This is a genomic window from Paraburkholderia caribensis, assembly GCF_002902945.1.
Lineage (GTDB): Bacteria > Pseudomonadota > Gammaproteobacteria > Burkholderiales > Burkholderiaceae > Paraburkholderia > Paraburkholderia caribensis.
Genome location: NZ_CP026101.1, coordinates 1,899,183 through 2,010,626, shown reverse-complemented (window position 1 = coordinate 2,010,626; position 111,444 = coordinate 1,899,183). Strand labels below are relative to the sequence as shown.

The following is a 111,444-nucleotide window of genomic DNA, read 5'->3' as shown; positions in this document are numbered from 1 at the left end:
CTGCGGCGCCACGGTCTGGCCCCACGCCACCTGCGCGACACCCGCCGATGCCGCCAGCACGGCGGCGCTTCCTATCGACGCCCATGCATGACGTCTGAATTTCACCATCGTCGCAATCATCGGATTCTCCCTGCGTTTTTTTCATTGTCGCTAGGCGCGTGCCAGCCCCTGCGGGCCGTGCGTTTCCGCGCTGACAGGCGGGTGCGCGGGCGCATCGCGCCCCGGCAATGGCGGCTGGAAGTGCTAGCATGAATTCAGCATCGACTGGCGCGTTGCCGTACAGGGGACGCGCCGCCAACGAACGCGGAGGCTGCGATGACGAAGTCCTTGAGTGCGGATGCAATCGATACCTTGCGACAACTGAACGACATCGGAACGGGGGAGGCGCCGCCGGCCGTCCAGCCCGTCGTCGAAAAAGAGTTGCTGGGCGCGGGCCTGGTGGCGAAATCGGGGAAGGGGGCGGGCGTCGAAATCACGTGCGACGGCAGGAAATACCTGTCCGGCGATTGTGATTGACCCGTTGCGAGACTCTGGCGAGCAAACCTGAAACGGGAGGGGCGCGCGATGGAGCCGAAAGGCATCGACATGGGTGACTACCAGGAGCGCTACAAGGAGTTCGAGATGGAAGTCTGCGTCGAGCAGGTGCTGACGGGCGTCAAAGCGCACTTCCGCATACTGAGGGACGACGCGGTGATGCTGGACTGGCGGCTGGTGCCGATCGACGGCTTCTGGCCGACCGAGCACGCGGCGGCCGAAGCGGGCTTTCGGGCGGCGCGCGAAGCCATCGATATCGAACTGCTCGCGGCGGGCGGATAGCCGTATTGCGCGGCGAAAAAAACAAAGCCGGATGCTCTGAGAAGAACATCCGGCTGAACTACACCTGCAACAACAGACTGCGTGGTACTGCCAGGGTACGGCAACTTCCAACTGCTGGTACTTCCAGATACTGCTACTTCGCCATCAACGGTACGGCTTTACTACGGTCAAGCTTGATTGCGGTACTGCTACATCTGGAACTGCAACTTCACGATTACCTGCTGCCACTTCTACGACGACTGCAACTGCAAGTACTGCGTGCTACCAGTGCTGCTCGATACTGCTGGGTACTGCCTGCTACGAAACTGCTGTCTGCTTGCGATCCGGTTTCGGCTTAGTGGCCGAAGAACACCGAACCCGGGCCCGTCACGGGCTCATGCTTGCCAGCTTGCGACGAACCGTTTTGCACGCCGCCGTAGGCGTTTGCGTTGGCTTGCTGCGCTTCAGCTGCGAGCGTTTCCGCGTTCTGGCCTTGTTGCGATGCCGGAGCGCCAACCGTCGGGTTGTAGTGCGGAGCCGGGCCGTAGCCGCTTGCGAAAGCGGGAGCAGCCAGGGTAGCGGAAGCGGCGATCAGAACTGCGGCGATAAGCTTGGTCTTCATGATGAACTCTCCGTAATGTTTTGATTCAGTAAGACGTTGCGGTCTTTGCTTTGCAGCGGTCTGTTCGCAACGTCGATGGAAGCCAGTGTATACCCCTACTATCGATTTTTTGTGCCGATAATTTGAAATTACTATTCTGAGATTAGAAACAATGCTGGGAGGTAGGCTGGGCGGGGTTTTGCCGCGTATGCACCCTTATAAACGGAGCGCCAAGGCTTGAAAAACCTTATGTAAATCATGGGCTTCCGGGGTTGTTGCGGCGCAAAACGAGGGGTTCGGGGCGCGCTTGCGGTAAAATTGCGGGCTGAATTCACGTTGTTTTCTTTCTGGTCCGCCGCCTCATGTCTTCGAAGCCTGTTCCCAGTCCCCGCCGCGTGTCCGTGGCGCCCATGATGGACTGGACTGATCGCCACTGCCGCTCGTTTCACCGCACGCTGTCGCGGCACACCTGGTTGTATACGGAGATGGTGACGACGGGTGCGCTGATTCATGGCGACGTCGAACGCCACCTCGCGTTTACCGCCGACGAAGCTCCCGTCGCGTTGCAACTCGGCGGCAGCGAGCCGGACGATCTGGCGCGCTCGGCGAAACTCGGCGAGCAGTGGGGCTACGACGAGATCAATCTGAATTGCGGCTGCCCGTCCGAGCGTGTGCAGCGCGGCGCATTCGGTGCGTGTCTGATGAAGGAGCCGCAACTCGTCGCCGATTGCGTGAAAGCGATGCGCGACGCGGTGTCGGTGCCCGTGACGGTCAAGCACCGGATCGGCGTCGACGACGTCGAGGACTACGCATTCGTGCGCGACTTCGTCGGCACGATCGCCGAGGCCGGTTGCGAGGTCTTCATCGTGCACGCGCGCAATGCGATCCTCAAAGGCCTCAGCCCAAAAGAGAACCGCGAGATTCCGCCGCTCAAGTACGACTACGCATATCGGCTGAAGCGCGACTTTCCGCAGCTCGAGATCATCATCAACGGCGGGATCAAGACGCTCGACGAAGTCGAAGCCCACTTGCAGCACGTCGATGGCGTGATGCTGGGCCGCGAGGCGTATCACAACCCCTATGTGCTCGCCGATGTCGACGCGCGTTTCTACGGCTCGACGGATGTCGCGCCGACCCGCGAAGAAGCGGAAGCGAAGCTGATCGAATACTGCCGTGCCGAACTCGCGCGCGGCACCTATCCGGGCGCGATCGTGCGTCATGCGCTGGGGCTGTATCGCGGCGTGGCGGGTGCGCGCGGATGGCGGCGTGTGCTGTCGGACAGCAAGAAGCTCCAGGCGCGCGATCTCGCGATTTTCGACGAAGCGCGACAGCATTTGCGCGAGCCCAGCGAAATCTTTGAATAAAGGGCTTTGCAAATACGGTTCGTGTTTGTATAATCTCGCTTCTTCGTTGCTGAGCACCGCTCTGCGGCAGGCAGTGAAGGTGTAGTGCAGTGGTGGCTGTAGCTCAGTTGGTAGAGTCCAGGATTGTGATTCCTGTCGTCGTGGGTTCGAGTCCCATCAGCCACCCCAAAGAATTCAAAGACTTACAGTTAAAATAAGGTGCATTTTAAGAATTTTGGAACATGAAGTTCCAATTTTTGGAAGATGCATAGAGAGTGCAGCCCGCTAAGTGCGGGCTTTTTTGCGTTCGTGCGACTGTTAGCGAGGGCGTGTATGACTTTGACGATTGACGATAGTCTGTTCGAGCGCATCAAATCCGATCCGTTAGGTGTGATCGCCGAACTCGATAATGAATCTGGTTATATTGCGCAAAGAAATCGGGAGTGGGAGGAGCAGGATCGAGACGAACTGCTCGATCTATATGCCGTTTGCGAAAGCATGGTGGAAGAAGGGTTCCTCGATCTGAAGTCGCCTCCGATAAAAGTCGAGTTGACGGGGAGCGTTGGTGATGATTGCGCTGCGCTCCTGAAGTACGTTGCGGACGTCGCTACAGAATGTTCGCATCATGCGTTGCAACTTAGAATGTCTCGCTTGCGCACAACAGTTCGGGCAGGGATCAGTTCGACATTCGCCTATGAGTTCTCGCAGGGCGATTTTGAACGCATACAGCACCTCGTAAATGACCTGCGCCAGATCATCAGTGATTCGCAGCATTTTGAGCAAAAGCATCAGCGAAGGCTCCTATTACGACTGGAGCGACTTCAGGCCGAACTTCATAAACGTGTGTCGGATCTGGACACGCTCTGGGGGTTGATAGGGGACGCTGGCGTCGCGTTCGGAAAATTTGGCGTAGATGCGAAGCCGATCGTCGATCGCATTAAGGAAATCACAGCGATTACGTGGCGCACCCAGTCGCGCGCGGAAGAGTTGCCGACCGACTCTCCGTTTCCTCAACTCGAAGACAAAACGTCTACAGACGAATGATGCGACCACCGGAAATCTCCTCCGGCTCTAGCGCGTCGGGCGCACCTTCCGCAGTTTCCGTCGGTCGTAAACAAGGTTCACCATCCGTTCGTCGGAATGTCCAGTCGCATCAATGATGCGATCGTCACCTTCCTCCTTGCGATCGGTGACTGCCGTCGGTCGCATATCGGCCAAAGTGAAACGCTCGAACTTGAGGCCGCGTTTCTGCGCCGCCTCTTCACAATACTTCATCAGTCGCGCCCAGTTTGAGTTCCATCCGCTACGGGTGTAACTCTGTCCCGAGGTGTTGCCGAACACATAAAGAGATTTCGTGCGCTGGATCGACAGTGCTTCGTCGATGACGGCGCGTAGCTCGGGTGACCATTGCACCAGCTTTTCTTTCTGAATCTGTCCTGCTTTGCGCTTGCCGACGGGTACAGTCACCCCTATATCGCCGACAGCCTGTCGACGCAGTTCGCGCATTTCGGTCGGACGGCTGACGGTCAGATAGGCCGCCTTCGCGCACAGCGCCGCGATCAGATAGATGGAGGCCGCGTCGTCGCCTCCAGTGCTCTTGCGCGTGCGCGCAATCTCAACGGCGAGATCCAGTTCATGCAGTTGCACAACCTTTTGGCGCGGTCGCGTCGGGTTGTATTCGATGCCGCGACACGGATTCGTCTCCAACTTGCCGATCCGGCGCCCATACTCCAACACGGCGGAGAGCAGGGCGATTTCCTTGTTTGCCTTCGCGGGCGCGCCATTCTGAGCGCGTTTGTCTAGGTAGCCGTAAACGTGCGCCGGCTTGATGGACTGCGGCGCCATCTTCCCGAACACCTTGTTTAGATTCTTCGCCTCGTTTTGATTTTCATCGAGGGTGCTTTGTGCCTTGCGGCGCTCGTCAGTTACCGGCATTGCGTCCTGCCACGTGAAGTACTTCTTCACGAGATCCTCAGTCGTGCCCGGCTCGACGGCGTTGCCATTCAGCGCCTCGGCGCGCTCGATCGCTTCCTTGCGAATGTCGGCCACGGCTTCCTTGTTATGGACGGGCGCCGTCAATCGGAACGCCCATTTTCCGTTCGGGAGCTTGTAGGCAAAGCTGACCTTGTGCTTGCCATAGCGTGCGTAGAGCCGGAACGGGAGGCCGTCCGGTGATTTCCGTCGTCCGATCATAGATCGAGTGCCGCGAAGTTTGGTTCTTGTTCCGTGGAGGCCTGCGCCGCAGGTATGGCGCCTGCCATCCGCTTTTCATAGTACTCGCGAACCACTTGCGGCACACCAGCGATATTGATGGCGTGCGGCCAATGGTTTCGTTCGAGCCATCGCTTCATGCATGCGAGGCTCCGTGGCTGGCAACCGACGAGGTTCGCGAGTTCGTTGCGTGTCAGATAGGACGGTTTCATTATGGCCCCGTCGGTCGTAGTGCGCGATCGAGCATCATTAATCCCGTTTCAAGTTGGATACCGGCGGCGTCGGCCCATTTGCGAGCTTCCTGTGCTGCCTTGTGTCGGCTATAGCTGCCTAGTTCGTCACGCATGAGGTCGAGCAGCTCGATATCGGCACCAAGGGTGATGACTTCGATTAGCTGGCGGATCTCGATGCGAAGGGCTGTGATCCGCGCGAGGGTCGCCAGTCGGGAATCCGACTGGCCTTCGTTCGTCTGGATTGGTTCGCGCCGCGCGAGCGGCGCTTCGTCCTTCTGGGGCGCTTTGGTGGGCGTGAGCCCGCTGCTGTTGACGTCGCTGTTCGATGTGTGCGCCGGAACGGCGCCAGCAACGGGACGCCGTGGGCGTGTTGCCGCGTGTTCCCGCTTACGCGGCAGCGGACATGGGGTAGAAGTGGCCGGGCGAACCATCATTTAGCCACCTCCCCAGCCATTTCCTCGGTCCAATCCGGATCGGGGGTCTGCCACAACCTGGTCAGCCAAGAATGAATACCAGGCGCTTCCTTGGCGTTGCGTTTGCGCGGGTCTTCCATTTCACGCGTAATGTGCATTACGGCTGCGCGGATCGCTTGAGCTCGCGTGGGGTAGGTCGGATCGCCGTCACGCAGGACACACGGGCTCGATCCACTCCCGTTGCCAATCGAGTACGACGTGCTGAAGATCCATTGCCCTGTGGCGACATGGGCGAGATGAATCTCATACGGGTATTTGCCCGACCGTTTGAAAAGGGGTGCTTTGATCGTCTCGTGCCGGGTGTACACGCCATGCTCGTTGGGAGTCGAAATCTTGCGATGCTTCGCTTTGGCCGGCAGTGCATCGAGCAGGTCCGTGAGAGGCGTTAGCGCCGCGTGCACGCCAGCTATCGTGCCGGGCGAGAGCTTCCCGGACAGTGGGTCGTGCAGAACGGACTGGAGAGCCTGCAAAAGTTGCTTTGCCTGCACCTCTGTGATCTTCTTTTGCGCTATGCCCGCTATGGGCTTTCCAAGATGCTTCTTGGTGACCTTGGTCTTACCCGCTGCCTTCGCGTCGACGAGGCCTTTCTGAAGTCGTTCAAGCGCTTTTTCTCCGCCGTGCGCGCGGATCTCCTCGATGGCGAGCGTGGATGCGACGGCATTATCACGGACCAGCTTGTGAACAGCGGCGGGCGCATTCGCCAGCAGCAAGCAATCGCGGATGGTCTGTTCCGTGATCGTCAAGCGGGCGCAGATAGTCGCGTTGTCCTCACCGAGCGCCTGCAACTCGACGATCTTTTCGGCCAGCTGGAGGGGCGTGAGCTTCTCGCCGTCGTTGTTGATGATGCCGGCGTAAATCAGGTTCGAGCGCGTAACCGACTTTGCGTCGTCAATGACGAGCGGAAGGCGCTCGATGACCGTGCCCTCGCTGATCGCAAGCAAGGCTCCGTGGTACCGATGCTGGCCTTCATAGACAAAGATGCGATCTTCGCCACCTACCTTCCGGACAAAGCATCCGAGCGGCTTCTTGCGGTCATAGCCGTTCGCCTTGATCGAGTCTGCGACCTTACGTACGCGAGTGGGATCGAGCGGGCGGACATTGTCGCGCGGGTCGTAATGAATCTGATCAGGCGGGACGGTCCAGAGGTCGGACGACCCGCCGCCGGCTGCCTTGATCGCGGCCTTGGTATTGCCGGTAACGATCATCGCGTCGAGGACGAGGGGACGGGTTTTAACCATGGATTCCTCCAACATCAGCAAAGGTTGCGTCGGGGTAGACGAGACGGGTGTGATGGAAGGGGGCGATGCGTGCGCCGGAAAGCCAGTAGACGAGGCGCTCGTCCTCGTAGCGCACGGCTTGAGAGACGACGTCGACGCGAACAAGCATCTGCAGTTCGGAGCGTACGGCGCGGTGATCCGCATCCGGCAGTGCGGTCTCGATGTTATTGATCGTCTGCGGCGTGGGCTCGCTGGCAAAGAAGGAAATCAGCGCTTTGCAGATCGGGGAAAGTTCACTGTTCACGACTTCTCCCGAAAGAGCTCACCGTACGCCGACGCAGTAGAGGGCGCAGGAAGCACACAGCGCAAAAGGCGGCGATGAGGGTGACGGCTGTTCTGCCGGACATGATGCCGGCGACGAGCCAAAGGATCGAATCGGTAAGGCCGAACAGGGCGCCTAGTGCCCGGTCCGGTTGGCGAGCCGTGAGCAGCAAAGCCGTCATGCACGTGGCGATCGCGATCAGGGAGGCGTAGATCATGCGGCCTCCGGCGCTGCCTCGGGCAGCAGTTGCCTGGCGAGCTCCTCGCTGCATTCCAGCTTGAGCCGGATGCGCGTGTTCGGGCGGCGCAACAGGATTTTGGTATAGCGCCCTTCGAGCTTCGCGTCTTCGGCGATCCAATCGCGGGCAATAAGAGCCGAAACAAGGCGATCACCGTATTCGCCCCACATGCTGCAACCGAGGTACAGCGCCTTTTTCGTGGTAGTACCTTTCGCTCCGTACCAGTCCTGGAGGTACATCGAATGTACGCCGGTAGAGTAGTAGATTCCTTGCAAGGTCAGTGCCACGAGGTCCTGCTCGATCGCGAGAATCATTGTCGCCGCCGCTTTCAGCTCGCCGATGCGCTTGGCGTGATCCCGGTTGGCGGCCTCGACGATCTCTGCGTAGGTCGAGGGGTGCTTGTAGATGGGTAAGGGAGTGGTGCGCTTCATGCTGCCACCGTCCCGCGGCGAACTCTCGCCTTGCGCTTTTTTGCTTTGGCGATCACTTCGTCCGCCGCCCGCTTTGCTGCAGCTGCGTTGCGACGGCGGCTCATCGCCGTAGCACAGTCGCCTTCACTGGGATGGGATATCCACGAAGCGACGACGTCGCCGCCATCCATCAGCATGTAGAGGGTGTAGATGCTGTCGAGCAACGGGCGACGAGCAACGACGTATTTCCCCACCGTGATCGGGGTGGTCGGGCGAGGCGCCATCGGGTCGTACTTCACGAAGGAATGCAAGCCTATGGTGTCGCGACGTGCGGAGTCGTCGACCGCAGGGGTTTTTGGTCTCGGCATGTGGAGTTACTCCTTATCGCCGGCTGCGAGGCGTTTGCCGTCCGGCGTCGGTTGGTCAATTGGGGACTGCTTTTTCCGTAGCTCTGCGCAGTTAGCGAGGCAGATACGTAAGGCGGGATTTGTCAAAGCGTCGGCTGCTGAACCACGCAAACGGCGGAGGCGGTGTTCCCGAGCGATATCGGCGTCGGTCACGGGAATTCGCCGAGTCATGGTGTGGCTACACCGTGTGTCTGACGGCAGCGCGGGCCGGCGGACTCGGTGTTGGATCAGGGCTCAGCAGGTTGAGTCCGATCACAAAGACGGCAACGATGAAGCAAAGCCGGTAGGCCAGGCAGCACTCAAAGTCACTTTGAGGCGCTCTCTGGTGGCATTGCATCTCGAAAAGCCAAGCACGACGGGCTTCACCCGCGACATCTGGTATTGATTTCATGGCATCTCCAAGCGCGCATAGTGCGTACGAGCATCAGATTAGCCATTAATGGTATTTATGTAAAGCCAGAAATGGTTATTTTTTACGACGGGTCACGCCCAGAAATGCGGGCGTGGCTAGGCGAAGGTCACTCGTTGGAGCGTTTCGCGAGGAATATGGCTGTAAGTTGGGCTGCGAGGGAGAGGGCGGCGTCGAGCCATGCGATGTCGTTGAAATAAGTCGCGGCGACGAAGCTGAGTGAGGCGAGTACGGCAAGTGGTGCGTATCCGCGCTGGTGTGTTTTGCGCCGAGAATTTCTCTTGGCGTGTGCGTCTAGGGCATTTGCAAGTGTGCGCAATTCGTGCGACAGGCTCGCGGCCATTTCGGGCTCGATGCCCGCTGCGGTGTGGCCGATTCGGCCGTCGGTATCGATGAACGCCGCCGCAACCGCTACGGCCGGTCGGTCGCGACATTCAAGCCGATCTAACACTCGATCTTTTACAAGTGCTATGCGTCTTGCATAGGCCTCGACTGCATCTTCCCCCGGTGGGTGATTTTGCTCTCGGAAGTTACTGAGATGAAGTACGTTTTCGGCTTTGCCTAGTGTGTTTGGTCTCTGGTTCGCGTTCATGGTTGATATTCAGCGTGTCATCATTGAATTCACGCTGAATGGCCTGCACGAGTCGTTCTTTCAATCCGCTGGCGGATTCGCGAGATGCTTCGATGTTCAGCGCCGTGGGCGATGCCGCTGGCTGATGGCGGGCAGCGAGAAAGGCGATGAAGTCAGATACCTGTTGCCTCTCTTCGTCGGTAAGAGAGGCATAGCCTTCGTTGGAAACTGATGAGGAGGCCGGCGCGTCATTCTCGTGTTCACTGAGGAGTGATGCGACATTCACCCGAAAGGCCTCGGCAAGTGCTTCGACTTGCGATAGCTGCGCATAAACCTCACCCCGCAGCAATCTCCCAACGGTGCTCTGTGCGATCCCAGCGCGCGCGGCAACCTTCACCTGGGTATCAAGTGTTTCGCTCCGATTCATAAGACGCCGGAGGTTCTTGGCGAGTATCGCTTTTGTGTTCTGTCTGGTCATGGAAGCGAGCGTGCCACCAATGGATAGCCACGTGCGGCTATCTCCTTTGTTCAATGAATTGCGTTAATAGCCATTTCTGGTTAATATGTCGCCATTCTCGCCATTCATCGCAAAGGGCTCCTTATGGGTAACCGTGACAACACGCTGCTTGATGAGGTGCTCGCCAGGCTAGACCGCGAAAAGGGCAATTTGCGAGAAATCGCAAAGCGTGCTGGCGTTCCTTATTCCACGCTCGCGAAGCTCAGCGCACGCAGCGTTACCGATCCGCGCTTTTCCACCGTTCAGGCACTTCACCACTTTTTCGCCGCGCAGCCAGAGTCTGTGAAGAACGAAGTGGCGCAGACGCACTGACCCTCTCTCAATCCGACGCCGATCAGCGTCAACAATCCGTAGGGGTAAGCGAGACCATGCACCTGTTAGCCCATCAGCACGCACTGCGTAATTCGAACGGTGAGCGCCTCGATGATGTCGTCGAGCGTATCCGCTCACAAAACCCTGAAGTGTTTCATAGCGAACACTCGCTGAAGACTCGCGTGTTCTTCGATGAGCCGGCGCGACCGCTTGAGTCTGCCGGATTCATTAAGGCGCACAACCCGACGGAGCGTCGCTGGGTGCGTGTCGGCGCGGCGTTGCCTCCCTCGTGACTGAGGGTGGGCCGCGCCCTTACTTCATTAAACCCTTCTTACGCCTGCGAGCAGCGTGTCGATCTCTTCCTGGACGACTTTCAGCACATCGCGATCCAGCGTGTTGCTCAGGGCGATGACATCTTGTCTGCAGCGACTCTCAATCATGTTGATTTGACCTTTGCTAAGGCCGAGTTCTTTCATGAGGGCAACTAGCGCGATCTTGTGCGCGAAAACCTGCGCGGCGACCTTTTTGGTGTCTTCCATACGTGCGTCTGTTCGGGAGTGTTGGGTGATGAAACGACTGTAAGCGCGGTTAGCGCTGTGGTTGATTAAGCCGGCGATTGATCCATGAGTATCCCTTTCGTGTGATGTTGCGGTCTGGAAGCTGGTGATTCTCGCACGACTGTGGGCACTCTCTCTTCGCAGCATGGCGGCAGCGGTTGCGGTGTGGCCAAGTTCACATACTACGAGCGCCTCCACCGGGTACACAGAATGAAAAACCGCCTCTACAAAGACACCGGGGATTCATATGACCTGCAGATATAGCGGTACTGAGTGGCTGGACGTGCTGTACACATCGGTCCGAAACACGCCGGGTGGCGTAGCAGATGCGGCGGCATTTCTAACGAACCGTCGGGGAAAGAGCATCGGGACCGAATCGCTCCGCCTGCGTCTGCGCGGCGAAGGCGAAAACCGCCTTTCCATGGAGATGTTCGAACTGGTGATCGAGTGGATGGAAGAGAAGCGCCAGCCACAATACCTGGACGCACTCTGCGCGCTCAACGAGCGCTTTGGTTTGAGCGCAAGTCCAGCGCCCGGCGACGAGTCGGTCGATACAGTCAAAGCTGTTGCGGAGGCCGCATCTGAAGCCGCACGGCTATCGGGCGATGTGTCGAGCGTAGTGATCGAGGCGATCGAAGATGGTCGCATCACACAGCAGGAGGCCGACGACATAGCCGTGGCCGCTCGGGCCAACCAACGGCTGCTTGATCGGCTCCTGCGCACGGTGCAGGCCGTTAGCAGACTGGGACGTCGCCAGGCATGAGGTTTTCCCCCGGAATGTCTTGCTGCAACCCGCAGCGCGAGCGGATTGAACTGTCATGCGACGTCAACCAGCAGCTCGCGTGCGGCATGTCCAGGCTGCAATGGATCGCGGACAGCGATCCGGAGCGAATCCCGCACTTTCTGGCGTCGCTCATCAACACATTTCCCACCAACCTCGCGCTGATTCGCCAGGCGGCACTGCGCGCGGCGGTTGTCCCCTTGTTCGTTACGCAGGCCGCGCTGATCTGTGCAGCCCTTGCGACAAAAGCCGAACGGCATGACTTCAGGCGCCAGCTGGAGGGCGGGCTCGCGTCTGCCGATCTGGAGCGCTTCGACCAGCTCATGGCGGCGGAATGGCGCCGTCTTCGCGGCAAGTAATCAGGAGATCACAAAGTGACTTTGCGCGGTGCGAGTTCCTTGCTTCGCCGTAGTAATCCTTCGTTCGGACGCTCGCCGTCCGGTTCTCAGGTGTACGTCGCAGGTCGTGCCGTGTGGCGTGCATTTTCCCATCTACGCGAACGCGAACGGAGGATTGCAGAATGCAATCGATCCGCGAATAAAGGAGGACTGTAGATGTCGGACTTTGCGGGGATTGTTGGTCAATTGATGGCACATGGGCATCCAAAACTGCCTGATGGACATCCTGTAGCGGACGGCAAGCCGCACCGATACGGCCCGAAGAAGAAGCACTGGTATTCGCTCCACGAAGTCGTCAAGGCCGGCAAGGTGATCGGCTACACGGGGGCGTTCGGCTGCTGGTCCGGTAATGACAACGGCGCACAGGCGTTCGCCTGGCATGGCGAGGCGCTTTCGCCTGAAGACATCGCAGAGACGAGGGCCCGTCAGGATGCGCTCGCGCGTGAAGAGGAGCGAAAGCGTCAGCATGCGGCGAAGCTGGCCGCTAACCGCGCGCGGCAGCAGTGGCAGGAAGGCAGCGACGTGGGCGAGTCTGACTACCTCGCGCGCAAGCAGATCACAGCCGAAGGCGTGCGTTTTGCCGCCGACGGAGATGTGCTCGTGCCGATGTTCAACTATCCGGACGGTTACCGGCTCGTCGGTCTGCAGAAGATCACGTCCACGGGCGCGAAGCGCTTCAACAAGGGCATGGAGAAGAAGGGCGCGCTGTTCCTGCTCGGCGACATCAACGCCGACAGCAAGGTCGTGCTTGTCGCGGAAGGCTATGCAACGGCACGTTCGATCCGCATGGCGACGGACGGCGTGGTACCTGTGATGGTGTGCTTTGACGCTGGCAATATCATGGCCGCTGCCCGCTATCTGCGCGATACGTATGCGGGCATCCACGTGATGTTCTGTGCGGACGACGACTGGCAGATCGAGCGGCGCCTGCGTGATCATCTGGCCGAGGAATTCGGCTACGTCGGCGAGATCGAGATCGGCGGCGAGGCTATCCGCATCGAATCCCGCAAGACGTGGTACATGGTACGCGTCACACGCGACACCGATCGCCACGGTGTTGAGTCCCTTGCATTGACGTTCGGCAACGACGTGGTCCCCGAGCGAACGCGTCGCTTTGAGAATACTGGCCTTAAGCATGCATTCGATGCGGCGTCGATGATCGACAACGCAAGCGTCATCTATCCGAGATTCAGCGCACGCGGTGACCGGAAAATAACCGATTACAACGACCTGCACGTCGACGAGGGGTTGCACGTCGTCAAATCTCAGATTACGGCAGCGATCCTGGCGGGCCTTACGCCAGCTGACATCAAACAGCCTGCTGCCGAGTTGGCCGTCGACGACGCTCAGGACCCGCTTTATGACAAGGCGGTCAGGCTCGTCTCCGAGATGAAGCGGGCGTCGATATCGGCCGTTCAGCGCAGTCTGCGGATCGGCTACAACCGTGCCGCAAGATTGCTTGACGCGATGGAGCAGGCCGCGATTGTCTCACCGGCTTCTCAAAGCGGATCCAGGAAAGTATTGGCAGCACACCCAACGTCCGCTGGCGCTGCGGGCCAGACAGAGGACGATCCCCCTGATATCGAGGCGGAGAACGGCGCATACACCTGGATGCGCGATCTGCGTCGTGCGGAGAAATCCGGCGCAATCCTGCCGACGATCGACAACGTTTTCCTGATCCTTTCGAATGACAAGCGCTGGTCGGGCGTGCTTGCATTCGAACAGTTCGCGCTTCGTATCGTGAAGCGTCGTGCCCCACCTTTCGAGGGCGGAGAGGTCGGTGAATGGACTGATGCCGACGATTCTCGCCTCGCGCTATGGCTGGGTCAGGGTTGGGGATTCAGTCCGCGTGCGGACATCATCGCGCAGGCGGTCTTCCTTGTCGCCGATCGCAACCGCTATCACGAGGTGCGCGACTATCTCAACGGCCTGACGTGGGACAGCACGCCGCGTCTGCACTTCTGGCTACATCGATGGCTGCATGCCGAGGATACCGAATATGCAAGGCTCGTCGGCTTCAAGTACCTGCTCGGCGCTGTCGGCCGCGTCATGCAGCCCGGTTGCAAGATGGACAACGTGCTTATCCTCGAAGGCGCGCAGGATGGCGGCAAATCAAACGCGTTTCGCACGCTATTTGGCGAACGGTGGTTCACCGACGCCAACATCGTCATTGGCGACAAGGATTCCTACGCAGTGATGGCTGGGAAGTGGGTCATCGAGCTTGCCGAGCTTGATGCTCTCAACAAAAGCGACTCCTCCAGCTCAAAGCGATTCTTCACTGTCGCAGTGGATACGTATAGGCCGCCATATGCGAAGCGTGCCGTTGACGTGCCCCGTCAGAGTGTCTTTGGCGGCACGGTCAACTTCGATGTGTACCTGAAGGATGAATCAGGCGGCCGCCGCTATTGGCCCGTCCGCTGCGGCGACGTTCTCGACATCTCCGGCTTGGCTGAAAACCGCGATCAGATCTGGGCTGAGGCGGTGCATGAGTATCACCGGTGGCAGCGCGAGAACGCCGAAGCAGGCGGCCAGATTTGGGCGCCGTGGCGCGTTACACACGAGGAGAAGCCGCTCTTCCAGGAGGAGCAGGAAGCGCGCTTTGAGGGCGACGTGCTCGAGGTGAAGATCGCGCGCGAACTCAAGTACAGGCCGCGCGTGACGATGGAGGAAGTCCTCGACGACATCCTCAAGATCGAGATCACGAAGCAGACGCCTGCCGAACAGCGGCGCGTTGGCAAAGCACTGAAGCGGCTTGGCTGGGCGCGACAGCGGGAGACGACAGGTGACCGTGAGTGGTATTACGTGCCGCCTCGGGAAAAGCCAGTCCAGATGCCGACCCGCGCCGCGTCGAGCGGCGGCTGCGAAGACGACGATGCGCCTCTCTGATCGCATCCGCTTTCCCGCCACGAAACGGCGCGCCACATGCCAATCATCGGCGCGCCGTTGCTCGTCCCTTGTCCCAAGGTCCCAGCGCATGCGCCTCGTGCGCGTAGGCGCATATGTGCGCGACGTGCGGGTGTGGGCGCATGGGGGTGCGCACGTCGCGGATGCGCGCCCGCGCATACACAACCGAATTCGTTGGGACGTTTGGGTCTTGGGACGGAAGAACGTTCTGATCGACGAGGAGGAGCGGTGAACATCGACCTGAAAGAGCAAGCCGGTATTGCGATGAATGTTCGCGGACAGTTCTCCGATCCGATTGCCGATCCCCAAGTAACTTTGGGTGCGCTCGCGTTTGCAAACGAGCTCGGCCGCCTGTTGTGGCGCATGAAATACGGGCAGGATTTGAGGCGTTCGGGTTTGCACCGGGCCACATTGCTGCTCGCGAAGCGATTGCGTGAACCGGGAAAGTTCGATCGCTCAAAATTTACCGGGGTGACGCGCGCAGCAGAAAGGACTGCGGCAAAGGCCGGTAAAAAGGTCGAGCGACAGATTGCTGATATCGTCGAGCGGTTCGCACGTCAGGTGATTGTTGAATGGATTGCTGACCTCTGTGTCGAATGCGACGGCCGGGGCGTGAGCGGTCGAGGCGTTCAGGAATCCGTGGTACATGTTGTTTGCCCCTCGTGCAATGGAGTGGGGACTATGTGTGTCGATGAATTCCTGATCCCCTTTGCTGTCCGGCGCGATGGACGTGGGCCGATTGTCTACCGGGAAATTGAGCGATGCGAAAAGTGTCTTGGATTAGGCCGTGTCGCTATGCCTGCATCGCGTGCACGTGCAGGGCGGAAGATCTGCGGTGCATGCCAGGGAAGTGGCCGCCGCCCTGAAGATCACGCAGCACGTTCCGTCGCGCTCGCGATTCCGCTGGATCAATATCGGGCACATTGGCAGCGGCACTTTCATGGTGTGCACGCGCTGCTGGACGCACTTGACGGTGCAGCGAATGACACAGTGCGTCGGTACGCTCAACGATGAAACACTTGCATTTCAAGAAAACTCCTGTCTACAATTCGCGCCATGCATCCTTTACCGAGTCACTGGATGTTGTGAGCCCCGCACACTCGTGGAGCAACCTTGTCCCGGCAGTCATACAGAATCGCGCGAGCGGCGCGACGAATAACATGCCAACAGCCTGTCGGGAATTGATCGGCGGGCGTTCGCCCGTACGAAACAGGAATATCTGAAGCCCTGAGCGCGCAAGCCTCGGGGCTTTTTGCATTGGGAGCTCGTATGGACCAGGTGAGCGCACAGGTCAAGTCGCTGCCGATGATCGAGCAGCTGGAGGCTAAAGCGGGCAAGCAGTTCGTGTTCGCCGCGCGCGCAGCGCTGAACATGGTTGCGCAGAACATCGTTGTCGCACAGCAAGCGGAGATGCGCGATGCATTCGACCGTCCGACGCCATACACGCTCAACTCGGTTTCCGTGCTTCAGCGCGCGACGTCGTCGAGTCCGAGTGTCGTAGTCGGCTTTCGCCAGTTCGCGTTCAAGGGCACGGCGGCCGGCACGTACCTGCAACCGCAGGTGGCGGGTGGATCGCGCGGGTACACGCGATTCGAGCAGATGCTCGCGTTGTCCGGGGTTTTGCCTAACGGCGACTATGCGACGCCGACGAATGCGAACGTGCGCGATGCCTACGGCAATGTGCCACGTGGCGTGTATTCGTCGATTGCCTCGCAGATCCGCGCGTCGCGGGACAGCGCACAGAACGAGACCGCCCGATCGAAAAAGCGCAAGTCGCGCGATCCGGTCAAGGGCGTGCGCTACTTCGTGGGTAAACCAGCTGGTGGGCGATTCGCACTTGGCATATGGGCGCGATACATGTTCGGGCACGGCTCGACGATTCGCCCGGTGTTCGCGTTCAGTGCTACGCCGCATTACGAAGAACGATATCCGTTCTACGATGTAGCAGAGCAGACCGTCGACGGGACGCTGGAGCCTGCAATGCAGCGGGCGTTCCTGATGGCGCTTGCGACGGCGAGGTGGTGACCGGTCGGGTGTGCAGCGGGCGACCGCCGACGGTCACGGGTCCTTCCCTGAAGTACGGGTATGCGGGTAATTCGAGCCCCAACACACGCGTCGTCAAAGCAACTTTTCAGGGTAGTCAGTCGGGTAGTCAGGTAGTCAATTTAGGGGTAGTCGGGTAGTCACCGACTGCCCTTTCTCGTTTCTGGAGGTCGGATGGCGAAGCTCGGACAAAGGGCGTTCGCGCGGCACGTCGGCGTCACGCTGCGAGCTGTGCAGAAGGCGATCCAATCGGGACGAATTGCTGTCGACACGGACGGCAAGATAGATGCCGATACAGCCGTCGCGGCCTGGCGTCGCAACACAGACGAGTCGCGACGCTCGATCACCGATCAATCCCGCCCGTCGCTCGGGAATGCTGCGTTCTCGATGCCGTCTCCCCCGGCTAATCCCGACGATGACGTTGAGGAAGACGACCTTCCTGCTGCCGCGAGCAAGGAAGACCCATCAATGGTCGCGTATCGCGCTGCGCGTGCGGCGAGAGAACAGACGAGGCTTGAGCGCGAGCGGATGGACCTCGAGCGCGAACGCGGTACGACGCTGCCGCTCGCTGACGCGCAGCGCCTCGCCTTCACCGCGTTTCGCACCGTGCGGGATAACGTGATGAACATCCCTGTTCGTCTGAAAGATGCCCTCGCGGCGGAGTCCGATCCGACGAGGGTCGAATCAATGCTCGAAACGGAACTCACTCGTGCGCTCGCATCCGTCGACGCGACGGCGCTGTTGCGCGAAAACGATACGGATGACGACGATGGGAGCGACCGAAGCATTCCTGAAGAAGATTACGGAGGCAATACAGCCTGACAAACGCATCGGCATCGCCGAATGGTCAGAGCAGCATCGCGTCCTTCCGGAAAGCAGCCCTGAGCCCGGCAAGTGGCGTAATGAGCGCACGCCATACCTCGTCGGCATCATGGATGCGCTCTCAGGTCAGACGAGCACGGTAACGCGCTACGCGCATGACGATGACCGGCCGTTCGATAACAGCCGCGTAATTGTTGTCCCGTTCATGAAGGGGCACCAGCTCGGCGGCTCGGCGCTGGGCGAAAACTTCATTGGTCGCTGCATCACGACAGCTGCCGGTAACATCCTCGCCGTATTCGCAACGTACGACGACGCCGAGAAGTGGGAGATGGACCGCTTCGAGCCCATGCGTGTGTCGACGCGGGATTTGCGTCGCCGGGTGCGTGACGCGATGAAGAAAGGCAGCGAAAACACGAAGCTGCGTAAAAAATTCCCTGGCGGGCTGATGAACCTCGTCAGCGCGACCAAGGCTGGTCGTCTGAAATCGACGACCGTGCGGTACGTGCTGCTCGAGGAAATCGACGAGTATGTGCTGAATGTTGACGGTCAGGGCAATCCGATCGACCTCGCCAAAAACCGCACAAGCAACTTTGGCCGTCGGGCGAAGATTTTCGCGAACAGCACACCGACGATTAAACGGCGATCACAGATCGAGAAGCTCTACGAAAGTGGCGATCAACGTCGCTACTTCGTGCGGTGCCCGGACTGCGGCTCGCCTCAGTTTTTCGACTGGCGCCAGGGTATGCGCCGTTCGCCCGACGATCCGAGCGTCGTGCTGTACTACTGCCAGACCGGCTGCGGCGCCGGCAATCCTGAAAGCGTCTGGAAAACGCGGGGCTACGAGGGCGCCTACTGGATGCCCACTGCGGCCGGCGATGGCAAGACTGCGAGCTTCCACCTGAGCGCTCTGTATGCGCCGCTCGGATGGCGACCATGGTCCGATCTGATGGACGACTGGGAGGCCGCGCAAACCGACACGGACAAGATGATCGCGTTCGTGAACAACGCCCTCGCTGAATGCTGGGAAGACAAGAGCGCGGAGTTGAAGTGGGAGACCATCAAGCGCCGAGCATTGCCGTACAAGCTGCGGCAGATCCCGCCGGGTGTGCTCAAGCTCACATGCGCGGTGGATACGCAGAATGATCGTCTGGAGGTGTCGGTCGACGGCTGGGGGCGCGGAATGCGCAACTGGACGATCGACCATGTCGTGTTCCGTGGCGATCCGGCGCAGCCAGTCGTGTGGAAGCAGCTCGACACTTATCTCGAGCGGACGTTCGTCAACGCCTATGGAATCTCGATGCGTATCGAGCTATGCGCAGTCGACTCTGGCGGCGGCCGTACGCAAGACGTTTACGACTACTGCCGCACGCGGCGTCACAAGGGTGTGTTTGCGGTCAAGGGTGCATCCGAGAAACACAAACCGATAATCGGCCGCCCGACCGACGTTGACGTGACGATCAAGGGCAAGACATATACGAAGGGCGTGAAGCTCTGGCCGGTCGGGACCGACACGGCCAAGAGCAGGATCTTTGGCGCGCTCGTCACCGATGAGGAAGCGGAGCCTGCAGATCGGCGTATGCACTTTTCGACCGACCTCGACGACGAGTACTTCGAGCAGTTGACGGCAGAAGCGTATAACCCGTCGAAAGACCGATGGGACAAGCTTCGAAAACGAAATGAGGCGCTTGATCTGAAGGTCTATAACCTCGCCTGCGCATATCACCCGCGTCTGCGTTTGAACACGTACCAGGATGCAGATTGGGCGGCGCTGGAGGCGGTTATCGAGCCGCGCGTCCACGACCTCTTTGCGGCTCTGCCGGCTGAGCCTGTTGCAACTTCTCAGGCTGGCGCGGCGGAGTCTGACGCAGCGATCGCAGTCACTGACAACGCGTTGATCGCAGCAGAGGCGGTTCTGGCGCCGCCTGTCGAGTCGGCGCATCCCGAGCAACCAGCCGCGTCGACGCAAGGGCAAGCGTGGATTCCGCGCCGTAGCAACTGGCTGCGAGGCCGGTCATGATAATTGGAAGGGACGGACCCGTGAAAGCGAAAATCGTTAACGACAGCGAAGGCCGATTCTACGGCGTCAAGTTCCTCTGTCCAGGGTGCACCTGGAGCGACGGCACACCGATGGGATGCGTACTGCCCGTCAGTTGGTTGCCGCCTGGTGTGACGGAGGAATCGCCGCACGTCACCGGTAAGCCGCACTGGGGGTTCAATGGGGATTTCGAGCAGCCGACCTTCACGCCGAGCGTGAATTCTTGGTGGGGCGGTGATCACGACATCCCGATGCACCGCTGCCATACGTTCATCACCGACGGACGGATCCAGTTCCTGGGGGATTGCACGCATGCACTCGCCAATCAAACCGTCGAGCTTCCAGAGTTCCCTGAGATCGAGGACTGATCATGGCCTTTACACAACAAAACCTCGACGCGATCGAGAAAGCGATCGCGACTGGCACGCTGTCGGTTGAGTTCAACGGGAAGCGTGTTACCTATCGTTCGATGAGCGATCTGTTGAAGGCTCGCGATGTCATCAAGTCCGAACTTGCGAGCCAGTCTGCAACCCGTGCGCCGCGTTCGAGCGTCGCAATCTACAAACGGTTCTGACATGAAAACAAACGTTCTGGACAGGGCGATCGAGTGGGTTGCGCCGCGCTATGCAGCAACGCGGATGCGAGCACGGATGTCGATGCTGGCCGCGCGTGGCTTCGATGGAGCGAAGCGTGGCCCGCGATCGGGTGGGTGGAAAGCCTCGGGGGCGAGCGCAACGGCGGAAGTCCTGCCGGCACTCAACGTTCTGCGCAACCGTGCTCGCGACCTCGTACGCAACAATCCGCACATCCGTCGCGCGCTCAAGATCATGGCGGCCAACGCGATCGGCACCGGAGTGCAGGCGAAGTTCAGCGACAAGAATCTGCAGAAGGTTTTCAAGCGCTGGACGAAGTATTGCGACGCCGCCGGGTTGCTCGACTTTTTTGGTTTGCAGGCTCAGGTCTACCGCGCATTGAAGGAGTCGGGCGAGGTGCTCGTGCGCTTTCGTACTCGGCTGCCGTCGGACGGGTTCGAAGTGCCGTTGCAGCTGCAGGTGCTTGAGATCGACTACCTCGACTCATTGAAGATCGGGCCGGTGGCGGGTGGATTCATCATCGCGGGTGTTCAGTTTAATCTGATCGGACAGCGTACCGGGTACTGGCTTTTCGACCAGCATCCGGGTGAAGTCACGCAGGTGCCGAGGAATCTGCAAAGCCGCTTTGTGCCCGCGTCCGAGGTTTTGCACGTGTTCGATGCGACCGACCGGCCGAATTCAGTTCGCGGCTTTCCATGGCTCGCGACTGCTATCTGGGCCGCACGCGATCTTGACGAATATCAGGACGCGGAGCGGGTGCGCAAAAAGATAGAGGCATGCTTCGCGGCTTTTGTGACGTCGAGCGACGATGGTTATACGACCGGCCCTGTCCGTCAGGAGGGGAGCGGCCCGCGCGTCGAGTCGTTGTCGCCCGGCATGATCGAATATCTTCGGCAGGGCGAGGAGGTCACGTTTTCCGCGCCTGCTACGAGCAACGGATACGAGGCGAGCGTCCGCGTCGACCTGCGCGCGATCGCGGCCGGCACCGATGTGACATACGAGCAGCTAACGGGCGATTACTCGCAGGTCAACTTCACCAGCGGTCGCATGGGCAAGATGGAATTCAAACGCATGCTCGAGCAGGAAATGTGGCTCGTATTCATTCCAATGTTCTGCGATAAGGTGGCGGAACGCTTCGTCTCTACTGCATTCCTCGCGGGACAGGCTAGATCGGCGATCGCTGACGTGACGTGGTCGACGCATCGGATCGAGTTCATTGATCCGTTACGCGAAGCGAACGGAATGATCGAGCTCATCAACGCGCGTCTGAAAAGCCGACACCAGAGCATTCGCGACCTGGGCGACGATCCTGACGAGACCGACGCCGAAATTTCGGCAGACCCGCTGGCGATCGAAGTGCAGGTTTCCGGCCGGTCTTTTGATGCGAATGCCGCGCGCGCATTCCTCTATCGCCTTGAGCGCCTACTAGATGGCGCTGAGCATTGATCTGCAAAGCAACTTTGATATCTCCGACGCCCGCCATGCGCGGGCGTTTCTCATTGGAGTGAACCATGCCCCAACCTGCAAACGGCCGTCGCGGCGGTGCTGCTACGCCTGACGCATCCATGCCTCTGCAAACCCGCCTGCAGCCGGTGTCATCGGTCAATGCGGAGGCACGCACCGTCGACGTCCAGTGGACGGCCGGCGCGACCGTGCTTCGTTACGACTATTGGCGCGACCGGCCCTATATCGAAGAATTAAGCACTGGCGACGGTGCTGTCCGGATGGATCGCCTGACCTCCGGGAATGCACCGGTCCTGAACGATCACGACCGCTGGGGTGGTCTCGAGTCAGTTCTCGGTGTCGTGTCGAGCGCGTCGCTCGATAGCGCGAATGGAACCGGCCAGGCGAGCTTGCGTTTCTCCCAGCGTGACGCAGTGCAGCCTTACTTTCAGGACGTGCAGGACGGCATCCTGCGCAATGTCTCATTCGGCTACCGGATCTACGCGATCGACATGATTCCTCCGGGTCAGGAGGACAACGATCAGTGGATCTATCGCGCGATCGATTGGGAACCCTACGAGATCTCGCTCGTGTCGATTCCAGCGGATCCAAATGCCACCGTGCGCGGCCAACGAGCTCTCGACGATGGCGCTTCTCAACGATTCTTCCCCTGCGTCTTCAATGATCGAAGCGCTGGGGGCTCTTCTGACGGGGCTCGTGCCTCGCAACTTGACCAAGGAGCTGTGATGCCCGGTGAAAATGACCAACCCCAAACTTCCGTCACTCCTGCCGCTCCGGCTGCTGCGCCCGCTACGCCCGCCGCGCCGACGGCACGAAGCGATGACGCGGCGTCCCAAAATGATGCGGCTCGCAACGCTGGTATCGAAGCGGAACGGCAGCGCGTGACTGATCTGCGCGCTGCGGTGCGTGCTAGTGTGCTGGACAATCAGCAGGAACTGATTGATGGCTTCATTTCGCGCGGTGTTACCGTCGACGCTGCTCGTGCCGAGATCCTGCGCCTTCAGGCAGAGCGCAGCGCGGCAAATCCGCAGCGCGGCCCGGCCAACGTCGTGACGGTGTCAGACGAGACGGTCCAGCGTCGCGCAGCAATGACCGATGCACTGATGCACCGTGTCAACCCGCGTCACAAGCTGACCGATGCGGCTCGCCAGTATCGCGGGCTGACGCTTCGCGAATTGTGCCGGGTGGGCCTCGAAGCCGCCGGCATCGATACGCGTGGCATGGGCGTGATGGATCTGGCCGGCACTGCGCTCGGCGTGCGTGGTGGTTACGGCACGACTTCGGATCTTCCGGTGGTTTTCGGCAACGTGATCAACCGCACGCTTCGCGATGCCTACGGCGCCGCGCCGCGTACGTTCCAGTCGTGGGCGCGTCAGGGCGCGTTGTCGGACTTCCGCGCGGCGACGCGCGTGATGGTGGATGGTGCACTGAAGCTGGAGAAGATCAACGAAGCGGGCGAGTACAAGTACGGCACGCTGACCGACGGTGGAGAGACGATTCAGCTCGCTACGTACGGGAAGGTCGTCGCATTCACCCGCCAGATGATCATCAACGACGACCTGTCGGCGCTCGAGCGCGTGCCGCTTTTCTTCGGTCGCGCAGCGGCAAACCTCGAATCCGACATGGTGTATGCGGCCCTTACCGGTAATGCGCCCATGAGCGACGGGAAGGCGCTGTTTCATGCAGCGCACGGCAATCTCGGTACGGCTGCGGCGATCGGCATCGATTCGCTTTCAGTAGCGCGCACGGCAATGCGTACGCAGAGCGCACCGGGCGATGGTACCGCGCTCAATCTCGCGCCGAAGTTTCTGCTAGTGCCGGCAGCGCTGGAAACGGTCGCATATCAGTACACCAGCAATGCGTACACGCCGACGCAGGCGACGCAGCAGAACCCGTTCCAGTCGGTTCTCACGCCGATCGTCGAGTCGCGGCTGGACGCGATCAGCGCGAAGTCGTGGTACGTGGTTGCGGATCCGGGCGCCATCGATACGATCGAGTACTGCTACCTCGACGGGGAAGAGGGGTTGTATACCGAGCAGTCGATCGACTTCGATGTCGACGGCGTCAAGGTGAAGGCCCGTCTTGACTTCGCCGCGAAGGCGATCGACTTCCGCGGCCTGTTCAAGAATCCCGGTCAGTAATCCCCGCTCGCACGCGTTGAAAACGCCGGCCACGTGCCGGCGTTTTCATTTGCACCTACATCTCTCAAGGAAATCGATCCATGAAAAACTTTGTTCAACCGGGCCGCATTCTGGCGGCCACGCTGGCCGTTGCGGTCACTTCCGGCCAGCTCGTTCTGCTCGGTAACGCCAAGCTGCCGGCCGTTGCCTTGGGCAGCTATGCCGCAAACACAGAAGGCGAGTACGACACGACCGGTGTCTTCTCGCTGCCAAGCGCAACGACGGGCACGGCTGTCGTCGGCGACAAGGCGTATTGGGACGAGACGAACGGTGTCGTGACCACAGTTGCGACCGACAACGACCCGATTGGCCATTTCGCGTTGCCGAAGGCGGCATCGGACGCGACGGTCAACGTTCGTCTCTGGCTGTGAGCGCTTTCGATCTGGGTGCGGTTTTCGATGCGGCCGTCGACGCCGGCATGCTCACCGAGGTGACGGTGGTGAGCGGCGCCGACGTTGCGCAGCCGTTCTATGCCGACTTTCTGCAAGCCGGTTCCGACATCCTGCAGAACATGGCGCAGGCGGTCGATTATGGCATCGAGTACCGCACGGCTGATGCGCCGGACCTGCCGAAGCAAACGGTGGTTGCGATCGCAGGCGCGCAGTATGCGCTCACGCGAGCCGGCCGTCCGAGCGACGAGGCGGGTTTTTTCAGTTTCGCTCCGCTCAAACGGCTATGACAACCCTTCGAGAAACCTTCGTCGAGGCGCTGCTCGCGCAACTGGAGGCCGATCCAGATGTGCAGCAGCTCAATGTGCAGATCGGTCGCTCGGTCGTCGACGCGCTCGATGCACAGCACAGTCTTGCGCTAATTGTGCATCTCGGCGGTGAAGCGCCGCCCGACCGGTCTGCCGTAGGCTTCGCCACGCGACAGACCGAATTGCTTTTCACGGTCATAACGCGCGATACGGCACCCGACAAGGCAGCAGATTCTGTGCTCGAGCTGGCCCACCCAATTGTCATGAGCTTTGATGCGCCATCGTTAATTGACGCTAGCGAGGGACAGACGGATCCGCCGATCTTTGCCAACGTCGACGGCGAATCGTGTCTGCGGACAGTGCACTACGTCTACATCTACCGGACCCGCTGGAACAGCCTGACCGAATAAGTCAGTCGACCCGATCGGCGTCCTGTCTTTTCACTTCCACTTTCAGGAATCAGGCATATGACCACGAAGCGAACCCGAAAGACCGTCGTGCTGTGTGCGCTGCAGACGGCGTTTGGCATTGCTGTCGTCCCGACGGGCGCAGACAACGCGATGATCGTCAGCGACGTCAGTTCGACGCCCGTTGCGGCCACCTATGCGCAGCGCAATAACGTGAAACCGTACCTTGGCAACGATCAGCAGCTGGTGTCCGAGAAGCACGCTGAGCTGTCGTTCAGTGTCGAAATCGCGGGCAGTGGGGCAGCCGGCACGTTGCCGGCGTGGGATCCCTTGCTGCAGGCATGCTCGTTTGCCGCGACGACCGACGACAACACGAGCGTGGCGTACGCACCGATCAGCGACGATCCGAAACCGGCGACGATCTATTATTTTCTCGATGGCCTGCTGCATAAGATCGCGAACGCGTATGGCACGGTTGCGCTCGATCTCACTTCGAACGCGATTCCGAAATTCAAGTTCAAGTTCACTGGTGACTATTCGCCCGTTGTCGATCAGGCGCTACCCACCACAGACTTCTCGAAGTTCAAGGATCCGCTTGTCGTCAATAACGACAACACGCCTGCCATTTCTCTCGGCGGCTACGCGGCGACGCTCAATGCACTGCAGATCGACATGGCGAATACGGTCACCTACCGCAGCCTGCCTGGCGCAGCGGGTGCCCTGATCACCGATCGCAAGCCGACCGGCAGCGTTGCATTCGAGCTCGCGCGCGTGGCAGACAAGGACTACTGGAGCGCGATCGCCGTCGCACAGAATCTTGCCCTCTCGCTCACGCACGGCAAGACGGCCGGCAACATCGTGACGATCGCCGCGCCGGCCGTGCAGCTCACGTCGCCGTCATACACCGACAACAACGGCATCGCGAGCATGTCTGCGACGCTCACACTCAACCCGGTAGATGGAAACGACGAACTGACGATCACGCTGACCTGACCAAAGTAACTTTTCTCAACCGTAGTACCTCGCGGGCCGCCTGACCAGGTGGCCCGTTTCTTTTTACACTCAGGAGAGCCAACATGCCGCTGATCAAGGCGAAAAGCAACACGTTCAAGCTCAAAGTCACCGTTCCGCAAATCGACGCGGAGGGCAACATCACGGAGCAGTCGGTCGTACTGATCGCGCGCCGTGTCAAGGAATCTGAATTTCAGGAACTGATCAAGCAGCCGCCCGGCGAACTGGTCAAAAGTGTCATCGTCGGCTGGCCGGACGGTGAAGTGCTCGACGGGAACGGGGACTCGCTGCCGTTTTCCGAGCAGAACCTCGCCGAGCAGATCGACGATCCACATACCATCCGTGCGATTTCGCGCGCGTTCGTGACGACCCTCGCGAATCTGCCAGAAAAAAACTGATCGACGCTGCCCGCTTCTGGGCGGGCGATCGTCGCGACGACTTCGCTGCCGACGCCGATGTCGCCGATGCCCTTGCGACGTTCGGTGCGTCGACTGATGTAGTGGCCGCAGCGCGTTCGCGTGGGAGCACCGACGACTTCGAGGTGCTGGCGGAGAACTGGGATGCCGTCGAGCTATTCGCGGCGTGCGGCACGCAGTGGCGAAAGTCAGTCGTCGCGTCGTTGACCGGCGGCGGCGTCTTTTATGAAGGTCTCGACTATCCCGCAGTCGAGGCCGCGATGCGTATGTTCGGCTTCAGGCGAAAGCGCCATCGTGAACTGTTCGATGCTGTGCGCGTCATGGAGCGCGCGGCGCTTCAGGTGTTCACCGATCGCGCTTCGCGGTCGTAATCGCGCCAGCGCGGCGCTTTCGAGGAATGCAATATGGGAGCAACGGCCGGATCAATCAACGTCACGCTGACGCTCGATTCGACGCAGTATCTGGCCGAGCTGGTCGAGAGCCAGAGTCGCACGACGGCAGCGAGTACAGCAATCAGTCAGGCGTTGTCCGCCGGTTCTTTCGGTGCTCGCGATCTGGCGGCTGCGATGCAGGCAACCGGCTCGGCCGGCAAGGGGCTGTCGGACAGTCTTGCGATCGTCAGCGAGGCGGAGGCACAGGCAGCGGCTCGTATCAAGGATATGGTCGCCCGCTCGCTCGAGGCCGCTCAGGCGATGGCATCCCAGGCTTCGGCAGCGCAGTCGGCCGCCGGCGGCATCGGATCGCTGGGCTCGTCCGCTGATCAGGTTCGCGCGAACGTTGCGGCCCAGACGCAGGCCATGATCGACGCGGCGCAGTCGACGCGAGTGATGAACGACGAGATGCAGCAGCTGCGCACGACGCTCGCTCAGGGCTCAACCAGCTTTGCGGCGATCGGTGATCAATATGCCCGACTTGATCGCGCGATGGCGACGGGCAAACTCTCACTGCAGGACTACGACGCAGCACTCGCTGCCGTCGGCAAGGACGAGGATGCGCGCCTCGCCAAGCTCGCCGCGCTGGCAGCAAAGTACGATCCGCTCGGCGCGGCGACGCGCAAGCTGGCCGCTGATCAGGCGTTGCTCGACGACGCTTTCAGGTCGGGGATGATCTCTACCGACGACTATGAGCGCACGCTCGCAGGCATCCGGGTCGACCAGGCATCCGTCCAGCTCCGACAACTGGCGCAGCAGGAGAAAGACCTCGAAGCGGCGTTCAGGTCGGGCGCGATCGCCATCGGCGAATACAAGGCGTCGATGGCGGATATTGCGGCGAGCCAGAAGGCGCTCGGCGCCGTTGCATCCAGCGCGAAGTCAGCGAGCTCGGAGATGGAAGGCTTCGGTCTGAAGACTGCGGGCGCGCGTAGGGAGGTCCTGGTACTGGCACACGAGGCGCTCACCGGTAGCTGGAGCAACTTCGGCGGATCCATCATGGTGCTCGCGGAGCGCATGGACCTGCTTGAGGGCGCAGCGTCGGGAGTGGCATTGCAGATTGCAGCGGTGCTCGCTCCGCTGGTTCTCGTGGGCGCTGCGATGGTGCATGTCGCCGAGCAGAATGCGCAGATGAACGAGGCGCTGGTGATGACCGGCGGCTATGTGGGACTCACGACTGATGGACTACGCGAGCTTGCTGTAGCGGCTACGGCCGGCGGGGCGACGGTGGACACGGCAGTTGAGGCTGTGACTGCGCTTGCTGCTACCGGGCGGTTGACGGGCGACGAGATCGCGAGCCTCGGTCGCACGGTCGCGGACGTCGCGACGTACACGTCGACCTCTGCGAAGCAGATGGTCGATGACCTCACGAAGCTGGCCGATGATCCCGTCAAGGCATCGGTCAAGCTGAACGAGCAATACCATTATCTGACCGCGTCGACGTACGATCAGATCACGGCGCTGGAAAAGCAGGGTGATGCGACGGGGGCGGCGCAAGTCGCGGTCGAAGCGTTCTCGGCTGCCATGGAGCAGCGTACTGTTGATATCGCAAAAAACGAGGGCATCATTCTCGCTGGCTGGCGTGACATCAAAAACATGATCAGCGGCGCGGTCGATGCGATCGGCTCGTTTGGTGCTGCTGCCGGTCCTGCCGAAGTCGTCGCGCGCCTGCAGGCGAACAAGGCTGCACGGTTCCCGATAGGCCAATGGGATGCATGTGATGAGGCCGATCTGCAGGATGCCATTGCGAAACAGGCCGCCGCCGTCAAGGCCGCACGCGACAAGCAATCGCAGGAGGAACAGCAGCGACAGCTGATCGACGCTAAGTCGTGGTACGACACGTGGAACAAGCAGTTTGCCACGCCCGCTGAGAAGCGCACGCAGGAGGTCAACGAATACCTTGACCGGACGGCCGCGCTGAACCTCTCGCCGGAACAGCAGCTGGCAGACCAGCAAAAGATCAACGATCGCAACAAGGATAAGACGCAGAGGAAAGGCGGCACGGGCCTCGTCGATCGCGCTGAACTTTCCGGCGAAGTGCAGGCAGTCAAGGATGCACTCGCCGACGAGCTTTCGGCGATCGATAGCGCCCGCAAGGTGCTCGACGCCTCGTACAAGAGCGGCACGCTGTCGGCAAGTCAGTATTACCAGCAGCAGCGCGACCTCCTTGCGCAGGCGGCGTCCGACCAGATCGATGCGGCGAATAGGGAAGCCGCTCTCATCGCACAGGGCATCAAGAACCGGGCGCTCAGTGCTTCGCAACGTGCGCAGCTCGCCAATCAGGAGAAAAAGGCGCTGGCTGACGGCAGCAAGGCCGTTGAAGACTTCTTTGCCAAGGTCTCGGTATCGGCTGCTCAGGAAGACGAGGTATGGGACAAGTATGGCAAGTCCCAGCTGGAGGCAATGCAGAAGCAGATCGATTCCGCCACGCAGAATGACCAGTCGCTGAAAGATCAGATCGATACGTTCGGCATGACGAAGGGTGCCGTCGACGCCCTGCGTGCGTCGCGTGCGGACGAAACGCTGGCGGCGCTCGAACAGGGCCGTGCGATTGCCATGCTCAATGGCGAGGTGGGTGATACGAAGCCTTGGGATGACGCGATCGAAAAGGCAAAGTCACTTTCCAAAGTGTTACACAGCGTTGCTGACGATCAGTCATCGCTCGATGATCTGGAGCAGGCCAAGAAGCAGCAGGACGATCTTGTCAGCGGGTGGAAAAGCACGATCGATGGCATTGGCTCGGATTTCCATAATGGATTCCTGCAAATGCTCACCGACGGCACGGCAGGATGGTCGAGCTGGACGAAGGCGTTGAAGAACACCTTCGAGGCCACGGTGATCGACGAGATCTACAAGGCGTTCGCCAAGCCGTTCATCGTCAGCGTGATCGCCAACATCGCCGGCCTTACGGACGGTACCGGTGTGCAGAATTCGGTGCTGCAGAGCTACGGCCTTGGCGGCAACAGCACGGTCAACAACCTGCTCTCGAACCCCGTCGGCACGTATAACAACCTGTCGAACGGGTACAACACGATCATGTCGTGGCTGCAAGGGTACGGGGGTGCGTCGACCGCGCTCGGCTCTGCAGCCATCGCCGGTGCGTCGTCAGGTGCGCTCGGCAGTGGCGGTGTGGTGCTCGGCGGTCTCGGTTCTGGCATCGGTAGCGGGGTCGCGTCGAGCACAGCGTCCATGGTTGGGTCCAATGCTTATGGCTTCACCGGCTCTGGGGTAGGCAGTTCCCTCGGCTCGTCGTCAGTAGGGCTCATGTATGGAGGTGCCGGATTGCTGGGCGGTCTGGCGGGTGGTGCGTTGTTTGGTAACAAGGGCTATTCGAGTCTTGGCGGCTCGCTCGGTGCGATGGGGGGCCTGGCGGTCGGCACGTCATCAGCGGTCGCGGGGACGGCCCTCGGGGCTGAACTCGGGTCATGGGCGGGTCCGATTGGCGCGGTCATCGGCGCGGCGTTGGGCGCATTGGCCGGCTCGTTCATTGGTGGTGGCGAGACCCGATACGGCGCCTCGTACGTCTCCAACGGTCAGAGCGCTACGAAATTTGCAGGGCCGTCGGGTGGTGATCCGGAGGCTGATCAGGTCACCCAGCAGATCAACTCGACCTTTCAGACGATCCAGTCGATGGCGACGCAGTTGGGCGGCTCGATCGATGGTCTCGGCCAGTACAAGGCGAGCTACGAAATCAGTCCGCAGAAGGGCAATTCGTTTGTTGCCGCCGGCTTCACGACAGGGTCGGACTGGTATCCGGATCGACAGGATCTCCGGGGCGTAAAGGATTCCACGACCGTCCTGAACGACTTCAGCCTGCAACTGCAGCGCTCGGTAATCGATTCCCTTCAGAAGGCAAATCTGGATGCGCCGTATGCGGCAGTTCTGCAGGGCGTCGATGCGTCGAAGCTGTCGGCCAACGACATCACGACGCTGCTTTCGGAACTCAACGCTGTCAAGTCGTTGTTCGATTCGTTCCAGCATCTCGGGAGCGACTTTGACAACCTGAAGAAAGCGTCAACCGATGCGCAGCTCGCCGTGCTGAACCTTTCCGGTGGCGTAGATTCGTTCAACACCAGCGCAACGTACTTCTATCAGCACTTCACGTCAGCGGGGCAGCAGGCGGACGATTCGGCCAAGTCGGTGAATGATCAGCTCGTCGCGCTCGGCTATAGCGGCATCCACACGCGTGATCAGTTTCGCGATCTGGTCGAGTCGCTCGATCTCTCAACGGACGCGGGTCAGAGGACGTATGTGGCGCTGCTGGGGCTCGCGCCGGCATTCGATAACGTCGTCTCGTCGTATGAGTCAGCAGTGGCGTCCGCGTACAGCACGCAGTCTCAGGCCCTGCAGTCGTTCAAGTCGCAGGTCGACCAGTTCCGTCAGTCGCTAACGACGGGCGACCTGTCGACGCTGTCGCCGGAGCAACAGTATGCCGCGACGAAGCAGCGCTTCGATGAACTGTACAGCGCAGCGATCGGGGGCGATGCTAATGCGCAGTCGAATCTCACCTCGGCAGCGCAGGATTTCCTGACCGCGTCGAAGGCGTACAACGCGAGCTCCGGGCAGTATCAGGCGGATCTGTCGGAAGTCATGCAGTCGATGGACTACGCCAGTTCGTCGGCCGATGCGCAGCTCACGCAGCTCAAGCAGATGGTCGCGGGCATCGTCGACGTGAATGATTCGGTGCAGACGGTGGCCGAAGCGATCGCCGCTCTGCAGGGCTGGACGGCAGTCAACGGTTCGCATGCATCGGGGCTGTATCGCGTGCCATTCGACGGTTACATCGCCGAGCTTCACAAAGGCGAGCGGGTCTTGACGGCGGCCGAAGCGCAATCTATTGAACTGCCGGATAGCGGCGCTCAGACGGTCGACCTGGGGCGATACCGCTCGCGTGGTAACGACGCGTTGCTGCAAGAGATCAGGTCACTTCGCGCGACGGTAGAGCAGCTGCGCCAGGATCGTCGACAGGCGGATGTCGCGCACGCCACCCAACGTGCCGATCTCGCCAAGGCGCAGGCATCACAGCTTGATGAACAGACAACGCTGTTGCGCGACAGGAAACGACCGGGGAAATAGCCTATGGCGATTGCTATCGAGGTGGATGCGTATCGGCTTTCCGATGGACAGATCGATACGCTCCGTTTTTCCACTGACGGATTCATCACGCGGCCCGACGATTTGCCGGCCAACGCGTGGTTCGAGCCGGCGATCAAGACGGCGCCTTCGCTCGAGCGTGTGCTCTTCGATCAGGCGGGTACATATGGCGCGACCAAGGTCACGGCCGGCGATGTGCTGCTAGTGAATGAGGATGGTGCGCTCGACTACCTGCTTACCGACTATGCGTTCGACGGGCGGCGCTTTACCGTGCGCATGGGCGATGTCGGTCAACCCTATGCAGCATGGCTGGTGGTGATGACGGGAACGCTCTCGGACGTCGCCGCGCAGGATACCTCGGTGGCGCTTGTGATTCAGGACAGGCTCGCGGATCTTGCGATCGTCGACTGGCCGACGTATGCGGGCAACAACGTCGCGCCGAACGGGCTGGAGGGCACGGCCAACGATCTGAAGGACCAGCCCAAGCCGAGGCTCTATGGTGCCGCGCTCAACATCACGCCGAAGGCGGTCAACACGTCAAAACTCATCTATCAGGTGAGCGATCAGACGTGCGCGATCACAGCGGCCTATGACAATGGCGCAGCGCTCACGCGCGGCGCGGATTACACGAGCACTAACGATATGCAGGCGAACGCGCCGGCCGCTGGGCAATTTCGGTGTTACTCCGGCTACCTTCGTCTCGGATCGTCGCCAGTGGGCACAGTGACATGCGATGCGTCGAGCCCGGCGACGCATGCAGCGGATCTGCTGGTAGCGATCGCGCGAGATGCGGGTGTGCCGCAAGCCGACATTCTGCAGGCCGATGTCGACGCGCTTAACACGCTGTCGGGCGCACCCGTCGGCGTGTGGACGGATTCGACCGAGACGCCGCAAGCGCTGATGGATTTTATCGCGGGATCAGTCGGCGCGTGGTACGGGTTCGACCGTCTCAGTCGCCTTCGTATGGGGCGCGTCGACGCGCCTACAGGCGTTCCGGCAGTCGCTTGGGGGAGGGACGTGCAGGAGACCGTGCAGCCTTCAAGTGCCGGCGTACCTGCGTGGAGTGTGTCCGTCAGCTATGCGCGCAATTACACCGTGCAGTCGAATGTGGCGGGCTCGGCCGGCGTCGACCGGGCGGCGTTTCTCGCGCAGGAGTACCGCACGGCCGCCGCAACTGATGACACCGTCAAGATCGCGTGGCCTCACGCGCAGGCGCTGACCTTCGAGACCGGCCTGGTCAATGCCGTCGACGCACAGGCAGAAGCACAGCGACGCCTCGATCTCTACAAGGCAAGGCGCATGACGCTTGACGTCGATGTACCGGTTACGGAGCTCGGCACCGTCGATCTAGGCGACCTGGCCGCGATCGATACGCCACGTTACAGCCTCACTGGCCGCCTGCTGCGTGTGATCGGCATCAATAGTGGTTTCGCGAGCGGCAAGGCCGCGCTCGTTCTATGGGGGTAGCGCATGGCGAACGTTTTGCTGGGATTTCCGAATCGCACGGACTCCGCGACGCTGTCGGGCGGTAACTGGCAAACGCCACTCACGAATCTGCAGGACCGACGACTGTCGCGTGTTGCGCGATCGGCATCGCCTGACAAAGCGGCGACACAGTTTGATGTCGACCTCGGTGTGCCGCGCAAGCTCTCGCTTTTTGCGATCGTGCGTCACAACCTTGGACTCAACGCGCGGTACCGCATCCGCGTTGCTCAGGACGCTGCTTTTCAGAACGTGCTTTATGACACGGCGGTCCTGCCGTCGCAGCCTTCGGTTTCCGCAAATTTCGCGTTGCAGCAGTACGCAGTGCAGGGACGTGTCTGGCCGCCGGTGTGGCCGCGTCTGTTCAATACGGCCTCACTCGACTGGGAAGACCCGAACTGGTGGGACGGGCGGCTACCCGAAGAGGATCGCAAGGGTTATCCGGGGCTGATCTTGTCGTCGCTTGCTGAGCCGGTCTTTGGGCGTTACGTGCGGTTCGAGTTCCTCGACGAGGGGAACATCGATGGATATGTGGAGCTGGGGCGCCTCTTCATATCGCAGGCGTGGTCGCCGAGGAACAACGCGACTTATGGCGCGGGGATCGGCTGGGAGTTCGACACCACAATGGACCGCGCGCTGGATGGCACGGCGTATTTCGACGAGAAGGCAGGTCGGCGTGTACAGACGTTCAGTCTCGACTGGCTGTCACGAGACGAGGCATTCGGGAATGTCTTCGAAATGCACCGCGCTGCGGGTATCGACAGGGAAATGCTTTTTGTTTGGGACCGGGACGATCCGATAAACCTGATCCGTCGATCGTTCCTCGGACGTATGCGGAAGATCAACCCGCTGATGCTGCCATTTCTCGATAACTACACCAACGCATTCGAGCTAGAGGAAATCACATGAGCAAAGTTACTTTTCCGCTCACCGGTCACTCATATTCGGACGACGGCAGTAGCGACCGCGACATGCTGAACGGCGGGCATGCTGAAAACTTCTTGCCAATGATTGGTGAGACGATCGACACGGCGCAGCAAGCGGTTGCCGCTGCGGGGACCGCGACGGCTGGAGCGCAATCGGCAGGCGGCGCCGCGACGGCTGCTGCGCAGTCGGCCAGCGACGCTGGCACGGCACGTCTCGCGGCACAGACCGCCGCAACGCAGGCGAAAAACGCGGCGGCGACGGTCAACATCCCACTGATGGTCGGCAAGGCTGGCTTTTCGCTATTTGCGAAGTCAGACGAGTCCGGATTCGAATGGCGTCGTGCGGTGCGCAGTGGCAGTGGAGCGCAACAGGGTGATAACCAGCTTTACCTCGGCTACGACGGCACGAGAGTGCGGGTTCAGGTCGACACTTCGGATCTCGGGCCGATTGTGCTTGCAAGCGACTGTGTCGGGGACATCGTTTTCAATGCGTCGTCGCAACCTCGTGCCCGTGCAGTGAAAGCAAACGGCGCATCCTTGTCGCGTACCGCCTATGCAGCGCTATACGCGAAGATCGGGACGACGTACGGGGCGGGAGATGGCAGCACGACATTCAACGTTCCCGACCTTCGAGCCGAGTTCATTCGCGGTCTTGATGATGGTCGTGGTGTGGACGTTGGCCGTGCATTGGGTTCCTGGCAAGACAGTCTGTTCGGCTATCACGCGCACGCGGCATCATCAGACGCACAAGGTTCTCACGCGCACGGTGGGGCGACGGCCGGTGTAGGCGATCACACTCACCCGTACCAGGTGCCACCTGCGGCGACTAATCCGGACGGCCAAGGCGCAGCCGACGGATCCTCATGGCTGGATCTCACGCAGTACACCACCTCGACAACGTCGCCGGCGGGCGCGCATGCACACGGTATAGCTGCGGACGGACTGCATGCACACAACATCACGGTGTCAGGCGCGGGCGGAAGCGAAACCAGACCGCGTAATGTCGCATTTCCCGCATGGATCCTTTACTGAGGGCCTGAATGTCTAAAACGATCTATACCTATGCTCCGGTAGTGCACGTCTACGTCGGCACTTCGCAAGCGGATCCGGATCCGCTTGTGAAAGGCAACTGGCTTTATCCCGCCAATTCGACCGATGTTGCGCCACCGCCAGCCGCCGATCGCATGGCGGCTGTTTTCGATCCATCGGCGCGGTCGTGGCAGCTCGCTCAGGACTGGCGGCAGGTTCCGCTCTATGAGACTGCAAGCGGGTCTCCCTATAACCCGTTCGACAATTCTCGGGGCCTCTCATGGGTGCCGATCGGGCCACTGCCAGACTGGCTAACCGATCAGCCGCCACCGTCGGGCGACTACGTATGGGCGAACGGTGGCTGGGCACTAGACGTTGACCGTGAAACGGCCCGACTCACGTCGGAGGCCCAAGCGCAGGTAACGAAGCTTATGTCCGCCGCTGAACAGGTGACGGCAGGACTCGCTGACGCCTATCTGGCGGGGCAACTCACGGACGATGAAAAGACGAGGTTCGAGGCATGGGCGGCATACAAGCGCCTGCTCTACCTCGTTCCGTCGCAGGTCGCGTATCCACGAACCATCGAGTGGCCGACGCCGCCTTCCAACTGAAAAAGACCCATCGACTATGACGAGCTCGCCATGCGCGGGCTTTTTTTATGGGCGGTTTGAACCATGTCTGATCCCACATTCAGCGAGCTCGTTGCCTTTACACGAGCGAGCGTTGCCTGGCGCACCAACGCCAACGGACAGTCCGAGCAGGTCGCGGTCGACGTGCCCCGCTTTGACTATGACGCATCGACGAAAGCGCCGCGCGGCCTTCTGCTTGAGTCGGCGGGTACTAATCCTGACGGCAGTGCTCGTGCGGCGGACAACGCAGCGGTGATCCTCACGCCTGACTGGTTCAACCCGGCTCAGGGTGTCTGGCTTGTGGACTTTGAGCATCCGGGAGCCGGCACGCATACGGTGCTTGAGCTGACGTCTCCCGCAGCGCAGTTCGGCATTCGGGTCGTTGACGGTACTGCCTATGCGTACTACGGCGACTCGACGTTCCCGTTGGATACCGCCATCGCTCGCCAGATCACGCAGATGGTGATCGCCTACGGGCAAGACGGCGTACGTGCCGGGCGTAACGGAGTCGTCGCGCAGCTCTCGCAGGCGAGGGTGCAACGCGTTACTGAGGTGCGGCTTGGCGAGACGGCTGGGACGGGTATCCAGCTCGACAGCCGGATGGTCTCGTTTCGCTACATCGGGCAGGGCGCAAGCGCCGCAGAGGTGGCGGCATATGCCACGTCGGATGAATGGGCCGATATCGTCGACTACGTCACGCAGACCTATGGCGATGGATTCGTGCCTTTGTGCGACCAATTAAACGAGACAATCAACACTACGGAGAGCGAATGAGTGCATATGACGATCTGAGAGATGCCATTTCCGGCATCGTTGCCAACTGGCCGTTGGTGCGTACGTTTGTAAACGGTGGCGAAACCGATGTGGTGCAGACAGGGGCGGGCAACATGCCCACGATCGCAAAGGTGGTAGTCGACGCGCAGAGCCTGTTCGATCAGGCAAAAACCGACCTGATCGCACAAAAGGACGCGGAGATCAATCAGGCGGCAGATGGTGTCCTGAGCCAGACGGTGACCGTGAAGACCGACACAGAGGGCGTCAAAGCCGATACGCAGGCCATTCACGATGCCACGGCAGATGTGCTGACGCAGGTGCAGGGTGTTGCTTCCTCTGTGGTCGACACGGCGAATGCGACGCTGGCTGCGCGCGACGCGGCGCTGATTGGTGCTGGGGTGTATGTTAATGAGCCCACCGGTCGTGCAGCCGTCGCCGACGGGGCAGCGTTCAAGGTGCAGGGCGATGGGAATCTTGTGGCCGCGTCCGAATACAGGCGAGTGAACAGCACGACCTCGACGCTGATCGCTATCTATCCGACCGCCAAGGCCGCGCTCACGGTGGGCGGTTTTGTCGATAGGTCCTACGATGATGACGGCGCGCACATCAATCCGATCAGAGACGGCGCCCGGCGTCTTTTGCGCTGGTTCGATTACACCGGCGCACGGCGTGGCAAGCTCGCCATTACGCAGGCAATCAGAAACGGTCTGCAAGTTACTTTTAACCCAGCCACAGGTCAGACGGACATCAGCTTTGGTACCGTTGAAGGCAATACGCCCATCGGTGCGAGAGGCGGCTACGTGTCCACGTACGACGACGATGGCACGAACGCGATGCTTGTCGTCGCTCCAGATGCAAACGGCGTCAAGCGCATCATCATGGCCGTGCCGAAGGCGGGATTTTCCGGCGGAACACCGGCCGAGGTGATAACCGCACGCGGCGCACAGCCGGATCTCAACTCACGTCTGAGCGTGGCGCTCAATCCATATGGCGCGATCATGCAGCCGGTGTATGGCGCGTACTTCTTGCGCGAGACGCGGCAGCGTCTGCGCGCGCTGCTCGACGGCGATATCACTACCTACGTGCTCGCGCTGTGCGGCGACAGTTGGACGGACGGTAGCGGCCTGCCGACGAATGGAGTCCCCGCACGCGAGTACTACTACACGCGCCGGCTGGTGATGGCGCTGCAGGCTGCCTATGGCAACGCCGGCGCGGGCTGGTGTTGCCTGAAAAACCCGGTCGGCCCGGCTACCTTCGGCGGCTCGTCGAACCCGAACAGCCTTTATCAGTCGGGCACCGGCAGTTGGACGACGAACACGAACAACAAGCCCGGCGCGAGTATCTGCTCGGTGCAAAGCAGCACGCCTGGCGATCGCATCACAGTCAATTGCGCGCTCACGAAAACTGCGTCGGTGGCGCTGCACTACCCGGTGTCGGCAGGGGTGCTGCAGTACCGCTTTAACGGCGGAGCATGGACGCAGATTGATCAGAGCGTGGGATCCGGCCTGCAAGTGGCCGCGCTTACTGGCTTCCCGACGACGGCCGCGTGGACGCTCGATATCGAGCCCGTGTCGGGCACCATCGAGCTCTACGGAATCGATCATCGCAGCGGCGCGCCTGGCATCGTCGTACACGGCCTTGGCGCCGGAGGCAGCAACGCGTTCCATTGGGGCAGCGTGAACCAGGCGCAACTGCAGGCCGCGTGGAAGGCGCTCGGCATCAACGCCTTCAGCATGTTGCTCGGCACGAACGATCAGCTGTCATACACCGTGAGCGGTCACAAATCGAGCATGCAAACGGTGATCAACTCCATGCGCGCCGCGTGCCCGACGGCAGACATCCTGCTCGCGACATCGCCCGAGAATTCGGATACGACGCCGCCGCGCCCGAGCCAGCCGATGGCGCTGTTTCAAGAGGTGGATCTTGAACTCGCGATCGCCAACAAGTGCGCGCACCTAAATCCGCAGTACTACTTCGGCAGCTCTATCAGCGAGTATGGCTACGGCACCGTGCGTGGCTGGCTTAACTCGTCTCTTATCCACCCAAGTCAAACTGGCCAGCGCGTGCTCGAGGAAGCGTTCTGGCGAGTACTTACCCAATCCATCTGAAGGAGTCCAGCTATGGAAGTTTTTGTACTATCGCAGGTGGTCACGGACAACACGCTACCGATCCTCTATCGCGATCCGCTGCTAAGCGGCGCAAACAACGGCGTGAAGCTACTCGTTGATCTCGCCTCGACCTACTCATGGCCCAAGCAGGCCGCGCCCGTGAACACTGATGCAGTGCTCAACCTCGACGAGTCGGGCAATAACGCGAGTGTCGTGATTGGCGCGAACGGTGCGCCCACCTATGCGGGCCGTGGTTTCGATTTCGGTGCGGTGACGGGCATCGGCGAATATATCCAGGGCGACGGCGGTTTCGCCGCTGCGCTGGCGGCCGATACCAACCAGTACTTTATGATCATGCTGTACCTGCGGATGCCGGCGCAGGTCGACTGGCCCACTACGGGCGGACTCGCTGTGCTCACGTTTAGTCAGTCTTCGAGCCGCTACAGCACAGTTCCCGAAATCGTCGAACTCACGCCGTTCGGACAGTCCTCGGGAACCCGCTATCTTATTGCCCGACGTCAAACTGCTGTCGGTTCGGCCGACCAGTTCAACCTGTTGGCCGATGCTACGGATTACGGGGCGTTCGCTCAGATCGCCTTTTGGCGTAACGCGGCTGGCTGCGGGTTCCGCCTGAAAACCGCAAGCCGGACCGTCAAGACGACGGGAGTGGTGGGGGCGAACAACACGGCGTCGCTCACAGGGCTCAAGGCGCGCTTTGGCGTCCCGTCGATCACGAGTTTGACTGGCACCAACAATAACTTTCGCATTTACCGCCTTGCGCTGGAAGACTTGAGTATTTCCGGCCGCGATCCTGAAGCCGTGCTGGATGCGGATTGGGCGCGCGTCGTGGCTCGTGCGATCTTCAGTTAGGCGTCGGATGCTTTTCGAGATTGTTGTGATCGCGCAAGCCAGTGCGTCGCAATGATCTCGGAAGCACGGCGGTGCGCCGGCTGAAGCAATCGTCTCACCGCCGGCTCTCCATATGCCGCGATTAGCCATGCGACGCAAAAAAGAAAAGCGATTGGGCCTATTGGCAAGATGGCCGCAGGTATTGATGGCCAGAATTGTCCGAACTGTGCAGTCAAGGATACGACCGCGTTCTCGTGAATGAGGTAGAGCGGATAGCTGACGAAACCCAGCGTTAGCCACGCCTTACGTTGCAGGAAGTGCTGCACCTTGTCGTTTGTGATCGCCGCTGAAAATAGGAGGACCATTAGGGCCGGCGGTATCTTTTCGATGAGGTGTGAGCCATTAAAGACCGCAACAGAGATTGCGGCCGCGCCGAAGGCAGCAATGATCGTGTAAAGCGATCTGTTTCGCAGATGCAGATAAAGAATCGCTCCAAACGTGAACCATCCGAAATGCTCGGCGCTTGTCCTTTTCAGGGCGAAGTTGGTCCAATAGATGACCGCCTGAGCGTGCGGGTGTTTGATCATATAAAGCTTGAAGAAGACAGTAACTGAAAACAGAGCGAACAGAAGTGAAATAGCCTTGCGAGCTCCGAATGCGAAGTAGAGCGAACCGAATATGAGATAGAACTTGACCTCGACAAAGAGCGACCAGAACGGACCTTCGAGCGCACGGAAATGCGTGCCAAGAATGAAGTTCAACCAGCCCGGTTCGATGAACAAAAGGCCTGGCACTACATTCATCGGGTCCAATGTGCCGGCCGGTCTGTCAGTAAGCAGTGGAGATGTGACGCATACCAGAATGGTAGCAATCAACATCGCCGGGAATAAGCGTAGCCAACGGCGCAACATAAAGTCCGCAATGTTCTTGCTGCGCTCCAACGACATGAGAATGACGAAGCCGGAAATCATGAAAAACAACTGTACGCCAACCCACCCGTACTGGAGAAATGGGACATGTGCAAATCGCTCTCCAAACGGAACAATGCCGGGCCAGCGAATGTACGCGTGAAAGAGGACCACGAGGAGGATTGCAACGCCGCGAAGGCCGTCCAGGTAAGCGAGCCGCGTATTCGTTTTCATCGGTCTGGTTACAAGTGGATGTGATAGGGGAGGCATGGCCACCGGTCAGAATACCGCTCGTCATTTGCCCTTATCCGTCAAAAGCTTGTCGATTTCGTTTTGTTGATTCGACCGCCTTCGGGCGGTTTTTTATTGGTCGCCAGAGTGCGGCCTTTTTTACGTCCGGGGATCTCATGAAGAAAGAGGAATTGCTCACGATCTTTAAAGGGTTGGCGCCGCCAGCGATTGCGGTGTTCCAGTCGATCACTGAATGGTTGCCGGTCTGGACGATGTGGATGGGCGGCATCTACGCGACGCTGCATCTCTACGTTTTCGTGCGTGACCGATTCCTCCGTAACTCTTCGGGAGGTGGCCGTGCCTAACGTCGGGAAAAAGTCACTTGCCGCAATCATCGGTGCGACTGCCACGGCAGGCCTCATCGCGCTTACGGGCTCGAGCGAAGGCGTGCGTCTGGAGCCGTACAACGACACCATTGGCGCGCACGTGCAGACCGTTTGCTTTGGTGAAACCAACGTGCCTATGCGTCGATACACACTCGCCGAGTGCAAGACGATGCTTGCTGGAAGCCTCGCCGGATATGCCGATGCGGTACGCATGACGACACCTGGCTTCGACATGTTGACGGATGGGCAGAAGATTGCCGCTATCGACTATGCGTACAACAGGGGTGTCGGCGCTTGGCGCGCGACCGACGCTCGTGCCGGTCCTGATGTCCGCGCGGCATACATCGCGCGGGACTTTCCCGACGCCTGTGAAATGTTCGTCAAGTGGGCGAAGGTCAAGCGGAATGGGGAGTGGTTCGACTGCTCGATCCGTGCAAACGGCTGCTATGGCATTTACACACGACGCCGCGCTGAGCGCGCGGCTTGTTTGGGAGAGTAATCCGATGAGTCCACACCTGATAACAGGCCTCGCTGCGGGCCTGCTCGGCATCGCCGTTGGCGCGGGCGGTGCGTACACATACGAGACCCGTGTCCTCGCGATTGAGCAGGCTGCGCATGCGCACGACAACGAGCAGCACGCCAACGACCTGAATGCGATCTCGAAGGCGGCGCTCGACGCCGAACAACGCGCGATCGACGCGCACACCGTCGCGGAGGCGAAGATCGCAACCCTCGACGATCAACTGACGAAGGAGAAGGAGGATCATGAAGCCGATAACGCTCGCAATCGCGCTGCTATTGCTGACGGCACTCGCCGGCTGCGCGTCGCAGTGTCCAGTTTCCATCCAGCCGGTGGCGACCGAGGCGATTCCAGCTCCGGCGCCGGCAGCGTGGGCGATGATGCCAGTGGCACAGCCGAGCTATCACCAGCGTTTGGAGTCGCTCTTTTCGGGATCGTCGACGACGCCGACGGCGATGCGCGCGCCAAAGCAGACTATCTCCAACGGTACGTCTGCACCCTGCAGCAGCAAGGAATGATCGCGGGAGAGTGCGATTGGTCCGTCGCCGGTGAGTAACTGTCAGTCAAGGAACGGCCCGCTCTTTCAGCGGGCCGCGAGCGCGTGATTCTGGTTTTGCGCTCCTGATTGGACGCGCTTACTACTTGACCCAGTTTTCCTGTTGGATTAACTCGAAGATGAAGGCAATCAGCAAACTCAGGCCTGAATTCTCAACGCCGGTTTTGCGGCGTTCACGCCCTTCGAGGCCGCCGGCGACAGGTCGCAACGCTTCAATGATTGCTAGTTCTTCGGCCCCGCCGGGGGGAAACAAGCTGAAATCAAATGAATCAGGAAGCTTCTCCTTCAGATCGGCGAGCAGCGTTCCATTTTCAATGCCGCTGTATACGTCATCAAATGTGAATTTATCGCCCTCGTCGTGGTCAAGTGCGGCGACCAAATAGAAACCGATGAACGTAAGGCTAACGAGTCGTGGTTTATTCATAGCGCGCGTCTTTTGGTGGGGTTTGGGTACGGCGGTCGTCGTGCTGAGCCCCGCCATAGCTGGGGCTTGGTTCGACAGCCGGCGGGGAGGATATCACAGGCCCAATTTGCAGTAGGCAATGGTTGTACCGCCTGCCTGCCGGTTGGTTTGAGCCGGAGGGGAAAAAGAACGGCCCGCACGCGCGGGCCGGCGCCTGGGGATCAGTCCGTACGCTGGACGCCATCATACGAAGTGGGGTACGCGCGCGAACAGAATGATTGTTTCGCAAATCAAAGGGCCGCGCGAATCAACTGCGCTCACGAATCGTAGCCCGTGGTGTGGCATCAGAGTTCTTGTTGGCCTGTTCGATGCGGATCAGCTCCTGCAGGATCCGCGCTTCAAGGGTCCGCAGCGGCGAAGCCCCGTCGATCGTAAGTGGGTCAGCGCGTTGCGCGTCCGCGATGCCAGCAGTGATCAGCGCGTGCATCTGCAGGAGTGCCAGACGCTGATGCTGCACTTCCAGAAGTAAGCGCTCGATGTCCGTTTCACCTCGATGCGTGCGCCACAAGGTACGCAGTTCGTCGAGCGACGGTGCTTTGAAATCGGGCAGTGACATAGGCGCGAATAGGCTAACTACTGTGTAAACATACAGTATCCCGGCCCATTGCGTTTTGCATCGCATCTTCATCCGCGCGCTCTGTGCGGGGAAGACAGGGCGACCAGCGACGTGCGGGAACACGTCGCTGGTCGCTTTTCCACTGCATAGGCCAGTGAATTAGCCAAGGCCCTGACACCTACCGGTAGGCGGGCCGAATTCTAACTTATCCAGAAAAGGCAATCACGTATGGCGAATCCAATCATTCCCTGGATTGGGGGCAAACGGCGTCTCGCGGATCATCTGATCCCGCGCTTTCCGAAGCACGAATGCTACGTCGAGGTCTTCGCAGGCGGGGCCGCGTTATACTTCATGCGTCCACCGGCTGCCGTCGAGGTTATCAATGACGTCAATGGCGAACTGGTCAATCTCTACCGTGTCGTGCAGCACCACCTCGAGGAGTTCGTGCGCCAGTTTAAGTGGGCACTCTCCAGTCGGCAGGTCTTCAAATGGCTGCAGGAGACGGTGCCCGAAACGCTCACCGATATCCAGCGCGCGGCTCGCTTCTACTACCTGCAGCAAAGTTGCTTTGGGGGCAAGGTGGAAGGGCAGACGTTCGGGACCGCGACCACAGCGCCGCCGGGACTCAATCTGTTGCGGATCGAAGAAAACCTCTCTGCCGCGCATCTGCGGCTCGCCAGCACGCATATCGAGCACCTCGACTGGAAATCGTGTATCGACCGATACGACCGTCCGCACACGTTGTTCTATCTGGATCCGCCGTATTGGCAAACTGAAGGCTATGGCGTGCCGTTTCCATTCACCGAGTATGAGGAGATGGCGAACAGGCTTAGGACGCTAAAAGGGAAGGCGATTGTCAGTCTGAATGATCACCCGGACATCCAGCGTGCATTCGACGGTTTTCACATCGAGACGGTCCACATCAACTACACCGTAGGCGGTGGCGGGAGAGAAGCGGCACGCAAGGAAGTCATAATCTTCAGCTGGGATATTGTTGCTCAGCCCGTCGGACTGTTTTAGGGTAGGTTAGGCGTTCGCAGTGCGAGGACCGTTGCAGGGAGACAACACGTCCTTACGGCTATGGAGTAGGGGTATATACTTAGAATCGTCTCCTCCATGTCTCCCTTTGATATGGATTCAGCCCGCCGCTCGGCGGGCTTTTTCTTCTGCAAATTGCCACGTGCGTGCTGTTTGCGTTCTCGACCGAACAGTTTCGCATTCACCTGACGCATCTGGGATTTGAGCACGCGCTTGCATTCAGCCCGCCGTGCTTGGATTGCGCGGACGCCTGCTCACATTATCCGCAGATGAAGGGCGTCGTCCGTGAGATATCCATTAAACGGGTTGTGCGCCAATAGGGCCAGTAGAGCGACAAACAACCCGGAAAAAATGCCGACGCGCTGCGATCTTGGTGACTGCTGCATCAGCGACATGTCAATCTCCCCTTTCAGAGGTTTTTCAGGATATCGGCCATGTGTGGGCTTTTCTCCGCTTCTCGATAGGCAAGCGCGCGCACGTAATCACCACGCTTACGTCGGGTTTCATTCGGAAATTTGGCAGTGACGAGATCAAATTTCTGTTGAAGCCATTCATGCACGTCCTGTAGTTCGACTTGCAAGATGTCTGCGGCCCACTTGTCCAAGGTGAGGGTGCTGCGAGAGCCTTCTTCGTCGACAATTGAGTAGTTCGTCTTTTCGTCTTCAAACATGGTCGTCTCCTCTGCCCACATTGCTTCGACTCGCACAATTGCAAAACCCTTGACGGCATATTTGTTTTCGGAGAACGGTCATCGCGATCATCCAAAAAAAACGATCCATAAAGCGGTGCTCACATATCCGCGGTGCATGCCTTCCCGATTGCTAAAACTGACTAGTTGCTTCGCAAGGAGTTTAAGCAATCACGCATGTCGGCGCCGGACAAAGTGCGGACGATGTGCGTCACGACTCTTCCGGGCCCTTGAGGTCACAACGTGTCTGGTGACATTTCGATGCGGTGAAATGAGGATATGATAGATAGTGGTGCAGCTAACTGCGAGCTTTAAACACAGGGAGGTCAGATCAAATAATGTCAACGCAATTTGAAGTCAAAAAAAAGCGTCAGCATTTTGTCAGTCGATTTTATCTAAAAGCATGGTCGACAAATGAAACACATGTTGTATCGCGGGACGACACGCATGTGTTCAAACCGAAGCTCGAACAGGTCGCCGTATCGAAGCATACGTACCGGATAGAAGGCTTGAGCCAAGAGCAAAAGAATCTGCTCCTGGCGGAGTTGACGAAAATCAGGTCGACGCCCATCGCATCGCTGCTGCTCACATTGATCGAACAATGCGCCCAGCTCGGTGATAAGACGCACATCGAAGTTAAGCATGGACGAATTGACGTCGACATTTTTAAATCAAATGTTATTGAAAACGTTTACAGTTTAACCGAAGACATTGTTCAAGATGCATATGAATTACTCGTGTCCGGGGACTACGAGCGCCTAGATATCGCTGGCTACGAGAATGTACTCCGGTTTATTTTCAATCAACTAACGCGCAGCCAAGGCGCTCGAAGCAACATTAAGGCCGCGATCGGCTCCGTGCTTGCAGGAAAGGGCATCGGCTTTGACGACTACAACATCTTTTCGTCAGTTATTCTTGCCGAGCAGATGGTTCTTGCAACGGTCGAGCGACTTTATAAAATCACGGTCATAGAGAACAAGACAAATGTGCGGTTCATCACCGGGGACTGGCCGGTCATCAACCTCGACTCTCTAGAAGGTCAGACTATCAAAATGTTCTGGCCAATTACCCCGTACCGTGCGGTGCTGGTCAATCCAACCAATTTCAGCGCTGACGAGGTTGTATTGATTAAGAAAGAGATGTTTGGCGGGAAGGGTAAGCATCGCTATTTTGTGGATCACTACGTTGAGAACGATGCGAAAGAAATCCGTGCGTTAAACAAAATCGTCTGGGATAAAAAGCACCGCTGCATTTTCGGTCTGGACGAGGCGGACGTATGCGCCGCAGATAATTCCGCCGGCCTTGCTTGAGTGATCTCCGTAGCCTGTTTTGAAGCCTGCAAGGACAGATGCCGCCCGTCATATCCGGTCGTAACCGATCCGATACTGCCGCCGGACAGAGTGTTTTCCGGGGCGTCTGTCGCTCACATAGAATGCATGGTACTTGGAGCAATGCGAACAACCGGGAACTAGACCGATGGATGCCAAGCAACTGTTCCGCTCCGTGAGCGAAAAAATGCGCAATGACTTTCAGTTGGCTGCGCACTTCAACCATAAAGGGACTCGCGGGACTGTACGCGAAAACACGCTTCGCGACTTTCTTGCGAAAGGTCGGCTGCCTCGCAAGTACGGGTTAGGTGCTGGGGAAGTGGTTGGTCACGTGCGTGACGTATCCCGGCAGTGCGACATCATCGTTTACGACTCAATGTACGGTCTTTCCCTGCACTACGATGAACATAGCCAGATCTATCCAATCGATTCCGTTTATGGAATTATTGAAGTCAAATCAGGGCTCTCCAAGGCTGAGTTAATTGACTCGCTGGAAAAAATTAAGGCCCTCAAGGAAATGTCTCTTGGGGGCGCAATCGCTGAGCCGCTTGCGAACGGGTACACAGTCGTAAGACCTAGGCCCAAGCCATTTGGTGTTGTATTTGCGTATTCATTGAGTGACAACTCACTTGATTCCTTGTGTGAAAATCTACAAGAATGGGAGTCGAAAAATCCACCCACATCTTGGCCGAATTATATTTGCATCTTGGGTGTAGGATGCATTTATCACCAGTCTGGCTTCGAAAGCTGCATCGACAGCGAAACGATAACAGTCAGAGCTTTCCCCCTTTCCCTCAAGTACGAAAGTGACAGCCTCTTTAAATTTTACTGCGCTTTGCATGATATGTGTTCGCGCATGAAGCTTGGTCCGGTTGAGCTAGAGCGCTACTTTGACCCTGGGGTTAGGATCGGACGATTTTCCGTATTTGGTCGAGCGGCAGAGGTCCAACTAACGCTGGATGGCAAGCCGCCGGTTCCTGCTCGACTCAAAGAATCCACGTTAGAGAAAATCGTCGCGTGGTGTGCAAAAACAGAAAAAATTAAATATTCCGATATTCTGAAAAAGAGGGTTGGAGTATTGCCTATCGGTTTAACCGAAGGTTCAGCGGGCATGAATACGCTAGTCTATTTATACAATCCCGATAATTTTCCAGGGCTTGATGATCTGAGGGCTAATCCGCCCACCGATGGAAATGGTCCGGCAGACCACTTTTCGACTTTGCTTAACGTTTTGGAACTGGTAATTGACGGCACACCATACGTCTTAGCTGCGGCAAGTCTGCCGCCTTCCGAATGGGACACATTGGAATAGTAGTGTCGTGCGGACGGCGCTGTGGACCCGGGAATGCGTTTGCGCAAATCTGCCTAGGGCAGTCATGCAGTGCGGAAGGACTTTACACTGCGCGTTGCGATGGGACCGTTTGAACGCCGGCCGAGACGGGAAAAAGAAGCCGCACCCAACTTGCAGTGCGGCCGCGCCTAGATGAAGCCGAACCCCCGTTCGGTCTCATAGCCATCGCGTGATCACAGTGAAAAAAAACCGCACCGGCTGCCGGCGCGGTGTCGAAGTCGCCAACAAATTTCCACACGTTCCGAGGGCCGGAACGAAGCGAATTTTAGGCGAGCAACCTGTTCGTCATTCGTCAGAATATTGTCAGAAAACGTCATTGACTAGCCGGTAAATTTGGAAGATCACGAAATTGACCTCCGTTCAACGCGCTTTTCGTGATGCACGTTGTTCCAACGATTTTCAGCAAGTGTTTGATTTTCTTGGGAATGGGGAAAGGATTGTGATTCCTGTCGTCGTGGGTTCGAGTCCCATCAGCCACCCCAAAGAATGCAGCAGTATCAATCGTTTAGCCGCTTACGGATATTGCACATAGCGAAATTCGGAACAGAAGCCGAAATTTCGGAATGAAGCCCGCCACAGATTGCGGGCTTTTTTGCGCCTGTAGGAAGTGAGACTCACCTGCGAAGGAGTCGTCGTGAATCAACCAACCACCCCTCAGCCGCCCGGTGCACCGCCGAATGCGCAGCCTCAGCAACCGTTGCAGGTCTCCGCTGCGACTGTCGGCGTTCAGCCCACGATCTTTCTTTCCCAAGAGCCTTATTGTCTGCAGCAAGTTGAATACGAGCGTATAAAGCGCGGGCAACCGGCTGCGGCTTCGGCAGCGATGAATATCTTCTTGACTGGGATCGGTGCGGTCGTGACAGTCGCCGCACAAGAAATCGTGCACCTAACAGGAAAGGCCAGCGCGGTAGACCCGATTGCCTTGTACTCGGCGATTGGAACGGCGGTTCTTTCCGGTATCGTCTGGGTCATCGTTAAATTCTGTCCGAGCGACTATACGACCACCATGAAGGCCATTGGCGAACATTTTAAGAAGTCGCCGGTTTTCCGTCATTTCGGGAATCAACCATGAGTCAAGCAGCTGCAATGCCGCCGCTCGGCTACGAGCGTTTTCGCGTGCTAAACCTGTGCTCCAATCGCCTTGAGAACGTTCAGTTTCCCATTCTGATTCATGGAGACATAGCTCCCTTGCTGATCGGAAAAGGATCAGCGCCGCGAGTGTGGCTCTCTTCGGGATTGATAAAGGGAGATCAGCAAATGTTCTTTCAAGTCGTCGTTGACAATTTTGCACGCAGCCCACAAGTCAGAGTCGAATCAACGGCGGGGAATACGGTCGTTTATCATGGCAACACGGTCGTCTGTCGCGTTCGGGAGACTGGACCGGACGAAGCATCCGTAACCAGTCTGGATTTGCGACCTGCCGGCCTCAATATTCACGGCAACTCAAACATCTTGTACGTCGGCCAAATGAAACACTCAGGCAACGCCGTATCAGATTCCCGAGTGTTCCTGAACATCGGCTAAGTAATTAGTCAGTGAGGTGCCCGGGAGAGCAATGATGCATTTGGTCGGAGCCGAGGGTGCCGGGGCTTCGATTAGATCGGGATGACGCGACAGACATGATGGCGTTTGTGGTCGCGTGCCCAGACCATAAATGACATAAGTTATTCGGTGGCCTTCGCAACCTTCATCTTGCGTCGGTCGTAGTTGCGATGTGTCGTTGCCGGGTTCGCGTGGGCTGCGAAGTCGTATGCGTCCTCGTCGCGTTGATCGAGCTTCGCCGTGATCGCCGTCGGCCGGATGTCGGAGAGCGCGAAGTACTCCGGGTGCTCTGTGAGCATCAACTCCATCGCGCCGCGCATCGGTCGGTTGATGCGGTTGGCAATACGCTGTGCTGCCTCGTGCATCTTCTTTGCCTGGTATTCGATCGCGATCTCCGCATCGAACGAGCCGATATAGGCATACATCGCGTCCTGCCATACCGACGACCAGCCGCTCTTCGAATACGGCTGACCCGTCCGATTCGGAAACAGGAACAGGCTCGCGACCTTGCGATCGCGCTTCGCCCGTTCGACGACGACTCGCAGACGAAGCGACCACTCGCGCAGTTTGTAGACCACTCGTTCACCTTTCTTCCGCTTCGCGTTCTCAACGCGCACGCCGGCGTCGATCAGTCCGGACATGTGGAATGGGCGGATCTCGGCGGCGCGGAAGCCAGTTAGGTAGCAGAACATCGCCGCGAGCCCCATCGTGCGATACGACTGATCCTGCTTAAGTGCCCAGAGGCGCAGCTTCAGCGGCGCGTGGAAGAACCTGCAGCTGTGCCTAATACCGTGCCGGACCTTTTTCGAGCCGAATTACGAAACGGGGAAGGCCGTGCGCTGGAAGATCGGCATGGCGAATGGCGATCCGCTCGCAATTGCCGGCCTGTGGCGTCAGTGGAAGGAGATCGACGGGTCTCAGGCTCTCGGATTCACAATGCTCACGGTTAACGCGGAAGAGCACCCGCTCATGAATCGGTTCCACAAGCCAGGCGACGAGAAGCGGTGCGTTGTGATCATTCCGCCCACTGAATATGGCGACTGGCTCTCGTGCGGGTCGCCTGACGAAGCGCGCTCCTTCCTTCAGCTCTATCCATCCGACGCGATGCATGATGAACCATTCGCGCTGCCGCCCCGCAAGGCCAAGGCTTCAGCCGAGAATCAGGAGCAGTTCCTTTAATCGCCTGTGTATGGCCGCGGCCTAGGAGATCCCAAGCGGTCGCCGCTGTCTGCTAAGCCTGATACCATCTGTCCCCGTTGCTAGTCATTAGGGACCGGAGAGGCCGATGCTGACATATCTATTTTTCGGCAAAGTGCTGCCCGAACGGGCGCAACTCAGCGTTAGCGAAATACGGTTCGAGATGCGGGATGCTACAAGCGACGTCACCCGCGTCCTGTTCGTTGAAATCATTTACAACCAAGTCGTGGCTCGGATTGAGACCGACACTCCACTCGATGATCATTTTACGGCTAAGAACGCAGTCGACGACGCCGTCAGGACGATCCTTGATGGAGTAGGTTTCGGGATGGCCCATGCATATGATCTGGATCTTGTGCAGTTCGCTGATCCTGTCTCGCCAAGAAAGCAGGTATTTGGAATTAATATTCCAGCCGCATCGGGCATAGCTGACTCGTTCGGAGTCAACTTTGAAGTCATTTGGACGGTTCTGTCCGCACCGAATGGCTGGCTTGTCCGCCGAGCGCTTTCAGACATGCGCGAGTCGATACATTCCGCCGCCGACACTGCTTTTTTTATTTATCGGGCTATTGAGACGCTTATGAGCGGCTATGCATCTGCAAACCAGTTGCCACCGAAAAGCAGTTCGACGTGGGAATCGTTTCGTTCACGCTACGGGCTTGAGGAGCAGGCGATCAAGAATATCAAGCTGCTCGCAGATCCTATGCGACACGGAAGAGTCGTCGAAATAAAGGGGATGTCAGACGATGAGCGGTCGCAGCTATTCCGGGATGGCTGGACGATGGTTTCGAAAGTACTTCGCAAGCTGTACGATGACTTCCAAGCGAACGGGCGCGTCGCCATATTCGCCTAACGTAACAATCGCATGCGTCGTGCGCGGGCCTCGAAAATCCGTGGAACGACTTTGGGAAAAGCCAATTAAATCAAAGGCCGAGTTTCAAATAATATCCCACCGCGGGGGCGTCAAAGCCTTACGGATGCTTGATGGATATACAGGATTGTGATTCGTGTTATCTCCATCGGTTGGTTGTCAGCCGGGCAGGTTTATCCAGAACGTGCTTGGTGGGTACTTTTCCGAAATGAGGCCGATCAGTTCATCCCCGAGCCTCAAGGTTTTGAACAGAAGGTCCTGAAATCCCTCATAGAAGGCCAGCAATTCGGGTTGCGTGAGGTCATCGAAATTTCCGGCAAACATGGCATCGATGTCCTCAAGAAGCGAATTGACGCATGTATAGAAGACGGGTATGCGCTGAGCCACCGCGACGTGCAGCAAGCCTAGTTTATCGACGTTCTTGTTGTATAGCTCGACATAGTTTCGCTTCGCGCTGATCTTCATCGCCGTAAGGGGATGACCGGCACAGCCCGCCTGAACAGCCTGATTGATCAGATTGACGTATTTCCGCTCTTCGACGATCACAAGGATCGCGTTTATCCCACCTTGGAACGCATACGCCAGGTTGCGGGCCTCCCTTCTTTGTTTGAACGCCTCTGCACCAACCGTTGAGGCGAGCGACGTCGCAAGACTGATCGCACCGCCAACGAGTGCCCCCAAAAGCGCTGCATCGGCCATATTGATTTTCTCGTTTTGGTACCGCTTATTTTGCGTTCGGACATTTTCGAAGCTGTCTGGTTTTGCGTCTAATACTGAAGCATCCAACTAGGCTAAAAGCTGCTATCGCGCGCTTCAAAAACAGGCACGCATTAGACGGTCCGTTTCGAACGTCAATAATAGTGCGCTTCTCGGGCGAGTGGAACCCCGCATGGGGTACAAGGAGGCGATGCATCTAGAGGCGTTCATGCCGACAAGACTGCTTAGCCGTAGCACTAAGTTGTGAGGTGCCGCACACATAAGTAGGACCATCAACCTTTCATTTCGGTTTCGCGATTTCTATGATGACGGAGTCTGACCCAAGGGAGACACTTCACCAGACCTAAGGAGGAGTCATGCCATACACACCAAAGACACCGCTTTATCACGGGATTGCTCCACAGAATCTCGGCTACGTTAGCGATCACGACGAGTTCCTCAATGGCAACACGGAACCGTACGGGCACACGTTCGACGCCTACGACGCGGCCCAGAATCCGGGCGACTTCGTTGAAGCTTTTGCGGGTGTAGACGTAGTGAATAATCGTGAGGTCAGCCCGAACTCGCGACATAAGGGTGGCGCCACGAGGAGTATCGGGTTCCTCTCAAAGGAGGCGCTGGTTCCAGGAATGTTCAAGATTTATGTCTCTGTCGGGAGAGACAGTAACGGGATCGCGACCTCGGACGACGGCTTTCAGGGTGGACCAACCGAACCTTTCGGGTATGCACTACCTTAAGTTGTTCCGGTAGCGATGCATCGAGGTGTAGTGCGAAACGAATAACTCCCCGGGAATGGTGGGTTTTTCTGCCTTAGTTTGACAAATACTGTTCACATATACAGCATCTTGGACAGACGCAAACCTATATAACACGGTTGCCTTCCGCGAAAAGGCTGTATGCACACAGCCTTTTCGGACTTCGAATACAGGAGCGAGATTTACAGGGACTATTACGCGCCGATCTTCCGACGCGAAGACTTCCAGTTCCAGACGAGTCCGGCCTCGTTCGGTATCGTGCCGCGCCGGCACATCCCGCCCGGAGTAAAGCTATTCGACATGATGAACGCGCGCTCAGAGTCGGTCGAACAGAAGTGCAGCTTCAGCAGTGCATGGAAGAATTGAAGAATCTGCAGGTCTGCCTGATTCCGTGTCAGACGTTCTTCGAGCCGAACTGTAAGCGCAGCGGACGCGGGTGACCCATATCATCCCCGTACACTTTGCACATGTACATAGAGCGGTTTCGAGTAATCGCGCCGTGCGGGCGCCGCGGAGATCGCTTACACTCGCGCGTCAGGAATTTGGTGCGTGGTAGCCGCACCGGCACGGACCCGAGAGCTAAGAAAATAATGAAGGTTGCCGAATACAATGGGATGCGCATTGCAGTTTTGTCGCGCGATGAACACTGCCCGCCGCATGTGCATGTCGACGGAGGTGATTGGGCTGCAAGGTACACGTTTGCCTTTTGGCATAACGGGGTTCGGTTGTGGGATGCGGTCCCGAACACCGGCCGGGTAATGCGCCACGACGCCGGTATCGTTGCGGCGATCAAGGAGGCACTACCAGCCGTGAGGGCTAGGTGGGTAGACGTAATGAATGATATTTGCCTCGGCAATCAAGTCTGGGTAGAAAAGCGGCGAAACATCATACCGCCCGCTAAAGCGTTATTTGACGCAGGTGTGACGATTTATCACGGAACATACGACCGTGACCAGCGTCACACTGTCTTGCAACTGGCAGACGGAAACCAGGTTACCATCGCGTTATGAAATATTTTGCGGCGCTTGATGACGAACCGACAGACCTCGACGAAGATGTCGAGGAGAGGAACGATTTGTTCCTTTTCGGTAGAGGCTATCGCGCCAAGATAAATTTAGTGAAAGGCTATCGGCTCCATTGGGCTCCCCTTGGGACATGGGCCCAGAAGATAGCTGATGGGGTGACCTACATTCCCGAAGGCAGGGCCATCATGATTCACTTCGAAGATGGCACAAGCCGTACCGTGTCTGTAGACGAGATACATGAGTTGGCCGACGTGCCCGACGAAGATCTTTCGGGCATCGTGCTCACGTTCGCTGGCACAGGTCTCTCGCTGCTCGATCATGACGTCGACATTTCGATTGCAGGTTTATTACGGGAACTCGATGGATCGGATGGATCGGGTTCTGCGGGCTCGAAAACCGGTAGTAAAGGCCTGTGGAAGTACAACTAAGCCGATTCGCGTTTAAGTAAAGAAAGCCCCGCCGACGCGGGGCTTTCTTTTTTTGGTTTCTGCATAAATGTCGGTGAACGCAGGCGAAAGTTCGGAACGGTTCCCGGGAAACATGCATGAAACCGTAGGCAAAATAGGCTGCTTCGTTCCGAAGTTGTTTCTGCAGACCCTTATCCGGTAAGGATTCAAGCCGATTTGACTGCTGGATTGTGATTCCTGTCGTCGTGGGTTCGAGTCCCATCAGCCACCCCAGAGAATTCAGAAACGGCATTGCGAGAAATCGCAATGCCGTTTTTGTTTTGGCGACGCGCGGTCGTTCAAAAGAGAACGCACGCGCACCGGATCAATCGCAGACTCACCCCTTCCGCAAAGGCTTCAGCAACTCCTTCAAGCCGTTGTGATCGATCTCGTGCATCAACGCGAGCAGCCTGCCAATCTCGCCAGGCGGAAATCCTTCGCGCGCAAACCAGTTCAGATAGTGTCCCGGCAGATCGGCGATCACGCGCCCCTTGTATTTGCCGTAAGGCATCGTACGCGTCACGAGCAATTCAAACTGTTCGACATTCATCTCAAGTCCACCTGTTCAGCGCCGCGCATCTCACACCCGTTTCCGCCGATGATGTCCGCTCACATGCGCGCCCGCATCGCGTTCGAGCCCGAACACATCGAAGATCGCTACCAGTCCGACAACGGCCACCAACAGAAAAGCAATGCTGAAATCAGCCGGCGTCACCGACTGCGCTTCATGTCCATGCAGCCACGCTGCCACCCGCAGTGCGATCGCGCCGAGCGCGACGCCCATCCCCATCGTCATTTGCGACAGTGTGCTCGATAACGTCGATGCGCCGCTCATCTGCGGCTTCGGCACATCGGCGAACGCGAGCGTATTGACGGCTGTGAATTGCAGCGAGCGCGACAGGCCGCTCGCAAACAGCACGATAGCCATCGGCACGAGCGGCGTCGAAGCCGTCAGCAGACTCATCGCCGCAATGCTGATTGCCGCGAGCGCGCCATTCACGAGCAATACCGGACGAAAACCGAAGCGCCGCATCACCGGCGTCGTGACAAGTTTCATCGACAGGTTGCCGGCGAACACGATGAGCGTCAGCAGTCCCGAATGGAACGCGTTCATGCCGAAGCCGAGCTGAAACATCAGCGGCAGGAGAAACGGCACGGCGCTGATCGACACGCGAAACAGCGAGCCGCCGCCCATCGCGACCGCGAACGTCTTCACGCGAAACGCCGACAGATCGACCACAGGATGCGCGCTGCGGCGCAGATGGAAGAGGGCGCCGATGCCCGCGGCGAGGCCCGCCGCGAGGAACGCGAGCGCTTCGCGCCACGGCGCGTCCGAACGGCCGAGCAGTTCCATCGCATACATGATGGCCGTGCCCGCGACGCCGCACAACGCGAAGCCGATGCCGTCGAACGGACGCTTCTGCGACTCGCCTTCCGGGGCAATGAAGCGCCACGCGAGCGCGATGCCGAGCAACCCGAGCGGCACATTCAGATAGAAGATCCAGCGCCACGACGAGTAGGTCGTGATGAAGCCGCCGAGCGGCGGCCCGATCACGGGCGCGACGAGCCCGGGCCACGTGATGATGGAGATCGCGCGCATCAGGCCGTCCTTGGGCGTCGCGCGCAGGACGGCGAGCCGCCCGACGGGCACCATCATCGCGCCGCCGATGCCCTGCACGATACGCGCCGCCGTGAACTCGACGAGGCCGTTCGTCATCCCGCATGCGACCGACGATGCCGTGAACACCGCGAGCGCCGCTGTGAACACGTTGCGTACGCCGAAGCGGTCGGCGGCCCAGCCGCTGATCGGGATGAAGACGGCGAGCGTCAGCAGATACGACGTGATGCCGATGGAGAGATCGACGGCATGCACGTTGAACGACTGCGCCATCTGCGGCAGCGCGGTCGCGATGATCGTGCCGTCGAGGTTCTCCATGAAAAACGCCGCGGCCACGAGCGTCACGATCAGTGACTGCCGTCCGTTCGACGGGACGGATGACGTGGACGGCGTATCTGACATCGAGATGATTCTCCGAACGTTGTAAGCGCATCGAAACCGGCCACGTGCCTGACCCTGTGCCGACGCGGCCAGCCGCTATTCTAGCCACGCACGCAGTTTGCGCGGACATGGTAATTTCGCCTTTTCCCGATTGATCACCCGCAAGAACACGAACAGGAACCAGGCGATGGAATACCGCAGACTCGGCGATACGGATGTGAAGGTCAGCCTGATCGGTCTCGGCACGATGACGTGGGGCGAGCAGAACACGGAGCGCGACGCGCACGAGCAGATCGACTACGCGCTCGATCAGGGCGTCACGCTGATCGACGCCGCCGAGATGTACCCGGTGCCGCCGCGCCCGGAAACACAAGGCTTGACGGAGCGCTACATCGGCACGTGGATCGCGCAGCATCGCGGCATGCGCGACAAGATCGTGCTCGCGACGAAGATCGCGGGCCCGGCGCGTCAGCCGCACAACCCGCGTCACATTCGCGGCGAGGGCAACCAGTACGACCGCAAGAATCTCACCGAGGCGCTGCACGACAGTCTCAAGCGCCTGCAAACCGACCACGTCGATCTGTACCAGCTGCACTGGCCCGACCGCAGCACGATGACGTTCGGCCGCCCGGCGTATCCGTGGATCGACGATGCCTACACGGTCCCCATCGAAGAGACGCTCGGCGTGCTCGCGGAGTTCGTGAAGGAAGGGAAAGTGCGTCATATCGGCGTGTCGAACGAGACGCCCTGGGGTGTCGCGCAATTTCTGCGTGCGTCGGAGAAGCTCGGCTTGCCGCGCATCGTGTCGATCCAGAATCCGTACAGCCTGCTGAACCGCACGTTCGAAGCGGGGCTGTCGGAGTTCTCGCATCGCGAGCATGTCGGCCTGCTCGCGTATTCGCCGCTCGCGTTCGGCTGGCTATCGGGCAAATACGAAGGCGGCGTGCGTCCGGCGGGCGCGCGCATCACGCTGTTCGAGCGCTTCCAGCGCTACAGCAAGCCGCAAGCCGTGCGGGCAACGACGCGTTACGTCGAGCTGGCGAAGCGCCACGGCCTGTCGCCCGCGCAGTTCGCGCTCGCGTTCGTCAACAGCCGGCCGTTCCTGACGAGCAACCTGATCGGCGCGACCTCGCTGGATCAGCTGAAAGAGAACATCGCGAGCGTCAATGTGAAGCTGCCGCCGGAAGCGCTGGCCGAAATCGACGCGCTGCACGAATTGCAGCCGAACCCCGCGCCCTGAGCGGCTCGCCGCGCGCCGCGACGCAAGGGTAGCGGTGCGCAGGCGGCAAATGCACGAACGCACCTGACGCCGCGCTCGACAGTATGCGGGCGCGGATATTAGCCGCCCGTCACGCGGCTTTCGCCCCCACTTTTTGCGATCCCGTTCGATCCGTGTACAGTGACCGGTGCCGCGTGCCGAGGCGCAAGCCGGACGGTACGCGAACCCGCGCATGCCGTACAAGCTGCAACGTAGTCAACAACACAACGACCGCCCTCCCCGACGATGAACGCCACGCGTCCCACCTCTTCGTCCGCTGCCCCGACCTGGCCGATTTTCGTGCTGCTCGCCATCGCAGGACTTTTCTATGTCAAATGGTTTCCGTATTACAACCGCGCCTTCACGGCGGCGTCGACGCATTCGATCGGCGCGTCGATCCTGATGGGCAAGGCGGAGAGTCCGCCCGCGCCGTCGTGGAACGCGGCGCTGGCCTACGCGCTCGCGTACGGCAAGGCGATCTGGCAGGCGATGGTGCTCGGCCTGCTGCTCGGCTCGGCCGTGCAGGCGCTGCTGCCCGCGCACTGGGTCGCGCGGCTGCTCGGCAAGACGGGCTTCGGCAGCGTCGCGGCGGGCGGCCTGCTCGCGTTGCCGGGCATGATGTGCACGTGCTGCGCGGCGCCCGTCGTGGCGGGACTGCGTGCGCGCCAGGCTTCGCCGGGCGGCGCGATCGCGTTCTGGCTCGGCAACTCGGTCCTCAATCCGGCGACGCTCGTGTTCATGGGCTTCGTGCTCGGTTGGCACTGGGCCGGGCTGCGGCTCGTGCTCGGCATCGCGATGGTGTTCGGCCTCGGCTATCTGGCGAACCGGCTCGTGACACCGACGGAAGCGCAAGCGGCCGACGCGCGCCTCGTCGAACTGATCGGCGAGCAGCGTGACGGCAATCCGTTCGCGCGCTGGCTGTCGATCTTCGCGCGCATGGCCGTGCGTCTCGTGCCGGAATACATCGTGCTGGTGCTGCTGCTCGGGGCGGCGCGCGCGTGGCTCTTTCCGCAAGTCGGGCCGGAGATCGGCAACGACATCGTATGGATCGTCGCGCTGGCCGTCGCGGGCATGCTGTTCGTGATTCCGACGGCAGGCGAGGTACCCATCGTTCAGGCGATGCTGTCGCTCGGCATGGGCGTCGGCCCCGCGGGCGCGCTGCTGATGACGCTGCCGCCCATCAGCGTGCCGTCGCTGGCGATGCTCGCGCGCTCGTTCCGGCCGGGCGTGCTGACCGTCGTCGCTGTCGGCGTGGTCGCGTTCGGCGTGCTGGCGGGCCTGCTCGCCGTGGCGCTCGGCTTCTGAGCAAGCGCGCATAATCAAAACGCGGCGTCGCGGCGGCGAATCTCGTCCTACACTGGGAGGCAAGCGCGCGGTTGCGTCTGTCGCCCGGTTGCGCGGCGTTGCCTTGTTGCATTGCAAGACGCAGGCGGACGGACGCAAATGCTACGATGGCGCCCGTTCATGCTGCCAACGCGGCGCAAAACAGGACGAATCATTCAGCTGCACAAAACGGCGTGCAAGCGCCAACCAGTTAAATTCAGGACATCGCATGGCCCAACAAAAGACCAATCCGAAACTCGAGCAGGCGCTGACGCGCGGGGATCTCGCCATCCGTCAGGCCAATTCGGCGCGCGCAACGGCCGTGCTGCGTGCATTGGGCAAGATGATCGTCGACGCATCGGCGACGATCGGCGTCGAAGCGCATACGTCGATTCCCGATGGCGACCGCATTTACGATCCCGTCGACGGCATGTGGCCGCAGGCGCTGCTCGTTTCGCTCGATGGCCCCGTCGAGGAAGCCGACCCGGAAGAGTTGCGCACGATCCGTTTGCGCTCCGACGATCCGGGCACGATGTTCCGCGTCGAATGGCATCGCGCGGATGGCAAGATCGGCCGCCAGGAAGGCGGGCCGTTCGCGACGGTCGAGTTCATCTCGGACGTCGACGTGCCGTGGTCGGACGACGAAGAGTGATCTGATTCGATTATCGTGGGGGCGCCGCCGCGCAGGAAGCTGCGCGCGGCGCCCTCAGCGCATCATGCGGCGGCGGAACAGCACCGCCGACAGACAGAACGGCACCACCACATACGCGGCCAGCACGGCCACGTGCAGCGCCGCGTCGTTCATCGGACGGTCCAACAGCGCCGGACGGATCAGGTCCACCGTGTGCGCCAGCGGCAGCAATTGCGCGGCGAACTGCGCAGCGGGCGGCAATTGCGACAGCGGAAAGAACACGCCCGAGAGCAGCAGCATCGGCGTGAGCACCAGCGTCTGATAGAACATGAAGAAATCGTACGAGGGCGCGAGCGCCGTCACGATCATCGCCGTGCTCGCAAACGCAAGGCCCGCCAGCACGATGACGGGCAGCGCGATGAGCATCGACGGAAAGCTGGCATAGCCGAGTGCGCCCGCCACGATCATGATGGCGGCGCCCGACAGCACGGCCTTGCTGCCTGCCCACACGACTTCGCCGAGGACGATGTCGCCGAGTGTGAGCGGCGTGTGCATGATGGCCTCCCAGGTGCGCTGCACGTGCATCCGCGAAAAGCCCGAATACATCGACTCGAAGCTCGCCGACATCATCACGCTCGACGCCACCGTGCCCGCCGCGAGGAACGAGATATACGAGACGCCGTCGACATGTCCGACCATCAGCCCGAGGCCGAAGCCGAGCCCGAACAGATAGATCATCGGATCGGCGAGATTGCCGAACATCGACGCGAGCGCGAGTTTGCGCCATACCAGATAGTTGCGCCGCCAGACGGCAATCCAGTTGACGGCGTTCGCGGGCAACGCGGCGAAGCGCTTGCCGAAGCGCCCGTGTGACGCGGCGTGCTCGGGGGTGTCGTAGGTGCGTAAGTCCATGTGTGCTGTGCGCCCGGTATCGTTGGCGAATGTGTGCGTGCCCGTCAGTCCTGCATTTCGCGGCCGGTCAGGCGAAGGAATACGTCTTCGAGATTCGCCGGCCGGTGCAGGTAGCGCAGCCCCGCGCGCTGCTTCAAGCGCGCGTGAACCGGTTGCGGGTCGTCGACATAACAGAAGAGCGTCTCGCCGCTGATCTCGGTGCGTACCGACAGCGGCGCCAGTTCGTCGCGCAGCCTGACGGGATCGGGGCCGTACACTTCGATCACGTCGCAGCCTATTTCCGAAGCGATCAATTCATTCGGCGCGCCTTCCGCGATCTTGCGTCCTTCCTCGATCACGCACAGCCGGTGGCACAGACGTTCGGCCTCTTCCATGAAGTGTGTGGTCAGCAGAATCGTCTTGCCCCGCGCGAGCAGCGAGCGCAGGCGCTCCCAGATCAGATGGCGCGCCTGTGGATCGAGACCCGTGGTCGGCTCGTCCATGATGAGCACGTCGGGGTCGTTGATGAGCGCGCGCGCGAGCGTGAGCCGCCGCTTCATTCCGCCCGACAACTCGCCCACGCGCGCATCAGCCTTGCTTTCGAGGCGCGCGAATTCGAGCAGCGTGGGCACCATTGCGCGGCACTGCGCGGCGGACAGGCCGAAGTAGCGGCCGAACACCAGCAGGTTTTCGCGGACCGTGAAATCGGGATCGAGATTGTCGAACTGCGGCACGACGCCGACGCGCGCCCGCGCAAAGCGCGAGCGCAATGGAATCGGTTCGCCGCACAGCCGGATGCTGCCTGCATCGGGTGCCGCAATGCCGAGCAGCATGCGCAGCGTCGTGGTCTTGCCCGCGCCATTGGGACCGAGCAGTCCGAAGCATTCGCCCGGGCGCACATGAAACGACAAGCCGTCGACGACAGTTTTCTCGCCGTAGCGCTTTTCGACCTGATGAAATTCGATTGCAGCTTCAGACATACGAAGAAGGATGCTCCCTGAATAGGTGCCTGTTGGGTGCAAAGCGGAGGCGGCTGCCTATTCTAGGGCATCGTGCGCACCGCGTTTGGCGCATGAATGCGCATCGCTGGCGATTGCATGCACGATCTTGCACCGCGTCATGGCTGAGTGCGCGGCTCACCGCACTTAGCGTTTTCCATCCCTTGCGTGTCGAATTGCGGCGCACCATGATTCAGATGAGACCGCGATAGTCGCGGGCAAGGGGGAAGCGAAATGGCGAGCTACAACAAGATTCTGCTGTGCTACGACGGCTCGCGTGAAGGCCGCAAGGCATTGCGTTGCGGCGCGAATCTGGCGCTCGATCTGGGCGCGGAGACGCATTTGCTGTCGGTGGTCGACATGCGTTCGAGCATCGCGCAAAGCGCAGGCCTGCTGACGGACGTCGCATGCGGCAGCTTCGAAAAAACCGCGCGTGAAATCCTGCAGGAGGGCGTCGACTGGCTCACGGAACGTGGCGTGAAGGCGACGGGGCATTTCGCGTTCGGCCATCCCATCGACGAAATTGCGTCGCTAGCGAACGAGTTGCACGCCGATCTCGTGGTGGTCGGGCATCGCTGCCGCACGGGACTGTCGCGCTGGTGGATGGGCGCGGGTAATACGCCGCTGCTGGACCGCGTGTCGTGCAGCATTCTGGTCGCGTGTTCGTCGGCGGCTGAAGAGGAGCAGGCGGCTGCCTGACACAGCCGCCTGATGGCGAGCAGCGATGTGATGGCGCGTCAGCCGTTCAGATCGACGGCTGACAGCTTCCACGTGAACAGTCCCTGGCGACGGAAGATCGCCGCATAGCGCGTGTCGCCGACACCGTGCTGATAGCTCACGACGAATTCGTTGACGCCGCGATATCCCGCCGTGGTTTGCGGCGGCTGCGGCGGCGTCTTGCTGTTGGCGTTAGCCTGGCCCGCTGCGGGCGGCGGCGTTTGCGGCGGGTTGTCTGTCTGCGCGGCCGGCGGCGGAGGCGGGCGCTCGCCCGGTTCGCCGCGCGGCGGCATACCGTTGAGCAACGCGGCGACACCGTCCGGCGTCGCATAGGCATCGACAAGCGGACCAATCAATGCAACACCGATCATCGCGCCAATCGCCGCGAGCGGATTGCCGTTGTGCTGCACGTCGAGCCGCCGCGTCAGCAACCCTGTGACCTGTAGCTTGAGACTGTCGCGTAGCGCCGGGTAGTCGACGTACGCATTGACCGTTTCGACATCGCGGGAATCGGCGGCGCGTTTGAGCCGGTCGAGCGCGATATACGGCGATGCGTACGCATAACCCAGGGCCGCCACGACGACGATCGCGATCAACGCGATCAGAATTGGCCGACCCACGCGGCCTTGCATCCGTACCAGACCTGCCATTGTGCGGAACGCTCCGTTTTCAGTATCGATCAGGTGTGGACCCGATCGGCACCGAAACGATCCCGCGAGTTTGCAAGCAAGCGTTTCACCGCTTCGATATCAGACGCAAGCGGCGCGCTCACGCGGCCTGCTGGGTCAGTTGATCGCCTTGCTCGGCAATGGCGCGATCGATCATGTTGCAGACAGCGTCTACGGTGCCGACCATGATGAGCCGCGACGGCCCGTGGTAGACCCGGACGGGTGCGCGCCGTGCCGGTTCCGCATTGAGGCCCGAGTTCAGCGACACGCGAGCGAACGCCGGTTGCGCGGACGGCAACGACTGAGGTTCGTCATCGAACAGCGATGCCGTGCGGCCCGCGACATTCGACGCAAGCGCCGTCAGCGAACCACAAGGGACAAGCTCGCGCAGATGGCGCAGACGACCGAACTGGCGAAAGGGCAGCAAGCGGGCAAGGCGTTCCATGAGTCTCTCCAGACAGTGTTCAGCTAATTAGAATTCCGTCGGCCGGATCAACCCGACCGCGATGCCTTCCAGCGCGAACTCCGCGCTGCCGGCCTGAACAAAAATGTTTTCGTAATCGGGGTTCTCGGCGATCAACTCGATGCCGTTGGGCCGGCGCTTCAGGCGCTTCACGGTCACGTCGTCACCCAGACGCGCGATGATGATCTGGCCGTCTTTTGCTTCGCTCTTTTTCTGCACGGCGAGCAGGTCACCGTCGAAGATGCCCGCGTCGCGCATCGACAGCCCGCGCACCTTCAGCAGGTAGTCGGGCTTGCTCGAGAACAGCGACGGGTCGCAGGTGTAAGTCTGCGAGATGTGTTCTTGCGCGAGGATCGGGCTACCGGCTGCCACGCGGCCCACGAGCGGCAGCGACAACTGCATGATGCTCGCGTGCGGCAGCGTGAACTGGTGCGGGGAATCGTCCTGGCCCGCGAGCAGGCGGATGCCGCGCGACGCGCCCGCCGCAAGCTCGATCACGCCCTTGCGCGCCAGCGCTCTCAGGTGCTCTTCCGCCGAGTTCGCCGAGCTGAAGCCGAGTTCGGCGGCGATCTCGGCCCGCGTGGGCGGGAAGCCCGTGCGCTCGATGGCGCGGCGGATCAGTTCGAAAACCTGTTGCTGACGTGCGGTGAGTTTGGTCATGGCGCCACTGTATGGATAGACAGGTGACTGTATTTTTATACAGTATCCGGCGCATTTCAAGCTTTACTTTAAGTTCGTCGCTGCGGGTGTCGTGTGAACGTCGAAAGACGGCGCTGAAGCGGCGAAATGGACGTGCTCGCGGAGGCAAATCATTCCTTTACCACTATTGCGTATTAAAAAATGAAGAAACATTATTTTTAATGATGAAGCCGCCTGGATAGACTGGCCTCCGTTGATGCAGCAGCAACGCCCGCGCAGCGGCAGAGGCGCTTGCCGCTTGCGCAGCAGCGAATCGCGGCAATCAGCGGAAAACAGGCAGTCACACCAACAAGACGGAGAAGGTCGATGGGCATTCGGATCACGGGGTTGGCAGAAGCACGGAAGGCAACGCGCGGCAGCGCGAAGCGGTTGGTCGCAGCGCTCGCACTGGGCGCCGCGTCGGCGGTCGGGATGATCGCGCAGGCGCACGCGGACACGACGCTGCTGAACGTTTCCTACGATCCGACCCGCGAGCTCTATCAGGACGTCAATCAGGCGTTCGGCAAGGAATGGAAGGCGAAGACGGGTGAATCGGTCACCTTCAAGCAGTCGCATGGCGGCTCCGGCGCGCAGGCGCGTTCGGTGCTGGATGGCCTGCAGGCCGACGTCGTGACGCTCGCGCTCGCTTACGACATCGACGCGCTCGCCAACAAGGGCCTCGTCAACAAGGACTGGCAGAAGCGCCTGCCCGACAACGCGTCGCCGTACACGTCGACGATCGTGTTCCTCGTGCGCAAGGGCAACCCGAAGCACATCAAGGATTGGGACGATCTGGTGAAGCCGGGCGTGTCGATCGTGACACCGAACCCGAAGACGTCGGGCGGCGCGCGCTGGAACTATCTGGCGGCATGGGCGTACGCGGCGCATCTGCCGGGCGGCAACGACCAGAAGGCCAAGGAATTCGTGTCGAAGCTCTATAAGAACGCGGGCGTGCTCGACTCCGGCGCGCGTGGCGCGACGACGAGCTTCGTGCAGCGCGGCATCGGCGACGTGCTGATCGCATGGGAAAACGAGGCGTTCCTGTCGGTGAAGGAATTCGGCACCGACAAGTTCGAGATCGTCGTGCCGTCGGCGAGCATTCTGGCCGAGCCGCCCGTCGCCGTGGTGGACAAGGTGGTCGACAAGCACGGCTCGCGCAAGCTCGCCGACGCGTATCTGAACTTCCTCTACAGCGAGGAAGGTCAGGAGATCGCCGCGAAGAACTTCTACCGTCCGCGTTCGAACAAGGTACCGGCAGCGCTGACCGAGAAGTTTCCGAAGCTGAAGCTGTACACGGTCGACGATTCGTTCGGCGGCTGGACGAATGCGCAGAAGACGCACTTTGCCGATGGCGGCGTGTTCGATTCGATCTACCAGCCGCAGTGAAACCACACAGCGGCCATGTTTGAACAAAGGCGCGCCTTCGGGCGCGCTTTCGGCAATGGTGCGACGGCACGCGTTGCAACGCATAACACCTGAAAGAGCTTTCGCATGACGACGTTGACCTTTCGCAAGCCGAGCGCGATACCGGGCTTCGGCCTGACGCTCGGCATCACGCTGGCGTATCTGAGCCTCGTGGTGCTGATCCCGCTCGCGGCCACTTTTCTCAAGACGGCCACGCTCGACTGGAGCCAGTTCGTGCGCGCCGTCACGTCGCCACGCGTGCTCGCGTCGTACCGGCTGACGTTTTTCTCGGCGCTAGGCGGCGCGCTGATCAACGCGGTGTTCGGCTTTCTGGTCGCCTGGGTGCTGGTGCGCTACAAGTTTCCGTTCAAGCGCCTAGTCGACGCGGTCGTCGATCTGCCGTTTGCGCTGCCTACCTCGGTCGCCGGCATCTCGCTCGCGGCGATCTATTCCGGCAATGGCTGGGTCGGCCAGTTTCTCGAACCGCTCGGCATCAAGATCGCGTTCACGCCGGCGGGCGTGCTGGTTGCGCTGACCTTCATCGGCTTGCCGTTCGTCGTGCGGACCGTGCAGCCCGTGCTCGAAGAGTTCGAGCGCGAGCAGGAAGAGGCGGCTGCGTGCCTGGGCGCGTCGCGCTGGCTGACGTTCCGGCGCGTCGTGTTTCCCAGCGTGTTTCCCGCGCTGCTGACGGGTTTTGCGTTGGCGTTCGCGCGCGCCCTGGGCGAATACGGCTCGGTGATCTTCATCGCGGGCAACGTGCCGATGAAGTCGGAGATCACGTCGCTGCTCATCATCACCAAGCTCGAACAATACGATTACGCGGGTGCGACGGCGCTGGCTGTCGTGATGCTGGTGGTGTCGTTCCTGATGCTGCTGCTGATCAACACGCTGCAGTGGTATCTGCAGCGGCGCACGACGCGCGGCCGCACGGCGCCTGCCGTGCCCGCGGTGTCGTCGGCTGCGCTGACGGGAGGTGCGCAATGAGCCAGGATACCGTCGTGCTTTCCGGCTCGGGCGCAGGCAACGCCAACGCCGTGCGCCGCCCCGACCCGGTGACCGAACCGCGCGCCGTGCGCTGGATACTGACGGGCATCGCGCTGCTGTTTCTCGCGCTGTTCCTCGCGCTGCCGCTCGTTGCCGTGTTTTATCAGGCGCTCAGCAAGGGCGTGGCGTTCTACTTCGAGTCGCTCGCCGATCCCGACGCCGTTTCCGCGATCAAGCTGACGCTGCTGACGGCCGCGATCGCGGTGCCGCTGAATCTCGTGTTCGGTCTTGCCGCATCGTGGTGTATCGCCAAGTTCGAGTTCCGCGGCAAGGCGCTGCTGACAACATTGATCGACCTGCCGTTCTCGGTGTCGCCCGTGATCTCGGGTCTGATCTACGTGCTGATGTTCGGTGCGCAGGGCTGGTTCGGACCGTGGCTCGCCGATCACAACGTGCAGATCATCTTCGCGGTGCCGGGCATCGTGCTCGCGACGATCTTCGTCACGTTCCCGTTCGTCGCACGCGAGCTGATTCCGCTGATGCAGGCGCAAGGTAACGACGAGGAAGAGGCGGCGCACGTGCTCGGCGCGTCGGGCTGGCAGATTTTCCGGCGCGTCACGCTGCCGAACGTCAAATGGGGTCTGCTGTATGGCGTGATCCTGTGCAACGCGCGGGCGATGGGCGAGTTCGGCGCGGTGTCGGTGGTGTCGGGCCACATCCGGGGACAGACGGACACGATGCCGCTGCACGTCGAGATTCTCTACAACGAATATAACTTTTCGGCGGCCTTCGCCGTGGCGTCGGTGCTCGCGTTGCTCGCGCTCGTCACGCTCGGCCTGAAGCTGCTCGCCGAGCGCCACATGTCGGCGGAACTGGCGAGCGCGCGCGACGTGCCTGCGCATGCCGGTCCCGTCAGCAAGCCGTCCACGCAGTCGACCAATACCGCCGCACAATCGGTCCAGTAAGGAGAGTTGTCAAAGATGGGCATCACCGTACGCAATCTGCAAAAGCGCTTTGGCGACTTCACCGCGCTCGACAACGTCTCGCTCGATTTTCCGCCGGGCGAGCTCGTCGCGCTGCTTGGACCCTCGGGCTGTGGCAAGACCACCTTGCTGCGCGTGATCGCGGGCCTCGAATACGCGGACGCCGGCCAGGTCGTGCTGCAAGGCCAGGATGTCGCAGAAGTGGGCGCGCGCGAGCGCAACGTCGGCTTCGTGTTCCAGCATTACGCGCTGTTCCGTCACATGACGGTGTTCGAGAACGTTGCGTTCGGCCTGCGCGTGAAGCCGCGTAAAGAGCGCCCGTCCGAAGCCGTGATCCGCGAGAAGGTGCACGAACTGCTGAAGCTCGTGCAGCTCGACTGGCTCGCGCAACGCTATCCGTCGGAACTGTCGGGCGGCCAGCGGCAGCGTATCGCGCTGGCGCGCGCATTGGCCGTCGAGCCCAAAGTGCTGCTGCTCGACGAGCCGTTCGGCGCGCTCGACGCGAAGGTGCGCAAGGAACTGCGCAGCTGGCTGCGCCGCCTGCACGACGACCTGCATATTTCGACGATCTTCGTCACGCATGACCAGGAAGAAGCGCTCGAAGTCGCGGACCGCATCGTCGTGCTGAATCACGGGCACGTCGAGCAGGTGGGCAGCCCGCAGGACGTCTACGATCATCCGCAGACCTCGTTTGTCTATGAGTTTCTCGGCGCGGCGAACCGGCTGCATGGCAGCGTCGACGGCAAGGGTTTTGTCGTCGATGGCGCCGCGCAGCCGATCGCGATCGAAGCGAACTTCCAGGGCCCGGCGTTCGCCTATGTGCGCCCGCACGATCTCGTGCTGTACCCGCAGGCGTCGGGGCATCGCGACGGCATCGTCGTCGGCGTGCGGCGCGTGGTGCCGCTCGGCGGCTCGGTGCGTGTCGAGCTGGAAGGGCGTGCAGGTCACGTGCTCGAAGCGGAACTGGATCGCGAGGCATGGCGCGAGTTGCAGCTCGCTGTCGGCGACGGCGTGACGGCCGTGCCGCGCGCGTTGCGTGTCTTCCCTGCGCATTGAAAGGCGCGCCAGGCAGCGTCGTTTCAAACCAGGCATTGAACAACAAACCTACTCTGGCCGAACCGGAGACATCGATATGAATTTCCAGCAGTTGCGCTTCGTGCGCGAAGCCGTGCGGCAGAACATGAACCTGACGGAAGTCGCGAACGTGCTGTACACGTCGCAGTCGGGCGTCTCGAAGCAGATCAAGGATCTCGAGGACGAACTGGGCGTCGACATTTTCATCCGGCGCGGCAAGCGCCTGACGGGGCTGACGGAGCCGGGCAAGGCCGTGCATCAGCTGATCGAGCGGATGCTGCTCGACGCGGAGAACCTGCGCCGCGTCGCGCGCCAGTATGCCGATCAGGACAACGGCCACCTCGTCGTCGCGACGACGCACACGCAGGCGCGGTACGCACTGCCGAAGGTGGTGCGCCAGTTCACCTCGGTGTATCCGAAGGTGCATCTCGCGCTGCGCCAGGGCAACCCGCAGCAGATCGCGCAGATGATCATCAACGGCGAGGCCGACATCGGCATCTCGACGGAAGCGCTCGACCGCTATCCCGACATCGTGACGTTCCCGTGCTATTCGTGGCATCACGTCGTGGTCGTGCCGAAGGGGCATCCGCTGGTGGGCCGCGAAAATATCACGCTGGAAGAGATCGCCGAGTATCCGATCGTCACGTACGACCAGGATTTCACGGGCCGCTCGCACATCGACCAGGCGTTCGCGAAGGCAGGCGCGCTGCCCGACGTCGTGTTGACGGCTATCGACGCCGACGTGATCAAGACGTACGTCGAACTCGGCATGGGCATCGGCATCGTCGCGGCGATGGCCTTCGATCCGAAGCGCGACACCGAACTCGTCGCGCTCGACACGCAGCATCTGTTCGAAGCGAGCACGACGCGCGTGGGCTTGCGCAAGGGCGCGTTCCTGCGTGCCTATGCGTACCGGCTGATCGAGATGTTCGCGCCGCAACTGCACGAAGCGGATATCGCGAGCCAGTTGCGCGAAGCGGCCTGAGATAGCGGGGCGTTTGCACGCGAGCAATATGGCGAGCCGTACGGCGAGCCGTATGGCGCGCTTCATATAGAGGCTCGCGTTTTCATCGATGGCGGCGGCGGGCGCATCGCTTACAATCGCCGCCATGAATACTTCTACTTCTTCATCGCGCGCGCTGCCGCGCATCGCCGTGCTCGCAACGGGCGGCACGATCGCGGGCGCCGCGCCCGACGCGACCAATACATCGGGTTATCAGGCGGGCGTCGTCGGCGTCGGGCAGTTGCTGGCCGCTGTGCCGTCGCTGGCCGGCGTCGCGAACGTGCAGGCCGAGCAGGTCGCGAGCGTCGACAGCAAGGACATGGCGCTCGCGCTGTGGGGCACGCTTGCGCAGCGCATCAATACGCTGCTGGCTTCCGATAAAGTCGACGGCGTGGTTGTCACGCATGGCACCGATACGCTCGAAGAAACCGCTTACCTGTTGCATCTGAGCGTCAAGAGCGACAAGCCCGTCGTGCTGACGGCGGCGATGCGGCCGTCGTCGGCGCTGTCGGCCGACGGCCCGCTGAATCTGCTCAACGCCGCGATCGTCGCGGGAAGCGCCAAGGCGCGCGGGCAGGGCGTGCTGGTCGCGTTCAACAACCGCATTCACAGCGCGCGCGACGTCGTGAAGACGAGCACGTATGCCGTCGATGCGTTCCAGTCACCGGAAATCGGCGCGCTCGGCTGGGTGCAGGACGGGCGCGTCGAGTTTCAGCGCAGCGTCGTGCGGCCGCATACGGGAGCGACGCCATTCGTGGTCGATTCGAACAGCGCGGCATGGCCGTTGGTCGAGGTCGTGACGAGCTATGCGGGCGTGTCGCGCGTGGCCGTTGATGCGCTCGTTTCGGCGGGCGTGAAGGGCATCGTGGTCGCAGGCACGGGCAACGGCTCGATTCACGCGACGGTGCAGACGGCGCTCGCCGAGGCGGCGGCCAGCGGCGTTGCAATCGTGCGGTCGTCGCGTGTCGGTTCGGGGCACGTGATGCGCAACGGTGCAGCCGCCGACGATGCGCTTGGCTTCGTCACGGCAGGCGCGCTCAATCCGTACAAGGCGCGCGTGCTGCTGATGCTGGCGCTTGCGGCGGGCCATACGACGCCCGCTGCATTGCAGCAAGTCTTCGATACGTACTGATTTCTTCCGCATCACAAGACGACGCGATCGTTCCTTGCGGATATCACGCGTCGCGCGCTCACATTCCCTCGCCTGAAAGCCTGCTTCGCGAATGCCGCGCGGCAGGCATTCGTTCAGACGTTTGCCTGAAGATCGTCTATAACAGTCAGTAGCCCGGCGCACAGCTTCAGACGGCATGGCAAACGGGTTCCGTTGCACTTGCAACGGCTTGCGATGCCGTCCCACGTTGCACCAATTCCGTTCATGTCTTTCGAGTACCCGTCGTTGCAGGTTCAACGAACCGCATCAGAATGACAGGAGACAGTCCGATGAACGCATCCCTGAAGCTTTTGCCGCTCGCCGTCGGCGCAGCCTTCGCGATCCTGCCCGCTGCTTACGCCGCACAGGACAACGTGGAGACGTTGTCGAACTTCAAGACCACGGGCAACACGAAACCAGCCGAAACGGTGCCGCAGACGGGTTCGCGCGCCGACGCGCTGCGCGAGAACCTGAAGGCGATCAAGCTGCCGCCCGGCTTCAAGATCGAACTGTATGCCGTCGTGCCCGAGGCGCGCGCGATGACGATCGAGCCGTCGACGGGCGTGGTGTTCGTCGGCACGCGCAAGGATCGCGTGTGGCAGGTGACGGACCGGACCAAGCGGCGCGTTGCTGACGACGTGGTCCAGTTCGCGAGTTCGGTTACGTTCAAGGTGCCGAACGCGGTGTGTTTCTCGCCGGATGGCGTGCTGTACATCGTCGAGCAGAACCGCGTGCTGGCGTTCCCTGCCGCGCAGTTCTTCGGCGAGGGCGGTCCGGACGTGGCCGCCGCTGTCGTCGTGCCGCAGGGCAAGCTGATTCCGCCGCAGTTCGAGAGCTTCAACCATGGGGCGCGCTATTGCCGCGTCGGGCCTGACAAGAAGCTGTACATCGCGCTCGGCCAGCCGTGGAACGTGCCGCCCAAGGACAAGCTCGCCGAGCTCGACAGGAATGGACTCGCGGGCATCATCCGCCTTGATCAGAACGGCAAGAATCGCGAAGTGTATGCCCATGGGGTGCGTAATTCGGTGGGCCTCGATTTCAATCCGAAGGACAAGTCGTTGTGGTTCACCGACAACCAGGTGGACGGCATGGGCGACGACATCCCGCCTGGCGAACTGAATCACGCGACGAAGGCGGGCGCGAACTACGGATTCCCATGGTATGGCGGCGGGCATGTGCGCACGGAGGAATACAAGGACCAGACGCCGCCTGCGGGCGTGGTGTTCCCGGTGGTCGAATACGCGGCGCACGCGGCGGATCTCGGCATGTCGTTCTATACGGGCAAGATGTTTCCGGAGAAGTATCGGGGCGGCATCTTCGATGCGGAGCATGGTTCGTGGAATCGCACGAAGCCGGTTGGTGCGCGCATCATGTTCACGGCTGTCAAGGATGACGGCTCGGTCGGGGAGACCGAAGTTTTCGCGGAAGGTTGGTTGACGCCGAATGGTGAGTACATGGGACGTCCCGCCGATGTGCAGCAGTTGCAGGATGGGTCGTTGCTCGTATCCGATGATTACGCTGGCGCGATTTACCGGATTTCGTACGCGAAATGAAGCGTTCTTTTTTGCTACCGCTGGCGGTTGCGCTCGCTGTTTCAGGGTTCGCCTGTGCAGCGAATGCAGCCGATATCGCGAAGGGGCGCGCCAAGGCTGTGCAGTGCCAGGCGTGTCATGGGATGGATGGCATCGCCAAGATTCCTGAAGCGCCAAATCTGGCCGGGCAGAATGAGGACTATCTGATCAAGGCGCTGAAGGACTTCAAGTCGGGCGCGAGGCAGAATGACATGATGTCGCTGGTCGCGAAGCCGCTGTCGGATGATGATATCGCTAATCTGGCGGCGTTTTATCATAGCCTTCGGTGAGGTTTTTTTTGTCTGCGACGCTGTGGGGCCTATGCGGTGGTGCTGTGTGGGCGCCTTTGCGGCGCGGGCGGTTTTGGGTTTGGTTTTCGCTGGCATCCGCGATGCGTTAGCTTGCTTCACGCGTCGCCCCTGTGCGGGGCGGCACCTACTTTTCTTTGCCGCCGCAAAGAAAAGTAGGCAAAAGAAAGCGGCTCACACCGCCAGCCCTTGACCTTTGTCCACGGGCCCCCAACGTCCCCACACTTCACACGCCCGTGCCCTGGGTAGTGCCCGTTGCCAGCGCGCCGAATAAGCGCCTCACCCGCTTCAAATATCCGTACCCGGTCAAGCGGCAGCGAATGGCATATGCCGCCCAGGTGGCAAACTGTGTGTAGGTTGTCGCGTCGTATAGCCTGGCGCTCTTACCGGGTGGGGCGCGTGCGCAATCGGTCTGGAGTGAAGCGTGTGGAGCACCGAGGGCCGACACACAGTTTGCCACCTGGGCGGCGGTGGACTGGCTGGCGCGGCATGCCGAAACGCGGGTGCTTGAAGTGGGTGAGGCGCTCATTCAGAGCGTTGGCAACGAACGTGTGTCACGTGATTGCCGTGTGAAGCGTAAGAACCTTTGGGGGCCCTCAGGCAAGAACATGGGCTGGCGGTGTGAGCCGCTTTCTTTTGCCTACTTTTCTTTGCGGCGGCAAAGAAAAGTAGGTGCCGCCCCGCACAGGGGCAACGCTTGAAGCGCGCTAACGAATCGCGGATGCCAGCGAAAACCAAACCAAACCAAACCAAACCCAAAACCGCCCGCGCCGCAAAGGCGCCCACACAGCACCCACCGCATAGGCCCCACAGCGTCGCAGACAAAAAAACCAAAAACCAAACCACAGCAGGACACCCGACGATGACGTCTGACCGACCAAGGCTTCCCCGTCATCGCCGGGTGCCGCTGCGGACCCCACTTGCCGCTCTCAGCCCAGAGCGACATGATTTGCCCGATCCGATGCGTGCCGCGCGCCGGACCAGGCGCCCCACTTGTATGCCGCCGTGATCAGGTACACGGCAGCCGTCGTTGCATCAGAAAAGCGTCACAGGCTCGCTCAAGCCGCTTTCTGATCAGCAGCAGGTGCCTGCGCGACCTCAAAATTCGCCATGATTTCGAGCGCGCGAACCATCGCCGAGTGATCCCATGCCTTGCCGCCGTTCGCCGCGCACACACTGAACAGTTGCTGGGCACTCGCCGTATGCGGCAACGCAATGCCAAGCTTGCGCGCGCCATCGAGCGCGAGGTTCAGGTCCTTCTGGTGCAGCTCGATCCGGAAGCCAGGGTTGAACGTGCGCTTCGTCATGCGCTCGCCATGCACTTCAAGAATGCGCGACGACGCGAAGCCGCCCATCAACGCCTTGCGCACGCGCTCTGGATCGGCGCCCGAACGGGCCGCGAACAACAGCGCTTCCGCGACGGCTTCGATGTTCAGCGCTACGATGATCTGGTTCGCCACCTTGCAGGTCTGTCCCGCGCCGTTGTCGCCGATCAGCGAGATGTTCTTGCCCATCAGGTCGAACAGCGGCTTGGCCAGATCGAACGACTTTTGCGGCCCGCCGACCATGATCGTCAGCGTCGCATCACGTGCGCCGATTTCGCCGCCCGAGACCGGCGCGTCGAGATAGTCGCAACCCAGTTCATTGATCTTCTTCGCAAACGCCTGCGTGTCGAGCGGCGAGATCGAGCTCATGTCGATCACGAGCTTGCCCTTCGTCAGGCCCTTCGCCACGCCGTCATCGGCGAACAGCACGTTGGCCACGTCGGGCGTGTCGGGGACCATGATCACGACGATATCGGCCGCCTGCGCAACAGCCGTCGAATCAGCAACCGACGTGGCCGTTTTGGCGAGATCGTCCGGCACCGGGTACGCGCCATTGACGAACAGCGTATGGCCGCCCTTGATGAGATTGCGCGCCATGTGCGCGCCCATGATGCCGAGGCCGATGAAACCGATCTTTGCCATTGAATGTGTCTCCAGTAAATGAGGTTCGAAATGTGCTCGTGTGTGTCGTTGCAGTCAGGCGGCGATATCAGGCGGAGGCATGGGCGCGCTTCACGCCCGCGACGCTCTCCAGCCAGCCGAGGCCTTCCGCCGTCGTCGTGCGCGGCTTGTACTCGCAGCCGACGTAGCCCTGATAACCCAGCGAATCGAGCAGATCGAACAGGAACGGATAGTTGATCTCGCCCGTGCCCGGCTCGTTGCGGCCCGGGTTGTCGGCGAGCTGGATGTGAGCGATCTGCGCCAAGTGCTTCTTGATCGTCGCGGCGAGCTCGCCTTCCATCCGTTGCATGTGATAGATGTCGTATTGCAGGAACAGATTGTCGGAGCCGACGGCCTGAATCACATCGAGTCCTTCCGACGAGCGGTTCAATGCGAAGCCCGGAATGTCGTACGAGTTGCACGGCTCGACGAGCAGCCGGATGCCTTCGTTCTTCAACGCGGCGGCAGCAAAGCGCAGGTTATCGACGATCGTCGCGCGCGCCTTGTCGGCATCGACACCCTTCGGAATGCCGACGAGGCAGTTCAGTTGCGGCACCTTCAACGCCTTCGCGTATTCGATCGCGCGGCCCACGCCTTCCTGAAACTCGCCGACGCGATCCGGCAGCGAAGCGATCCCGCGTTCGCCCGCTTCCCAGTTGCCGGCGGGCAGGTTGTGCAGCACGAGCTTCAGCTTGTTCTGCGTGAGCCGCTCGGACAATTCAGCGATCTGATACGGATACGGGAAAAGAAACTCGACAGCGTCGAAGCCCGCGTCGGCGGCCGCTGCGAAGCGGTCGAGGAACGGGACTTCGTTGAACAGCATCGTGAGATTCGCGGCAAATTTCGGCATGTTGCTTTTTCTCTCTGGTCGGTCAAATTGAACAGCACGGCGCGGGCGGATGCGTTTCGCTGGAAACGCGTCCGCCCGGATGAGGCGGGTAAAACACTCAGTCGCGATCAGTCGAGCAGGCTGACGGCGCTCGGTGCATCGGCGCGGCTTACCGCGAGTTCTTCGAACTCGTTGATCGCGTCGATCTCGGCGCCCATCGAAATGTTCGTCACACGCTCGAGAATCACTTCGACGATCACGGGCACGTTGTACTCAGAGAGCATCGACTGCGCTTTTTCGAGCGCGGGCTTGATCTCTTCCGGCTTGAACACGCGGATCGCCTTGCAGCCGAGGCCTTCCGCCACCGCGACGTGATCGACGCCATAGCCTTCGAGTTCCGGCGCGTTGATGTTGTCGAATGCGAGCTGCACGCAGAAGTCCATGTCGAACGCGCGCTGCGCCTGGCGGATCAGGCCCAGATACGAGTTGTTCACGACCACATGCACGTACGGCAGCTTGAACTGCGCGCCCACGGCCAGTTCTTCGATCATGAACTGGAAATCGTAGTCGCCCGACAGCGCGACGATGGGGCGCTGCGGATCGGCGGCACGCACGCCCAGCGCTGCCGGAATCGTCCAGCCGAGCGGGCCGGCCTGGCCGCAGTTGATCCAGTTGCGCGCCTTGAACACATGCAGGAACTGCGCGGCGGCGATCTGCGACAGACCGATCGTGCTCACATAGCACGTATCGCGGCCGAACACCTTGTTCATCTCTTCGTACACGCGCTGCGGCTTGATCGGCACGTTCTCGAAGTGCGTCTTGCGTTGCAGCGTGCGCTTGCGTGTCTGGCATTCCTCGACCCATGCGCTGCGGTCTTTCAGCTTGCCCGCTGCCTTCCATTCCTTCGCGACTTCGACGAACAGTTCGAGCGCGATCTTCGCGTCGGACACGATGCCGAGATCCGGGCCGAACACGCGGCCGATCTGCGTCGGTTCGATATCGACGTGCACGAACTTGCGGCCCTTCGTATAGACCTCGACGCTGCCCGTGTGACGGTTCGCCCAACGGTTGCCGATGCCGAGCACGAAGTCGGAGGCGAGCATCGTCGCGTTGCCGTAGCGATGCGACGTTTGCAGGCCAACCATGCCTGCCATCAGCGGGTGATCGTCGGGAATCGCGCCCCACGACATCAACGTCGGGATCACGGGCACGCCGACCGTTTCGGCGAACTGCACGAGCAGGTCTTCAGCGGCGGCGTTCAGCACCCCGCCGCCCGAGACGATCAACGGCTTCCCGGAGTCGTTGAGCAGCGTGAGCGCGGCTTCGATCTGCTTGCGCGTTGCAGCGGGCTTGTAGATGGGCAGCGGCTCGTAGGTGTCGATGTCGAACTCGATTTCGGCGAGTTGCACGTCGATGGGCAGGTCGACCAGCACGGGGCCGGGACGGCCCGAGCGCATCAGGTGGAACGCCTGCTGGAACACGCGCGGCACGAGAGCCGGTTCGCGCACCGTGACGGCCCACTTCGTGACGGGCTTGGCGATCGATTCGATATCGACGGCCTGGAAGTCTTCCTTGTACAGACGCGCGCGCGGCGCCTGGCCGGTGATCGCGAGAATCGGAATGGAGTCGGCGGAGGCGGAGTAGAGGCCCGTGATCATGTCGGTGCCGGCGGGGCCCGACGTGCCGATGCACACGCCGATATTGCCGGGCGCTGCACGCGTATAGCCTTCGGCCATGTGCGATGCGCCTTCAACGTGGCGCGCCAGCACGTGACTGATGTTGCCTGCCTTGCGCATGGCCGAGTAGAACGGGTTGATGGCGGCGCCGGGAACGCCGAAAGCCGTGTCGATGCCTTCTTTTTCGAGCACGAGCACCGCTGCGTCGACGGCTCTCATCTTGGCCATGAATGTCTCCTGGAAGTCTGTAAAGCGGATGGGTGTTAGGCACACTTTAAGACTGCATCTAAGGTTTGATAAGATCATTCACGGTCGCTTATTCCAAAACAAAAAGTATGGAATGGGACGGGCGCGCGTGACCGCGTGCGCAGACGGGAGACGCCCGCGCCACGGGCTTGTGGAGACGAAGATGGACCGCTTCAAACAGATTGAGACGTTCGTGCGCGTTGCCGACGCGGGCAGTCTTGCTTCGGCGGCGCTGGAAGAGGGCGTGTCGCCCGTGATTCTTGGGCGGCGGATCGACGCGCTCGAAAAGCGCCTGGGCGTCAAACTGATGTACCGGTCGACGCGCCGGCTGGTGGTCAGCGAAGAGGGCGCGGCGTTTCTCGAGCGCTGCCGCGGGTTGCTCAGCGAGTGGGACCAGGCGGAAAACGAGCTGATGGCGGGGCGGCGCTCGGTCAATGGGCATCTGATCGTATCGGCGCCTGCCGCGTTCGGGCGTAAGCATGTTGCGCCGCTCGCGCCTGAATTTCTGAAGGACAAGCCTGAATTACAGGTTTCGTTCAATCTGACCGACCGCGTCGTCGATCTGGTGCGTGAGGGCTACGATCTGTCGATCCGTATTGGTGGCGCGGTCGATCCGAACTTTGTGGCCGTCAAGCTGGCGACGAACCGGCGGGTCGTGTGCGGGACGCCTGAGTATTTTCGTCAGCATGGCAAGCCGAAGACGCTCGAGGATTTGCCGGCGCACAATTGCCTCGCGTTCAATCTGCAAGGCGGGCAGAACCGCGGCTGGTATTTCCGGCGCAATGGCAAGCTGACGACGGTGCGGGTCGGTGGGACGCTGGATTGCAATGATGGCGAGCTGCTGCATCGGTGGGTTTCGGAAGGGCTCGGGCTTGGCTGGCGCTCGACGTGGGAGATCGATCAGCAACTCGCGAGGGGCGAGCTCGAGACCGTGCTCGATGAATATGCGCTGCCTGATTACGACATTCTTGCGGTTTATCCGCAGCAGCGGTATGTGCCCGCTAAAGTGAGGTATTTCATTGATTATCTTAAAGAGGTTTATGCGCGGCCTGATTACTGGGTGAATGCGGGGTGAGGTAGGGTTTTTTGCCTTTCGGTTGGGGGCGTGGGTTTGCTGTTATTCGGGGGGGCTTTGCGCTTTGCCTTGGCCTTTTCGCTGGCATCCGCGATGCGTTATCTAGCTTCACGCGTCGCCCCTGTGCGGGGCGGCACCTACTTTTCTTTGCCGCCGCAAAGAAAAGTAGGCAAAAGAAAGCGGCTCACACCGCCAATTCTTGACGTTTGCCCACGGGCCCCCAACGTCCCCACGCTTCACTCGGCAACGCCCTGGCTGGTGCCCGTTGCCAACGCTTTGAACAGGCGCCTCACCCACTTCGAATTCCCGTAGCCGGGCAAGCGGCAACGAATGGTATATGCCGCCCAGGTGGCAAACTGTGTGTAGGTTGTCGCGTCGTATAGCTTGGCGCTCTTACCGGGTGGGGCGCGTGCGCAATCGGTCTGGAGTGAAGCGTGTGGAGCACCGAGGGCCGACACACAGTTTGCCACCTGGGCGGCGGCGAACTGTCTGGCGCGGCATGCTGAAACGCGGGTGCGTGAAGCGGGTGAGGCGCTCAGCAAGAGCGCTGGCAACGAGCAGGAATGATGTGATTGCCGTGTGAAGCGTAAGAACCTTTGGGGGCCCTCAGGCAAGTATTAGCGCTGGCGGTGTGAGCCGCTTTCTTTTGCCTACTTTTCTTTGCGGCGGCAAAGAAAAGTAGGTGCCGCCCCGCACAGGGGCGACGTGTGAAGCACGCTAACGTAACGCGGATGCCAGCGCAAAAGCGAGCATACCGAAACGTCGGTACGACAAAACAAAGCAGCCATCGCAAGAGCAAAAAGCCCGAACACCGTCGCCCGCGCCGCAAAAGGCGTAACACTTAAGCGCGCACGCGACCTTAGCGAAGGCAAAGCGCATCGCAGATAGCCGCAAGCCCCAAACGAAAAACAAATAAACCGAACCCCTACCCAACCACAATCGTCCCATTCATCGTCTCATGCCCCGACCCGCAAAAGATGTCGCACAAAAAATCGACAGTCCCAGCGGGACCGGCCTGCGCCGGCAGGCGCACCACAGCCCCAGGCGGCACATCAACCCGCACGTTGTACTGCGGAATAGCGAACCCCATAACGGTATCCACCGCGGTCAGCTCAAACACAACATTCTCATGCGGCGCGAGCTTGATCTGATTCGGCGTGAACACGAACTTGCGCGCACTGACCTTGATGACGCGCGGCTCGGCGGCGCGCACGTCGAAATGTCCCGCGGCGGTCAGCACCGCGCCCATCGCGACCAGCGTAAACAGCCGGCGGCGCTTGCTGTCGACTGCAAAAGTCTGCATGGCGGTCTCCCCGTTATGACGTCCTGATCGGCATTTCATCGAGCGCAAGCGCACCCGATGGCCTCGCGACCTGCACCTGCCGCCAGCCCAGCCCGCGATACGGCGCGGACGCGTCCCACGGTACCGGCAGCTTCTTGGGCTGCGACATCGCGGCCGGCAGCGGAAACATCAGCGAACGCGCCGCGTGATGCGCAATGTTGCCCGTCACCATGTGATGCTCCTGATGGATGTGGCCATAGAACACGGTCACGTTCTTGCGCCGGCTCAACACGTCGATCACCTGCGCGCCGTCCCGCGTCGCCCAGTCCCATTGCGGCGCGAGATCGAACAGCGGCCGGTGCGTGAAGACGACAATGCGCGCGTCTTGCGGCTGCTTGTCGATATCGGCTGCGAGCCACGCGATCTGCTGCTCGCCGACGCGGCCCGCCGGGTCCGATACGTTGTCGATCGTGATGAAGTGCACGCCCTTGTGATCGAACGTGTAGTGCGTCTGCCCGAAGTGCTCCTTGTACGCCGCGCCAGCATCGAGGCTCGCGTCGTGCTCGCCCGGCATCAGATACAACGGCTTCACCTTCAGTTGCGCGATGATCTGCTGGAACTGGCGCATGCGTTCGTGGCGCAGCGCGCTGTCGTCGGTGGTGTGCGTCAGGTCGCCCGTGAAGATCACGAAATCGGGCGGCGACGGCAGCGCGTTGACGGCTGCAATCGCCTTCGGCAGCGTGCCTTTCGAATCGGGATTCACGCCGGGGCCTTCAAAGCCCCAATGCGCGTCCGACAACTGGACGAAGTAGAAATCGTCGTCGCGTCCATACGTGAAGCCGGGCAACGCGGATGCAAATGCCGCGCCGCCGACGGCCGCAAGGCGCAGAAAATCGCGCCGTTTCAGACATTTCAGATTGCTGTGCATGGTTCGCCTCGCGAGTGAGTGACTCATTTGCTGTACCGCGAGGCCATGCTTTCTATTCCCGCTTTATTTTCACGGCAGGTGCGAAAACCGGGAATAAACTGGACGCGAGACGGGTTTTGCAGCCGTGAAGTCTGGGCAAGCCTGGAGGCGATCGGTGAATGAGACCGGAAAACATGCTGGGGGCGACGCGCGCGCCGAGGCCGCGCGCAGTCTGCGCTTTCAGCAGATGGCGCTGCCGCATCTGGATGCCGCGTACAACCTTGCGCGCTGGCTGTGCGGCAACGGACACGACGCCGACGACGTCGTGCAGGAAGCGTTCATGCGCGCTTACCGTTTCTTCGACACGTTCCACGGCGAGACCGCGCGGCCCTGGCTGCTCGCGATCGTGCGGCGCACGTGGTACACGGAATGGCGCAGGCGCTCGGGCGGCGTCAACGCGGCGATCGAGTTCGACGAGAACCTCGACGATGAGACGTTCGAGGGCTGGAGCGCGAACTCGCCCGACCCGGAAGCGCTGCTGATCCGCGATGAAAACACGCGGCTCGTGCACGAGGCGCTGGAAATGCTGCCTGTCGAATACCGCGAGGTGCTGATCCTGCGGGAACTGGAAGAGTTGAGCTACCGCGAGATCGCCACGATTGCGGATCTGCCCGTCGGCACCGTGATGTCGCGGCTCTCGCGAGGGCGGCGCAAGCTCGCGACGGCGTTGACGTCGTTGCAATCGAAGGGCAGCCCGCGGCCGAAAGGCGGCGCGCGCGATGGGAGCGCCGCGCAGCGCCCGCCGGACGGGGCGGACGATGTGCCGGGCGCGCGGCCAGCCATGCGCGCATCGGCCAGAACCGAGGGGCCGTCCCGTTTGGCGCACGCCGGCAGCGGGGCGCCGCCCGGCGTCGCGCCCGATACGCCACGTAAAACCGAAAGCGGCTGGATGCCGCGCGCTCCCGGCGCGTTGCCGGGCGGACTCGCACAGGAGGCGCCAGATGGACTGTAACGAAGCACGGCCGCTTCTCGATGCGAATGCGGACCACGAACTCACGCCGCCGCAATCACGCGACGTGCAGCGGCATATCGAAAGCTGCGAGGCATGCCGGAGGGAAAGCGAGATGGTACGGGCAATGAAGGGCGCGGTGCGCTCGGCCAACTACTATCGCGCGCCGGATGAACTGCGCGCGAAGATCATGGCGGCGCTGCCGCCGACCGGGCTTGCCACGCCGCAAGGGGCGGCGCGCGACAGCGACCTGCGGCCCGAGCCGCGTGCGAGGCAGCGCAAAGGCTGGTTCGACTGGGTGCGGCTGCCCCAGCTTCCGAAAGGTGGCGGCTTCGGCCCGCTGGCGGGCGAGGGCGCGGGCGGCACGATGAGCGGCGGCTGGCACACGGGCGCGGCGTGGCGCGGCGGTCTCGCGCTCGCGTTCTGTGCGCTCGTCGCCGCGGGCATCGCGGTGACGCTGCACCGAACGGGCGAACCGATGCCGCTCGTCGACGAACTGGTGGCGAGCCACGTGCGCGCGCAGCTTTCGGGGCACGATATCGACGTGGTGTCGACGGATCAGCATACGGTCAAGCCGTGGTTCAACGGCAAGCTCGATTACGCGCCGCCCGTCGAGGATCTCAGCGCAAGCGGTTTTCCGCTCGCAGGCGGACGGCTGGACTACGTGGGACATCGGCGGGTGGCCGTGCTGACGTACCGGCATGCCAAGCACGTGATCGACGTCTACGTGATCCCCGAGGACGACCGCGCGGCCGGCAAGCCGGGCGCGGCGATCGTGCAGGACGGTTATGCGGTGGCGCGCTGGCGCGACGACGGCATGATGTGGTGGGCCGTGACGGACGCCGCGCCCGAGTCGCTGACGGCGTTGCAGGCCGCGCTGACGGCCCGGCTGCACGGCGCGGAGCCGGGAGCGCCTTATTCCGGCAGTTGAGGCCGGCTGGGGGCGACTGAGGGCGACTGAGGGCGGCTGGGGGCGGCTGAGGGCAACTCAGGGCGCACGAGGGCATTCGAAAGGCGGCTGGCGGCGTGTTTTTGTGCCGCCAGCCACCCTAAATCATTGAAAACACGCCCGAATCTCGCAAATGGCGCTTGCATTATCTTGCAAACAGCGCCGATTCAGGTTATATTCTTCGGCTTCTCACTTGCCACACCGGTTCGACGCCCGGGTGGCTTCTATCCATAAGTCAGCACAAGGAGTGAACATGCGTCATTACGAAATCGTATTCATCGTGCACCCCGATCAGAGCGAGCAAGTGCCCGCCATGATCGAGCGTTACAGGTCGACGATCACGTCGCACGGTGGCCAGATCCACCGCATCGAAGACTGGGGCCGTCGCCAACTGGCCTACATGATCGAGAAACTCGCGAAGGCTCACTACGTCTGCATGAACATCGAATGCGACCAGACCACGCTCGACGAACTGGAACACGCGTTCAAGTTCAACGACGCCGTTCTGCGTCACCTCATCGTCAAGATGAAGAAGGCCGAAACCGGCCCGTCGCCGATGATGAAGGAAGTGCAGCGCGAAGAAGCCAAGAAGGCGGCTGCATCGCAGCCGACGGAAGCGCAGGCTTAAAGCAGAACCCTTAAGCCATCAGAGTCACGCGGCGCGCTCTCACTCAGCGTCCGTAAAAGGAAGCGATGAACCGGCTGCAACTCACGGCGAGCGTCGTCGAACGCGAAATAGTGCGGTACACCCCCGCCGGCGTTCCGATTGCAGGCTGTACGTTGCAACACCGCACGCAGGTCGTCGAAGCGGGCATTGCCCGAACCGTCGAACTGATCATGCAGGCGGTCGCGGCCGGTGAGGCGAGCGGCAAGCTGGAGCGGGTTGAAATGGGCGTCGAAACGCTCTTCACCGGCTTCCTGGCGAAGAAAAGCCGCAACGCGCGAACTCTGGTGTTTCACATCACAGAATTGCAGGACATTGGAAAGGACTGAACATGCCCCGCCCGACTGGTAAGAAATTCGACAAGCGTCGTCAGCAACAAAACCCGCTCTTCAAGCGCAAGAAGTTCTGCCGTTTCACGGCTGCAAACGTCGATCAGATCGACTACAAGGACATCGATACGCTGAAGGACTTCATCGGCGAAAACGGCAAGATCACGCCGGCACGTCTGACGGGTACCAAGGCCCACTATCAGCGCCAGCTCGACACGGCGATCAAGCGCGCACGTTTCCTCGCGCTGATGCCGTACACCGATCAGCACAAGGCCTAACCGGACGACGTCACAAGGAGCATCCGAATGCAAATCATTCTTCTCGAAAAAGTTGTGAACGTCGGCAACCTGGGCGACATCGTCAAGGTCAAGGACGGCTATGCACGTAACTTCCTGATCCCGAACAAAAAGGCACGCCGCGCCACGAAGGAAGCCATCGCTGAATTCGAAGTTCGCCGCGCAGAACTGGAAAAAGTCGCAGCAGAAAAGCTGTCGGCTGCTCAGGCACAAGGCGAAAAGCTGTCGGGCCTGACGGTTCAGATCGCGCAGAAGGCTGGCGTCGACGGCCGTCTGTTCGGCTCGGTGACGAACGCCGACATCGCCGAAGCACTGGGCAAGCAAGGCTTCGCAGTTGAAAAGGCGCAAGTGCGTCTGCCGGAAGGCCCGCTGAAGATCGTCGGCGACCATCCGGTTCACGTCTCGCTGCACACGGACGTCACGGTTGACGTCACCGTGTCGGTGCTGGGCGAGCACGTCTAAGCCAGACAGAAAGTCAGATCGCCAGGCAGTTGCTGGCGTCAATGACGTAAAGGGCAGGGGCCGGGAAACCGGCCTCTGCCTTTTTTATTGGCCGCAACGGCTTTGCCGCGCGCTGCGGCGGTTCGATTTTCAGGATGCTATCCCGCCGTCTCACTTTGCCTGATAATTCCACCCCATGAACGCACCGTCGAAAGATCCTCAAATCGAGTCGCTGAAAGTCCCGCCCCATTCCATCGAGGCCGAGCAATCGGTGCTGGGCGGTCTGCTGCTCGACAACGCCGCATGGGACCGCATTGCCGACTTCCTCTCGCAAAGCGATTTCTACCGCTACGACCACCGCCTGATTTTCGAGCACATCGGCAGGCTGATCGCGTCGACGCGTCCCGCCGACGTCGTGACCGTCTATGAAGCGCTGACCACATCCGGCAAGGCCGAAGAGGTCGGCGGGCTGGCGTATCTGAACGCGCTCGCGCAGAACACGCCGAGCGCGGCGAACATCCGGCGTTATGCGGAAATCGTGCGGGATCGTGCGGTGCTGCGCCGGCTGGTGTCCGTGGCCGATGAAATTTCCGCGGACGCGTTCAATCCGCAGGGCAAGGAAGTCCGCCAGCTGCTCGACGAAGCGGAATCGAAGGTGTTCTCGATTGCCGAAGACGGCGCGCGCGGCACGCAGGGTTTCCTCGAAATCGGGCCGTTGCTCACACAGGTCGTCGAGCGCATCGATACGCTGTACCACACGGCCAACCCGAGCGATGTGACGGGTACGCCGACGGGCTTCGTCGACCTCGACCGGATGACCTCGGGCATGCACGGCGGCGAACTGATTATCGTGGCGGGGCGCCCGTCGATGGGCAAGACGGCGTTCTCGATGAACATCGGCGAATACGTGGCCGTCGAATATGGTCTGCCCGTCGCGGTATTTTCGATGGAAATGCCGGGCACGCAGCTGACAATGCGTATGCTCGGCTCGGTCGGCCGGCTCGACCAGCACCGCATGCGGACCGGGCGCCTGACCGACGAAGACTGGCCGAAGCTCACGCACGCTGTCCAGAAAATGAGCGAAGCGCAGATTTTCATCGACGAAACAGGCGGTCTGAACCCGATGGAACTGCGCTCGCGGGCGCGGCGTCTGTCGCGCCAGTGCGGCAAGCTCGGCCTCATCATCATCGACTATTTGCAGCTGATGAGCGGCTCATCGTCCGGCGAAAATCGTGCGACGGAAATTTCGGAAATCTCGCGTTCGCTGAAAGGCCTCGCCAAGGAGCTCGACGTGCCTGTGATCGCGCTGTCGCAGCTGAACCGCGGTCTCGAACAGCGCCCGAACAAGCGGCCGATCATGTCCGATCTGCGCGAATCGGGTGCAATCGAACAGGACGCCGACGTGATCCTGTTCATCTACCGCGACGAAGTCTATAACCCGGACAGCCCCGACAAGGGCACTGCCGAAATCATCATCGGCAAGCAGCGTAACGGTCCGATCGGACCCGTTCGGCTCACGTTCCATGGGCAATTCACGAAGTTCGACAATTTTGCGGGCGCACAGAATTTCTACGGCGGCGAGTAGCACACTCTGCGCAAACGGGGGTGCCGGGTTGCACCTGCCGTTGCGCGCGCGCACAAAACACGGCGCCGCGTCACACCCGGAATGGTCCGGAACGGTACAATATTGCGGTTTTATGACAGCCTCACCGTGACCATTTTCTGGGACCCCAATGTTCGGTCGATTCATGCCCACCGAGGGCAAATTCTTTGAAATCTTCAACGCTCACGCGAAACACATCGTCTCCGCGAGCCACGAACTCGAACTGTTGATCGACAACCTCGGCGACGCCGAGATCCACAAGCAAAACGTGCAAACGGCCGAAAAAGCGGCCGACAAACTGACGCACGAAACCATCGATCTGCTGCACAAGACTTTCATCACGCCGCTCGACCGCGACGAAATCCACAAGCTGATCACCACGATGGACGACATCCTCGACCTGATGGAGGACGTCGCCACGGCCATTTCGCTGTACGACGTGCAGGCGGTGACGTCGGAAGCGAGCCAGCTCGCGCATATCTGCACGAAGACCTGCGAGCGCGTGCAGGCTGCCGTCGCCATGCTGTCGGACATGAAGCAGGCGCGCGAGATCCTGAAGGCGTGCGAAGACATCGACCGTCTGGAGTCGGACGCGGACCGCGTGCTGCGCTCGGCGATGTCGAAGCTGTTCCGCGAAGAGGACGACGTCAAGACGCTGATCAAGCTGAAGGCGATCTACGAGCTGCTCGAGTCGATCACCGACAAGTGTGAGGACGTGGCGAACATCATCGAAGGCATCGTGCTGGAAAACGCCTGATGCATTCGATACAACTCGCCATCTGGGCGGTCGCGACGCTCGTGGTCGTCGCGCTCGTTTTCGACTTCATGAACGGCTTCCACGACGCGGCGAACTCCATCGCCACCGTCGTCTCGACGGGCGTGCTGAAGCCGCAACAGGCCGTCGCGTTTGCCGCCGCGTTCAACGTCATCGCGTATTTCATCTTCCATCTTAAAGTCGCGCAAACGGTCGGCAAGGGCACGATCGACCCCGGCATCGTCGATCACTACGTCGTGTTCGGCGCGCTGGTCGGCGCGATCGGCTGGAACATCGTCACCTGGTACTACGGCATCCCGTCCAGTTCGTCGCACGCGCTGATCGGCGGGCTGGTGGGCTCGGCGCTCGCGAAATCCGGCTGGGCCGCGCTCAACTGGGACGGGCTGCTGAAGACGGTCACGTTCATCATCGTGTCGCCGCTGCTCGGCTTCGTGCTTGGCTCATTCTTCATGCTGCTGGTGTCGTGGATCTACTTCCGCACGCCGCCAAGCAAGGTAGACCGGCGTTTCCGGCGCCTGCAACTGGTGTCGGCGGGGCTGTACAGCCTTGGCCACGGCGGCAACGACGCGCAGAAGACCATCGGCATCATCTGGATGCTGCTGATCGCGACGGGCTACGCGTCGGCGGGAGGCGACGCGCCGCCGCTGTGGGTGATCGGCGCATGCTACCTGTCGATGGGCCTGGGCACGCTGTTCGGCGGCTGGCGCATCGTGCGGACGATGGGGCAGAAGATCACCAAGCTCAAACCCGTCGGCGGCTTCTGCGCCGAGGCAGGTGGCGCGATCACGCTGTTCATCGCGTCGTTCCTCGGCATTCCCGTATCCACCACGCATACGATCACGGGTGCGATCGTCGGTGTCGGCGCGACGCAGAAGCTGTCCGCCGTGCGCTGGGGCGTCGCCGGCAATATCGTCTGGGCGTGGGTGCTGACGATTCCCGCTTCGGCCGCGCTCGCGGCGGCCGGCTGGTGGCTCGGCCACCGCTTCCTGTAAAGCGGCTTAAAAACGGCGCGCCGCGTTCAGATCAGCGGCGCGCTGCCTCCATCCATCGGGACTATCGCGCCCGTCACGTAACTCGCGCGGCGGCTCGCCAGAAACAGCGCAACGTCCGCTATCTCCTCCGGTTTCGCGAAACGCCCGAGCGGCACGCGCGCCTCGCCGCGCGCCTGCGCTTCGGCGGCTTCGATTCCTTCGCGCGATGCTTCGAGTTGCAATGCTTCTTCGACACGTTCCGTCAACGTCGAGCCCGGATTGATCGCGTTGATGCGGATGCCATATCGCGCGTAATAGTGCGCGAGGCCGACGGTGGCAAGCATGAGCGCCGCGTTGGCCGCGCCGCCCGCGATATGGATGTCGCTCGCGATCTTGCCGCCCATGCCGATGATGTTGACGATCGTGCCCGGTTCCTTCGCCGCGCCGGACTTGACGCGTTCGGCCATGCGCCTGAGCACTTCCTGCTGCGGATAGATATACGGGAAGTACTTGGCTTCCATCGTCGCCTTGAAGGCTGCCGCGTCGAGCGATTCGGGGTCATAGCGGCGCGCGGCGCCCGCGCTGTTGATCAGGATGTCGATCGGGCCGACGGCGCTCGTCGCTTCCTCGACGACGTCGGCGGCGCTATGCGGCTCGTGCAGATCGGCGCGGGTCAGGTGGACATGCAGCCCTTCGCTGGCAAGCTGCTCGCGGGCGCGGGCGAGGTTGGCGGGATCGCGCGACACGATCGCGACTTTCGCGCCTTCCATGGCGAACGCCCGCGCGCACGCGAGTCCGATGCCCTTGCTGCCGCCTGTTATCAGAACCACTTTGTCTTTGAGCCCGAGATCCATCGTTGTCACCCGCCGTTAGGGAAATATCGTCAAAAGATAGCAGAGGTGCGGCGGCGCGGGTGAATCGGCGCTCAACGGGCAGGGCCCGAATCAGTAGTTGGCGAATCCGGCGATCGGGTCGTCATTGGTTTGCGTCGGCGCGGGAACAGGGCGCGAAGCCGTCGACGCGCGCATGATCTGCACGCCGCCCAATTCCCGGCTGTCGCCGGAGATCTGCGCCTGGCGGGCCTGGCGCGCCGCTACGGCGGCGGGAGGCGGCGGTTCGTAGGCATCGGCGGCGGCGTCGATGGCGTCGGGCGCGGAAGCGGGCCGCGCCGCGCCGCCGTAGACGCGTGAGGACGTGGCGTCCGCTGCCGTGGCGGCAACGGGGGACGCGACCGGCGTGGGCGACATGGCGCCCGCCGCGCGCGCCTGCAGTTGCGCGGCGCTCATGCCGGGCGGCGGCGGTTCGAACTGATCGACGGAGGCTGCCGCCGTGGCGGCGGGTGCGACGATGCCCTGACTCGCCACGGGCGCGGGTTGAGCGCGCGTCTGCGCGGCGTAAGCGCCCGACGCGCCGCGCGACGAACCGTACGCGCCGCCGGCGATGTCGGGCGCGGACGGTTTAGGCGCGGCTTCCGCCGCCGCGACGGCGGGCGTTGGCGAGACAGGCGCCGCGGCTTCGTAGCTCGGCGTATCGAATGGCGTCGTCGTCGGTTTGTTCAACGCGGGCGCCACCCGGCGAATGCCGTCGAAGCGCTTCGCCCAGTACGGATTGGTCAGGTAGTCGAGCCGCACGGTGCCGCCCGTCGACGGTGCGTTGACGAAACGCAGCTTGCCGACATAGATCCCGACATGCGAATGCGGACGCCCGGTCGTGTTGAAGAAAATCAGGTCGCCCGGCGCGATTTCGTCGGGCTCGATGGAATCGCCGCGCGAACTCATATCGGCCGTGGTGCGCGGCAGGTTGACGGAAGCCGCGCGCTGCACGACGTAGTGCACGAGTCCGCTGCAATCGAAACCGCTATCGGGCGTATTGCCGCCCCAGCGATACGGCACGCCGACGAGGCTCATCGCCTGAATGGAGATTTCCTCGCGACCGATGCTGTGATCGACGAAACGGGGAAAGCCCGGCGGCGCGGTGCGGTATGCGCCGCCCGACGACGCGTACGGCCCGCCCGAACTGCGCACGGTCTTCTGCGGCGCGCCTGAGCAGGCGGCGAGCAGGGCGACGAGCAACAGTGACAGGGCAAGGCGAAGCATGAAAGCGAAGGCGAGCGCGGACGCCCGCCAGAAGCCGGTGATGCCCGATGGTAGCCCGTCGGGCGGACCTCTCGCAAGAAAAGTTGATGGGTTACTTGAAGTTTACGCGCTAAATGTCAGTTTTCGGCTGCCGGCGATATGCCCAGCGCATGAGAACGGAAGCAGGCACTGCAAAGAAAAAAGCCGCTTCCGGCGAGAACCGGAAGCGGCTTTTGAACAGCAAAGAAAGCGCGTTAGAGAATGTCCGACGCGTAGTCGGCCAACCGCGAGCGTTCGCCGCGCGCGAGCGTCACATGCCCGCTGTGCGCCCAGCCCTTGAAGCGATCGACGACATACGTGAGGCCCGAACTGCCTTCCGTCAGATACGGCGTATCGATCTGCGCAATATTGCCAAGGCAGATGATCTTCGTGCCCGGACCGGCGCGCGTGACGAGCGTCTTCATCTGCTTCGGCGTGAGGTTTTGCGCCTCGTCGATGATCAGATACTTGTCGACGAACGTGCGGCCGCGCATGAAGTTCATGCTCTTGATCTTCAGGCGCGAGCGGATCAGCTCCTGGGTCGCCGCGCGGCCCCATTCGCCCGCTGCGTCGTCGGTTTTCTGCAGCACTTCGAGGTTGTCGTCGAATGCACCCATCCACGGCTGCATCTTTTCCTCTTCGGTACCCGGCAAAAAGCCGATGTCTTCGCCGACGGGCACCGTCGCGCGCGTCACGATGATCTCGTTGTAGCGCTTGTCATCGAGCACCTGTGCGAGGCCCGCCGCCAGCGCCACCAGCGTCTTGCCCGTGCCCGCCTGGCCGAGCAGCGTGACGAAGTCGATCTCCGGGTTCATCAGCAGGTTCAGCGCGAAGTTCTGCTCGCGGTTGCGCGCCGTGATGCCCCACACGTTGTTCTTGTGGTGCCCGTAGTCGCGCAGCGTCTGCAGGAGCGCTGTCTTGCCGTTCAGCTCGCGGACGATCGCGTGGAACGCCGGCTCGCCGTTCTGCGGCTCCAGATAGACGAACTCGTTGACCAGCATCGACGCGCACAGCGGACCCGTCACGCGGTAGTACGTGGTGCCCGTCTTGGTGTCCTGCCAGCTCTCCATGTCCTTCGCGTGCTTCGCCCAGAAATCGAGCGGAAGCTGACGGATGCCCGAGTAGAGCAGGTCTTTGTCTTCGAGAACCTGGTCGTTGAAGTAGTCTTCGGCGGGCAGGCCGAGCGCGTGCGCCTTGATGCGCATGTTGATGTCTTTCGACACCAGCACCACCTGGCGGTCCTCGCGGTCACGCTGCAGCGCGCGCACGACGCCGAGAATCTGGTTGTCCGCCTTGCCTTGCGGCAGGCCTTCGACGGGCTCGATATGCGTGAGCTTCGTCTGGAAGTAGAGGCGTCCCAGCGCTTCGCGGCTGCCCAGCCGGGCGAGCGAAATGCCTTCCGACATGTCACCAGCATTCGCGACGAGCGAATCCAGCGTGCGGCTCACCTGACGTGCGTTGCGCGCGACTTCCGACATCCCCTTCTTGTGATTGTCGAGTTCTTCCAACGTCATCATGGGCAGATAGACGTCGTGTTCCTCGAAGCGGAAGAGGCAGGTCGGATCGTGCATCAGCACGTTGGTGTCGAGCACGAACAGCTTGCGAACCTCGACCTGCGCGCTCCTGGCTGCGCCTTTCTTCGTGCCGGTGCGGGTCGGCCTCGCGCTTGTGGCGGCGGGCGCTTGCGCTTCGGCGGAACCCTTGCCGCGCGCGACCACGGGCGCGGCCGTCGCGGGGGCGACAGCAGGCGTGGCGGGGACCGGCTGCAGCAACGCGGCCGTCTGCTTCGACTTGCGACCGCGCGACGGCGTGGCTTCGGCAACGGGCTCGGCGGCGTTGTGAACGGGGCGCAGCGTGGTGGCCGCGTTGGCGGCGTGCGTCATCGGTGCGGCGACGTTGGCGCGGCCATATTCGGCCGATGCGGCTTGCTCCCCTTCATACGCCTGTTTTCGACCAGGCTTTGCAGGCTTCGCCGTGTATTCGTCAGGCGGCAACAGATTGCCGAGCTTGCTGGGTGGGGTAGGCAAAGGCATGGTTTCCCTCAAGTAAAGCGGGTCACAATTCTTCGCCGCCTGCCGCAAACTGTCGTGCGTCGTGCGCCCGCAATTTGCGTCCGGTGGCGCGTGTCGGATTAGTAATGCCGGTTCGCCTGGTTTTCGATCGGCTCCTTGACGAAAGTGCGCTGCGAACGACGCAAACTGCTGCGCGCAATGAAAAAAGCCGCCGCCCCGGCAGACGGGGCAAGCGGCTCGACTTCGGTCGTCGCATTGCGCCTCGCGGACCGCATCGTTGCCTTATTGTCAGCGGCGACGACGACGCGATCTGCTGCGCAACTGCGGAAAAAAGTATGTGAACAGGCACTCATTGCGGCCCAATATAACGCGCCTCAAAGCGCTTGTACAGCCTCCAGAATCTCGTCGACGTGACCCGGCACTTTCACGCCGCGCCATTCGCGGCGCAGCACGCCTTCCGCATCGATGACGAATGTGGAGCGCTCGATTCCCCGTACTTCTTTGCCATACATTTTCTTCAATTTCATGACGCCGAAGAGCGTGCACAGCGTTTCGTCAGGGTCCGATACCAAGGTAAACGGCAGTTCCAGCTTGGCCTTGAAGTTATCGTGCGAACGCACGCTGTCGCGCGACACGCCGATGATCTCCGCGCCCGCCTTTTTGAACTTCGGATACAGGTCACGGAACTGCAGTCCTTCCGTCGTGCAGCCGGGCGTGTTGTCCTTCGGGTAGAAATACACGACGACTTTCTTGCCGCGCAGGCTGGACAGCGTGAAGTCGCCGCCCGTAGCCGGGGCGGTGAAGTCGGGAACGGCTTGATCGACTGCGATGGGCACGAGGTCCTCCGGTTGTTATGGATTGTTATCGGTGTCGGCGGCGGCGCGGGCCGCACGCCTGAGCGCATTCTTCGGGGCTGCCGGGTGTGCTTCGGCACGTGTCGCGCGTTCGGCCAATGAGGGCTTCGACATGGGTCGAATGAGTCGAATGATGCCCGGCCGCCGTGCGGCTAGTCGGGCTGAACGATCAGTTCGCCGGAACGGCCCGGAATCTCGCCCCACGTCACAGGGTACGACGGCAGTGTGTCACGGTCTAGCGTGGCGTGATAATCGCCCATCGTGGCGAACGTGTGGCCTTGTGCGCGCCAGCCGGCAAGCAGCTGTTCGAATACGGGCGCAAGCTTCTGGCCCTCGAGTTCCGCGTGCAGCGTGAACACCTGATCGTGCGGATTGTTTTCCGTGCGCTTCAGCATCCACGCGGCGACGTTGTGCGTGTCGATGCCGTCGATGCCCAGCACCTCGTCGAGCGTGGGCAGCGTGGTCGGCATCTGCACATGCGACAGCGTGCGGCCGCCGACCACCGGGAAGTACGGCGCATGCCCGCGTCCATCGGACGCGTACTGCATGCCCCATGCGTCGATCTGCTCGAACGCGTGGCCGTTCATCTGCCAGCCGGCCGCGCCGTGCGTGACGGGCGGCATGCCGAAAATCTCGGCAAAGCGGTCGTGGCTCTTCTGCATCTGCGCGACGGTCCAGTCGCGCGGACGCGAACGCACGTTGTCCTGCCAGTACACGTGATCCCACGTATGAATGCCGCATTCGAAGCCGGCTTCGTGGATGGCGCGCATTTCGGAACGCGCGCGCGCGCCGATGTCGGGGCCCGGCAGCAGCACGCCGTACATCAACTGCTTCACGCCGTAATGCTCGACCACCGACGTGCGCGACACCTTCTTCAGAAAGCCCGGCCGCAGCACGCGCCGCATCGCCCAGCCGGTGTGGTCCGGGCCGAGGCTGAACAGGAACGTGGCGCGCGCCTTGTAGCGGTCGAAGATACGCGCGAGATTCGGCACGCCTTCGCGCGTGCCGCGCAGCGTATCGACATCGATCTTCAGGACGATCAGAGCCAAGCGCGAAAGCCCTTACTGTTGCTCGACGAGGGCGCGTGCCTCGCCGACGTGGCCGCGATACGCTTCGAAGATCTTGCGCAGCGCTTCGTCGAAGGTCGACGTCGGCGCCCACTTGAGTTCCTGCATCGTGTTGTCGATCTTCGGCACGCGGTTCTGCACGTCCTGATAGCCCGCGCCGTAATAGGCACCCGACGACGTCTCGACCAGCTGCACCTTCTTCGCCGTTTCCGCGTACTCGGGGAATTCGGCGGCGAGCGCGAGCATCTTGTGCGCGAGTTCGCGCACCGAGAAGTTGTTGGTCGGATTGCCGATGTTGTAGATCTTGCCCGTCGCGACGCCGTCCTTGTTCTCGATGATCTTCATCAGTGCGCTGATGCCGTCGTCGATATCCGTGAACGCGCGCTTCTGCGCGCCGCCGTCCACCAGGCTGATGTTTTCGCCGCGCACGATATGGCCGAGGAACTGCGTGACCACGCGCGACGAACCTTCCTTCGGCGTGTAGATCGAGTCGAGGCCGGGGCCAATCCAGTTGAACGGACGGAACAGCGTGAAGTTCAGGCCTTCCATGCCGTAGCCCCAGATCACGCGGTCCATCAGCTGCTTCGAGCACGCGTAGATCCAGCGCGGCTTGTTGATCGGGCCGTAGGTGAGGGCGGACTCGTCGGGGTCGAACTGCTCGTCGGAGCACATGCCATAGACTTCCGACGTGGACGGGAAGACGAGATGCTTGCCGTACTTCACGGCCGAACGGACGATAGGCAGGTTCGCCTCGAAGTCCAGCTCGAACACGCGCAGCGGCTGCTTGACGTACGTAGCGGGCGTGGCGATCGCGACCAGCGGCAGGATCACGTCGCATTTCTTCACGTGATACTCGACCCACTCCTTGTTGATCGTGATATCACCTTCGAAGAAATGCATGCGCTCGTGGTTGACGAGATCGCCGAGGCGTTCGGTCTGCATGTCCATGCCGAACACTTCCCAATCGGTCGTTTCGAGAATGCGCTTGGACAGGTGATGGCCGATGAAGCCGTTCACACCCAGAATCAGGACTTTTTTCATGTGTTACGGGAAGATTGAGTGAGCTGGGTGAATTCGGCGGGGGTGACGACACGCTCGCTGTTGTGGTGCTGATCGTCGCGCTGATGCCGCAATTCGTGGATCACGATGACGCGGCCGTCGCCGCATGTCGCAAAAAAGCCATTATCGCCTACGTGGATGCCGGGCGGCAAATCTCCGCCTGGCGCGCCCGGCGGCGCAAGCCGCGCCCGCGCGACGACGAAGCGCGTGTCTCCGATGTCCGTGAACGCCCCCGGATACGGCGGCGCGACGGCGCGAATCAGGTTGTAGACCTGCTGGCCGTTCTGGCTGAAGTCGATGCGCCCGTCTTCCGGCTTGCGTCCGCCGAAGTAGCTGCCGTGCGCGAGGTCGTTCGGCAGATGCGGCGCCTCGCCCCTGAGCAGGGCGGGCAGCGCGCGCCACAGCGTCTGCTCGGCGGCTACGGTTACCTTGTCGAACACCTGCGCGGCCGTGTCGTCGGGCAGGATGGGCACGGGCGTCTGCGCGATGATCGCGCCGGCATCCGGCTTCGCGGCCATTTCGTGCAGCGTCGCGCCCGTCTCGGTTTCGCCGTTGAGCACCGCCCAGTTGGTCGGCACGCGGCCGCGATACTTCGGCAGCAGCGAGCCATGCATGTTGTACGCGCCGCGCGGCGCGACGGCCAGCAGATCGACGGGCAGCATGTGCCGGTAGTAGAACGAGAAGATGAAGTCCGGCCGTGCGTCGACCACGCGCGCGCGCAACTCCGGGCTCTTCGGATCGGCGGGCGTGACGACGGGAATGCCGTGTTCGGCCGCCACCGACGCGACGCTGCCGAACCAGATGTTTTCCGTCGGACTGTCTTCGTGCGTGACGACCAGCGCGACGTCGACGCCGCGCGCGAGCAGCACCTGCAGACAGCGCACGCCGACGTTGTGATAGGCGAAAACGACGGCGCGCGGCTTCATCGGATGAGCCCCTGGTCGTTGCCCGTGACGGGCGCGGGCTGCACGCCCGGGACGACCGACTGGCGCGGCTGCGCGACAACCGGCTCGCCGTTGCGCTGTTCGAGGATGGTCTGCACCAGATAGCGCGGCCGCGCACGGACCTGCTGGTAGATCCGGCCGATATATTCGCCGAGCAAGCCGAGCGCGAAGATGATCACGCCGAGCATGAAGAACGTGATGGCGAACAGCGTGAACACGCCTTGCACTTCCGCGCCGATGATGAAGCGGCGGATCAGCAGCAGTACGAACAGGGCGGCCGAGCCCATCGAAAGAATCACGCCGATGAACGACAGCCATTGCAGCGGCACGACCGAGAAGCCCGTCACGAGATCGAAGTTCAGGCGGATCAGGCTGTAGAGCGAATACTTCGATTCGCCCGCGAAGCGCTCTTCATGCGCGACGTCGATTTCGACGGGGTTTTGCGCGAACGTGTACGCGAGCGCGGGGATGAACGTGTTGATTTCGCCGCAGCGGTTGATGGTGTCGACGATATGGCGGCTGTACGCGCGCAGCATGCAGCCCTGGTCGGTCATCTTGATGCGTGTGATGCGCTCGCGCAGCCGGTTCATCACCAGCGACGCCTTGCGTCGCCACAAGCTGTCCTGGCGCTGCATGCGGATCGTGCCGACGTAGTCGAAGCCTTCGCGCATCTTCGCGCACAGCTTGCCGATTTCTTCGGGCGGGTTCTGCAGGTCGGCGTCGAGCGTGACGACGATCTGACCGCGCGACTGCTCGAAGCCCGCGAGGATCGCCATGTGCTGCCCGTAGTTGCCGTTCAGCAGGATCACGCGCGTGGTGTCGGGACGGGCGCGGAACTGCTCGGCAAGCAGCGCCGCCGACCGGTCGCGGCTGCCGTCGTTGATGAAGATCACCTCGTAGCCCGTGCCGAGCGCGTCGAGGGCCGGGTACAGGCGCGAGAACAGCTCGCCGAGCCCCGCTTCCTCGTTGTACACGGGGATGATGACCGAGAGTTCGGGAGTGACCGGGCGTGGGTCCGTTTGATTCATTTCCGCTGGGTTTCCGCTTGGTTGACCTGATTATCGGCCGTATTGTTCGCAAATCTCGTTGACGGCGCGGCACACCCGCGCGACGTCGCCTTCATTCATCTGCGTGAAGAGCGGCAGCGTGAGGGTGGTCGCGCCATAGTGCTCCGCATGCGGATACATGCCCTCCCTGTAGCCCATCGCCCGGTACAGCGAAAACAGGTGGATGGCCGGGTAGTGCGTGCCTGTGCCGATGCCGCGTTCCTTCATCTGTTCCATGAACCCCGCGCGGCTGAGCGACAGGCGCGCAAGGGGCAGGGTCACGAGGAACATGTGCCAGTTGCTGTTCTCGAAGTCCGCGAGCGGCAGGCCCATGCCGAGCCTGACGGCTGCGCCGCCTTCGAAACCATCGAAATACGCGCGCGCGAGCTTCTTGCGCTGAGCGTTGAAGCGCTCGATATGCTGCAGCTGGCCGAGGCCGACGCGCGCCGCGACGTCCGTCAGGTTGTACTTGCCACCCAGCAATTCGCAATCCATGCCGTCGAAACCCGTGCGCACGATGCCTTGCAGCCGGTACTTCTGCGCGAGGACGGCTTCTTCCTCGTTGTTCAGCACCAGCGCACCGCCTTCGATCGAGGTCAGGTTCTTGTTCGCGTGGAAGCTGAACGACACGATGTCGCCGAGCTTGCCGATACGCTCGCCCTTCCACGTCGAGCCGAACGCCTGCGCAGCGTCTTCGATCACGCGCAGCTGGTGGGCGCGGGCGATCGCGTAGAGGCGGTCCATGTCGACGGGCAGGCCCGACAGGAACACGGGGATGATCGCCCGGGTGCGCGGCGTGATCGCCTTTTCCAGCAAATCCAGATCGATGTTGCGCGTGGCCGGGTCGATATCGACGAACACGGGCGTCGCGCCCACTTCCAGAATCACGTTGCTGGTTGACACCCAGGTTGCCGGCGTCGTGATGACTTCGTCGCCGGCGCCGACGCCCGCGATGCGCAGACCGATTTCCAGCGTCGCCGTGCCCGAGTTGAACGTGCGCACCGGGCGGCCGCCGCAGTATTCCGACAATGCCTTTTCGAACGCCTGGTTTTGCGGGCCCGTCGTGATCCAGCCGGAGCGGAGCACGTCGACTACACCCTGGATCGTTTCTTCATCGATCTCGGGACGGACGAACGGCAAAAACGGAACGGATGACTGGGCCATGGATGGTTTTGCTCGATATTAAAAAGGGTCACTGGCTGCTTTCTTAACGAAGCCCGGCATTTAGCTTTCATTAAGCTTAAATTCGCCGCGTTTGGGCTGATCAGCGCCGGAATGCGGCGGCGATAATGTGCGAGTTCCGCTCCAATGTCCAGCGCTCGAAACAATTTGGAATACGTTAGCAGACGCCGGCGCGCTTGCCAGGGGCGTTTCTGCTACGCCGGGATCGCCCCGGCCGGACGTGCTCAGCTACGCGCGACGAGCACCACGCCGACCAGGATCACGCCAATGCCGATCAGGCGTTGCGCCGACAATACCTCGCCGAACAGATACCACGCGGCGAACGCGTTCACAACATAGCCCAGCGACAGCATCGGATAGGCAATCGACACGTCGACACGCGACAGCCCGACGATCCACACGACCACGCTCAGCACGTAGCACGCAAGCCCGGCGACGATGGGCGGCTGCGTCGCGATGCGCCAACCGATCGGCAGGACGTTGGCCATCGTGAAGTCGAAATGGCCAATGGCGTTCGTGCCGGCCTTCAGAAGCAGCTGGGCCGTCGCGTTCAGCGCGACGCCCGCGAGGATGCAGAAAAGCGAAATCGGGTTCATCGAGGGAAGATTCGAGTGAGGGAGGAAGTCATTGCTGCGGCTGTGGCTCTGAAGCGGCAGCCGGCGCGGCGCCCGCTTCGGCGGGAAGCGGCTTTTCGACGATCACGCGGCGCGAATCGCGTGCGACCACGGTCATGGGCAGATGCTGCTCGCTGAAGGCCTTGTAACGATCCGGCGACATCAGCGCCATGGCGTAGCGCTCGGCCTTCCAGCGCTCGATCCATTGCGGGATCGTCGGCACCCATTTTTGCGGTTCGACGGATACGCCGAAGCCCAGTTCGTCCGCATGTTCGACCATGATCATCGTGTGGTCGATATAAAACGGCATCGTGTGATCGAGCACGCCGACCGAGTAGAACGGCGTGTCGGCGGGCAGTTTGGCCAGCGCGGCCTTGACGTCGGGCGCCAGCGGCGCGCCCGACGACAGCCGGCCGAACGCGTCGTGGCCCGTGCCGGCAATCGTCGCGAGCAACACCCAGCCGATGCCGAACGCCGTCGCCGCGCCGACGATGCCCGTCGACGTCGCGCTCCCGCTCGCCGTGCCCGCCGCGGCGGTCATGGCGCCGGCGGGCAGGCCGTTCTGCGCGCCGTTCGCGGTGCTGCGCCTGCGCCGGTTGATCCAGATCGCGACGAGCGTCAACAGGAACCCGACCGCGAGCGCCGCGAACACCCACGTGCGGAATTCCAGGTACAGCGCATTCGGATTGCGCCGGTCGCCCAGACGCCCGAGAAACACCGCGCCGAAGCCGCCCGCCACGAGAAACAGCGCGTAGCCCGTCAGATGGCGGTGAAACTGCTCGCGCGTGACGAGGGGCAGATACATGCCGATCACGAGTGCGATCGCGGGCGCGATGGGCAGCGTGTACGACAGCAGCTTCGAATGCGACGCGCTGAAGAACACGAAAATGAACGCGCTCCACACGAACAGCAGCGTGACGGGCGCAAAGCCGTTCGCTTGACGCGGCATGCGCAGCGCATGACGCGCGCTCTGGAACGTGACGGACAGCCATGGCAGGAAGCCGACCAGCATCACGGGCACGAAATACCAGAGCGGTCCGGGCCGGTTCTGCTCGGGCGTCAGATAGCGCCTGAACTGCTGGACGATAAAGAAGAAATTGAAGAATTCGGGGTTGCGATCCTGCACCAGCACGAACCACGGCGTGACGACCGCGAAAAATACGATCAGCCCGCTCACGAGGTAAAGGCGCTTCCAGAGCGCCCAGTCGCGCGCGACGGCCGTGTACAGCACGAGCACGGCGCCCGGCAGGATCAGCCCGACGAGGCCCTTTGACAGCACCGCGAGCGCCATCGACGCCCACACGAGCCACATCCACAGCCTCTGCTCGCGCGCCGGGAGCCCGGGACGCTGTGCCAGCAGCAGCGCGCACAGCGTGACTTCCATCCAGAACGACAGGCCCATGTCGAGCGTGTTGAAATGGCCCATCAGATACCAGTACGGCGCGCTTGCGAGCACGAGCGCGGCGAAGAAACCCGTCGCGACGTTGAACACGCGCGCGCCCGTGTAGCCGATCAGCAGCACGCCCGCGAAGCCCGTCAGCGCCGTGTAGAGGCGCGCCTGCCATTCGCCGATGCCGAACCACGCGAACGACAGCGCGTTCAGCCAGGTTTGCAACGGCGGCTTCTCGAAGTACTTGTAGCCGTTGTAGCGCGGCGTGATCCAGTCGCCGGTGACGAACATCTCGCGCGCCATTTCCGCGTAGCGGCCTTCGTCGCTCGGCAGCAGATGGCGCCAGCCGAGCGGCACGAACCAGATCACGGCCAGCGTGAGCACGAGCAGCAGGACCGTCGTGCGATTGAGCGTCAGCCCGGACGGCTTGTCGTTCATGTGTTTTTCAACCTTTGTCGGCGCCGCTGTCGCGGCTTCTTTCTTGTTCCGTTCGGACGGCATCCCTGCTGCTGGCGCGCGCGTTGAGGCGGGCGGCGCGCAGCGAGAATTCCGCTGCCGGCGTGCCGCGTGCCGCGGGCAGGGTGTGGCGCACCTGCGCCGCAGCCGACGCGGCGCAGCCCGCCGGCGCGCATTGTCCGTGCGCGGTCCTTAACACAACCTTATGCAACCCCTATTGGCCGCTTGCTTCGCGGCCCGCTGTTGCCTGTTTTCAGGCGCCGGGCCGCGCAGTGTACTTGATCCGCAAGACAGGCAATCCAAAAACGCCGGGGCGTCCACTGGGAGAGCGGGTGCAGGCGCCGCGTTCAGCCTTCGATCAGCAGCGCGGCGGCGACCTTGCGGCCTTCCGCCATCAGGATGTTGTAGGTTCGGCAAGCGGCCTTGAAGTCCATCGTCTCGACGCCGATCCGGTGGGCGGCGAGCGCGGCCGTGAGGCGCGGATGCGGAAAGCGCAGGCGTTCGCCGCTGCCGAAGATGACGACTTCCGGGGCGGGCTCGATCAGCAGCGCGAAGTGCTCGGGCGAGAGGGCCTCGAACGACGACACCGCCCAGCTGATGACGGGGCTTTCCGGCATCACGATGATGCTGCCCGTATGACGTTGGAGATTGATGTCGACATAGCCGGCGCCGTAGCCTGTGACGGTGTTCAGGGCGCCGCTCGAATCCTGGTGTAATTTCAAACTGGTTTTCCGTGGTCGTCGTTAGACATGCAGTCGCGGTTCGACCGGCATGCGCAAGCTCGGGTTCAATGCCACAGGGACAGTCGAGACTCCGGGCACCCGCGCGAACGGCGGCGGCAGGCACGCCGCGCGCGCGGGCGGTGCCTGCTGCCGCGTGCAAACCGTGCAAACGCTTGCCGCCGCATGCGTGAGGCTTGCAGAGCCTTGCGTGGTGCATTGCGGAAGTCGGTCAAAATCCGCTAAATTATAACTTTTTGTGCGACGCGAGTCGCATCGACTGGACGGCGAAAGCCGTCCCATTGGTGGCACCTTGTGGCCACCCCTTGTGTAGCAAGCGAAACCGAGCGCCGTCTGGCTCGGAATTGCGGCCTTACACGATCGCAGGTCTTAGGACCCGTGAGCGTAATTGCATTGACCTGATTTCCGTCAGGTTCCGCCCGGTTAGCGGCCTCACCTCCGCTAACAAGGCGGATTGAGGTATGTGATTTTAAGGTATGTCGAGCGCAAGCTCGGCGTGTCATTGTTCCAGCCCGCGGCTTAGTGCGGGACAGGGAACCTGCTGTACGACCAGCAGTAGCCTAGGAGAACATGCGTCACTGGTAACGGTGGGGTGTGAAGCTTCTCTGACAACGTAGCCCCCGGATGGTTTTCGGGCGACTGCTTGCCGTGAGGTGGGCATTCGGAGACTCCCAGCAGCAAGGGGGTCGAGGAGCTAGGCTGGCTGATAGGGTTAATGTAAGTGAACTGCTGTTAAACCTCGTTAATAATGCAGTGCCAAAGCTGCTGATAGGCACTAACCAAAAGGTGTGCGGTCGGTCAATCCGCTAGAAGGTCGGATTGCGTCGTCGTTGGACCGTCGGGGAATAGGCAGAACCTACGTCAGTCGTGTGACATGCCGGGAACGCGGTAAGCCCGTATCGTTGCCAGCGCGGTTTGGCTGGCAGGTGGACCGTAAGGAACGCTGTTGACGGTGCGGGTATGGGAGGACGGAAAAAGCGAATGCCGGACTGTAATGGTCCGGATAGGGGTTGGGACATTACCCCACGCGAAAGCGGGCAGACTTCCGTCTGGTCTACCGTCGCAAGATGGCTGACAGACCTTGATGCTTTGGTAGACACGGGCGTTCGCGCTCGTGAGTCGTACATGGATGACATGTGGGCGCATGCGGCCACATTTGTTCAACTGTTGTTCCCCAGCGGGGTGTGTCTACCCCGTTGGGGAAGATGCGCCTTCTGCTGCGGGAATGATCAACCCAAGGTAGGAGAGCAGCATGAAAGTATCCGTCCGAAAGGATGGATCTGCGCTTTCCCACGTGCCTGACAACTGGTACGCCGTAGATTGGCGTCGGGTCGAACGGAACGTGAGAGGGATGCAGATTCGAATTGCGAAGGCGACGCGGGAAGGTGACTGGCGCAGGGTGAAAGCCCTGCAACGGATGCTGACCCGCACGTTGTCCGCAAAGTTGTATGCGGTACGACGTGTTACGCAAAACCAGGGTGCGCGAACGGCGGGAGTCGATCGCGAACTGTGGGATTCGCCTGAGAGCCGATGGGAAGCCGTCGGCAGGTTAAAGCGGCGTGGATACAAGCCTCTGCCATTACGGAGAGTCTTTATCCCCAAGGCCAATGGGAAGGAGCGCCCTTTGGGCATTCCGACCATGCGGGACAGGGCGATGCAAGCCCTGTATCTGCTGGCACTGGAGCCGGTGTCGGAATCGACGAGCGACCCGAACTCCTATGGGTTCAGGATTAACCGCTCGACTGCCGATGCCATGTCGCAGATATTCGTCGCTATGTCCCAGAAAGGCTCTGCCAAATGGGTATTGGAAGCGGATATCAAAGGCTGCTTCGACTGGATCAATCACGACTGGTTGATCGCGAATGTCCCAATGGACAGAAGCATTCTGCGGAAGTGGTTGAAAGCTGGCCTGATTTACAAAGGGCAGCTACAGGCGACTGAGGCCGGTACGCCACAGGGAGGAATTATCTCCCCGACGTTGGCTAACGTGACGCTGAACGGGCTGGAACGTGAACTGAATTCGCACCTCGGTGCGAAGCTAGGGATCGCAAAAGCCAAGAAGCTGAAAGTGAATGTGGTGCGGTACGCGGACGATTTCATCATCACCGGTGACTCGAAAGAGGTGCTGGAGAGCGAAGTCCAACCTTGGGTGGAAGCATTCCTTGCTGTTCGGGGACTGCGACTGTCGGAGGAGAAAACGCGCATCACCCATATTGATGACGGTTTCGATTTCCTTGGGTGGAATTTCCGGAAATACTCGGGAAAACTGCTCATCAAGCCGAGCAAGAAAAACGCGCAAGCGTTCTATCGCAAGGTGTCGGAAACGATCAGCGGCAACAAGACGGTGAGGCAGGAGGATCTGATCCGGCTGCTGAACCCGATGTTACGGGGCTGGGCGCAATATCACAGTCCCGTCGTGGCCAAACAGGCGTACAACCGCATGGAGTATCTGGTTTTTCGGAGACTCTGGTGGTGGTCCAAGAGGCGGCATCCGCAAAAGAACGCCCGGTGGGTGGGACAGAAGTATTTCCGCTCAGTTGGCGAACGTCAGTGGGTGTTCGCTGCTCCTGTGGTTTGGAAAGACGGCAGCAAGGGGCTATTTGAGCTATACCAGATCAACGGTACGGTTATCAAACGGCACAAGAAGGTGAAAGGGGACTACCACCCCTTTGATCCGACGTGGGAGCAGTATGGCGAGCAGTTGCGTCAGGAACGCATGTGGGAATCCGTGCGGTACCGGAAGCAATGGGCGACGCTATTTATGTCACAGAGCGGGTTGTGTGCGCACTGTGGTTGTGCTCTGACGGACGACACCGGCTGGCACGATCATCATCTGGAATATCGGATGCATGGCGGGTCGGACGCGTTGTCCAACCGGGTACTGCTTCACCCGCACTGCCACCAGCAAGTGCACGCTGGTAGACTTGTAGTAGCGAAGCCGGTCCCGTTATAAACGGGGCGTTGTTTGTAGGCTCGAGCTGTATGCGGTGAAAGTCGCACGTACAGTTCCAAGGGGGCCCCTTTTCCGAGAGGAAAGGGGGCTACCCTACAGCCGCCCGGCGGCTCCCTTCAGGTTGGCGCGCTGCCACAAGCCGCGCCCGCAAGGCTGGCGACCGCGCCCGCCGCTGCCAGTGGGGTGCATTGCGGGGTGCTCCGCGGATGCCCGCGGGCTGCCCGGAAAGCGTCGGCGAAAGGCGCCACCCGAAAGCCTGTCCGGCTTCCCGTCGGCCGCGCGCCGACCACGTCCCGTATCATGCTTGCTGCCGGTCCGGCCCGTGCCGCGCGGTCCGGGACTGCCCGCCGCGCAATCCCGTCTCATTGCTTGCCCGCTGCGTGGGGCGAGCGCTCCGTGGTCCCGCTCACCCGGTGGTCCCGCTCATTTACCCAGGACGAAGTGCCCGTCGTGAAACCGATACTCAAATCCAACAAGCTGTTGAACGTCTGCTACGACATTCGCGGGCCCGTTCTCGAGCATGCGAAGCGCCTCGAAGAGGAAGGCCATCGCATCATCAAGCTGAACATCGGCAATCTGGCGCCGTTCGGTTTCGAAGCGCCGGATGAAATCATCCAGGACATGATCCGCAATCTGCCTACGTCGTCGGGCTATTCGGACTCGAAAGGCGTGTTCGCGGCGCGCAAGGCGATCATGCATTACGCGCAGCAGAAGGGCGTGGTGGGCGTCGAGCTGGACGACATCTACATCGGCAACGGCGCGTCCGAGCTGATCGTGATGGCCTTGCAGGCGCTGCTGAACGACGGCGACGAAGTGCTGCTGCCCGCGCCCGACTACCCGCTGTGGACGGCGGGCGTCAGCCTGTCGGGCGGCACGCCCGTGCACTACATCTGCGACGAGTCGAATGCATGGATGCCCGACCTCGACGACATCCGCGCGAAGATCACGCCGAACACGAAGGCGCTCGTCGTCATCAACCCGAACAACCCGACGGGCGCGCTGTACTCGGACGAACTGCTGCTCGGCCTGATCGCGATCGCGCGCGAGCACGGCCTCGTCATTTTCGCGGACGAGGTCTACGACAAGATCATTTATGACGGCAAGACGCACACGTCGATGGCGTCGTTGTCCGAAGACGTGCTCACGGTCACCTTCAACAGCCTGTCGAAGAGCTACCGCTCGTGCGGCTATCGTGCGGGCTGGATGTGGGTGTCGGGGCTGACGGGCGAAAACCGCCGGCGCGCGAAGGACTACTTCGAAGGGCTCGGCATTCTGGCGTCGATGCGGCTGTGCCCGAACGTCCCCGGCCAGTATGCGATCCAGACGGCGTTGGGCGGCTATCAGAGCATCAACGAGCTGATCGCGCCGGGCGGGCGGCTGTACAAGCAGCGCGAACTCGCGTACGACATGCTGACGGCGATTCCCGGCGTCACCTGCGTGAAGCCCGAGGCGGCCCTGTACATGTTCCCGCGTCTGGACCCGAAGCTGTATCCGATCGAAAACGACCAGCAGTTCATTCTGGATTTGCTGCTGGAGGAGCGCGTGCTGCTGGTGCAGGGCAGCGGCTTCAACTGGAAGACGCCGGATCACTTCCGCGTCGTGTTCCTGCCGAACGTCGACGATCTTGCCGATTCGATCAACCGGATCGCGCGCTTCCTCGACGGCTATCGCAAACGCCACGCGGCCTGAGCGCGGATTTTCCGCGCCCCAACCGATTTACCAATCTCTCACTCGACACACACGCTGCATGGAACCGATCAAAGTTGGACTGCTGGGCTTCGGCACGGTAGGCAGCGGCACCTTCACGGTACTGCGCCGCAACCAGGAAGAAATCAACCGACGCGCAGGCCGCGGCATCGAGATTGCGCGCATTGCCGTGCGCAATCCCGCCAAGGCGACAGCCGCGCTCGGCAGCGAAGCGGGCACCGTCGCAATCACCGACGACTTCGGTTCGGTCGTCGACGATCCCACTATCGACATCGTCGCTGAAATGATCGGCGGCACGGGCATCGCGCGCGAACTCGTGCTGCGCGCGATCGCGAACCGCAAGCATGTCGTGACGGCCAACAAGGCGCTGCTCGCGGTGCACGGCACGGAAATTTTCGAGGCGGCGCGCGCCAACGGCGTGATGGTCGCGTTCGAGGCGGCCGTCGCGGGCGGCATCCCGATCATCAAGGCGCTGCGCGAGGGCCTGACGGCCAACCGCATCCAGTACATCGCGGGCATCATCAACGGCACGACGAACTACATCCTGTCGGAGATGCGCGACCGCGGCCTCGACTTCGCGACGGCGCTGAAGGCCGCGCAGGAACTCGGCTACGCGGAAGCCGACCCGACCTTCGACATCGAAGGCGTCGACGCCGCGCACAAGGCGACGATCATGAGCGCGATCGCGTTCGGCGTGCCGGTCCAGTTCGACAAGGCCTACGTCGAAGGCATCAGCAAGCTCGCGGCGATCGACATCAAGTATGCGGAAGAACTCGGCTACCGGATCAAGCTGCTCGGCATCGCGCGCCGCGCGGACAACGGCATCGAACTGCGCGTGCATCCGACGCTGATTCCTGCCAAGCGTCTGCTCGCCAACGTCGAAGGCGCGATGAACGCCGTGGTGGTGCACGGCGACGCCGTCGGCACGACGCTGTACTACGGCAAGGGCGCGGGCGCGGAGCCGACGGCTTCCGCCGTGGTCGCCGATCTCGTCGACGTGACGCGCCTGCATACGGCCGACCCGGAGCATCGCGTGCCGCATCTGGCGTTCCAGCCGGACCGTCTGTCGAGCACGCCGATTCTCCCCATCGACGAAGTGACGAGCGGCTACTACCTGCGTCTGCGCGTCGCGGACGTGACGGGCGTGCTGGCCGACATCACGCGCATTCTGGCCGACACGGGCATCTCGATCGACGCGCTGCTGCAGAAGGAATCGGAGCAGGTGGACGTATCGAAGAAGGGCGAGACGGACATCATCCTGATTACGCACGAGACGGTGGAAAAGAACGTCAACGCGGCGATCGCGAACATCGAGGCGCTGAAGACGGTCGTGTCGAAGGTGACGAAGCTGCGCATGGAAGCGCTGAACTGACGCACCGCACACACGTAAAGAGGCTAGCTCATGAATTACATTTCCACGCGCGGCGCCGGCATCGGCGAGCGCCATACGTTTTCCGACATCCTGCTCGGCGGTCTCGCGAAGGATGGCGGCCTGTACTTGCCGAACGAATACCCGAAGGTCTCGGCGGATGAACTCGCGCGCTGGCGCACGTTGCCGTACGCGGATCTCGCGTTCGAAATCCTGCGCAAGTTCAGCGACGACATTCCCGATGAAGACCTGCGCGAGCTCACGCGCCGCACTTACACGGCGCAGGTGTACTGCAACGTGCGCGACGAGGAGAACGCGGCGCAGATCACGCCGCTGAAGACGCTCGGTGTCGAAGGCGGCGCGCCGCTGTCGCTGCTGGAGCTGTCGAACGGTCCGACGCTCGCGTTCAAGGACATGGCGATGCAGCTGCTCGGCAACCTGTTCGAGTACACGCTCGCGAAGCACGGTCAGACGCTGAACATTCTCGGCGCGACCTCGGGCGATACGGGCAGCGCCGCCGAATACGCGATGCGCGGCAAGAAGGGCATTCGCGTCTTTATGCTGTCGCCGCACAAGAAGATGAGTGCGTTCCAGACGGCGCAGATGTATTCGCTGCAAGACCCGAATATCTTCAACATCGCTGTCGAGGGTGTGTTCGACGATTGCCAGGATATCGTGAAGGCCGTATCGAACGATCACGCGTTCAAGGCGCAGCAGAAGATCGGCACCGTCAATTCGATCAACTGGGCGCGCGTCGTGGCGCAGGTCGTGTACTACTTCAAGGGTTACTTCGCGGCGACGAAGAGCAACGACGAGCGCGTGTCGTTCACGGTGCCGTCGGGCAACTTCGGCAACGTGTGCGCGGGGCATATCGCGCGCATGATGGGTTTGCCTGTCGAGAAGCTCGTGGTCGCGACCAACGAGAACGACGTGCTTGACGAGTTTTTCCGGACGGGGATTTATCGCGTGCGCAAGTCGTCGGAGACGTATCACACCAGCAGCCCGAGCATGGACATTTCGAAGGCTTCGAACTTCGAGCGGTTCGTGTTCGATCTGCTTGGGCGCGATCCGGCGCGTGTGTTGCAGTTGTTCCGTGATGTCGAAGAGAAGGGTGGCTTCGATTTGCAGGCGAGCGGCGATTTTGCGCGTGTGCAGGAGTTTGGTTTTGTTTCGGGGCGCAGCAGCCATGACGATCGTGTCGATACGATCCGCGATGTGTTCGAGCAGTACGACACGATGATCGATACGCATACTGCCGATGGCGTGAAGGTGGCGCGTGAGCATCTGCAAGCGGGCATTCCGATGATCGTGCTGGAGACGGCGCAGCCGATCAAGTTCGGCGAGACGATACGCGAAGCGCTGGAGCGGGAGCCGGAGCGGCCGGCGGCGTTCAGTGGGATCGAGGATTTGCCGCAGCGGTTCGTGGTGCTGGCGAATGACGCGGAGCGGGTGAAGGCGTTTGTCGCGGAGAGGACTCGATAAGGGTTTGGTTTTTTTGTTTTTTTTGTCTGCGACGCTCGGTGGGCTTTTTTGGGGTGTGCTGGCATTGGCGTTATGGTTTTGCGCTGGCATCCGCGAATTGTTAGCGCGCTTCACGCGTCGCCCCTGTGCGGGGCGGCACCTACTTTTCTTTGCCGCCGCAAAGAAAAGTAGGCAAAAGAAAGCGGCTCACACCGCCAGCGCTAATTCTTGCCTGAGGGCCCCCAAAGGTTCTTACGCTTCACACGGCAATCACATCATTCCTGCTCGTTGCCAGCGCTCTTGCGGTGCGCCTCACCCGCTTCACGCACCCGCGTGTCAGCATGCCTCACCAGCCAGTCCACGGCTGCCCAGGTGGCAAACTGTGTGTAGGCCGTAGTGCTTCACACGCCTCACTCCGGACCGTTAGCACACGTGTTCCACCCTGTAAGAGCGCCACCCTATACGACGCGACAACCTACACACAGTTTGCCACCTGGGCGGCATATACGATTCGCTGCCGCTTGCCCGGCTACGGGTATTTGAAGCGGGTGAGGCGTTCATTCGAAGCGTTGGCGACGGGCACTGGCCAAGGGCACCGCTGTATGAAGCGTGGGGACGTTGGGGGCCCGTGGGTAAACGTCAAGAATTGGCGGTGTGAGCCGCTTTCTTTTGCCTACTTTTCTTTGCGGCGGCAAAGAAAAGTAGGTGCCGCCCCGCACAGGGGCGACGCGTGAAGCGAGCTAACGATTCGCGGATGCCAGCGCAGACGCCAAACTGCCAGCGCCGACGCCAAACTGCCCGCGCAGACGCCAAACTTGCCACCGCAGCAAACACCACCCCCCCAAAAAAAAGTCAAAAACCAAACCCCCAGCATCGCAGATAAAAAAAACCTGTCCTCCCGCTACAATGATTCTTTCCGAATCGTCCTCACCCGCTCCGATGTCCACACCATCACCTGCGCAGCGCGCACCGATGCTCTCGACCGCCGACGCCCTGGCGACCCTACTAGGCGCCGCCGCGCAGATCGCCGGCAACGAAACGCTGCCAACCCTGGAAGCCATCAACCGCGTACTCGCGTCCGACGTCATCTCGCCGCTCGACGTCCCGCCGATGAACACCAGTTCGATGGACGGCTACGCAGTGCGCGTCGCGGAGCTGTCGCAGGGCGATCGCCGTCTGCCCATCTCGCAGCGCATCCCGGCGGGCCACGCGCCACAGCCGCTCGCCGAAGGCACGGCGGCGCGCATTTTCACGGGCGCAACGGTGCCGCCCGGCGCCGATGCCATCGTGATGCAGGAGCAGACGGAAGCGGCCGGCGACGAAGTGACGATCCTGCACACACCGAAAGCGGGCGAATGGATCACGCAACAGGGCGCCGACATCCGCCAGGGCGCGACAATCCTGCCCGCGGGCACGCGGCTCACGCCGCAGGCGCTGGGACTCGCGGCGTCCGTGGGTTGCGCGAATCTGGACGTGGTGCGGCGCGTGAAAGTCGCCGTCTTCTTCACGGGCGACGAACTGACCATGCCCGGCGAGCCGCTCAAGCCCGGCGCGATCTACAACTCCAACCGCTTCACGCTGACGGGCCTCCTGCACAAGCTCGGTTGCGAAGTGACTGACTACGGCATCGTGCCCGACAAACTCGACGCGACGCGCAAAACGCTGAGTGAAGCCGCGCAAGGTCATGACCTGATCCTCACCTGCGGCGGCGTGTCGGTGGGCGAGGAAGATCACGTGAAACCCGCCGTCGAGGCGGAAGGGCGTCTGTCGATGTGGCAGATCGCGATGAAGCCCGGCAAGCCGCTCGCGTTCGGCGCGATTCGCCGCACGTCGGCGCCCGATGCGCAAAACACCGGCTCGAACGAAACCTTCTTCATCGGCCTGCCGGGTAATCCCGTCTCGACCTTCGCCACGTTTTTGCTATTCGTGCGACCGTTCCTGCTGCGCCTCGCCGGCGTGCGCACGGTGACGCCGCGCGCGCTGTCGCTGCGCGCCGATTTCACCCAGCAAAAGGCCGATCGCCGCAACGAATTCCTGCGCGCGCGCGTCAACGCCGCGGGCGGCCTCGATCTGTTCCCGAACCAGAGTTCCGCCGTGCTGACGTCGACGGTCTGGGGCGACGGCCTGATCGACAATCCGCCGAATCATGCAATCAGCGCCGGCGAGACCGTGCGCTTCATCCCGTTTTCCGAGTTGCTGAACTGAGCATGGCCCCAGGGGCCGCAATTGGGCTGTTACCGACGATGAACATCCAGCTGAAATATTTTGCGAGCGTGCGTGAAGCGCTCGGCCGGTCCCACGAAGTCGTGGATGTGCCCGAAGGCATCGCGACGCTCGGCGACGTGCGTGCGTGGCTGCGCGGGCGGGGCGGCGTGTGGGACGAGACGCTCGCTGAAGGCCGCGCGCTGCGTATGGCCTTCAATCATGTGATGACGAACGAGGACGTGCGTCTCACCGACGGCTGCGAAGTCGCGTTCTTTCCGCCCGTCACGGGCGGCTGAATCAGCCAGCGAGGAACGATATGACCGTCCGAGTCCAGACAGAAGACTTCGACCTGTCGACGGAAGTGGCCGCGTTGCGTGCGCAGAATCCGAAGGTGGGCGCCGTGGCGTGCTTCGTCGGCACGGTGCGCGACATCAACGAAGGCGAAACCGTCCAGGCCATGGAACTCGAGCACTATCCGGGCATGACGGAGAAGTCGCTGGAGGCGATCGTCGACGCCGCGCGCGAGCGCTGGCCGGGCACCGAGGTGTTGATCGTGCACCGCGTCGGCAAGCTGATGCCGCTCGACCAGATCGTGCTGGTCGCGACCACGTCGAAGCATCGCGGGAACGCATTCGCGTCGTGCGAGTTCGTCATGGACTACCTGAAGACCCAGGCGCCGTTCTGGAAGAAAGAGAAGACGGCAAGCGGCGAGCGCTGGGTCGATGCGCGCGTGGCCGACGACGAGGCACTCGCGCGCTGGGGATTGAAATCGCAGAATTCGCGCTGATTCGAAAGCAGATTAAACGTTATTCATTGAACGTTTCAAAAAAATAACGGGTAAGCGTTAATCCCGCGCGAAATGTTAAA

General features: G+C 61.3%; 117 protein-coding genes and 2 tRNA genes (1 of these 119 cut by a window edge). 75 read left to right on the top strand and 44 right to left on the bottom strand.

Annotation, left to right across the window (positions count from 1 at the left end; all coding sequences use genetic code 11):
- Positions 1 to 120, bottom strand: the 5' end (the start) of a protein-coding gene (locus C2L66_RS08990) for a hypothetical protein (protein WP_060600505.1). The gene continues 156 nt to the left of window position 1, outside the view; 120 of the gene's 276 nt are visible here — the first part of the coding sequence; the start codon lies at positions 118 to 120; the stop codon falls past the left edge of the window.
- A gap of 195 nt (positions 121 to 315) precedes the next feature.
- Between C2L66_RS08990 and C2L66_RS08985 the strand changes: the two genes are divergently transcribed.
- Both C2L66_RS08985 and C2L66_RS08980 read left to right on the top strand, forming a co-directional pair.
- On the top strand, positions 316 to 516 hold the full coding sequence (locus C2L66_RS08985) for a hypothetical protein (protein ID WP_054930346.1): 201 nt from the start codon (positions 316 to 318) through the stop codon (positions 514 to 516).
- Between the two features lie 48 nt (positions 517 to 564).
- Positions 565 to 816 (top strand): hypothetical protein, encoded by a 252-nt coding sequence (locus C2L66_RS08980; protein ID WP_060600507.1) that lies wholly within the window; start codon positions 565 to 567, stop codon positions 814 to 816.
- A gap of 334 nt (positions 817 to 1,150) precedes the next feature.
- On the opposite strand, the gene C2L66_RS08975 is transcribed toward C2L66_RS08980, so the two are convergent.
- Entirely contained in the window at positions 1,151 to 1,417 is a 267-nt protein-coding gene (locus tag C2L66_RS08975; protein WP_007588017.1) for a hypothetical protein, read from the bottom strand.
- A 341-nt stretch (positions 1,418 to 1,758) separates the two neighbouring features.
- Between C2L66_RS08975 and dusA the strand changes: the two genes are divergently transcribed.
- The 3 genes from dusA (at position 1,759) to C2L66_RS08960 (ending at position 3,783) form a co-directional block, all read left to right on the top strand.
- Positions 1,759 to 2,760: a tRNA dihydrouridine(20/20a) synthase DusA gene (gene dusA / locus C2L66_RS08970; protein ID WP_060600508.1), complete on the top strand. Its 1,002-nt coding sequence runs from the start codon at positions 1,759 to 1,761 to the stop codon at positions 2,758 to 2,760.
- A 92-nt stretch (positions 2,761 to 2,852) separates the two neighbouring features.
- Positions 2,853 to 2,928, top strand: a tRNA-His gene (locus C2L66_RS08965).
- 144 nt (positions 2,929 to 3,072) lie between these two features.
- Positions 3,073 to 3,783, top strand: coding sequence for a hypothetical protein (locus tag C2L66_RS08960; RefSeq protein ID WP_060600510.1), 711 nt, complete (start codon positions 3,073 to 3,075; stop codon positions 3,781 to 3,783).
- A 27-nt stretch (positions 3,784 to 3,810) separates the two neighbouring features.
- Here C2L66_RS08960 and C2L66_RS08955 read toward each other — a convergent pair whose 3' ends face one another.
- The 10 genes from C2L66_RS08955 to C2L66_RS08910 form a co-directional block, all read right to left on the bottom strand.
- Positions 3,811 to 4,932, bottom strand: coding sequence for a site-specific integrase (locus tag C2L66_RS08955; RefSeq protein WP_060600512.1), 1,122 nt, complete (start codon positions 4,930 to 4,932; stop codon positions 3,811 to 3,813).
- Positions 4,929 to 5,090 carry a hypothetical protein gene (locus tag C2L66_RS08950; protein WP_233444893.1) on the bottom strand — a complete coding sequence of 54 codons (162 nt, stop codon included), beginning with the start codon at positions 5,088 to 5,090 and terminating at the stop codon, positions 4,929 to 4,931. The genes C2L66_RS08955 and C2L66_RS08950 overlap by 4 nt, the downstream gene beginning before the upstream one ends.
- A gap of 71 nt (positions 5,091 to 5,161) precedes the next feature.
- On the bottom strand, positions 5,162 to 5,617 hold the full coding sequence (locus C2L66_RS08945; protein ID WP_060600517.1) for a hypothetical protein: 456 nt from the start codon (positions 5,615 to 5,617) through the stop codon (positions 5,162 to 5,164).
- Positions 5,614 to 6,894 carry a ParB/RepB/Spo0J family partition protein gene (locus C2L66_RS08940; protein ID WP_060600518.1) on the bottom strand — a complete coding sequence of 427 codons (1,281 nt, stop codon included), beginning with the start codon at positions 6,892 to 6,894 and terminating at the stop codon, positions 5,614 to 5,616. Before C2L66_RS08940 ends, C2L66_RS08945 begins: the two co-directional genes overlap by 4 nt.
- Positions 6,887 to 7,177: a hypothetical protein gene (locus tag C2L66_RS08935; RefSeq protein WP_060600524.1), complete on the bottom strand. Its 291-nt coding sequence runs from the start codon at positions 7,175 to 7,177 to the stop codon at positions 6,887 to 6,889. The genes C2L66_RS08940 and C2L66_RS08935 overlap by 8 nt, the downstream gene beginning before the upstream one ends.
- Positions 7,167 to 7,412, bottom strand: coding sequence for a hypothetical protein (locus tag C2L66_RS08930; protein WP_060600526.1), 246 nt, complete (start codon positions 7,410 to 7,412; stop codon positions 7,167 to 7,169). Before C2L66_RS08930 ends, C2L66_RS08935 begins: the two co-directional genes overlap by 11 nt.
- Entirely contained in the window at positions 7,409 to 7,864 is a 456-nt protein-coding gene (locus C2L66_RS08925) for a hypothetical protein (protein ID WP_060600528.1), read from the bottom strand. Before C2L66_RS08925 ends, C2L66_RS08930 begins: the two co-directional genes overlap by 4 nt.
- The gene (locus tag C2L66_RS08920) at positions 7,861 to 8,211 is read right to left on the bottom strand and encodes a hypothetical protein (protein ID WP_060600530.1); all 351 of its coding nucleotides are present in this window, start codon (positions 8,209 to 8,211) and stop codon (positions 7,861 to 7,863) included. The genes C2L66_RS08925 and C2L66_RS08920 overlap by 4 nt, the downstream gene beginning before the upstream one ends.
- 557 nt (positions 8,212 to 8,768) lie before the next feature.
- Entirely contained in the window at positions 8,769 to 9,002 is a 234-nt protein-coding gene (locus C2L66_RS08915; protein WP_060600534.1) for a hypothetical protein, read from the bottom strand.
- Positions 9,003 to 9,189: 187 nt separating this feature from the next.
- Positions 9,190 to 9,708, bottom strand: coding sequence for a helix-turn-helix domain-containing protein (locus tag C2L66_RS08910; protein WP_060600537.1), 519 nt, complete (start codon positions 9,706 to 9,708; stop codon positions 9,190 to 9,192).
- A gap of 123 nt (positions 9,709 to 9,831) precedes the next feature.
- Between C2L66_RS08910 and C2L66_RS08905 the strand changes: the two genes are divergently transcribed.
- A complete protein-coding gene (locus tag C2L66_RS08905; RefSeq protein WP_060600539.1) occupies positions 9,832 to 10,059 on the top strand; it encodes a hypothetical protein in 228 nt (75 codons plus the stop codon).
- Positions 10,060 to 10,379: 320 nt separating this feature from the next.
- On the opposite strand, the gene C2L66_RS08900 is transcribed toward C2L66_RS08905, so the two are convergent.
- Positions 10,380 to 10,598, bottom strand: a complete 219-nt coding sequence (locus tag C2L66_RS08900; protein ID WP_060600541.1) for a hypothetical protein — start codon at positions 10,596 to 10,598, stop codon at positions 10,380 to 10,382.
- Between the two features lie 265 nt (positions 10,599 to 10,863).
- On the opposite strand from C2L66_RS08900, the gene C2L66_RS08895 reads away from it, so the two are divergent.
- From C2L66_RS08895 to C2L66_RS08770, 25 genes are all read left to right on the top strand, one after another.
- Positions 10,864 to 11,379, top strand: a complete 516-nt coding sequence (locus C2L66_RS08895; RefSeq protein ID WP_060600544.1) for a phage regulatory CII family protein — start codon at positions 10,864 to 10,866, stop codon at positions 11,377 to 11,379.
- 86 nt (positions 11,380 to 11,465) lie between these two features.
- Complete coding sequence (locus C2L66_RS08890) at positions 11,466 to 11,756, top strand: hypothetical protein (protein WP_322789538.1); 291 nt, start codon at positions 11,466 to 11,468, stop codon at positions 11,754 to 11,756.
- Positions 11,757 to 11,951: 195 nt separating this feature from the next.
- Entirely contained in the window at positions 11,952 to 14,681 is a 2,730-nt protein-coding gene (locus C2L66_RS08880) for a VapE domain-containing protein (protein ID WP_060600550.1), read from the top strand.
- A 246-nt stretch (positions 14,682 to 14,927) separates the two neighbouring features.
- Positions 14,928 to 15,713, top strand: coding sequence for a hypothetical protein (locus C2L66_RS08875; protein ID WP_322789539.1), 786 nt, complete (start codon positions 14,928 to 14,930; stop codon positions 15,711 to 15,713).
- 255 nt (positions 15,714 to 15,968) lie between these two features.
- Entirely contained in the window at positions 15,969 to 16,724 is a 756-nt protein-coding gene (locus tag C2L66_RS08870; protein WP_060600558.1) for a hypothetical protein, read from the top strand.
- Positions 16,725 to 16,916: 192 nt separating this feature from the next.
- Positions 16,917 to 17,564: a hypothetical protein gene (locus C2L66_RS08865; RefSeq protein WP_060600561.1), complete on the top strand. Its 648-nt coding sequence runs from the start codon at positions 16,917 to 16,919 to the stop codon at positions 17,562 to 17,564.
- Positions 17,512 to 19,581 (top strand): phage terminase large subunit family protein, encoded by a 2,070-nt coding sequence (locus C2L66_RS08860; protein ID WP_060602641.1) that lies wholly within the window; start codon positions 17,512 to 17,514, stop codon positions 19,579 to 19,581. The genes C2L66_RS08865 and C2L66_RS08860 overlap by 53 nt, the downstream gene beginning before the upstream one ends.
- Positions 19,582 to 19,601: 20 nt before the next feature.
- Entirely contained in the window at positions 19,602 to 19,967 is a 366-nt protein-coding gene (locus tag C2L66_RS08855) for a DUF6527 family protein (RefSeq protein ID WP_233444891.1), read from the top strand.
- Between the two features lie 2 nt (positions 19,968 to 19,969).
- Complete coding sequence (locus C2L66_RS08850) at positions 19,970 to 20,173, top strand: phage head-tail joining protein (protein ID WP_060600566.1); 204 nt, start codon at positions 19,970 to 19,972, stop codon at positions 20,171 to 20,173.
- A gap of 1 nt (position 20,174) precedes the next feature.
- Positions 20,175 to 21,638 (top strand): phage portal protein, encoded by a 1,464-nt coding sequence (locus C2L66_RS08845; RefSeq protein ID WP_060600569.1) that lies wholly within the window; start codon positions 20,175 to 20,177, stop codon positions 21,636 to 21,638.
- A 65-nt stretch (positions 21,639 to 21,703) separates the two neighbouring features.
- Positions 21,704 to 23,797 carry a prohead protease/major capsid protein fusion protein gene (locus C2L66_RS08840; RefSeq protein ID WP_060600572.1) on the top strand — a complete coding sequence of 698 codons (2,094 nt, stop codon included), beginning with the start codon at positions 21,704 to 21,706 and terminating at the stop codon, positions 23,795 to 23,797.
- 80 nt (positions 23,798 to 23,877) lie between these two features.
- Positions 23,878 to 24,207, top strand: a complete 330-nt coding sequence (locus C2L66_RS08835; protein WP_060600574.1) for a DUF2190 family protein — start codon at positions 23,878 to 23,880, stop codon at positions 24,205 to 24,207.
- Complete coding sequence (locus tag C2L66_RS08830) at positions 24,204 to 24,515, top strand: hypothetical protein (RefSeq protein WP_060600576.1); 312 nt, start codon at positions 24,204 to 24,206, stop codon at positions 24,513 to 24,515. The genes C2L66_RS08835 and C2L66_RS08830 overlap by 4 nt, the downstream gene beginning before the upstream one ends.
- The gene (locus C2L66_RS08825) at positions 24,512 to 24,943 is read left to right on the top strand and encodes a hypothetical protein (RefSeq protein WP_060600578.1); all 432 of its coding nucleotides are present in this window, start codon (positions 24,512 to 24,514) and stop codon (positions 24,941 to 24,943) included. Before C2L66_RS08830 ends, C2L66_RS08825 begins: the two co-directional genes overlap by 4 nt.
- A gap of 57 nt (positions 24,944 to 25,000) precedes the next feature.
- On the top strand, positions 25,001 to 25,933 hold the full coding sequence (locus C2L66_RS08820; RefSeq protein WP_060600581.1) for a hypothetical protein: 933 nt from the start codon (positions 25,001 to 25,003) through the stop codon (positions 25,931 to 25,933).
- Between the two features lie 83 nt (positions 25,934 to 26,016).
- Positions 26,017 to 26,349 (top strand): hypothetical protein, encoded by a 333-nt coding sequence (locus C2L66_RS08815; protein WP_060600584.1) that lies wholly within the window; start codon positions 26,017 to 26,019, stop codon positions 26,347 to 26,349.
- Between the two features lie 101 nt (positions 26,350 to 26,450).
- The gene (locus C2L66_RS08810; protein WP_060600586.1) at positions 26,451 to 26,738 is read left to right on the top strand and encodes a DUF1799 domain-containing protein; all 288 of its coding nucleotides are present in this window, start codon (positions 26,451 to 26,453) and stop codon (positions 26,736 to 26,738) included.
- Between the two features lie 33 nt (positions 26,739 to 26,771).
- The gene (locus C2L66_RS08805) at positions 26,772 to 31,871 is read left to right on the top strand and encodes a phage tail length tape measure family protein (RefSeq protein WP_060600588.1); all 5,100 of its coding nucleotides are present in this window, start codon (positions 26,772 to 26,774) and stop codon (positions 31,869 to 31,871) included.
- A 3-nt stretch (positions 31,872 to 31,874) separates the two neighbouring features.
- On the top strand, positions 31,875 to 33,356 hold the full coding sequence (locus tag C2L66_RS08800; protein WP_060600589.1) for a hypothetical protein: 1,482 nt from the start codon (positions 31,875 to 31,877) through the stop codon (positions 33,354 to 33,356).
- A gap of 3 nt (positions 33,357 to 33,359) precedes the next feature.
- Positions 33,360 to 34,280, top strand: a complete 921-nt coding sequence (locus tag C2L66_RS08795; RefSeq protein ID WP_060600590.1) for a hypothetical protein — start codon at positions 33,360 to 33,362, stop codon at positions 34,278 to 34,280.
- A 62-nt stretch (positions 34,281 to 34,342) separates the two neighbouring features.
- Positions 34,343 to 35,329, top strand: a complete 987-nt coding sequence (locus tag C2L66_RS08790) for a phage tail protein (RefSeq protein WP_233444889.1) — start codon at positions 34,343 to 34,345, stop codon at positions 35,327 to 35,329.
- 8 nt (positions 35,330 to 35,337) lie between these two features.
- Positions 35,338 to 35,937, top strand: coding sequence for a tail fiber assembly protein (locus C2L66_RS08785; RefSeq protein ID WP_082670340.1), 600 nt, complete (start codon positions 35,338 to 35,340; stop codon positions 35,935 to 35,937).
- 63 nt (positions 35,938 to 36,000) lie between these two features.
- The gene (locus tag C2L66_RS08780) at positions 36,001 to 36,729 is read left to right on the top strand and encodes a hypothetical protein (protein WP_060600599.1); all 729 of its coding nucleotides are present in this window, start codon (positions 36,001 to 36,003) and stop codon (positions 36,727 to 36,729) included.
- Positions 36,726 to 38,837 carry an SGNH/GDSL hydrolase family protein gene (locus C2L66_RS08775; RefSeq protein ID WP_060600602.1) on the top strand — a complete coding sequence of 704 codons (2,112 nt, stop codon included), beginning with the start codon at positions 36,726 to 36,728 and terminating at the stop codon, positions 38,835 to 38,837. The genes C2L66_RS08780 and C2L66_RS08775 overlap by 4 nt, the downstream gene beginning before the upstream one ends.
- A 12-nt stretch (positions 38,838 to 38,849) precedes the next feature.
- Positions 38,850 to 39,707, top strand: a complete 858-nt coding sequence (locus C2L66_RS08770; protein ID WP_060600605.1) for a hypothetical protein — start codon at positions 38,850 to 38,852, stop codon at positions 39,705 to 39,707.
- Here the strand turns inward: C2L66_RS08770 and C2L66_RS08765 are convergent.
- A complete protein-coding gene (locus tag C2L66_RS08765) occupies positions 39,704 to 40,828 on the bottom strand; it encodes an acyltransferase family protein (protein ID WP_060600608.1) in 1,125 nt (374 codons plus the stop codon). The two genes, C2L66_RS08770 and C2L66_RS08765, sit on opposite strands and share 4 nt — an antisense overlap.
- 173 nt (positions 40,829 to 41,001) lie before the next feature.
- Here C2L66_RS08765 and C2L66_RS08760 point away from each other — a divergent pair, with 173 nt between their 5' ends.
- From C2L66_RS08760 to C2L66_RS08755, 3 genes are read left to right on the top strand one after another with little or no spacing between them, the layout of a single operon-like run.
- The gene (locus C2L66_RS08760; RefSeq protein WP_060600611.1) at positions 41,002 to 41,190 is read left to right on the top strand and encodes a hypothetical protein; all 189 of its coding nucleotides are present in this window, start codon (positions 41,002 to 41,004) and stop codon (positions 41,188 to 41,190) included.
- Positions 41,147 to 41,710: a glycoside hydrolase family protein gene (locus tag C2L66_RS40590; protein ID WP_158512155.1), complete on the top strand. Its 564-nt coding sequence runs from the start codon at positions 41,147 to 41,149 to the stop codon at positions 41,708 to 41,710. Before C2L66_RS08760 ends, C2L66_RS40590 begins: the two co-directional genes overlap by 44 nt.
- Positions 41,711 to 41,714: 4 nt before the next feature.
- Entirely contained in the window at positions 41,715 to 42,287 is a 573-nt protein-coding gene (locus C2L66_RS08755) for a lysis system i-spanin subunit Rz (RefSeq protein ID WP_060600618.1), read from the top strand.
- Between the two features lie 82 nt (positions 42,288 to 42,369).
- On the opposite strand, the gene C2L66_RS08750 is transcribed toward C2L66_RS08755, so the two are convergent.
- Positions 42,370 to 42,711 carry a hypothetical protein gene (locus C2L66_RS08750; protein WP_148654573.1) on the bottom strand — a complete coding sequence of 114 codons (342 nt, stop codon included), beginning with the start codon at positions 42,709 to 42,711 and terminating at the stop codon, positions 42,370 to 42,372.
- 286 nt (positions 42,712 to 42,997) lie between these two features.
- Positions 42,998 to 43,306: a hypothetical protein gene (locus C2L66_RS08745; RefSeq protein ID WP_060600620.1), complete on the bottom strand. Its 309-nt coding sequence runs from the start codon at positions 43,304 to 43,306 to the stop codon at positions 42,998 to 43,000.
- Positions 43,307 to 43,534: 228 nt separating this feature from the next.
- Between C2L66_RS08745 and C2L66_RS08740 the strand changes: the two genes are divergently transcribed.
- Positions 43,535 to 44,326, top strand: a complete 792-nt coding sequence (locus C2L66_RS08740) for a DNA adenine methylase (RefSeq protein WP_060600621.1) — start codon at positions 43,535 to 43,537, stop codon at positions 44,324 to 44,326.
- Between the two features lie 272 nt (positions 44,327 to 44,598).
- On the opposite strand, the gene C2L66_RS40585 is transcribed toward C2L66_RS08740, so the two are convergent.
- Together C2L66_RS40585 and C2L66_RS08735 are read right to left on the bottom strand one after the other, a co-directional pair.
- The gene (locus C2L66_RS40585; protein WP_158512156.1) at positions 44,599 to 44,739 is read right to left on the bottom strand and encodes a hypothetical protein; all 141 of its coding nucleotides are present in this window, start codon (positions 44,737 to 44,739) and stop codon (positions 44,599 to 44,601) included.
- Between the two features lie 14 nt (positions 44,740 to 44,753).
- Positions 44,754 to 45,014 carry a hypothetical protein gene (locus tag C2L66_RS08735; RefSeq protein ID WP_148654574.1) on the bottom strand — a complete coding sequence of 87 codons (261 nt, stop codon included), beginning with the start codon at positions 45,012 to 45,014 and terminating at the stop codon, positions 44,754 to 44,756.
- A gap of 356 nt (positions 45,015 to 45,370) precedes the next feature.
- On the opposite strand from C2L66_RS08735, the gene C2L66_RS08730 reads away from it, so the two are divergent.
- The 5 genes from C2L66_RS08730 (at position 45,371) to C2L66_RS40575 (ending at position 49,235) form a co-directional block, all read left to right on the top strand.
- The gene (locus C2L66_RS08730) at positions 45,371 to 46,342 is read left to right on the top strand and encodes a DUF4238 domain-containing protein (RefSeq protein ID WP_082670343.1); all 972 of its coding nucleotides are present in this window, start codon (positions 45,371 to 45,373) and stop codon (positions 46,340 to 46,342) included.
- A gap of 166 nt (positions 46,343 to 46,508) precedes the next feature.
- Positions 46,509 to 47,672, top strand: a complete 1,164-nt coding sequence (locus tag C2L66_RS08725; protein ID WP_103323694.1) for a DUF6602 domain-containing protein — start codon at positions 46,509 to 46,511, stop codon at positions 47,670 to 47,672.
- A gap of 445 nt (positions 47,673 to 48,117) precedes the next feature.
- A tRNA-Ser gene (locus tag C2L66_RS40580) sits at positions 48,118 to 48,193 on the top strand.
- Between the two features lie 152 nt (positions 48,194 to 48,345).
- Positions 48,346 to 48,783: a hypothetical protein gene (locus C2L66_RS08720; RefSeq protein WP_148654575.1), complete on the top strand. Its 438-nt coding sequence runs from the start codon at positions 48,346 to 48,348 to the stop codon at positions 48,781 to 48,783.
- A complete protein-coding gene (locus tag C2L66_RS40575) occupies positions 48,780 to 49,235 on the top strand; it encodes a hypothetical protein (RefSeq protein ID WP_148654576.1) in 456 nt (151 codons plus the stop codon). The genes C2L66_RS08720 and C2L66_RS40575 overlap by 4 nt, the downstream gene beginning before the upstream one ends.
- Before the next feature lie 140 nt (positions 49,236 to 49,375).
- On the opposite strand, the gene C2L66_RS08715 is transcribed toward C2L66_RS40575, so the two are convergent.
- Entirely contained in the window at positions 49,376 to 49,831 is a 456-nt protein-coding gene (locus C2L66_RS08715; RefSeq protein WP_158660355.1) for a site-specific integrase, read from the bottom strand.
- A gap of 193 nt (positions 49,832 to 50,024) precedes the next feature.
- Here C2L66_RS08715 and C2L66_RS08710 point away from each other — a divergent pair, with 193 nt between their 5' ends.
- Positions 50,025 to 50,432, top strand: a complete 408-nt coding sequence (locus C2L66_RS08710) for an SOS response-associated peptidase family protein (RefSeq protein WP_176056863.1) — start codon at positions 50,025 to 50,027, stop codon at positions 50,430 to 50,432.
- 106 nt (positions 50,433 to 50,538) lie between these two features.
- A complete protein-coding gene (locus C2L66_RS08705; RefSeq protein WP_060600636.1) occupies positions 50,539 to 51,303 on the top strand; it encodes a hypothetical protein in 765 nt (254 codons plus the stop codon).
- A 177-nt stretch (positions 51,304 to 51,480) separates the two neighbouring features.
- Here the strand turns inward: C2L66_RS08705 and C2L66_RS08700 are convergent, their stop codons facing one another.
- Positions 51,481 to 52,020: a hypothetical protein gene (locus C2L66_RS08700; RefSeq protein ID WP_060600639.1), complete on the bottom strand. Its 540-nt coding sequence runs from the start codon at positions 52,018 to 52,020 to the stop codon at positions 51,481 to 51,483.
- A 374-nt stretch (positions 52,021 to 52,394) separates the two neighbouring features.
- Between C2L66_RS08700 and C2L66_RS08695 the strand changes: the two genes are divergently transcribed.
- The 4 genes from C2L66_RS08695 (at position 52,395) to C2L66_RS08680 (ending at position 54,246) form a co-directional block, all read left to right on the top strand.
- Positions 52,395 to 52,775: a hypothetical protein gene (locus tag C2L66_RS08695; RefSeq protein WP_060600643.1), complete on the top strand. Its 381-nt coding sequence runs from the start codon at positions 52,395 to 52,397 to the stop codon at positions 52,773 to 52,775.
- Positions 52,776 to 52,934: 159 nt separating this feature from the next.
- The gene (locus C2L66_RS08690) at positions 52,935 to 53,159 is read left to right on the top strand and encodes an SOS response-associated peptidase family protein (protein WP_176056859.1); all 225 of its coding nucleotides are present in this window, start codon (positions 52,935 to 52,937) and stop codon (positions 53,157 to 53,159) included.
- Between the two features lie 224 nt (positions 53,160 to 53,383).
- A complete protein-coding gene (locus C2L66_RS08685; RefSeq protein ID WP_148654578.1) occupies positions 53,384 to 53,803 on the top strand; it encodes a DUF4160 domain-containing protein in 420 nt (139 codons plus the stop codon).
- On the top strand, positions 53,800 to 54,246 hold the full coding sequence (locus tag C2L66_RS08680; RefSeq protein WP_060600649.1) for a DUF2442 domain-containing protein: 447 nt from the start codon (positions 53,800 to 53,802) through the stop codon (positions 54,244 to 54,246). Before C2L66_RS08685 ends, C2L66_RS08680 begins: the two co-directional genes overlap by 4 nt.
- 355 nt (positions 54,247 to 54,601) lie before the next feature.
- Here the strand turns inward: C2L66_RS08680 and C2L66_RS08675 are convergent, their stop codons facing one another.
- Positions 54,602 to 54,814, bottom strand: coding sequence for a DUF3820 family protein (locus C2L66_RS08675; protein ID WP_007588014.1), 213 nt, complete (start codon positions 54,812 to 54,814; stop codon positions 54,602 to 54,604).
- Between the two features lie 30 nt (positions 54,815 to 54,844).
- The gene (locus C2L66_RS08670) at positions 54,845 to 56,284 is read right to left on the bottom strand and encodes an MFS transporter (protein ID WP_060600652.1); all 1,440 of its coding nucleotides are present in this window, start codon (positions 56,282 to 56,284) and stop codon (positions 54,845 to 54,847) included.
- 166 nt (positions 56,285 to 56,450) lie between these two features.
- On the opposite strand from C2L66_RS08670, the gene C2L66_RS08665 reads away from it, so the two are divergent.
- From C2L66_RS08665 to C2L66_RS08655, 3 genes are all read left to right on the top strand, one after another.
- Complete coding sequence (locus tag C2L66_RS08665; protein ID WP_060602644.1) at positions 56,451 to 57,503, top strand: NADP(H)-dependent aldo-keto reductase; 1,053 nt, start codon at positions 56,451 to 56,453, stop codon at positions 57,501 to 57,503.
- A gap of 264 nt (positions 57,504 to 57,767) precedes the next feature.
- Positions 57,768 to 58,826 (top strand): permease, encoded by a 1,059-nt coding sequence (locus C2L66_RS08660; protein WP_060600655.1) that lies wholly within the window; start codon positions 57,768 to 57,770, stop codon positions 58,824 to 58,826.
- Positions 58,827 to 59,073: 247 nt separating this feature from the next.
- Complete coding sequence (locus C2L66_RS08655; protein ID WP_054930351.1) at positions 59,074 to 59,496, top strand: hypothetical protein; 423 nt, start codon at positions 59,074 to 59,076, stop codon at positions 59,494 to 59,496.
- 54 nt (positions 59,497 to 59,550) lie between these two features.
- On the opposite strand, the gene C2L66_RS08650 is transcribed toward C2L66_RS08655, so the two are convergent.
- Together C2L66_RS08650 and nodI are read right to left on the bottom strand one after the other, a co-directional pair.
- Positions 59,551 to 60,387, bottom strand: a complete 837-nt coding sequence (locus C2L66_RS08650) for an ABC transporter permease (RefSeq protein WP_060600658.1) — start codon at positions 60,385 to 60,387, stop codon at positions 59,551 to 59,553.
- A gap of 44 nt (positions 60,388 to 60,431) precedes the next feature.
- Complete coding sequence (gene nodI / locus C2L66_RS08645; protein WP_060600659.1) at positions 60,432 to 61,346, bottom strand: nodulation factor ABC transporter ATP-binding protein NodI; 915 nt, start codon at positions 61,344 to 61,346, stop codon at positions 60,432 to 60,434.
- A gap of 252 nt (positions 61,347 to 61,598) precedes the next feature.
- On the opposite strand from nodI, the gene C2L66_RS08635 reads away from it, so the two are divergent.
- The gene (locus tag C2L66_RS08635) at positions 61,599 to 62,063 is read left to right on the top strand and encodes a universal stress protein (RefSeq protein WP_036004912.1); all 465 of its coding nucleotides are present in this window, start codon (positions 61,599 to 61,601) and stop codon (positions 62,061 to 62,063) included.
- Positions 62,064 to 62,101: 38 nt separating this feature from the next.
- Here C2L66_RS08635 and C2L66_RS08630 read toward each other — a convergent pair whose 3' ends face one another.
- The 3 genes from C2L66_RS08630 to lexA all read right to left on the bottom strand — a co-directional run bounded on the left by C2L66_RS08630 (position 62,102) and on the right by lexA (position 63,872).
- Positions 62,102 to 62,731 carry a DUF2939 domain-containing protein gene (locus C2L66_RS08630; protein ID WP_060600662.1) on the bottom strand — a complete coding sequence of 210 codons (630 nt, stop codon included), beginning with the start codon at positions 62,729 to 62,731 and terminating at the stop codon, positions 62,102 to 62,104.
- Between the two features lie 118 nt (positions 62,732 to 62,849).
- Positions 62,850 to 63,194 carry a hypothetical protein gene (locus C2L66_RS41200; protein ID WP_054930355.1) on the bottom strand — a complete coding sequence of 115 codons (345 nt, stop codon included), beginning with the start codon at positions 63,192 to 63,194 and terminating at the stop codon, positions 62,850 to 62,852.
- 27 nt (positions 63,195 to 63,221) lie between these two features.
- Positions 63,222 to 63,872, bottom strand: a complete 651-nt coding sequence (gene lexA, locus C2L66_RS08620; RefSeq protein WP_007587989.1) for a transcriptional repressor LexA — start codon at positions 63,870 to 63,872, stop codon at positions 63,222 to 63,224.
- A gap of 345 nt (positions 63,873 to 64,217) precedes the next feature.
- Here lexA and C2L66_RS08615 point away from each other — a divergent pair, with 345 nt between their 5' ends.
- From C2L66_RS08615 to C2L66_RS08580, 8 genes are all read left to right on the top strand, one after another.
- A complete protein-coding gene (locus tag C2L66_RS08615; RefSeq protein ID WP_060600665.1) occupies positions 64,218 to 65,276 on the top strand; it encodes a sulfate ABC transporter substrate-binding protein in 1,059 nt (352 codons plus the stop codon).
- Positions 65,277 to 65,381: 105 nt separating this feature from the next.
- The gene (gene cysT, locus C2L66_RS08610) at positions 65,382 to 66,278 is read left to right on the top strand and encodes a sulfate ABC transporter permease subunit CysT (RefSeq protein ID WP_060600668.1); all 897 of its coding nucleotides are present in this window, start codon (positions 65,382 to 65,384) and stop codon (positions 66,276 to 66,278) included.
- Complete coding sequence (gene cysW, locus C2L66_RS08605; protein ID WP_054930358.1) at positions 66,275 to 67,243, top strand: sulfate ABC transporter permease subunit CysW; 969 nt, start codon at positions 66,275 to 66,277, stop codon at positions 67,241 to 67,243. Before cysT ends, cysW begins: the two co-directional genes overlap by 4 nt.
- Before the next feature lie 15 nt (positions 67,244 to 67,258).
- Positions 67,259 to 68,317: a sulfate/molybdate ABC transporter ATP-binding protein gene (locus C2L66_RS08600; protein WP_036004929.1), complete on the top strand. Its 1,059-nt coding sequence runs from the start codon at positions 67,259 to 67,261 to the stop codon at positions 68,315 to 68,317.
- A 76-nt stretch (positions 68,318 to 68,393) separates the two neighbouring features.
- Positions 68,394 to 69,320, top strand: a complete 927-nt coding sequence (locus C2L66_RS08595; RefSeq protein WP_054930359.1) for a CysB family HTH-type transcriptional regulator — start codon at positions 68,394 to 68,396, stop codon at positions 69,318 to 69,320.
- A 124-nt stretch (positions 69,321 to 69,444) separates the two neighbouring features.
- Positions 69,445 to 70,470 (top strand): asparaginase, encoded by a 1,026-nt coding sequence (locus C2L66_RS08590; RefSeq protein WP_060602647.1) that lies wholly within the window; start codon positions 69,445 to 69,447, stop codon positions 70,468 to 70,470.
- 308 nt (positions 70,471 to 70,778) lie between these two features.
- Entirely contained in the window at positions 70,779 to 72,041 is a 1,263-nt protein-coding gene (locus tag C2L66_RS08585) for a PQQ-dependent sugar dehydrogenase (protein ID WP_060600671.1), read from the top strand.
- Entirely contained in the window at positions 72,038 to 72,349 is a 312-nt protein-coding gene (locus C2L66_RS08580; protein ID WP_060600674.1) for a c-type cytochrome, read from the top strand. The genes C2L66_RS08585 and C2L66_RS08580 overlap by 4 nt, the downstream gene beginning before the upstream one ends.
- Before the next feature lie 1,076 nt (positions 72,350 to 73,425).
- Here the strand turns inward: C2L66_RS08580 and C2L66_RS08575 are convergent.
- The 3 genes from C2L66_RS08575 to gcl form a co-directional block, all read right to left on the bottom strand.
- On the bottom strand, positions 73,426 to 74,334 hold the full coding sequence (locus C2L66_RS08575; protein ID WP_054930366.1) for a 2-hydroxy-3-oxopropionate reductase: 909 nt from the start codon (positions 74,332 to 74,334) through the stop codon (positions 73,426 to 73,428).
- A gap of 67 nt (positions 74,335 to 74,401) precedes the next feature.
- Positions 74,402 to 75,202 (bottom strand): hydroxypyruvate isomerase, encoded by an 801-nt coding sequence (gene hyi / locus C2L66_RS08570; RefSeq protein WP_054930367.1) that lies wholly within the window; start codon positions 75,200 to 75,202, stop codon positions 74,402 to 74,404.
- 107 nt (positions 75,203 to 75,309) lie between these two features.
- Entirely contained in the window at positions 75,310 to 77,085 is a 1,776-nt protein-coding gene (gene gcl, locus C2L66_RS08565) for a glyoxylate carboligase (RefSeq protein ID WP_060600677.1), read from the bottom strand.
- A gap of 181 nt (positions 77,086 to 77,266) precedes the next feature.
- Between gcl and C2L66_RS08560 the strand changes: the two genes are divergently transcribed.
- Complete coding sequence (locus C2L66_RS08560) at positions 77,267 to 78,178, top strand: LysR family transcriptional regulator (protein WP_060602650.1); 912 nt, start codon at positions 77,267 to 77,269, stop codon at positions 78,176 to 78,178.
- A 925-nt stretch (positions 78,179 to 79,103) separates the two neighbouring features.
- Here the strand turns inward: C2L66_RS08560 and C2L66_RS08555 are convergent.
- Both C2L66_RS08555 and C2L66_RS08550 read right to left on the bottom strand, forming a co-directional pair.
- The gene (locus C2L66_RS08555) at positions 79,104 to 79,481 is read right to left on the bottom strand and encodes a cupredoxin domain-containing protein (protein WP_060600679.1); all 378 of its coding nucleotides are present in this window, start codon (positions 79,479 to 79,481) and stop codon (positions 79,104 to 79,106) included.
- A 13-nt stretch (positions 79,482 to 79,494) separates the two neighbouring features.
- Positions 79,495 to 80,388 (bottom strand): metallophosphoesterase family protein, encoded by an 894-nt coding sequence (locus C2L66_RS08550; RefSeq protein ID WP_054930371.1) that lies wholly within the window; start codon positions 80,386 to 80,388, stop codon positions 79,495 to 79,497.
- Between the two features lie 154 nt (positions 80,389 to 80,542).
- Here C2L66_RS08550 and C2L66_RS08545 point away from each other — a divergent pair, with 154 nt between their 5' ends.
- From C2L66_RS08545 to C2L66_RS08505, 9 genes are all read left to right on the top strand, one after another.
- Positions 80,543 to 81,379: an RNA polymerase sigma factor gene (locus tag C2L66_RS08545; protein ID WP_060600682.1), complete on the top strand. Its 837-nt coding sequence runs from the start codon at positions 80,543 to 80,545 to the stop codon at positions 81,377 to 81,379.
- Entirely contained in the window at positions 81,369 to 82,307 is a 939-nt protein-coding gene (locus C2L66_RS08540; RefSeq protein WP_060600685.1) for an anti-sigma factor family protein, read from the top strand. Before C2L66_RS08545 ends, C2L66_RS08540 begins: the two co-directional genes overlap by 11 nt.
- A 271-nt stretch (positions 82,308 to 82,578) precedes the next feature.
- Positions 82,579 to 82,953, top strand: a complete 375-nt coding sequence (gene rpsF / locus C2L66_RS08535) for a 30S ribosomal protein S6 (protein ID WP_060600688.1) — start codon at positions 82,579 to 82,581, stop codon at positions 82,951 to 82,953.
- 65 nt (positions 82,954 to 83,018) lie between these two features.
- The gene (gene priB, locus C2L66_RS08530; RefSeq protein WP_036004962.1) at positions 83,019 to 83,318 is read left to right on the top strand and encodes a primosomal replication protein N; all 300 of its coding nucleotides are present in this window, start codon (positions 83,019 to 83,021) and stop codon (positions 83,316 to 83,318) included.
- Positions 83,319 to 83,320: 2 nt separating this feature from the next.
- Positions 83,321 to 83,596 (top strand): 30S ribosomal protein S18, encoded by a 276-nt coding sequence (rpsR, locus tag C2L66_RS08525; protein ID WP_036004965.1) that lies wholly within the window; start codon positions 83,321 to 83,323, stop codon positions 83,594 to 83,596.
- 27 nt (positions 83,597 to 83,623) lie between these two features.
- Positions 83,624 to 84,076, top strand: a complete 453-nt coding sequence (rplI, locus tag C2L66_RS08520; RefSeq protein ID WP_054930374.1) for a 50S ribosomal protein L9 — start codon at positions 83,624 to 83,626, stop codon at positions 84,074 to 84,076.
- 175 nt (positions 84,077 to 84,251) lie between these two features.
- Positions 84,252 to 85,640, top strand: coding sequence for a replicative DNA helicase (locus C2L66_RS08515; protein ID WP_054930375.1), 1,389 nt, complete (start codon positions 84,252 to 84,254; stop codon positions 85,638 to 85,640).
- 148 nt (positions 85,641 to 85,788) lie between these two features.
- Positions 85,789 to 86,415 (top strand): DUF47 domain-containing protein, encoded by a 627-nt coding sequence (locus tag C2L66_RS08510; protein WP_054930376.1) that lies wholly within the window; start codon positions 85,789 to 85,791, stop codon positions 86,413 to 86,415.
- Complete coding sequence (locus C2L66_RS08505) at positions 86,415 to 87,425, top strand: inorganic phosphate transporter (protein WP_054930377.1); 1,011 nt, start codon at positions 86,415 to 86,417, stop codon at positions 87,423 to 87,425. The genes C2L66_RS08510 and C2L66_RS08505 overlap by 1 nt, the downstream gene beginning before the upstream one ends.
- A 26-nt stretch (positions 87,426 to 87,451) precedes the next feature.
- On the opposite strand, the gene C2L66_RS08500 is transcribed toward C2L66_RS08505, so the two are convergent.
- From C2L66_RS08500 to C2L66_RS08440, 12 genes are all read right to left on the bottom strand, one after another.
- Complete coding sequence (locus C2L66_RS08500) at positions 87,452 to 88,258, bottom strand: SDR family NAD(P)-dependent oxidoreductase (protein WP_054930378.1); 807 nt, start codon at positions 88,256 to 88,258, stop codon at positions 87,452 to 87,454.
- Between the two features lie 90 nt (positions 88,259 to 88,348).
- Positions 88,349 to 89,500, bottom strand: a complete 1,152-nt coding sequence (locus C2L66_RS08495) for a C40 family peptidase (protein WP_060600691.1) — start codon at positions 89,498 to 89,500, stop codon at positions 88,349 to 88,351.
- A 233-nt stretch (positions 89,501 to 89,733) separates the two neighbouring features.
- On the bottom strand, positions 89,734 to 91,551 hold the full coding sequence (locus tag C2L66_RS08490) for a PhoH family protein (RefSeq protein ID WP_054930380.1): 1,818 nt from the start codon (positions 91,549 to 91,551) through the stop codon (positions 89,734 to 89,736).
- A gap of 353 nt (positions 91,552 to 91,904) precedes the next feature.
- Entirely contained in the window at positions 91,905 to 92,366 is a 462-nt protein-coding gene (locus tag C2L66_RS08480; protein ID WP_007586546.1) for a peroxiredoxin, read from the bottom strand.
- 170 nt (positions 92,367 to 92,536) lie between these two features.
- Entirely contained in the window at positions 92,537 to 93,433 is an 897-nt protein-coding gene (locus C2L66_RS08475) for a polysaccharide deacetylase family protein (RefSeq protein WP_060600697.1), read from the bottom strand.
- A gap of 12 nt (positions 93,434 to 93,445) precedes the next feature.
- Positions 93,446 to 94,492 carry a bifunctional UDP-4-keto-pentose/UDP-xylose synthase gene (locus C2L66_RS08470; RefSeq protein ID WP_054930383.1) on the bottom strand — a complete coding sequence of 349 codons (1,047 nt, stop codon included), beginning with the start codon at positions 94,490 to 94,492 and terminating at the stop codon, positions 93,446 to 93,448.
- Positions 94,489 to 95,436 (bottom strand): formyltransferase, encoded by a 948-nt coding sequence (locus C2L66_RS08465; protein WP_054930384.1) that lies wholly within the window; start codon positions 95,434 to 95,436, stop codon positions 94,489 to 94,491. Before C2L66_RS08465 ends, C2L66_RS08470 begins: the two co-directional genes overlap by 4 nt.
- Positions 95,433 to 96,482, bottom strand: a complete 1,050-nt coding sequence (locus tag C2L66_RS08460; protein WP_060600700.1) for a glycosyltransferase — start codon at positions 96,480 to 96,482, stop codon at positions 95,433 to 95,435. The genes C2L66_RS08465 and C2L66_RS08460 overlap by 4 nt, the downstream gene beginning before the upstream one ends.
- Before the next feature lie 30 nt (positions 96,483 to 96,512).
- A complete protein-coding gene (locus C2L66_RS08455) occupies positions 96,513 to 97,664 on the bottom strand; it encodes a DegT/DnrJ/EryC1/StrS family aminotransferase (RefSeq protein ID WP_054930386.1) in 1,152 nt (383 codons plus the stop codon).
- Positions 97,665 to 97,906: 242 nt separating this feature from the next.
- Positions 97,907 to 98,278: an SMR family transporter gene (locus C2L66_RS08450; RefSeq protein WP_054930387.1), complete on the bottom strand. Its 372-nt coding sequence runs from the start codon at positions 98,276 to 98,278 to the stop codon at positions 97,907 to 97,909.
- Between the two features lie 28 nt (positions 98,279 to 98,306).
- On the bottom strand, positions 98,307 to 100,124 hold the full coding sequence (locus tag C2L66_RS08445; protein ID WP_060602653.1) for a glycosyltransferase family 39 protein: 1,818 nt from the start codon (positions 100,122 to 100,124) through the stop codon (positions 98,307 to 98,309).
- A gap of 365 nt (positions 100,125 to 100,489) precedes the next feature.
- A complete protein-coding gene (locus C2L66_RS08440; protein WP_054930388.1) occupies positions 100,490 to 100,864 on the bottom strand; it encodes an Mth938-like domain-containing protein in 375 nt (124 codons plus the stop codon).
- Positions 100,865 to 102,134: 1,270 nt separating this feature from the next.
- Here C2L66_RS08440 and ltrA point away from each other — a divergent pair.
- The 7 genes from ltrA to moaE all read left to right on the top strand — a co-directional run bounded on the left by ltrA (position 102,135) and on the right by moaE (position 111,364).
- A complete protein-coding gene (gene ltrA, locus C2L66_RS08425) occupies positions 102,135 to 103,835 on the top strand; it encodes a group II intron reverse transcriptase/maturase (RefSeq protein WP_060600702.1) in 1,701 nt (566 codons plus the stop codon).
- Positions 103,836 to 104,276: 441 nt separating this feature from the next.
- Entirely contained in the window at positions 104,277 to 105,524 is a 1,248-nt protein-coding gene (locus C2L66_RS08420; RefSeq protein WP_054930389.1) for a pyridoxal phosphate-dependent aminotransferase, read from the top strand.
- Positions 105,525 to 105,582: 58 nt separating this feature from the next.
- Positions 105,583 to 106,914 (top strand): homoserine dehydrogenase, encoded by a 1,332-nt coding sequence (locus C2L66_RS08415; RefSeq protein WP_054930390.1) that lies wholly within the window; start codon positions 105,583 to 105,585, stop codon positions 106,912 to 106,914.
- Between the two features lie 30 nt (positions 106,915 to 106,944).
- Entirely contained in the window at positions 106,945 to 108,393 is a 1,449-nt protein-coding gene (thrC, locus tag C2L66_RS08410) for a threonine synthase (RefSeq protein WP_060600705.1), read from the top strand.
- A 918-nt stretch (positions 108,394 to 109,311) separates the two neighbouring features.
- Complete coding sequence (locus C2L66_RS08405) at positions 109,312 to 110,577, top strand: molybdopterin molybdotransferase MoeA (RefSeq protein ID WP_176056860.1); 1,266 nt, start codon at positions 109,312 to 109,314, stop codon at positions 110,575 to 110,577.
- Between the two features lie 38 nt (positions 110,578 to 110,615).
- A complete protein-coding gene (gene moaD / locus C2L66_RS08400) occupies positions 110,616 to 110,873 on the top strand; it encodes a molybdopterin converting factor subunit 1 (RefSeq protein ID WP_054930394.1) in 258 nt (85 codons plus the stop codon).
- Positions 110,874 to 110,893: 20 nt separating this feature from the next.
- Positions 110,894 to 111,364, top strand: a complete 471-nt coding sequence (gene moaE / locus C2L66_RS08395) for a molybdopterin synthase catalytic subunit MoaE (RefSeq protein ID WP_054930395.1) — start codon at positions 110,894 to 110,896, stop codon at positions 111,362 to 111,364.
- Positions 111,365 to 111,444 lie beyond the last annotated feature (80 nt).

Bases quoted from the DNA above. Each gene is read 5' to 3' on its own strand.
- C2L66_RS08980 (WP_060600507.1), top strand. From the start codon at position 565: ATGGAGCCGAAAGGCATCGACATGGGTGACTACCAGGAGCGCTACAAG.
- C2L66_RS08850 (WP_060600566.1), top strand. From the start codon at position 19,970: ATGGCCTTTACACAACAAAACCTCGACGCGATCGAGAAAGCGATCGCG.
- C2L66_RS08655 (WP_054930351.1), top strand. From the start codon at position 59,074: ATGGCCCAACAAAAGACCAATCCGAAACTCGAGCAGGCGCTGACGCGC.
- C2L66_RS08880 (WP_060600550.1), top strand. From the start codon at position 11,952: ATGTCGGACTTTGCGGGGATTGTTGGTCAATTGATGGCACATGGGCAT.
- C2L66_RS08740 (WP_060600621.1), top strand. From the start codon at position 43,535: ATGGCGAATCCAATCATTCCCTGGATTGGGGGCAAACGGCGTCTCGCG.
- C2L66_RS08510 (WP_054930376.1), top strand. From the start codon at position 85,789: ATGTTCGGTCGATTCATGCCCACCGAGGGCAAATTCTTTGAAATCTTC.
- C2L66_RS08870 (WP_060600558.1), top strand. From the start codon at position 15,969: ATGGACCAGGTGAGCGCACAGGTCAAGTCGCTGCCGATGATCGAGCAG.
- C2L66_RS08460 (WP_060600700.1), bottom strand. From the start codon at position 96,482: ATGAATCAAACGGACCCACGCCCGGTCACTCCCGAACTCTCGGTCATC.
- rpsF (WP_060600688.1), top strand. From the start codon at position 82,579: ATGCGTCATTACGAAATCGTATTCATCGTGCACCCCGATCAGAGCGAG.
- C2L66_RS08690 (WP_176056859.1), top strand. From the start codon at position 52,935: ATGCACACAGCCTTTTCGGACTTCGAATACAGGAGCGAGATTTACAGG.
- C2L66_RS08450 (WP_054930387.1), bottom strand. From the start codon at position 98,278: ATGAACCCGATTTCGCTTTTCTGCATCCTCGCGGGCGTCGCGCTGAAC.
- C2L66_RS08725 (WP_103323694.1), top strand. From the start codon at position 46,509: ATGGATGCCAAGCAACTGTTCCGCTCCGTGAGCGAAAAAATGCGCAAT.
- C2L66_RS08730 (WP_082670343.1), top strand. From the start codon at position 45,371: ATGTCAACGCAATTTGAAGTCAAAAAAAAGCGTCAGCATTTTGTCAGT.
- C2L66_RS08910 (WP_060600537.1), bottom strand. From the start codon at position 9,708: ATGACCAGACAGAACACAAAAGCGATACTCGCCAAGAACCTCCGGCGT.
- C2L66_RS08905 (WP_060600539.1), top strand. From the start codon at position 9,832: ATGGGTAACCGTGACAACACGCTGCTTGATGAGGTGCTCGCCAGGCTA.
- C2L66_RS08790 (WP_233444889.1), top strand. From the start codon at position 34,343: ATGCTGAACGGCGGGCATGCTGAAAACTTCTTGCCAATGATTGGTGAG.
- C2L66_RS08700 (WP_060600639.1), bottom strand. From the start codon at position 52,020: ATGGCCGATGCAGCGCTTTTGGGGGCACTCGTTGGCGGTGCGATCAGT.
- C2L66_RS08495 (WP_060600691.1), bottom strand. From the start codon at position 89,500: ATGCTTCGCCTTGCCCTGTCACTGTTGCTCGTCGCCCTGCTCGCCGCC.
- C2L66_RS08685 (WP_148654578.1), top strand. From the start codon at position 53,384: ATGAAGGTTGCCGAATACAATGGGATGCGCATTGCAGTTTTGTCGCGC.
- thrC (WP_060600705.1), top strand. From the start codon at position 106,945: ATGAATTACATTTCCACGCGCGGCGCCGGCATCGGCGAGCGCCATACG.
- C2L66_RS08550 (WP_054930371.1), bottom strand. From the start codon at position 80,388: ATGCACAGCAATCTGAAATGTCTGAAACGGCGCGATTTTCTGCGCCTT.
- C2L66_RS08630 (WP_060600662.1), bottom strand. From the start codon at position 62,731: ATGGCAGGTCTGGTACGGATGCAAGGCCGCGTGGGTCGGCCAATTCTG.
- C2L66_RS08860 (WP_060602641.1), top strand. From the start codon at position 17,512: ATGGGAGCGACCGAAGCATTCCTGAAGAAGATTACGGAGGCAATACAG.
- C2L66_RS08915 (WP_060600534.1), bottom strand. From the start codon at position 9,002: ATGGCCGCGAGCCTGTCGCACGAATTGCGCACACTTGCAAATGCCCTA.
- C2L66_RS08665 (WP_060602644.1), top strand. From the start codon at position 56,451: ATGGAATACCGCAGACTCGGCGATACGGATGTGAAGGTCAGCCTGATC.
- C2L66_RS08895 (WP_060600544.1), top strand. From the start codon at position 10,864: ATGACCTGCAGATATAGCGGTACTGAGTGGCTGGACGTGCTGTACACA.
- dusA (WP_060600508.1), top strand. From the start codon at position 1,759: ATGTCTTCGAAGCCTGTTCCCAGTCCCCGCCGCGTGTCCGTGGCGCCC.
- C2L66_RS08560 (WP_060602650.1), top strand. From the start codon at position 77,267: ATGGACCGCTTCAAACAGATTGAGACGTTCGTGCGCGTTGCCGACGCG.
- C2L66_RS08795 (WP_060600590.1), top strand. From the start codon at position 33,360: ATGGCGAACGTTTTGCTGGGATTTCCGAATCGCACGGACTCCGCGACG.
- C2L66_RS08775 (WP_060600602.1), top strand. From the start codon at position 36,726: ATGAGTGCATATGACGATCTGAGAGATGCCATTTCCGGCATCGTTGCC.
- rpsR (WP_036004965.1), top strand. From the start codon at position 83,321: ATGCCCCGCCCGACTGGTAAGAAATTCGACAAGCGTCGTCAGCAACAA.
- C2L66_RS08825 (WP_060600578.1), top strand. From the start codon at position 24,512: ATGACAACCCTTCGAGAAACCTTCGTCGAGGCGCTGCTCGCGCAACTG.
- C2L66_RS08540 (WP_060600685.1), top strand. From the start codon at position 81,369: ATGGACTGTAACGAAGCACGGCCGCTTCTCGATGCGAATGCGGACCAC.
- C2L66_RS08840 (WP_060600572.1), top strand. From the start codon at position 21,704: ATGCCCCAACCTGCAAACGGCCGTCGCGGCGGTGCTGCTACGCCTGAC.
- C2L66_RS08415 (WP_054930390.1), top strand. From the start codon at position 105,583: ATGGAACCGATCAAAGTTGGACTGCTGGGCTTCGGCACGGTAGGCAGC.
- C2L66_RS08500 (WP_054930378.1), bottom strand. From the start codon at position 88,258: ATGGATCTCGGGCTCAAAGACAAAGTGGTTCTGATAACAGGCGGCAGC.
- C2L66_RS08455 (WP_054930386.1), bottom strand. From the start codon at position 97,664: ATGGCCCAGTCATCCGTTCCGTTTTTGCCGTTCGTCCGTCCCGAGATC.
- C2L66_RS08900 (WP_060600541.1), bottom strand. From the start codon at position 10,598: ATGGAAGACACCAAAAAGGTCGCCGCGCAGGTTTTCGCGCACAAGATC.
- C2L66_RS08940 (WP_060600518.1), bottom strand. From the start codon at position 6,894: ATGGTTAAAACCCGTCCCCTCGTCCTCGACGCGATGATCGTTACCGGC.
- C2L66_RS08695 (WP_060600643.1), top strand. From the start codon at position 52,395: ATGCCATACACACCAAAGACACCGCTTTATCACGGGATTGCTCCACAG.
- C2L66_RS08515 (WP_054930375.1), top strand. From the start codon at position 84,252: ATGAACGCACCGTCGAAAGATCCTCAAATCGAGTCGCTGAAAGTCCCG.
- C2L66_RS08955 (WP_060600512.1), bottom strand. From the start codon at position 4,932: ATGATCGGACGACGGAAATCACCGGACGGCCTCCCGTTCCGGCTCTAC.
- C2L66_RS08835 (WP_060600574.1), top strand. From the start codon at position 23,878: ATGAAAAACTTTGTTCAACCGGGCCGCATTCTGGCGGCCACGCTGGCC.
- C2L66_RS08650 (WP_060600658.1), bottom strand. From the start codon at position 60,387: ATGGACTTACGCACCTACGACACCCCCGAGCACGCCGCGTCACACGGG.
- C2L66_RS08445 (WP_060602653.1), bottom strand. From the start codon at position 100,124: ATGAACGACAAGCCGTCCGGGCTGACGCTCAATCGCACGACGGTCCTG.
- C2L66_RS08770 (WP_060600605.1), top strand. From the start codon at position 38,850: ATGGAAGTTTTTGTACTATCGCAGGTGGTCACGGACAACACGCTACCG.
- C2L66_RS40585 (WP_158512156.1), bottom strand. From the start codon at position 44,739: ATGTCGCTGATGCAGCAGTCACCAAGATCGCAGCGCGTCGGCATTTTT.
- C2L66_RS08950 (WP_233444893.1), bottom strand. From the start codon at position 5,090: ATGAAGCGATGGCTCGAACGAAACCATTGGCCGCACGCCATCAATATC.
- C2L66_RS08555 (WP_060600679.1), bottom strand. From the start codon at position 79,481: ATGCAGACTTTTGCAGTCGACAGCAAGCGCCGCCGGCTGTTTACGCTG.
- C2L66_RS08805 (WP_060600588.1), top strand. From the start codon at position 26,772: ATGGGAGCAACGGCCGGATCAATCAACGTCACGCTGACGCTCGATTCG.
- C2L66_RS08780 (WP_060600599.1), top strand. From the start codon at position 36,001: ATGTCTGATCCCACATTCAGCGAGCTCGTTGCCTTTACACGAGCGAGC.
- C2L66_RS08465 (WP_054930384.1), bottom strand. From the start codon at position 95,436: ATGAAGCCGCGCGCCGTCGTTTTCGCCTATCACAACGTCGGCGTGCGC.
- C2L66_RS08600 (WP_036004929.1), top strand. From the start codon at position 67,259: ATGGGCATCACCGTACGCAATCTGCAAAAGCGCTTTGGCGACTTCACC.
- C2L66_RS08660 (WP_060600655.1), top strand. From the start codon at position 57,768: ATGAACGCCACGCGTCCCACCTCTTCGTCCGCTGCCCCGACCTGGCCG.
- C2L66_RS08985 (WP_054930346.1), top strand. From the start codon at position 316: ATGACGAAGTCCTTGAGTGCGGATGCAATCGATACCTTGCGACAACTG.
- C2L66_RS08585 (WP_060600671.1), top strand. From the start codon at position 70,779: ATGAACGCATCCCTGAAGCTTTTGCCGCTCGCCGTCGGCGCAGCCTTC.
- moaD (WP_054930394.1), top strand. From the start codon at position 110,616: ATGAACATCCAGCTGAAATATTTTGCGAGCGTGCGTGAAGCGCTCGGC.
- C2L66_RS08920 (WP_060600530.1), bottom strand. From the start codon at position 8,211: ATGCCGAGACCAAAAACCCCTGCGGTCGACGACTCCGCACGTCGCGAC.
- hyi (WP_054930367.1), bottom strand. From the start codon at position 75,202: ATGCCGAAATTTGCCGCGAATCTCACGATGCTGTTCAACGAAGTCCCG.
- C2L66_RS08580 (WP_060600674.1), top strand. From the start codon at position 72,038: ATGAAGCGTTCTTTTTTGCTACCGCTGGCGGTTGCGCTCGCTGTTTCA.
- C2L66_RS08615 (WP_060600665.1), top strand. From the start codon at position 64,218: ATGGGCATTCGGATCACGGGGTTGGCAGAAGCACGGAAGGCAACGCGC.
- C2L66_RS08760 (WP_060600611.1), top strand. From the start codon at position 41,002: ATGAAGAAAGAGGAATTGCTCACGATCTTTAAAGGGTTGGCGCCGCCA.
- C2L66_RS08820 (WP_060600581.1), top strand. From the start codon at position 25,001: ATGACCACGAAGCGAACCCGAAAGACCGTCGTGCTGTGTGCGCTGCAG.
- C2L66_RS08635 (WP_036004912.1), top strand. From the start codon at position 61,599: ATGGCGAGCTACAACAAGATTCTGCTGTGCTACGACGGCTCGCGTGAA.
- ltrA (WP_060600702.1), top strand. From the start codon at position 102,135: ATGAAAGTATCCGTCCGAAAGGATGGATCTGCGCTTTCCCACGTGCCT.
- priB (WP_036004962.1), top strand. From the start codon at position 83,019: ATGAACCGGCTGCAACTCACGGCGAGCGTCGTCGAACGCGAAATAGTG.
- C2L66_RS08865 (WP_060600561.1), top strand. From the start codon at position 16,917: ATGGCGAAGCTCGGACAAAGGGCGTTCGCGCGGCACGTCGGCGTCACG.
- lexA (WP_007587989.1), bottom strand. From the start codon at position 63,872: ATGACCAAACTCACCGCACGTCAGCAACAGGTTTTCGAACTGATCCGC.
- C2L66_RS08675 (WP_007588014.1), bottom strand. From the start codon at position 54,814: ATGAATGTCGAACAGTTTGAATTGCTCGTGACGCGTACGATGCCTTAC.
- C2L66_RS08735 (WP_148654574.1), bottom strand. From the start codon at position 45,014: ATGTTTGAAGACGAAAAGACGAACTACTCAATTGTCGACGAAGAAGGC.
- C2L66_RS08960 (WP_060600510.1), top strand. From the start codon at position 3,073: ATGACTTTGACGATTGACGATAGTCTGTTCGAGCGCATCAAATCCGAT.
- C2L66_RS08750 (WP_148654573.1), bottom strand. From the start codon at position 42,711: ATGAATAAACCACGACTCGTTAGCCTTACGTTCATCGGTTTCTATTTG.
- C2L66_RS41200 (WP_054930355.1), bottom strand. From the start codon at position 63,194: ATGGAACGCCTTGCCCGCTTGCTGCCCTTTCGCCAGTTCGGTCGTCTG.
- C2L66_RS08490 (WP_054930380.1), bottom strand. From the start codon at position 91,551: ATGCCTTTGCCTACCCCACCCAGCAAGCTCGGCAATCTGTTGCCGCCT.
- C2L66_RS08755 (WP_060600618.1), top strand. From the start codon at position 41,715: ATGAGTCCACACCTGATAACAGGCCTCGCTGCGGGCCTGCTCGGCATC.
- C2L66_RS08930 (WP_060600526.1), bottom strand. From the start codon at position 7,412: ATGATCTACGCCTCCCTGATCGCGATCGCCACGTGCATGACGGCTTTG.
- rplI (WP_054930374.1), top strand. From the start codon at position 83,624: ATGCAAATCATTCTTCTCGAAAAAGTTGTGAACGTCGGCAACCTGGGC.
- C2L66_RS08670 (WP_060600652.1), bottom strand. From the start codon at position 56,284: ATGTCAGATACGCCGTCCACGTCATCCGTCCCGTCGAACGGACGGCAG.
- C2L66_RS08815 (WP_060600584.1), top strand. From the start codon at position 26,017: ATGCCGCTGATCAAGGCGAAAAGCAACACGTTCAAGCTCAAAGTCACC.
- C2L66_RS08890 (WP_322789538.1), top strand. From the start codon at position 11,466: ATGTCCAGGCTGCAATGGATCGCGGACAGCGATCCGGAGCGAATCCCG.
- C2L66_RS08785 (WP_082670340.1), top strand. From the start codon at position 35,338: ATGTCTAAAACGATCTATACCTATGCTCCGGTAGTGCACGTCTACGTC.
- C2L66_RS08575 (WP_054930366.1), bottom strand. From the start codon at position 74,334: ATGGCAAAGATCGGTTTCATCGGCCTCGGCATCATGGGCGCGCACATG.
- cysW (WP_054930358.1), top strand. From the start codon at position 66,275: ATGAGCCAGGATACCGTCGTGCTTTCCGGCTCGGGCGCAGGCAACGCC.
- gcl (WP_060600677.1), bottom strand. From the start codon at position 77,085: ATGGCCAAGATGAGAGCCGTCGACGCAGCGGTGCTCGTGCTCGAAAAA.
- nodI (WP_060600659.1), bottom strand. From the start codon at position 61,346: ATGTCTGAAGCTGCAATCGAATTTCATCAGGTCGAAAAGCGCTACGGC.
- C2L66_RS08705 (WP_060600636.1), top strand. From the start codon at position 50,539: ATGCTGACATATCTATTTTTCGGCAAAGTGCTGCCCGAACGGGCGCAA.
- C2L66_RS08505 (WP_054930377.1), top strand. From the start codon at position 86,415: ATGCATTCGATACAACTCGCCATCTGGGCGGTCGCGACGCTCGTGGTC.
- C2L66_RS08405 (WP_176056860.1), top strand. From the start codon at position 109,312: ATGTCCACACCATCACCTGCGCAGCGCGCACCGATGCTCTCGACCGCC.
- C2L66_RS08845 (WP_060600569.1), top strand. From the start codon at position 20,175: ATGAAAACAAACGTTCTGGACAGGGCGATCGAGTGGGTTGCGCCGCGC.
- C2L66_RS08765 (WP_060600608.1), bottom strand. From the start codon at position 40,828: ATGAAAACGAATACGCGGCTCGCTTACCTGGACGGCCTTCGCGGCGTT.
- C2L66_RS08745 (WP_060600620.1), bottom strand. From the start codon at position 43,306: ATGTCACTGCCCGATTTCAAAGCACCGTCGCTCGACGAACTGCGTACC.
- cysT (WP_060600668.1), top strand. From the start codon at position 65,382: ATGACGACGTTGACCTTTCGCAAGCCGAGCGCGATACCGGGCTTCGGC.
- C2L66_RS08925 (WP_060600528.1), bottom strand. From the start codon at position 7,864: ATGAAGCGCACCACTCCCTTACCCATCTACAAGCACCCCTCGACCTAC.
- C2L66_RS08470 (WP_054930383.1), bottom strand. From the start codon at position 94,492: ATGAAAAAAGTCCTGATTCTGGGTGTGAACGGCTTCATCGGCCATCAC.
- C2L66_RS08975 (WP_007588017.1), bottom strand. From the start codon at position 1,417: ATGAAGACCAAGCTTATCGCCGCAGTTCTGATCGCCGCTTCCGCTACC.
- moaE (WP_054930395.1), top strand. From the start codon at position 110,894: ATGACCGTCCGAGTCCAGACAGAAGACTTCGACCTGTCGACGGAAGTG.
- C2L66_RS08590 (WP_060602647.1), top strand. From the start codon at position 69,445: ATGAATACTTCTACTTCTTCATCGCGCGCGCTGCCGCGCATCGCCGTG.
- C2L66_RS08595 (WP_054930359.1), top strand. From the start codon at position 68,394: ATGAATTTCCAGCAGTTGCGCTTCGTGCGCGAAGCCGTGCGGCAGAAC.
- C2L66_RS40575 (WP_148654576.1), top strand. From the start codon at position 48,780: ATGAGTCAAGCAGCTGCAATGCCGCCGCTCGGCTACGAGCGTTTTCGC.
- C2L66_RS08945 (WP_060600517.1), bottom strand. From the start codon at position 5,617: ATGATGGTTCGCCCGGCCACTTCTACCCCATGTCCGCTGCCGCGTAAG.
- C2L66_RS08680 (WP_060600649.1), top strand. From the start codon at position 53,800: ATGAAATATTTTGCGGCGCTTGATGACGAACCGACAGACCTCGACGAA.
- C2L66_RS08800 (WP_060600589.1), top strand. From the start codon at position 31,875: ATGGCGATTGCTATCGAGGTGGATGCGTATCGGCTTTCCGATGGACAG.